General features: G+C 72.3%; 105 protein-coding genes and 2 tRNA genes (1 of these 107 only partly in view). 51 read left to right on the forward strand and 56 right to left on the reverse strand.

Features of this window, described 5'->3' with window-relative positions:
- The first annotated feature begins 19 nt into the window (after nt 1-19).
- On the forward strand, nt 20-574 hold the full coding sequence (locus ABD332_RS19020; protein WP_344503311.1) for a hypothetical protein: 555 nt from the start codon (nt 20-22) through the stop codon (nt 572-574).
- On the opposite strand, the gene ABD332_RS19025 is transcribed toward ABD332_RS19020, so the two are convergent.
- The gene (locus tag ABD332_RS19025; RefSeq protein WP_344503312.1) at nt 571-1590 is read right to left on the reverse strand and encodes an ROK family protein; all 1020 of its coding nucleotides are present in this window, start codon (nt 1588-1590) and stop codon (nt 571-573) included. The two genes, ABD332_RS19020 and ABD332_RS19025, sit on opposite strands and share 4 nt — an antisense overlap.
- 96 nt (nt 1591-1686) lie before the next feature.
- Between ABD332_RS19025 and ABD332_RS19030 the strand changes: the two genes are divergently transcribed.
- From ABD332_RS19030 to ABD332_RS19050, 5 genes are all read left to right on the forward strand, one after another.
- A complete protein-coding gene (locus ABD332_RS19030; RefSeq protein ID WP_344503313.1) occupies nt 1687-3066 on the forward strand; it encodes a hypothetical protein in 1380 nt (459 codons plus the stop codon).
- Nucleotides 3067-3198: 132 nt separating this feature from the next.
- Entirely contained in the window at nt 3199-5469 is a 2271-nt protein-coding gene (locus tag ABD332_RS19035) for a hypothetical protein (protein ID WP_344503314.1), read from the forward strand.
- Nucleotides 5466-6578 (forward strand): DegT/DnrJ/EryC1/StrS family aminotransferase, encoded by a 1113-nt coding sequence (locus ABD332_RS19040; protein WP_344503315.1) that lies wholly within the window; start codon nt 5466-5468, stop codon nt 6576-6578. The genes ABD332_RS19035 and ABD332_RS19040 overlap by 4 nt, the downstream gene beginning before the upstream one ends.
- Nucleotides 6566-7531 carry a glycosyltransferase family 2 protein gene (locus ABD332_RS19045; protein ID WP_344503316.1) on the forward strand — a complete coding sequence of 322 codons (966 nt, stop codon included), beginning with the start codon at nt 6566-6568 and terminating at the stop codon, nt 7529-7531. Before ABD332_RS19040 ends, ABD332_RS19045 begins: the two co-directional genes overlap by 13 nt.
- Nucleotides 7531-8472, forward strand: coding sequence for a WxcM-like domain-containing protein (locus ABD332_RS19050; RefSeq protein ID WP_344503317.1), 942 nt, complete (start codon nt 7531-7533; stop codon nt 8470-8472). Before ABD332_RS19045 ends, ABD332_RS19050 begins: the two co-directional genes overlap by 1 nt.
- Here the strand turns inward: ABD332_RS19050 and ABD332_RS19055 are convergent.
- Both ABD332_RS19055 and ABD332_RS19060 read right to left on the reverse strand, forming a co-directional pair.
- A complete protein-coding gene (locus tag ABD332_RS19055; protein WP_344503318.1) occupies nt 8440-9081 on the reverse strand; it encodes a response regulator transcription factor in 642 nt (213 codons plus the stop codon). The genes ABD332_RS19050 and ABD332_RS19055 overlap by 33 nt on opposite strands.
- Nucleotides 9045-10874, reverse strand: coding sequence for a sensor histidine kinase (locus ABD332_RS19060; protein WP_344503319.1), 1830 nt, complete (start codon nt 10872-10874; stop codon nt 9045-9047). Before ABD332_RS19060 ends, ABD332_RS19055 begins: the two co-directional genes overlap by 37 nt.
- 302 nt (nt 10875-11176) lie before the next feature.
- Here ABD332_RS19060 and ABD332_RS19070 point away from each other — a divergent pair, with 302 nt between their 5' ends.
- From ABD332_RS19070 to ABD332_RS19085, 4 genes are all read left to right on the forward strand, one after another.
- A complete protein-coding gene (locus tag ABD332_RS19070; RefSeq protein ID WP_344503320.1) occupies nt 11177-11533 on the forward strand; it encodes an ABC transporter permease in 357 nt (118 codons plus the stop codon).
- A 57-nt stretch (nt 11534-11590) separates the two neighbouring features.
- Complete coding sequence (gene alr / locus ABD332_RS19075; RefSeq protein WP_344503321.1) at nt 11591-12703, forward strand: alanine racemase; 1113 nt, start codon at nt 11591-11593, stop codon at nt 12701-12703.
- Nucleotides 12696-13766, forward strand: a complete 1071-nt coding sequence (locus ABD332_RS19080; RefSeq protein WP_344503322.1) for a D-alanine--D-alanine ligase family protein — start codon at nt 12696-12698, stop codon at nt 13764-13766. Before alr ends, ABD332_RS19080 begins: the two co-directional genes overlap by 8 nt.
- A gap of 106 nt (nt 13767-13872) precedes the next feature.
- A complete protein-coding gene (locus ABD332_RS19085) occupies nt 13873-14523 on the forward strand; it encodes an Rv0361 family membrane protein (RefSeq protein WP_344503323.1) in 651 nt (216 codons plus the stop codon).
- Between the two features lie 67 nt (nt 14524-14590).
- Here the strand turns inward: ABD332_RS19085 and ABD332_RS19090 are convergent, their stop codons facing one another.
- A complete protein-coding gene (locus ABD332_RS19090) occupies nt 14591-15430 on the reverse strand; it encodes a phosphoribosylaminoimidazolesuccinocarboxamide synthase (RefSeq protein ID WP_344503644.1) in 840 nt (279 codons plus the stop codon).
- Between the two features lie 75 nt (nt 15431-15505).
- On the opposite strand from ABD332_RS19090, the gene ABD332_RS19095 reads away from it, so the two are divergent.
- The 7 genes from ABD332_RS19095 to ABD332_RS19125 all read left to right on the forward strand — a co-directional run bounded on the left by ABD332_RS19095 (nt 15506) and on the right by ABD332_RS19125 (nt 24920).
- Nucleotides 15506-17497, forward strand: coding sequence for an FAD-dependent oxidoreductase (locus ABD332_RS19095; protein ID WP_344503324.1), 1992 nt, complete (start codon nt 15506-15508; stop codon nt 17495-17497).
- Between the two features lie 316 nt (nt 17498-17813).
- Entirely contained in the window at nt 17814-17969 is a 156-nt protein-coding gene (locus ABD332_RS19100) for a hypothetical protein (RefSeq protein WP_344503325.1), read from the forward strand.
- Nucleotides 17970-18118: 149 nt separating this feature from the next.
- Nucleotides 18119-18943, forward strand: a complete 825-nt coding sequence (locus ABD332_RS19105) for a S8 family peptidase (RefSeq protein WP_344503326.1) — start codon at nt 18119-18121, stop codon at nt 18941-18943.
- Nucleotides 18944-19235: 292 nt separating this feature from the next.
- Entirely contained in the window at nt 19236-20246 is a 1011-nt protein-coding gene (locus ABD332_RS19110; RefSeq protein ID WP_344503327.1) for a cyanobactin maturation protease PatG family protein, read from the forward strand.
- Between the two features lie 964 nt (nt 20247-21210).
- A complete protein-coding gene (locus ABD332_RS19115) occupies nt 21211-21531 on the forward strand; it encodes a hypothetical protein (protein WP_344503328.1) in 321 nt (106 codons plus the stop codon).
- A gap of 625 nt (nt 21532-22156) precedes the next feature.
- Nucleotides 22157-22960, forward strand: coding sequence for a hypothetical protein (locus tag ABD332_RS19120; protein ID WP_344503329.1), 804 nt, complete (start codon nt 22157-22159; stop codon nt 22958-22960).
- 1807 nt (nt 22961-24767) lie between these two features.
- Complete coding sequence (locus ABD332_RS19125; protein ID WP_344503330.1) at nt 24768-24920, forward strand: hypothetical protein; 153 nt, start codon at nt 24768-24770, stop codon at nt 24918-24920.
- A gap of 243 nt (nt 24921-25163) precedes the next feature.
- Here ABD332_RS19125 and ABD332_RS19130 read toward each other — a convergent pair whose 3' ends face one another.
- Nucleotides 25164-26078, reverse strand: a complete 915-nt coding sequence (locus tag ABD332_RS19130) for a proteasome assembly chaperone family protein (protein ID WP_344503331.1) — start codon at nt 26076-26078, stop codon at nt 25164-25166.
- 58 nt (nt 26079-26136) lie between these two features.
- On the reverse strand, nt 26137-26754 hold the full coding sequence (locus ABD332_RS19135) for a TetR/AcrR family transcriptional regulator (RefSeq protein ID WP_344503332.1): 618 nt from the start codon (nt 26752-26754) through the stop codon (nt 26137-26139).
- Nucleotides 26755-26837: 83 nt separating this feature from the next.
- On the opposite strand from ABD332_RS19135, the gene ABD332_RS19140 reads away from it, so the two are divergent.
- Nucleotides 26838-27767 (forward strand): SDR family oxidoreductase, encoded by a 930-nt coding sequence (locus ABD332_RS19140; protein WP_344503333.1) that lies wholly within the window; start codon nt 26838-26840, stop codon nt 27765-27767.
- 105 nt (nt 27768-27872) lie between these two features.
- Here the strand turns inward: ABD332_RS19140 and ABD332_RS19145 are convergent, their stop codons facing one another.
- The 16 genes from ABD332_RS19145 to ABD332_RS19220 form a co-directional block, all read right to left on the reverse strand.
- A complete protein-coding gene (locus ABD332_RS19145) occupies nt 27873-28532 on the reverse strand; it encodes a response regulator (RefSeq protein WP_344503334.1) in 660 nt (219 codons plus the stop codon).
- A complete protein-coding gene (locus ABD332_RS19150) occupies nt 28529-30004 on the reverse strand; it encodes a sensor histidine kinase (RefSeq protein WP_344503335.1) in 1476 nt (491 codons plus the stop codon). Before ABD332_RS19150 ends, ABD332_RS19145 begins: the two co-directional genes overlap by 4 nt.
- Nucleotides 30001-30681: a YqeB family protein gene (locus ABD332_RS19155; RefSeq protein WP_344503337.1), complete on the reverse strand. Its 681-nt coding sequence runs from the start codon at nt 30679-30681 to the stop codon at nt 30001-30003. The genes ABD332_RS19150 and ABD332_RS19155 overlap by 4 nt, the downstream gene beginning before the upstream one ends.
- Nucleotides 30682-30746: 65 nt before the next feature.
- Nucleotides 30747-31922, reverse strand: a complete 1176-nt coding sequence (locus ABD332_RS19160) for a vWA domain-containing protein (protein WP_344503338.1) — start codon at nt 31920-31922, stop codon at nt 30747-30749.
- A 347-nt stretch (nt 31923-32269) separates the two neighbouring features.
- A complete protein-coding gene (locus ABD332_RS19165) occupies nt 32270-33457 on the reverse strand; it encodes an AAA family ATPase (RefSeq protein WP_344503339.1) in 1188 nt (395 codons plus the stop codon).
- 138 nt (nt 33458-33595) lie between these two features.
- Nucleotides 33596-34984, reverse strand: a complete 1389-nt coding sequence (locus ABD332_RS19170; RefSeq protein ID WP_344503340.1) for an ankyrin repeat domain-containing protein — start codon at nt 34982-34984, stop codon at nt 33596-33598.
- 27 nt (nt 34985-35011) lie between these two features.
- The gene (locus ABD332_RS19175; protein ID WP_344503341.1) at nt 35012-36433 is read right to left on the reverse strand and encodes an ankyrin repeat domain-containing protein; all 1422 of its coding nucleotides are present in this window, start codon (nt 36431-36433) and stop codon (nt 35012-35014) included.
- Nucleotides 36430-38028 carry an ankyrin repeat domain-containing protein gene (locus ABD332_RS19180; protein ID WP_344503342.1) on the reverse strand — a complete coding sequence of 533 codons (1599 nt, stop codon included), beginning with the start codon at nt 38026-38028 and terminating at the stop codon, nt 36430-36432. The genes ABD332_RS19175 and ABD332_RS19180 overlap by 4 nt, the downstream gene beginning before the upstream one ends.
- The gene (locus ABD332_RS19185; RefSeq protein ID WP_344503343.1) at nt 38025-39146 is read right to left on the reverse strand and encodes a leucine-rich repeat domain-containing protein; all 1122 of its coding nucleotides are present in this window, start codon (nt 39144-39146) and stop codon (nt 38025-38027) included. Before ABD332_RS19185 ends, ABD332_RS19180 begins: the two co-directional genes overlap by 4 nt.
- The gene (locus ABD332_RS19190) at nt 39140-40399 is read right to left on the reverse strand and encodes an SDR family NAD(P)-dependent oxidoreductase (protein WP_344503344.1); all 1260 of its coding nucleotides are present in this window, start codon (nt 40397-40399) and stop codon (nt 39140-39142) included. Before ABD332_RS19190 ends, ABD332_RS19185 begins: the two co-directional genes overlap by 7 nt.
- Nucleotides 40400-40434: 35 nt before the next feature.
- Nucleotides 40435-40510 (reverse strand) — tRNA-Gly (locus ABD332_RS19195).
- Between the two features lie 21 nt (nt 40511-40531).
- Nucleotides 40532-40604 (reverse strand) — tRNA-Ala (locus tag ABD332_RS19200).
- The gene (locus ABD332_RS19205; RefSeq protein ID WP_344503345.1) at nt 40595-41002 is read right to left on the reverse strand and encodes a VOC family protein; all 408 of its coding nucleotides are present in this window, start codon (nt 41000-41002) and stop codon (nt 40595-40597) included. Before ABD332_RS19205 ends, ABD332_RS19200 begins: the two co-directional genes overlap by 10 nt.
- Before the next feature lie 50 nt (nt 41003-41052).
- A complete protein-coding gene (locus ABD332_RS19210) occupies nt 41053-41499 on the reverse strand; it encodes a hypothetical protein (RefSeq protein WP_344503346.1) in 447 nt (148 codons plus the stop codon).
- Nucleotides 41500-41572: 73 nt separating this feature from the next.
- Nucleotides 41573-42142: an RNA polymerase sigma factor gene (locus ABD332_RS19215; RefSeq protein ID WP_344503347.1), complete on the reverse strand. Its 570-nt coding sequence runs from the start codon at nt 42140-42142 to the stop codon at nt 41573-41575.
- Between the two features lie 130 nt (nt 42143-42272).
- Nucleotides 42273-43445, reverse strand: coding sequence for a S8 family peptidase (locus ABD332_RS19220; protein WP_344503348.1), 1173 nt, complete (start codon nt 43443-43445; stop codon nt 42273-42275).
- Nucleotides 43446-43551: 106 nt separating this feature from the next.
- Here ABD332_RS19220 and ABD332_RS19225 point away from each other — a divergent pair, with 106 nt between their 5' ends.
- The 6 genes from ABD332_RS19225 (at nt 43552) to ABD332_RS19250 (ending at nt 52588) form a co-directional block, all read left to right on the forward strand.
- A complete protein-coding gene (locus tag ABD332_RS19225; RefSeq protein ID WP_344503349.1) occupies nt 43552-46128 on the forward strand; it encodes an FHA domain-containing protein in 2577 nt (858 codons plus the stop codon).
- A 1220-nt stretch (nt 46129-47348) separates the two neighbouring features.
- Nucleotides 47349-48098, forward strand: coding sequence for a dienelactone hydrolase family protein (locus tag ABD332_RS19230; RefSeq protein ID WP_344503350.1), 750 nt, complete (start codon nt 47349-47351; stop codon nt 48096-48098).
- Between the two features lie 2 nt (nt 48099-48100).
- Nucleotides 48101-48379, forward strand: a complete 279-nt coding sequence (locus ABD332_RS19235; protein WP_344503351.1) for a DUF6295 family protein — start codon at nt 48101-48103, stop codon at nt 48377-48379.
- Nucleotides 48380-48389: 10 nt separating this feature from the next.
- Nucleotides 48390-50267 (forward strand): propionyl-CoA synthetase, encoded by a 1878-nt coding sequence (locus ABD332_RS19240; protein ID WP_344503352.1) that lies wholly within the window; start codon nt 48390-48392, stop codon nt 50265-50267.
- A gap of 306 nt (nt 50268-50573) precedes the next feature.
- Entirely contained in the window at nt 50574-51149 is a 576-nt protein-coding gene (locus tag ABD332_RS19245; RefSeq protein WP_344503353.1) for an ATP-dependent Clp protease proteolytic subunit, read from the forward strand.
- A 185-nt stretch (nt 51150-51334) separates the two neighbouring features.
- Nucleotides 51335-52588, forward strand: a complete 1254-nt coding sequence (locus ABD332_RS19250; RefSeq protein ID WP_344503354.1) for a serine hydrolase domain-containing protein — start codon at nt 51335-51337, stop codon at nt 52586-52588.
- A gap of 15 nt (nt 52589-52603) precedes the next feature.
- Here the strand turns inward: ABD332_RS19250 and ABD332_RS19255 are convergent, their stop codons facing one another.
- Nucleotides 52604-53317: a DUF4097 family beta strand repeat-containing protein gene (locus ABD332_RS19255; RefSeq protein WP_344503355.1), complete on the reverse strand. Its 714-nt coding sequence runs from the start codon at nt 53315-53317 to the stop codon at nt 52604-52606.
- Between the two features lie 51 nt (nt 53318-53368).
- Here ABD332_RS19255 and ABD332_RS19260 point away from each other — a divergent pair, with 51 nt between their 5' ends.
- The 3 genes from ABD332_RS19260 (at nt 53369) to ABD332_RS19270 (ending at nt 55023) form a co-directional block, all read left to right on the forward strand.
- Entirely contained in the window at nt 53369-53923 is a 555-nt protein-coding gene (locus ABD332_RS19260; protein WP_344503356.1) for an O-methyltransferase, read from the forward strand.
- A 67-nt stretch (nt 53924-53990) separates the two neighbouring features.
- A complete protein-coding gene (locus ABD332_RS19265; RefSeq protein ID WP_344503357.1) occupies nt 53991-54491 on the forward strand; it encodes a hemerythrin domain-containing protein in 501 nt (166 codons plus the stop codon).
- A gap of 73 nt (nt 54492-54564) precedes the next feature.
- Nucleotides 54565-55023 (forward strand): STAS domain-containing protein, encoded by a 459-nt coding sequence (locus ABD332_RS19270; RefSeq protein WP_344503358.1) that lies wholly within the window; start codon nt 54565-54567, stop codon nt 55021-55023.
- Here the strand turns inward: ABD332_RS19270 and ABD332_RS19275 are convergent.
- On the reverse strand, nt 54968-55636 hold the full coding sequence (locus ABD332_RS19275; protein ID WP_344503359.1) for a pentapeptide repeat-containing protein: 669 nt from the start codon (nt 55634-55636) through the stop codon (nt 54968-54970). The genes ABD332_RS19270 and ABD332_RS19275 overlap by 56 nt on opposite strands.
- 108 nt (nt 55637-55744) lie before the next feature.
- On the opposite strand from ABD332_RS19275, the gene ABD332_RS19280 reads away from it, so the two are divergent.
- The 4 genes from ABD332_RS19280 (at nt 55745) to ABD332_RS19295 (ending at nt 59213) form a co-directional block, all read left to right on the forward strand.
- Nucleotides 55745-56356, forward strand: a complete 612-nt coding sequence (locus ABD332_RS19280) for a TetR/AcrR family transcriptional regulator (protein WP_344503360.1) — start codon at nt 55745-55747, stop codon at nt 56354-56356.
- Nucleotides 56357-56462: 106 nt separating this feature from the next.
- Nucleotides 56463-57434 (forward strand): CAP domain-containing protein, encoded by a 972-nt coding sequence (locus ABD332_RS19285; RefSeq protein WP_344503361.1) that lies wholly within the window; start codon nt 56463-56465, stop codon nt 57432-57434.
- Between the two features lie 240 nt (nt 57435-57674).
- Nucleotides 57675-58550: a DUF4397 domain-containing protein gene (locus ABD332_RS19290; protein ID WP_425552240.1), complete on the forward strand. Its 876-nt coding sequence runs from the start codon at nt 57675-57677 to the stop codon at nt 58548-58550.
- 18 nt (nt 58551-58568) lie between these two features.
- The gene (locus ABD332_RS19295) at nt 58569-59213 is read left to right on the forward strand and encodes a class F sortase (protein WP_344503363.1); all 645 of its coding nucleotides are present in this window, start codon (nt 58569-58571) and stop codon (nt 59211-59213) included.
- A 243-nt stretch (nt 59214-59456) separates the two neighbouring features.
- On the opposite strand, the gene ABD332_RS19300 is transcribed toward ABD332_RS19295, so the two are convergent.
- On the reverse strand, nt 59457-60356 hold the full coding sequence (locus tag ABD332_RS19300; protein ID WP_344503364.1) for an AurF N-oxygenase family protein: 900 nt from the start codon (nt 60354-60356) through the stop codon (nt 59457-59459).
- A 47-nt stretch (nt 60357-60403) separates the two neighbouring features.
- On the opposite strand from ABD332_RS19300, the gene ABD332_RS19305 reads away from it, so the two are divergent.
- Entirely contained in the window at nt 60404-60691 is a 288-nt protein-coding gene (locus tag ABD332_RS19305) for a DUF4873 domain-containing protein (RefSeq protein ID WP_344503365.1), read from the forward strand.
- A 237-nt stretch (nt 60692-60928) separates the two neighbouring features.
- On the opposite strand, the gene ABD332_RS19310 is transcribed toward ABD332_RS19305, so the two are convergent.
- On the reverse strand, nt 60929-61360 hold the full coding sequence (locus ABD332_RS19310; RefSeq protein WP_344503366.1) for an SsgA family sporulation/cell division regulator: 432 nt from the start codon (nt 61358-61360) through the stop codon (nt 60929-60931).
- Between the two features lie 272 nt (nt 61361-61632).
- On the opposite strand from ABD332_RS19310, the gene ABD332_RS19315 reads away from it, so the two are divergent.
- Entirely contained in the window at nt 61633-62148 is a 516-nt protein-coding gene (locus ABD332_RS19315; RefSeq protein WP_344503367.1) for a TIGR02611 family protein, read from the forward strand.
- 288 nt (nt 62149-62436) lie between these two features.
- Nucleotides 62437-62793: a histone-like nucleoid-structuring protein Lsr2 gene (locus ABD332_RS19320; RefSeq protein ID WP_344503368.1), complete on the forward strand. Its 357-nt coding sequence runs from the start codon at nt 62437-62439 to the stop codon at nt 62791-62793.
- Nucleotides 62794-62935: 142 nt separating this feature from the next.
- Here the strand turns inward: ABD332_RS19320 and ABD332_RS19325 are convergent, their stop codons facing one another.
- Genes ABD332_RS19325 through ABD332_RS19350 form a run of 6 tightly spaced genes read right to left on the reverse strand, consistent with a single transcriptional unit; the run spans nt 62936 to nt 69514 of the window.
- Entirely contained in the window at nt 62936-63925 is a 990-nt protein-coding gene (locus tag ABD332_RS19325) for a LacI family DNA-binding transcriptional regulator (protein WP_344503369.1), read from the reverse strand.
- 13 nt (nt 63926-63938) lie between these two features.
- Entirely contained in the window at nt 63939-64769 is an 831-nt protein-coding gene (locus ABD332_RS19330) for a carbohydrate ABC transporter permease (RefSeq protein ID WP_344503370.1), read from the reverse strand.
- Entirely contained in the window at nt 64759-65643 is an 885-nt protein-coding gene (locus tag ABD332_RS19335; RefSeq protein ID WP_344503371.1) for a carbohydrate ABC transporter permease, read from the reverse strand. Before ABD332_RS19335 ends, ABD332_RS19330 begins: the two co-directional genes overlap by 11 nt.
- Nucleotides 65640-66920 (reverse strand): ABC transporter substrate-binding protein, encoded by a 1281-nt coding sequence (locus ABD332_RS19340; RefSeq protein ID WP_344503372.1) that lies wholly within the window; start codon nt 66918-66920, stop codon nt 65640-65642. Before ABD332_RS19340 ends, ABD332_RS19335 begins: the two co-directional genes overlap by 4 nt.
- Before the next feature lie 27 nt (nt 66921-66947).
- Nucleotides 66948-68552: an FAD-dependent oxidoreductase gene (locus ABD332_RS19345; RefSeq protein WP_344503373.1), complete on the reverse strand. Its 1605-nt coding sequence runs from the start codon at nt 68550-68552 to the stop codon at nt 66948-66950.
- A complete protein-coding gene (locus ABD332_RS19350; protein WP_344503374.1) occupies nt 68549-69514 on the reverse strand; it encodes a LacI family DNA-binding transcriptional regulator in 966 nt (321 codons plus the stop codon). Before ABD332_RS19350 ends, ABD332_RS19345 begins: the two co-directional genes overlap by 4 nt.
- Before the next feature lie 264 nt (nt 69515-69778).
- Here ABD332_RS19350 and ABD332_RS19355 point away from each other — a divergent pair, with 264 nt between their 5' ends.
- Entirely contained in the window at nt 69779-70051 is a 273-nt protein-coding gene (locus ABD332_RS19355) for a hypothetical protein (protein ID WP_425552242.1), read from the forward strand.
- Here the strand turns inward: ABD332_RS19355 and ABD332_RS19360 are convergent.
- From ABD332_RS19360 to ABD332_RS19380, 5 genes are read right to left on the reverse strand one after another with little or no spacing between them, the layout of a single operon-like run.
- Nucleotides 70048-70680, reverse strand: a complete 633-nt coding sequence (locus ABD332_RS19360; RefSeq protein WP_344503375.1) for a maleylpyruvate isomerase N-terminal domain-containing protein — start codon at nt 70678-70680, stop codon at nt 70048-70050. The genes ABD332_RS19355 and ABD332_RS19360 overlap by 4 nt on opposite strands.
- Entirely contained in the window at nt 70677-71597 is a 921-nt protein-coding gene (locus ABD332_RS19365; protein ID WP_344503376.1) for an ABC transporter ATP-binding protein, read from the reverse strand. The genes ABD332_RS19360 and ABD332_RS19365 overlap by 4 nt, the downstream gene beginning before the upstream one ends.
- Entirely contained in the window at nt 71594-72376 is a 783-nt protein-coding gene (locus ABD332_RS19370; RefSeq protein ID WP_344503377.1) for an ABC transporter permease, read from the reverse strand. The genes ABD332_RS19365 and ABD332_RS19370 overlap by 4 nt, the downstream gene beginning before the upstream one ends.
- Nucleotides 72369-73163 carry an ABC transporter permease gene (locus tag ABD332_RS19375; RefSeq protein WP_344503378.1) on the reverse strand — a complete coding sequence of 265 codons (795 nt, stop codon included), beginning with the start codon at nt 73161-73163 and terminating at the stop codon, nt 72369-72371. Before ABD332_RS19375 ends, ABD332_RS19370 begins: the two co-directional genes overlap by 8 nt.
- A gap of 11 nt (nt 73164-73174) precedes the next feature.
- Nucleotides 73175-74143, reverse strand: coding sequence for a helix-turn-helix domain-containing protein (locus ABD332_RS19380; protein ID WP_344503379.1), 969 nt, complete (start codon nt 74141-74143; stop codon nt 73175-73177).
- Nucleotides 74144-74214: 71 nt separating this feature from the next.
- Here ABD332_RS19380 and ABD332_RS19385 point away from each other — a divergent pair, with 71 nt between their 5' ends.
- Nucleotides 74215-74646, forward strand: a complete 432-nt coding sequence (locus ABD332_RS19385; protein WP_344503380.1) for a rhodanese-like domain-containing protein — start codon at nt 74215-74217, stop codon at nt 74644-74646.
- Here the strand turns inward: ABD332_RS19385 and ABD332_RS19390 are convergent.
- Complete coding sequence (locus ABD332_RS19390; RefSeq protein ID WP_344503381.1) at nt 74632-75567, reverse strand: zinc-binding dehydrogenase; 936 nt, start codon at nt 75565-75567, stop codon at nt 74632-74634. The two genes, ABD332_RS19385 and ABD332_RS19390, sit on opposite strands and share 15 nt — an antisense overlap.
- A gap of 43 nt (nt 75568-75610) precedes the next feature.
- Nucleotides 75611-76282, reverse strand: coding sequence for a class I SAM-dependent methyltransferase (locus ABD332_RS19395; RefSeq protein ID WP_344503382.1), 672 nt, complete (start codon nt 76280-76282; stop codon nt 75611-75613).
- Between the two features lie 117 nt (nt 76283-76399).
- On the opposite strand from ABD332_RS19395, the gene ABD332_RS19400 reads away from it, so the two are divergent.
- Genes ABD332_RS19400 through ABD332_RS19410 form a run of 3 tightly spaced genes read left to right on the forward strand, consistent with a single transcriptional unit; the run spans nt 76400 to nt 80012 of the window.
- Nucleotides 76400-76918: a (2Fe-2S)-binding protein gene (locus ABD332_RS19400; protein WP_344503645.1), complete on the forward strand. Its 519-nt coding sequence runs from the start codon at nt 76400-76402 to the stop codon at nt 76916-76918.
- Nucleotides 76915-77901: an FAD binding domain-containing protein gene (locus ABD332_RS19405; protein WP_344503383.1), complete on the forward strand. Its 987-nt coding sequence runs from the start codon at nt 76915-76917 to the stop codon at nt 77899-77901. Before ABD332_RS19400 ends, ABD332_RS19405 begins: the two co-directional genes overlap by 4 nt.
- Nucleotides 77898-80012, forward strand: coding sequence for a xanthine dehydrogenase family protein molybdopterin-binding subunit (locus ABD332_RS19410; protein WP_344503385.1), 2115 nt, complete (start codon nt 77898-77900; stop codon nt 80010-80012). Before ABD332_RS19405 ends, ABD332_RS19410 begins: the two co-directional genes overlap by 4 nt.
- A 43-nt stretch (nt 80013-80055) precedes the next feature.
- Here the strand turns inward: ABD332_RS19410 and ABD332_RS19415 are convergent, their stop codons facing one another.
- On the reverse strand, nt 80056-80214 hold the full coding sequence (locus ABD332_RS19415; protein WP_344503386.1) for a hypothetical protein: 159 nt from the start codon (nt 80212-80214) through the stop codon (nt 80056-80058).
- Here ABD332_RS19415 and ABD332_RS19420 point away from each other — a divergent pair.
- On the forward strand, nt 80213-81313 hold the full coding sequence (locus tag ABD332_RS19420; RefSeq protein ID WP_344503387.1) for a serine hydrolase domain-containing protein: 1101 nt from the start codon (nt 80213-80215) through the stop codon (nt 81311-81313). The two genes, ABD332_RS19415 and ABD332_RS19420, sit on opposite strands and share 2 nt — an antisense overlap.
- A gap of 47 nt (nt 81314-81360) precedes the next feature.
- On the opposite strand, the gene ABD332_RS19425 is transcribed toward ABD332_RS19420, so the two are convergent.
- A complete protein-coding gene (locus ABD332_RS19425; RefSeq protein ID WP_344503388.1) occupies nt 81361-82221 on the reverse strand; it encodes a Dyp-type peroxidase in 861 nt (286 codons plus the stop codon).
- A gap of 104 nt (nt 82222-82325) precedes the next feature.
- Between ABD332_RS19425 and ABD332_RS19430 the strand changes: the two genes are divergently transcribed.
- From ABD332_RS19430 to ABD332_RS19445, 4 genes are read left to right on the forward strand one after another with little or no spacing between them, the layout of a single operon-like run.
- A complete protein-coding gene (locus tag ABD332_RS19430) occupies nt 82326-83219 on the forward strand; it encodes an ABC transporter ATP-binding protein (protein WP_344503389.1) in 894 nt (297 codons plus the stop codon).
- A 5-nt stretch (nt 83220-83224) separates the two neighbouring features.
- Nucleotides 83225-83962, forward strand: a complete 738-nt coding sequence (locus tag ABD332_RS19435) for an ABC transporter permease (protein ID WP_344503391.1) — start codon at nt 83225-83227, stop codon at nt 83960-83962.
- A 41-nt stretch (nt 83963-84003) separates the two neighbouring features.
- A complete protein-coding gene (locus ABD332_RS19440) occupies nt 84004-85119 on the forward strand; it encodes a sensor histidine kinase (RefSeq protein WP_344503392.1) in 1116 nt (371 codons plus the stop codon).
- Nucleotides 85116-85721: a response regulator gene (locus ABD332_RS19445; protein ID WP_344503393.1), complete on the forward strand. Its 606-nt coding sequence runs from the start codon at nt 85116-85118 to the stop codon at nt 85719-85721. The genes ABD332_RS19440 and ABD332_RS19445 overlap by 4 nt, the downstream gene beginning before the upstream one ends.
- A 341-nt stretch (nt 85722-86062) precedes the next feature.
- On the opposite strand, the gene ABD332_RS19450 is transcribed toward ABD332_RS19445, so the two are convergent.
- From ABD332_RS19450 to ABD332_RS19460, 3 genes are all read right to left on the reverse strand, one after another.
- Complete coding sequence (locus ABD332_RS19450) at nt 86063-87151, reverse strand: hypothetical protein (RefSeq protein WP_344503394.1); 1089 nt, start codon at nt 87149-87151, stop codon at nt 86063-86065.
- A 76-nt stretch (nt 87152-87227) separates the two neighbouring features.
- Nucleotides 87228-87833 carry a flagellar basal body-associated FliL family protein gene (locus ABD332_RS19455; protein WP_344503395.1) on the reverse strand — a complete coding sequence of 202 codons (606 nt, stop codon included), beginning with the start codon at nt 87831-87833 and terminating at the stop codon, nt 87228-87230.
- A gap of 282 nt (nt 87834-88115) precedes the next feature.
- Nucleotides 88116-89285 carry a S8 family peptidase gene (locus ABD332_RS19460; RefSeq protein ID WP_344503396.1) on the reverse strand — a complete coding sequence of 390 codons (1170 nt, stop codon included), beginning with the start codon at nt 89283-89285 and terminating at the stop codon, nt 88116-88118.
- Between the two features lie 76 nt (nt 89286-89361).
- Here ABD332_RS19460 and ABD332_RS19465 point away from each other — a divergent pair, with 76 nt between their 5' ends.
- Both ABD332_RS19465 and ABD332_RS19470 read left to right on the forward strand, forming a co-directional pair.
- Complete coding sequence (locus ABD332_RS19465) at nt 89362-92064, forward strand: CHAT domain-containing protein (RefSeq protein WP_344503397.1); 2703 nt, start codon at nt 89362-89364, stop codon at nt 92062-92064.
- Nucleotides 92065-92120: 56 nt separating this feature from the next.
- On the forward strand, nt 92121-95153 hold the full coding sequence (locus tag ABD332_RS19470) for a hypothetical protein (protein WP_344503398.1): 3033 nt from the start codon (nt 92121-92123) through the stop codon (nt 95151-95153).
- A 906-nt stretch (nt 95154-96059) separates the two neighbouring features.
- On the opposite strand, the gene ABD332_RS19475 is transcribed toward ABD332_RS19470, so the two are convergent.
- The gene (locus tag ABD332_RS19475) at nt 96060-97169 is read right to left on the reverse strand and encodes a glycosyltransferase (RefSeq protein WP_344503399.1); all 1110 of its coding nucleotides are present in this window, start codon (nt 97167-97169) and stop codon (nt 96060-96062) included.
- Nucleotides 97170-97277: 108 nt separating this feature from the next.
- On the opposite strand from ABD332_RS19475, the gene ABD332_RS19480 reads away from it, so the two are divergent.
- On the forward strand, nt 97278-97907 hold the full coding sequence (locus tag ABD332_RS19480; protein WP_344503400.1) for a DUF998 domain-containing protein: 630 nt from the start codon (nt 97278-97280) through the stop codon (nt 97905-97907).
- Here the strand turns inward: ABD332_RS19480 and ABD332_RS19485 are convergent.
- A complete protein-coding gene (locus tag ABD332_RS19485) occupies nt 97885-98412 on the reverse strand; it encodes a hypothetical protein (RefSeq protein WP_344503401.1) in 528 nt (175 codons plus the stop codon). The genes ABD332_RS19480 and ABD332_RS19485 overlap by 23 nt on opposite strands.
- A gap of 71 nt (nt 98413-98483) precedes the next feature.
- On the reverse strand, nt 98484-99653 hold the full coding sequence (locus ABD332_RS19490; RefSeq protein WP_344503402.1) for a DUF2786 domain-containing protein: 1170 nt from the start codon (nt 99651-99653) through the stop codon (nt 98484-98486).
- A gap of 112 nt (nt 99654-99765) precedes the next feature.
- Between ABD332_RS19490 and ABD332_RS19495 the strand changes: the two genes are divergently transcribed.
- Nucleotides 99766-100953, forward strand: a complete 1188-nt coding sequence (locus ABD332_RS19495; protein WP_344503403.1) for an FAD-dependent monooxygenase — start codon at nt 99766-99768, stop codon at nt 100951-100953.
- A 46-nt stretch (nt 100954-100999) separates the two neighbouring features.
- On the opposite strand, the gene ABD332_RS19500 is transcribed toward ABD332_RS19495, so the two are convergent.
- Entirely contained in the window at nt 101000-101941 is a 942-nt protein-coding gene (locus tag ABD332_RS19500; protein WP_344503404.1) for an ADP-ribosylation family protein, read from the reverse strand.
- A gap of 362 nt (nt 101942-102303) precedes the next feature.
- On the opposite strand from ABD332_RS19500, the gene ABD332_RS19505 reads away from it, so the two are divergent.
- Entirely contained in the window at nt 102304-102834 is a 531-nt protein-coding gene (locus tag ABD332_RS19505; protein ID WP_344503405.1) for a hypothetical protein, read from the forward strand.
- A gap of 879 nt (nt 102835-103713) precedes the next feature.
- Here the strand turns inward: ABD332_RS19505 and ABD332_RS19510 are convergent.
- The 8 genes from ABD332_RS19510 to ABD332_RS19545 all read right to left on the reverse strand — a co-directional run bounded on the left by ABD332_RS19510 (nt 103714) and on the right by ABD332_RS19545 (nt 111443).
- A complete protein-coding gene (locus tag ABD332_RS19510) occupies nt 103714-104589 on the reverse strand; it encodes a DUF4259 domain-containing protein (protein WP_344503406.1) in 876 nt (291 codons plus the stop codon).
- A 162-nt stretch (nt 104590-104751) separates the two neighbouring features.
- Nucleotides 104752-105237 carry a hypothetical protein gene (locus ABD332_RS19515; protein ID WP_344503407.1) on the reverse strand — a complete coding sequence of 162 codons (486 nt, stop codon included), beginning with the start codon at nt 105235-105237 and terminating at the stop codon, nt 104752-104754.
- A gap of 15 nt (nt 105238-105252) precedes the next feature.
- Nucleotides 105253-105459 (reverse strand): hypothetical protein, encoded by a 207-nt coding sequence (locus ABD332_RS19520; RefSeq protein WP_344503408.1) that lies wholly within the window; start codon nt 105457-105459, stop codon nt 105253-105255.
- Between the two features lie 285 nt (nt 105460-105744).
- Nucleotides 105745-106221: a nuclear transport factor 2 family protein gene (locus ABD332_RS19525; protein ID WP_344503409.1), complete on the reverse strand. Its 477-nt coding sequence runs from the start codon at nt 106219-106221 to the stop codon at nt 105745-105747.
- A gap of 150 nt (nt 106222-106371) precedes the next feature.
- Nucleotides 106372-107331: an SCO2522 family protein gene (locus ABD332_RS19530; RefSeq protein WP_344503410.1), complete on the reverse strand. Its 960-nt coding sequence runs from the start codon at nt 107329-107331 to the stop codon at nt 106372-106374.
- Nucleotides 107328-108257, reverse strand: a complete 930-nt coding sequence (locus ABD332_RS19535; protein ID WP_344503411.1) for an SCO2523 family variant P-loop protein — start codon at nt 108255-108257, stop codon at nt 107328-107330. The genes ABD332_RS19530 and ABD332_RS19535 overlap by 4 nt, the downstream gene beginning before the upstream one ends.
- Before the next feature lie 3 nt (nt 108258-108260).
- The gene (locus tag ABD332_RS19540) at nt 108261-110096 is read right to left on the reverse strand and encodes an SCO2524 family protein (RefSeq protein WP_344503412.1); all 1836 of its coding nucleotides are present in this window, start codon (nt 110094-110096) and stop codon (nt 108261-108263) included.
- A 138-nt stretch (nt 110097-110234) separates the two neighbouring features.
- Complete coding sequence (locus tag ABD332_RS19545) at nt 110235-111443, reverse strand: MFS transporter (protein ID WP_344503413.1); 1209 nt, start codon at nt 111441-111443, stop codon at nt 110235-110237.
- Between the two features lie 99 nt (nt 111444-111542).
- Here ABD332_RS19545 and ABD332_RS19550 point away from each other — a divergent pair, with 99 nt between their 5' ends.
- Entirely contained in the window at nt 111543-112604 is a 1062-nt protein-coding gene (locus ABD332_RS19550; protein ID WP_344503414.1) for a DUF5937 family protein, read from the forward strand.
- Nucleotides 112605-112692: 88 nt separating this feature from the next.
- Nucleotides 112693-113735, forward strand: the 5' portion of a protein-coding gene (locus ABD332_RS19555; protein ID WP_344503415.1) for a family 20 glycosylhydrolase. It continues 1057 nt past the right edge of the window; 1043 of the gene's 2100 nt are visible here — the first part of the coding sequence; it begins with the start codon at nt 112693-112695; its stop codon lies beyond the right edge, outside the window.

Here is a 113735-nt window from a genome sequence, read left to right on the forward strand (position 1 = left end):
GTCCGATGTGATGGCATTGGTGGTGGCGGTACTGGCGACGCTCGCCGCTGGTGCCGCCGTGTTCGTCGCCTTCCAGGCGCTGCGGGGCGTCCAGCGCGCGGTGGCCGGCGCCGCCGGCCTGCTCGCCGCGTATCGGCTGGCCGAGGCGCGCGCCGACGCCGAGCGGGTCTGCGCGTGGGCGGTCAGCGAGCGCGAGACGTTCGAGAAGATCATCACGCGGGGCGTGGTCGGCGCCGCGATCCGCAACGCCGGCCAGACGCCCGTCTACGACCTGGAGATCGTGTTCCGGGACCCGCCCGCCGCCTGGACGGCGATCAGAAGGGTCCGGATCGTGCCGCCGGCCGAGCAGCCCGAGGTGTACGCCGGGTTCGACGAGGAGAACACCGACGGGCCCGTCGAGCGGGACCGGATCAACGAGGACGGGACGATCCGGCTCGCCCCGTCCGCCGACATGCACGTCGAGCTGCGCTTCACCGACAGCCGGGGCCGCCGCTGGCAGCGCGACGACAAGGGCGTCCTCAACCAGGTCGGGGCCGACGTGGCCCGCGCGCCCGCCCCAGTGGAGCAGCTCTAGAGGCTCGCCGCCGCCGCGATCGCGGCGCCCCGGGCGCCCGCCATGTCGCGGTCCGGCACGAGGGCGAACGTGGCGACCGCCGCCTGCTCCTCGCGCAGCAGCGTGTATTCGCGCACCCGCGCCAGGAACCACTCGCGGAAGTGCGACGCGGCCTCGACGACGCCGCCGCCGACGAAGTAGCAGTCCGGGTCGGTGAAGTTCGCCGCGATCGTGAACAGCCGGCCCAGCCCCATCGCCTGCTGGTCGAAGATGCGCAGCGCCAGCTCGTCGCCCTGCTCGGCGAAGGACCGGACCTGCTTCGCGGCGGCCTTCATCGAGTCGGCCCGGTGCAGCGGGTGGTCCGGGAAGCGGGTCAGCCAGTACGGCAGCAGGTTGCGCACGATGCCGGTGAGGGAGCTGACGCTCTCCACGTCGCCCAGGAACCCGCAGCCGCACGACGGCAGCGGCTGCCCCTCCTCGAGCAGGCCGTGCATCGGGATGTGGACGTGGCCGAGCTCGCCGGCCATCCCGGCGGCGCCCTTGACCACGTTGCCCTGCTCGATCACGCCGCCGCCGAGCCCGGTGCCGACGATCGCGGACACCGACGACCGCTGCGTCGCGTCGGCGCCGAAGTGCACGTGGTGCGCGTAGAGGGCGGCGGCGTTGCCGTCGTTGTTGTAGACGACGGGCAGCCCGAGCCGCTGCTCCAGGGCCCCGCGGAAGTCGAAGCCCCACCAGGCCTGCTGGGAGAAGTTCGTCGAGCCCTTCGAGGAGATGACCCCGCCGGCGGTGGCCGGGCCGGGGGTGTCGAGGCCGACCGCCGCGACCCGCGACCGGTCGGTCTTCGTCACCGCGAGGATGTTGTCGAACGCGCCGGCGAGGGCCTCGACCGCGACCGCCGGCCCTTCCAGGACCCGGCTCGGGACCTCGACCAGGCCGTCGACCAGGAACGCCCCGTCGTGGGAGAGCACGGTGGCGTTGTTGGCGGTGCCGCCGTTGTCCAGGCCGACGACGACCCAGTCCTCTGCCGTGCCCATCGATCGTGCTCCTCACCGGGATCGAACGTCAGCGGCGAACACGGTACCGCACCCCGTGACCCGGCGGGCACCTCGATCGTTCGGATCCTCATGGCGGTGCTGGAGCGGCAAGGGCACCTCGTCAGGTGGTGGCCGGCGGCGGCGCTGCTCGCGGCGACCGTCGCGCAGGGGCCGGCCGCTGGGTTCGTCTACGACGCCGCCCACTACTTCGACGGCTCCCTCGCCATCTTCACCGGCGCGGACACGGTCCGGGTGGGCGACCTCGACTTCCGCGGCGCCCTGACACCGCTGGTCTACGCTCCTGCCGCGCTCGCCGAGCACCTGGTCACCGGCGCCGGCCGGTACGCCGTCCTGCTGGAGAACGCGCTGCTGGTCGCGCTCGTCGGCGGGTTCCTGCTGCCCCGGATCGCCGCCCGCCCGGCCGCCGTGTGGGTGTGCGCGCCGCTGACCTGGCTCGTCGCGGCGAGGTTCGCGCCGTTTCCACTGATGGACCTGCCCGCCGTCGCCGCCTTCCTGACCGCGGTGTGGTTGGCACTGCGACCCGACCCGCCGCGCTCCGACCCGCTGCGACCCGACCCGCCGCGGCCCGACCCGCTGCGCTCCGGCCTGCTGCGCTCCGGCCCGCTGCGGTTCGGCACGGCGTGGTGTCTGGGGCTCGCCGGGGTGGCCGCCGGCGCGACGGTCAACCTGCGGCCCGCCTACCTGCTGCCCCTGGCCGCGCTCGGCGGGATCGTCGTGGCGACCCGCCGGCGGTCGGCGCTGTGGTTCGCGGCCGGGGTGGTCGCCGGGTCGCTGCCGCAGGTGGCGTTCAACGCGCTGCGCGGATCGGTGCCGGGGCCGACGCCGCCGGGCACGGCGGACCTCGCCGGGTTCCAGGCAGGCTACGCGTCGTACATCGTGCGCTACGACACGATCGAACCGGCGGTGGGGGCACCGCAACAGTTCTACTGCGACCCGTCGATGGCGGCGGCGGTCGACGGGCGCCTGGCCGCCTCGACCGGCGGACTGGTCCGGGCGCTGCTGACGAACCTTCCGGAGTCGGCGCTGTTCCTCGCGGAGAAGGTCGCCGCCGCCCTGGCGTGGTCGTGGTCGACGCCGTACAGCGCCGCCGCGAGCGCCGAGCACTACGAGCTGACGGTGCCGGTCGTGCTGATCGTCGCCACCGGGATCGTCGCCGCGTGCCGCACTCCGGGGGCGCGGACCCTCGCGATCCTCGCCGCGGGTGTCTGCGCGTCGCTGATGACGTCGGCCACCGAGACCCGCTTCGCGCTGCCCCTCGTGCTGCTCGCGGTGGCCGGCTGCGCGCTGGTGACCGGCCCGGCCGGGGTCGCAGGCGAGACGCGCCCGAGGGTCATCCGGTTCGTGGCGGTCGTGCTGGTCCTGGCGGCCGCCGTGGCCGCCGTGGCGGCCCTGGGGGTCGCGCACCCGCTGCCGCCCGGGCCGGCGACCCCGGCGGTGTGCGCCGCGAACGGGTGAAACGGCGCGACGCGCCCGGCGCCCGCCGCGTTGGGCGGTGCAGTGACCACGACATTGGACGCGATACGTGACCCGGCCGCAGGTCCGGACGAGCCATCCGCGACCCCCGGCCGCAGGCCGCGCGGCGCCGCTTTGGCGTCCTTGCTCCCGCTCGCCGCCGGCCTCACCGGGATCGCGTTCACGCTGCGGTTCTACGGGGTGGCGCTGCCCACCACGCTCGCGTTCGCCGGCTGGCTCACCGCCGGGGTCGTGCTGCCCGGCCTGCTGCTGTGGCGGACGCTGCTGGGCCGGTCCGGCTGGCTCGTCGCCGACGTCGTCGCCGGCGCCGCGGTCGGCTACGTCGCCGAGGTCCTCACGTACGTCGCCGCCCGCGCCGCCGGGGTGCCGCTGCTGGTGCTCGCCTGGCCCGCCGGGATGATCGGCGCGTCCCTGCTCGTGCCGCGGCTGCGCAAGGCCTGGCGCGGCTCCGGGGAGCGCGCCCCCGCGCTGTGGTCCTGGTCGATGCTGGCCGTCGTCGGCCTGTTCTGCCTGCGGAGCGTCCGCATGTTCCGCTCACACGGCCTCGGCTGGCCCGTCAGCGGCCCGCTCGACGCCGACACCCCGTTCCACCTGGCGCTCATCGCCGAGGCGAAGCAGCACATGCCGATGCAGGCGCCCTGGGTGTCCGGTGAGCCGCTCGTCTACCACTGGTTCGTCTACCCGGAGATGGCCGCCACCAGCTGGGTGACCGGCATCGACCCGCTCGCGCTGCTGGTCCGGCTCACCCCGCTGCCGATGTTCGCCGGGACGCTGCTGCTCGTCGCGGTCCTCGCCCGGCGGATCGCCGGCCGCTGGTGGACCGGCCCGGCCGCGGCCGTCGTCACGATGCTCGTCCTCGCCCCCGACCCGTACGGCTGGCCGCACCCCGACGGCTGGTTCGGCTTCGGGCCCTACGAGGACGGCTCCGTCTACCGCCTGATCGCCTGGACCAGCCCGACGCAGACGTTCGGCGCCCTGCTCTTCGCCGCCGCCGTCCTGCTCCTGCTCGGCATCCTCGACGGCGCTGAAGATGTCGAGCAGGGCGGCTCCGCCAAGGGCCGGTGGGCGCTGTTCGTGCTGCTGCTCGCCGGGCTCGCCGGGGCGAAGGCGCCGTACCTGCCGCTGCTCACCGGCGCGCTCGTCCTCGTCGTCGCCGTCCAGCTCGCCGCCCGCCGCGGCCTGCACCGGCCGGCGCTGCTCGCGGCCGTCGTGACCGGCGTGCTCACCGTCGCATCGACGGTCCTGCTGTACGGCGGCGGCGCCAACCAGAGCCTCGTCGTCGAGCCCCTGGCGACCATGAGCGGCTTCGCGACCGTCGCCGGCACCTGGACCGGCTACACCGGCCCCGGCACCCCGGCGGCGCACGCCTGGGTCGCCGCCGGGATCACCGTCCTGTGCTGGCTGTTCATCTGGGGCGGCGGCCTCGCCCTCGGCCGGCGGGTCCTGGACGCGCCGGTCCTGCTGCTCGCCGCGATCGGCGCCGAAGGCATGGCCGGCGTGCTGCTGTTCGGGCACCCCGGCGGCTCCCAGTCCTACCTGATCGTGTCCGCCCGGCCGTACCTCGCGCTCGCCGCCGTCGCCGGGCTCGCCGCGGTCGTCGGGACGATGACCTGGGCGCGCGGCGGGCTCCTCGCGCTCGCCGCGGTGGCCGGCACCACGGTCGTCCTCCTGCTGCGCACCGTCGACGGCACCCGGCCGGCGGGGGACCGGCTCGGGTGGGAGCTCGGCCGCCCGTACGTCGTCCTCGCCGCCCTCGCCGTCGTGGTCGTCGCCGCCGCGCTGATCCGCCGCGACGGGCGGATCCTGGCGGTGGCGATCGCGATGTGCGCCGGGTTCGGGCTGCCCACCGCCTACGACCAGACCGCCGCCGTCGTCACCGACACCGCCCGGGGCGGCTGGCGCGCCGTCCCCCTCTCCGAGCAGGTCGCGCCCGACGGCCGTACCAGCGCCATCGACCGCGACACGTGGAACGCCGGCCGCTGGTTGCGGCGCCACGCCGCGCCCGGCGACCTGCTCGCCACCAACGCGCACTGTTTCGGGGTGACACCCGCCGGCGGCATGTGCGACAACCGGCGGTTCGCCCTCGCCGCGGCGAGCGGCCACCGGGTCCTCGTCGAGGGCTGGGGCTTCACCAACAGCACGTACGAGCGTGCCGCCGCCGACGGGGTGCTGCCCTGGTTCGCCGCCTTCTGGGACCCCGCGCGGCTCGCCGGGAACGACGCCGCGTTCACCGACCCCGGCCCCGCGACGATCGGGGTCCTCCGCGACCGGTACCAGGTCCGCTGGCTGGTCGCCGACACCACCGCCGGACCGGTCGGCGACCTGGGCGCGCACGCCCAGGAGCGGTTCCGGGCCGGACAGCTCACGGTCTATGAGGTGACATGAACGATCTCGCCGCCCACCACGCGCCGCTCGCCGGCGCCCTCACCGACGCCGTCCGGCGGGTCATCGACAGCGGGTGGTTCGTCCTCGGCCGGGAGGTCGCCGGGTTCGAGGAGGCGTTCGCCGCCTACTGCGGGGTCCCGCACGCCGTCGGCGTCGCCAACGGCACCGACGCGATCGAGCTCGCCCTCGCCGGGGTCGGCATCGGCCGCGGCGACCGGGTCGCCCTCGTCGCCAACGCCGGCGGCTACGGCACCACCGCGCTGCTCGCCCTCGGCGCCGAACCCGTCTACGTGGACGTCGACGAGGACACCGCCACCCTCGACCCGGCGCTGCTGGACCGGGAGACGTTCGACGCGGTCCTCGTCACGCACCTGTACGGCCGGCTCGCCGACCTGCCCGCGATCCTGGAGGTCGCCGCCCGGCACGGCGCGCCCGTGGTCGAGGACTGCGCGCAGGCCCACGGCGCGTCCCGGGACGGCAGGCGCGCCGGCTCGTGGGGCGACGCGGCCGCGTTCAGCTTCTACCCGACGAAGAACCTCGGCGCGCTCGGCGACGGCGGCGCCGTCGTCACCGCCTCCGCCGGCGTGGCCGAGCGGGTGCGGCGGCTGCGGCAGTACGGCTGGGACCGCAAGTACCACCAGGTGACCGGCCCGGCCCGCAACAGCCGCCTCGACGAGGTGCAGGCCGCGGTCCTGTCGGTGAAGCTGCCGCACCTGGACGGCTGGAACGCCGCGCGGGTCGCGGTCGCCGCCCGGTACCGCGCCGCGATCCGGCACCCGAAGCTGACCCTGCCGGAGGTGGACGCGCCAGGACACGTCGGCCACCTGTACGTGCTGCGCTGCGCCGACCGGGACGCGCTGTCGGCGCACCTGCGCGCGCACGGCGTGGCGCACGACGTGCACTACCCGCTGCCCGACCACCGCCAGCCGGTGCACGGCGACCGGTTCGCCGGGCTCGAGCTGCCGGCCACCGAGCGGCTGTGCGCCGAGGTGCTGAGCCTGCCGTGTCACCCGGAGCTGCCGGCCGAGCAGGTCGACCGGGTCGCCGCCGCCGTGAACGCGTTCGGCGCCGGCACCGAGAACTGGAAGGGCCAGCCGTGTACTCCCTGATCATCCCCGTGTACCGCAACGAGGGCACCATCCACGACCTGCTCGCCGCGGTCGGCGACCTGCACGACGCGCTGGGCGGTGCGCTCGAGGCGGTCTTCGTCGTCGACGGCAGCCCCGACCGGTCCGCGGAGCTGCTGCAGTCGCTGCTGCCCGCGCAACGGTTCCCGGCGCGGCTGGTGCTGCTGTCGCGCAACTTCGGGTCGTTCGCCGCGATCCGGGTCGGCCTGCAGCACGCCACCGGCGAGTACTTCGCCGTCATGGCCGCCGACCTGCAGGAGCCGCCGGAGCTCGCGTTGCAGTTCTTCCGGACCCTCGCGACCGACGAGTTCGACGTCGTCGTCGGCACCCGCGAGGGCCGCGCCGACCCGCTCGGCGGCAGGATCGCGTCGAAGCTGTTCTGGGGCCTGTACCGGCGGATGGTCGTGCGCGAGATGCCCAGCGGCGGCGTCGACATGTTCGGCTGCAACCAGGCGTTCCGCGACTGCCTGCTGGCCTGCGAGGAGGCGAACACGTCGCTCGTCGCGATGCTGTTCTGGCTCGGGTTCCGCCGCAAGCAGGTCGCCTACACCCGGCGCGCCCGCATGAGCGGCAGCTCCGGCTGGACGCTGCGCAAGAAGGTCACGTACCTGATGGACAGCGTCTTCGCGTTCACCGACCTGCCGGTGCGGCTGCTGATGGCGGCCGGGGTGCTGGGGCTGCTGGTGTCGGTGGTGCTCGGCGCGGTCGTGCTGTCCGCGCGTCTCGCCGGCCTGTTCGACGTGCCCGGCTACGCCGCCACGATCCTCGTCGTGCTGTTCTTCGGCGGCGTGAACGCGCTCGGCCTCGGCGTCGTCGGCTCATACGCGTGGCGCGGCTACGAGAACACGAAACGCCGCCCCCTCGCCGTCGTGGCGTGGGAGCTGCAGTACGCGGGCGCGCAGAAGATCGTGGTCCGGCAGGGAGGACAGCGCTGATGTCGTACTTCACCCACCCCAACGCCCTGTGCGAGAGCACCGCCATCGGCGACGGCACCCGCATCTGGGCGTTCGCGCACGTGCTGCCGGGCGCGCGGATCGGCGCCGACTGCAACATCTGCGACGGGGTGTTCGTCGAGAACGACGTCGTCGTCGGCGACCGGGTCACCGTCAAGTGCGGCGTGCAGCTGTGGGACGGCGTGGCCCTGGAGGACGACGTGTTCGTCGGCCCCAACGTCACGTTCACCAACGACCGGATGCCGCGCAGCCGCCAGTACCCGGAGGCCTTCGCCCGCACGACGGTCGAGACCGGCGCGTCGATCGGCGCGAACGCCTCGATCCTGCCGGGGGTCACCATCGGCCGGCACGCGATGGTCGGCGCCGGCGCCGTCGTCACGCGGTCGGTGCCGCCGTACGCGATCGTCGTCGGCAACCCGGCGCGGCTCACCGGCTACGTCGACGCCGCGCCGGTGCCGGCGGAGCCGCACGACACCCAGACCGGCGAGCGGGTCAACTCGACCAAGGTCCGCGGGGTCACCGTGCACCGCCTCGACTACGTGCACGACCTGCGCGGCGACCTGTCGGTGGGGGAGTTCGAGCGGGACATCCCGTTCCCGGTGAAGCGCTACTTCATCGTCTTCGATGTGCCGAACGAGAAGGTCCGCGGCCAGCACGCGCACCGCGAGTGCCACCAGTTCCTGATCTGCGTGAAGGGCCGCTGCAGCGTCGTCGCCGACGACGGCGTCGTCCGGCAGGAGTTCCTCCTGGACAGCCCCGCGACCGGCCTGTACCTGCCGCCGATGACCTGGGCGACGCAGTTCCGCTACTCGCCGGACGCGGCGCTGCTGGTCTTCGCGTCGCACTACTACGACGCGGCCGACTACATCCGCGACCACGCGGAGTTCGTCTCAGCCGCTCTGCAGGTGAGCGAGCACGGCTAGGACCCGCCGGTTGTCGTCGTCGGACACCGGCAGGTCGAGCTTGGCGAAGATGCTGGCGATGTGCTTGCCGACGGCGCTGTCGCTGAGGAACAGCTGCTTGCCGATCGCGGCGTTGGAGCGGCCCTCCGCCATCAGCGTCAACACCTCCCGCTCCCGCGGCGTCAGCGTGCCCGTCGCCGGCGACGGCCGGGCGACGAGCTTCGCGATGACCGTCGGGTCCATCACGGTCCCGCCGGCGGCGACCCGGCGGACCGCGTCGACGAACTGGTCGGCGTTGAACACGCGGTCCTTCAGCAGGTACCCGACCGCGCCGGTGCCGTCGGCGAGCAGCTCCCGCGCGTACAGCTGCTCCACGTGCTGCGACAGCACCAGCACCGGCAGGCCCGGCACCTCCCGGCGGGCGGCGAGCGCCGCCTGCAGCCCCTCGTCGGTGAAGCTCGGCGGCAGCCGCACGTCGACGACCGCGACGTCCGGGCGGTGCTCCAGCAGCGCCGCGAGCAGCGCCGGGCCGGTGTCGACGGCGGCGACGACCTCGAAACCGTGGCTCTGCAGCAGCAGGACCATGCCGTCCCTCAGCAGGTAGAGGTCTTCGGCGAGGACAACACGCACGGCAGCTCCAGCGTCGCGACGGTCGGCCCGCCGGGTGGGCTGTGCAGGGCCAGGGTCCCGTCGAAGGTACCCAACCGGCGTTCGATGCCGCGCAGGCCGGTGCCCCGCGACGGGTCCGCGCCGCCGGTGCCGTCGTCGGTGACCACGACCCGCAGCAGCCCGTGCTCGTGGCCCAGGTCCACGGTGACCTTCGCGGCGCCGCCGTGCCGGGTCGCGTTCGCGATCAGCTCGCTGACCGCGAAGTAGGCGGCCGACTCCACCGGCGCCGGCGGCCGGCCCGGCAGCGTCCCGGTGACGGTCACGTCGGCGGCCGTGTCGGTGCTGAGGTCCAGGGCGAGGGCCCGCACCGCGTCGGCGAGGCCGCGCTCCGACAGCACCGGCGGGTGGATGCCGCGGACCAGGTCCCGCAGCTCCTCCAGGGCCGCCGCCGCGGTCTCCTTCGTCTGCTTGACGAGGCGCCTGGCGGCGGCCGGGTCGGTGTCCATGAGCCGTTCGATCGCGCCGAGGGTGAGGCCGACCGCGATCAGCCGCGCCTGCGCGCCGTCGTGCAGGTCCCGCTCGATCCGGCGGACCTCGGCGGCCTGCGCGTCGACGGCGTCCGCACGGCTGCGCGTGAGCTGCTCCACCCGGCGGCGCAGCGCCGCCTCGCGGGTCGGGCGCAGCAGCAGCGCCGTCCACCGCGCGTGGACGGTGACGAGCTGCCCGGCGGTGACGAGCGCGACCGCGACGAGGCACACCCCAATGATCAGGCCGGCGGTCCGGTCGCCGTCCCACGCGCCGTACCAGGCGGACCACTCCGCGTCGAACACGGTCGTCCACAGCCACGGCAGCGCCAGCCCGAACGCGCCGTAGACCCCGGCGGCGACCGGCGGCCCGAGCAGCACGACGGTGACGACCGGGTCGACGGCCAGCCACACCAGGTCCCGCCACGACGCGACGTCGTGCCACAACCACAGCCAGCGGGCGTTGAACCCGGCCATCGACTCGGTCTTGTACAGGTTGTTGCGCACCTGCAGCATCCCGTCGGGGCGCCGGTGCGGGCGCAGCTCCGGCTCGTACGGGCGCGGCACCTCCACTCCGCCCCACTGCGCGAACTGCCGGCGCAGGTTCGCCATCCAGCGGAAGTGCGAGACCGCGACGGGGATCGTGAAGATGAACCCGAGACCGAAACCGAGCGTGAAGCAGGCGAGGCTGAACGCCAGCAGCACCACCTCGAGCGCGGCGCAGCACACCAGCAGCCCGGCCCGCCCCCACGCCAGGAGCCGTCGCTGGGTCCGCGCACCGCGGGTCAGCTTCCTGGCCGCCCGGGCCGGGTCCATCGGCGTCAGCATCCACGCCGACCACACCCCCACGGCGCGGACCGTCCACGGCGCCACCAGCAGCCCCACCGGCACGAGCGCGACGACGACGAACGGGAACAGCAGCTGCCACGTCAGGTCCCGCTTCGTCGCCGGGTCCTTCATCAGCCAGTCGAGGCGCTGGAAGAACCTCGGGAAGCGCGGCGTCTTGTAGAGGGTCGCGTCGTGCCGGTACATGCCGTCGGCGTCCGGCTCCGGGTCCGCCGGCGGCGGCCGGTACGGCTCCGGCACCGCCCGCCCGGTCCACGCGGCGAACATCGCCCGCCACCGGTTGGTCAGGCGCCGCCCGTACAGCACGGGCGGCGGGATCAGGAAGACCAGGCCCAGCAGGACCCCGGGGAACAGCATCACCAGCGACAGCAGGAACTGCACGAACACGACGACGGCGACACCCAGCAGCACCCCGCTGCGCGTCACACCTCTCACCCAGGTCATGCCGCCCAGTCTCGTGTCACGGTCCGCCTCCCACATCGGCCCTGGCCGCCGTCTCCGGGGTGGGGCTAGGTGCACCCCCGTCCGGTGCCCAGCGTCATTCTGCCCGCCCGCCCGCTTCCGCACGATCGACGGCATGGCAGTCATCGAGGTCCACCAGTTGCGCAAGCGCTACGGCGACCGGCACGCGGTCCGGGACGTGTCATTCACCGTCGAGCCCGGCGAGATCTTCGGCGCCTTGGCGATGGCGTAGAGAGTCTCGGCGGAGGGCCTGCGCTCGTCGGAGTCGTTCTCCAAGGTGGATGATGGACATGCGGCTGCCCGACCTGTCGCTGGTCCTGCCCGTGCTGCTGCTCGGCGTCCTCGGCCTGTTCCCCGTCGGGCTGCTCGTCGCCGCCGCGGCCGGCAGCCCCAAGACCGCGACAGGCTGGGCCTTCGTGCTGTGGTTCCCGTCCGCGTTCTTCGCCGGCCTGTACGTGCCGGTCGAGCAGCTCCCGCCGGTGCTGCGCCGCATCGGCGACTGGACGCCGCTGGGCGCGTTCCGGCAGGCGGTCCAGGCCGCGTGGGCCGGCGACACCCCGCGCCCGCTGCACCTGGCCGTGCTCGCCGCCACCTGCCTGATCGCAGGTGGACTGTCCGTCCGCCTGTACCGTGCCAGTTAACCGACACTGCGGTGACGCACGGTGACCACTATGATCGGCGGGACAAGGGGGTGCCGGGTGCAACCAGTGGCAGAGGCGGTCGTCGATCTCGACGCCGTGGCGCACAATACGCGGCTCCTTTCCGGTCTCGCCGCCCCGCGCGCCCAGACGATGGCCGTCGTCAAGGCGAACGGCTTCGGTCACGGATTGCTACCGGTCGCCCGCGCGGCACTGGCCAGCGGCGCCACCTGGCTCGGTGTCACCTCCATCGCCGAGGCCCGCACGGTGCGCGACGGCGGGATCGGCGCGCCGACGCTCGCCTGGCTGTATGGCACCGGCGACGACTTCGCGTGGGCCGTCCGCAACGACGTCGACCTGTCCGTGTCGACGCCGCGGCACCTGGAGGCGATGCCGGCCGGCGCCGCCGTCCACCTCAAGGTCGACACCGGGCTGACCCGCAACGGGGTCGCCTGGGCCGACTGGCCCGACCTGGTGGCGCGGGCCGCCGACCTGGAGCGGCGCGGCACGATCCGGGTCCGCGGGATCTGGTCGCACCTCGCCTCCGCCGACGACCCCGGCAACCCGTCGGTCGCGCTCCAGCTCGAACGGTTCGACGAGGCCCTCGCCGTCGCCGCGAAGGCCGGGCTGGAGCCGGAGCTGCGGCACCTCGCGAACTCCGCCGGGATCGTCGACCTGCCCGCCACCCACTACGACCTCGTGCGGGCCGGGCTCGCGCTGTACGGTGTCGAGCCGATCGACGGGGTGACCGCAGGACTGCGGCGGGCGATGACGCTGCGGGCCCGCGCCGTCAACGTCAAGCGCGTCCCGCCCGGCACCGGCGTGTCCTACCTCCACCAGTACGTGACGGACCGCGACACCACGATGGTCCTGGTCCCGGCCGGATACGCCGACGGGGTGCCGCGCCTGTTGAGCAACCGCGGCGCCGTCGCGATCGGCGGCCGGCGGTGCCCGATCGCCGGGCGGGTCGCGATGGACCAGTTCGTCGCCGATGCCGGTGACCTCGACGTCGCCCTCGGTGACGAGATCGTGCTGTTCGGCCCGGGCGACGGGGCCGAGCCGACCGTGGAAGAGTGGGCGGCCTGGGCGCAGACCAACCCGCACGAGATCTTGACGGGCATCGGCGCCCGCGTCCCGCGAACGTACATCGGTAAGGAGCACGTGCATGGCTGATCCTCGCGTCCGCGTCGCCGTCGTTTTCGGAGGGCGCAGCGGCGAGCACGAGGTCTCGTGCAAGTCGGCCCTGAGCATCGTGCGGTTCCTCGACCGGTCCCGCTACGACGTGGTGCCCGTGCGGATCACCCCCGGCGGCACGTGGGTCTTCGGCCCCGACGCCGGCTCGCCGGAGGCCCTCGACCTGGAAGGGCTGCTCGACCTGACCAAGGAGACCGACGTGCCGGCCCTCGCGAGCCTCGCCGAGGCGATCGGGGCGCTGCGCGAGTGCGACGTCGTCTTCCCCGCCATCCACGGCCCGTACGGCGAGGACGGCACGATCCAGTCCGTCCTGGAGATGGTCCGCCTGCCGTATGTCGGCAGCGGGGTCTTCGCCAGCGCCGCCGGCATGGACAAGGAGTTCACCAAGCGGCTCCTCGTCGCCGACGGCCTGCCCGTCGCCGACGGCGTCGTGCTGCGCGGCGGCACCGGCACCGTGACGCCCGCCGAACGCGAGCGGCTCGGGCTGCCCGTGTTCGTCAAGCCGTCCCGGGCCGGGTCGAGCCTCGGCGTGTCCAAGGTCGACGACTGGGCCGAGCTCGACGACGCGCTCGCCGAGGCCCGCGCGAGCGACGCGAAGGTCCTCGTCGAGGAGATGGTGCACGGGCGCGAGGTCGACCTCGGCGTCCTGGAGCACCCCGACGGCTCCCTGCAGGTCGGGCCGCCGCTGGAGATCAGCTTCCCCGACAAGCACGAGTTCTTCGACTACGAGGCCAAGTACCTCGACCCGACCACCATCTTCGACATCCCGGCGAAGCTGGAGCCGGCGATCATCGAGCGGCTCCAGGACCTCGCGGTGCGCACGTTCCGCTCCCTCGAATGCCGGGGGCTGCTGCGGGTCGACTTCTTCCTGCGGTACGGCACGGAGCCGGTCATCAACGAGGTCAACACGTTCCCGGGCTTCACCGCCGTCTCGCAGTACCCGCAGATGTTCCGCGTCGCTGGGCTGGACTATCCGGCGCTGCTCGACGTCCTCATCGCGACCGCACTGGCCCGGCAGCCGAAGCCCGCGCTGGAGTCCTGAGCCTTTCCGGGTCGGCGGCGGTGGGACGGCCTCGATACGATGGCCGTCCCATGGTGTCGACGGGCGTTGTGACGGTTTGTCTGACGGTTCTAGGAGGCAAGTGCCGGTGACGTATCCACCAGCTGGAGATCCGCAGCAGCCCTACCAGCCGCCGTCACCGCCGCAGTACCCGTCGCCGCAGCAGCCCTACCAGCCGCCCGCGCAGTACCAGCCGGCGCCTGGTCCGTACGAGCCGCCCGCGCAGTACCAGGGCTACGACCCGACCGGCCAGTTCCAGCCGCCCGCGCAGTTCCAGCCGCCTACCGGGCAGTTCCAGCCTGCTGGGGCCGGTGGTCAGCAGTCCGGGTCCGGCAAGTGGGTGCTGCTCATCGCCGGCGCGTTCCTCGCGCTGCTCGTCGTGGTCGTCGGCGGCTGGTTCTTCGTCCAGCGGGTCCTCGTCGACTCCCCGACCGACGTGACCGAGCGCTACCTCGACGCGGTCAACGACCGCGACCGTGCCGCCGTCGTCGACATGGTGTGCTCCTCCGAGCGACCCAAGGCGGTCCGGGGCAACGACTACGTCGATGACGACGACGACAAGACCACCATCGACTGGAAGATCCTCAGCGAGACCAAGGGCCGCAACTCCGCCGAGGTCCGCGCGCGGGTGACGCTGCACGACCCCGAATCGGACCGCACCCAGTCGGTGAACATCTCCGTGACCCTCGTCAAAGAGGACGGCGACTGGATGATCTGCGGCGTCCGCACGGACGACTGACCTGCCGTCCTCGCCGCAAGGCCACGGTCCGTTCGCGAGCCGTGGCCTTGCGGAAGGTTCAGAAGGTTCAGAAAGAGAGGCCGGTCAGCCGCTCGTACACCTCGACATACCGCGAACGGGTGCGCTCGACGACATCGGCGGGGACCTCCGGACCGGGCGCCGTCTGGTCCCAGCCGGCGTCGCGGGACCAGTCGCGGACCGACTGCTTGTCGAAGGAGAACTGGGTGCGGCCCGGCACCCACTCGTCGAGCGGCCAGAAGCGCGACGAGTCGGGCGTGAGGACCTCGTCGGCGAGCATCAGGGTGCCGTCGGCGGTGCGGCCGAACTCGAGCTTGGTGTCCGCGACGATGATGCCGCGCTCGGCGGCGATGTCGCGGCCGCGGGAGTAGACGCGCAGGGTCAGGTCGCGCAGCTCCTCCGCCTGCTCCTTGCCGACCTGCTCGACCACGTCGTCGAACGTGATGAACTCGTCGTGCACCCCGACGGCTTCCTTCGTCGTCGGCGTGAAGATCGGCTGCTCCAGGCGGTCGGCCTCGACCAGGCCGGGCGGGAGCGTGACGCCGCTCACGGCGCCGTCGCGGACGTACTCCTTGAGGCCGAGGCCGGTCAGGTAGCCCCGGGCGATGCACTCGACCTGCACCATGTCGAGGCGCCGGCAGCGGATGGCCCGCCCGGCGAACTCGGCGGGCACGTCGGTCGCGGACAGCACATGGTTGGGCACGATGTCGGCGAGCTGCTCGAACCACCACAGCGACAGGCGGGTGAGGACCGCGCCCTTGTCGGGGATCGGGGTCGGCAGCACCACGTCGTAGATCGAGATGCGATCGGACGCGACCAGGACCAGGTCGTCGCCGTCGAGATAGACGTCGCGGACCTTGCCCGAATGCAACAACTTCACGTCCGCCAGCCTAACGTCTAGACTTCCTTCGATCTCAGGGGTGCGGCGACCCCTCCGTTTGTGGTTGCCCGGAGGAGCCCTGTCATGCCGCAGACCCGTCGCCAGCTCATCGTCGCCGGCGCGCTCGGCACCGGTGCCGTGGTGCTCGGCCCCGGCGTCCGCGCGTCCGCGGCCGTCGTCAGCGCGGACCTCGTCGTCTACGGGGCGACGCCCGGCGGACTCGCGGCCGCCGTCCAGTTCCGCCGGTCGGGCGGCACCGCCGTCGTGATCGACCCGGGCACGCACATCGGCGGGATGACCACCGCCGGCCTCGGCGCCACCGACACCGGCAACACGGCCGCGATCGGCGGGCTGTCGCACGAGTTCTACCGCCGCGTGCACGCCAAGTACGCCGGCACGCCGGTCACGCCGACGTCGCCGGCGCGGTTCAAGTTCGAGCCGCACGTCGCCGCCGCCGTCTTCGCCGACCTCCTCGCCGAGGCGGGCGTCACCGTCCAGCTCGGCCGGAAGCTCGCCACCGTCACGAAGGCCGGCAACCGCATCGTCGAACTGTCCACCGAGGACGGTCAGGTGTACCGCGGGCTCATGTACGTCGACGCCAGCTACGAGGGCGACCTGATGGCGAAGGCCGGCGTGGCGACGACCCTCGGGCGCGAGGGCAACGCCGCCTACGGCGAGAGCATCAACGGCGTCCAGCTGCGCGACAAGCACCAGTTCGTCAAGCCGGTCGACCCGTACGTGACCCCGGGAAACCCCGGCAGCGGGCTGCTCCCGGGCGTCTCCGCCGGGGCACTCGCCCCGAACGGCACCGCCGACGGCCGGATCCAGGCGTACAACTTCCGCATGTGCCTGACCAGGGCCGCGGACCGGCTCCCGTGGCAGCGCCCGGCGGGCTACGACGCGGGCCGCTACGCGCTGCTGCTGCGCTACATCGAGGCCGGCTACGCGGGACCCTTCTTCAACACGGTCGACGTCGGCGGCGGCAAGACCGACTCGAACAACGACGGCGCCTTCTCCACCGACCACATCGGTGCTTCGTGGAGCTATCCGACGGCCTCGTTCGCCGTCCGGGACGCCATCGTCGCCGACCACCGCACCTACCAGCAGGGCCTGATGTGGTTCCTGGCCAACGACCCCCGCGTCCCGGCGACGATCCGCTCCGCCACGGCGGCCTGGGGCCCCGCACCGGACGAGTTCGGCGCGACCGGTTTCTGGCCGCCCATGCTGTACGTGCGGGAGGCCCGCCGGATGGTCTCCTCGTACGTCATGACCGAGCACAACTGCCGGGGCGCCGCGACCGTCCCCGACTCGGTGGGCCTCGCCAGCTACACGATGGACTCGCACAACTGCCAGCGGCTCGTGGTCTCCGGCGTCGCGAAGAACGAGGGCGACGTGCAGGTGGGGGTGCCCGGCCCGTACCAGGTGAGCTTCCGCTCGATCGTCCCGGTGGAGGCGCAGTGCGCGAACCTGCTGGTCCCGGTCTGCCTGTCGGCGAGCCACATCGCGTACGGCTCGATCCGCATGGAACCCGTCTTCATGGTCCTCGGCCAGTCGGCTGCGGTGGCGGCCCGGCTCGCCCTGACGACCGGCGTGCCCGTCCAGCAGGTGAACATCTCCACGCTGCAGTCCCTGCTCCGCGACCTGAGCCAGCGCATCGACATCTCCGCGGGCTCGGAGGTCATCATCGACTCCCACGGCACCGGCGTGACCCGCGCCGGCACCTGGCTCCCGAGCACCTCGATCGCCGGCTACTACGGCAGCGACTACGAGCACGACAACAACACCGCGAAGGGCGTGAACCGCCTCCGCTTCACCCCGTCACTGCCGTCGGCGGGCGCCTGGACGGTCCAGCTGCGCTGGACGGCCCACGCGAACCGGGCCAGCAACGTCCCGGTCGACGTCGTCCACACCGGCGGCGTCACCACCCACACCGTCGACCAGCGCACCTCCGGCAGCCAGTGGGTGCCCCTAGGAACCTTCCAGTTCACCGCCGGCAGCGCCGGCTCGGTCCTGATCCGCACCGAACAAACCAACGGCTACGTCATCGCCGACGCCGCCAGATTCGTCCGCGCCTGACCCCTGCCGGATTTCGCGGAGGAACCGGACCGCAACTACCAATAGATAGTGATGCTCGGGGGTAACAGCTGACCGAACGCGGGTGCAGTGTAGGCGGAATCGCCGAGCAGGCTATTAGCTCCACAGTCTGTGGCAAGGTTGACGCAACCGATGGGTTCGCTTTCAGCCGCCGGACGAGGTCAAGATTCCGCTCCCCCATGAGGGTGGATCTGCGACAAGCTCCCGGAAGCTGGCCGGTTCGAAGCCCTACCACGATGCGCTTGAGGCCCAGCACGGTTGCCACCGCCGCGGCCGTCCTCGCCGACCGTCGACCGCCATGCCTGCAGGTGCGGTACGCCCCGGCGGACACCCCGATGGATGGCGGCACATCACCCGCGTCGAGCAGGCCGGCGTGCTGTTCGCCGTCGTACTGCACTCCGATCCGGACCCGGCCGGCCTGCCGCGCGAGTTAAGGGCGAGCTTCACCGGGTAGAGGACTTTCAACCGACAGCCAGCATCGGGAAGGGTGTATTGGTCACATGGCGAATGGCGGGAAGGGCTCGATCAATGGACGGTCACCAACCGGCGCTGGTCGCTGGGGCACGGCCAGCGAGGGGCGCCAATCTTCCCGCGTTGCGGTTGGTGTCGCTGACACGCCTCATGGCGTCGACCACTGGTCATCCGGAGACCGTCCTCGGGATTATCGACGGGCCCGTCAGGACTGACCATCCCGACCTCGCCTCCGCCACGATCCGCCAGTTGTCGGCTCCGTCCGGTACGGGGCATGGCGCGGCATACGATCACGCGACCGCCATCGCCGGGATCCTGGTGGCGGGCCGCGATACTGCCGACCCTGGTATCTGCCCCGACGCCACTCTCCTCGTCCGTGCGATCTTCACGGCGGTGCGCGGCGCCGGAGCCGTGCCACCGGCCGAGCTGGCGTCGGCGATCGTCGAGATGGTCGACGCCGGCGTGCGTGTGATCAATCTGAGCCTCTGCCTGATGCCGCCTGCCGCGCAGGCCGGTGACAACCAGCTGCCGGATGCACTGGACTACGCGTTCCAGCGTGGGGCGATCGTCGTGGCGGCCACCGGGAACCAGGCGACGATCGGTAGCTCCGTGATCACCCGCCATCACGCGGTGATCCCTGTCGTCGCCTACGACCTCCATGGGCGCCCACTGCCGGGCTCGAACTTCGCGCACTCGACCGGCCGTCGTGGCGCGGGGGCCCCGGGCGAGGGCGTGACCGGGCTGTCCGCGGACGGCGGCAGACGCGCGTTCGGTGGCACGAGCGCAGCGGCGGCATTCGTGACCGGAGGCGTGGGCCTACTGCTGTCGCTGTTCCCCGGAGCCGGCGCGGCCGAACTGCTGTTCGCCGTGACCAGATCGATGGCTAGGCGGACGTCCGTCGTTCCGCCGCTCTTCAACGCGTGGTCGGCGGCCGAACTGCTGCGGAGTATGCGATAGGGAGGACGCTCCATGGCCGACGACAAACCGGCGACTCGGACTCCGGACAACCCGGAGCGGACGGGCCCGCGGCTACGCATGCCGGGGTTCGTCAACGACGAGGACGTCGGACTGGGCGACGTGGTGAAACGGGTGACGAGCCTATTCGGTGTGAAGCCATGCGCCGGATGCGAGAGGCGGGCCGCCGCCCTCAACAGGTGGCTGGCCTTCACCGGCAGGGGTGGCCGGGGGCGCTGAGTCGCCGACCGGCCCTGTCAATGGTCAATGACGGTCTTCGGGACCAGGAGTGAGTATGGAAGCGTCCGATCGGACAAGGGGCATCGACCAGATGGAGCAAGGCGTAATCCCGCAGGAGTCGCAGGAGTCAGCTGAATCCCTGCCCGCGTCCCTCGGTCGCGCGTTGCCGACGCTGCCGGTGGATCAGCGCAGCATGGCCGCCGAACCGCCGTCCCGGCAGCCGGCAGGTCACTCCTGCGCCTCGTGCACCAGGGACGAGGCCGCGTACGAGCGCCCGGGCAGCCGTGGCGGTATCACCCCGCCGTACGTGTATGCGCTGGGCCGCATCGAGGCGCGTTTCCCAAGCCTCGCCATCGAGAAGGAGCTTGCACAGGCTACTGGGCGTGCCGAAACGGCGAGTCTGACAGACCGGCAGGCACTCGGCACCGTGCTATCCGATCCGCAGAACCGCTACCTGAGCCGCCAGCTATGTTACGTGCTCAGCGTCCAAGGGCTGGAGACGTACATCCTGCAGCCCCGGGACCCCGCGGACTTCGAATTGCTCATCGAGATCCTCGGCTCGCCGCCGAAGCCGTCGGACCTGCACGTCGTGATCGGCCTCCGAGGGCCAGTGGCGCCGCCGGAGCTGTGCAACGGGCTGATGCTGCCGATGGTCGCCTTCGACCAGATCTACGCGTTCACCACCGACTCCCTGGTCCGCGCCCTGCCCAAGCCGGCACACATCGAGGAACAGCCCTTCGTGTCTGCATCGGAGGAGATGCTGCAGCGGCTGACCCAGCTCACCGACAACGCTGGCGCCACTGACGAGCACCGCGCGCTCAACTATCTGGCAGTGCGTTATCCGGCGATCTATGCCAAGAGCGCCGAGGCGTTCGCCACCGGCTCCTCACTGACCGCCATCGAGACGCGCCCTTCACGCCTGAGTGGAGTGCGCCGCATTCTGGATGTCAATTTCTCCTACACCAGCCGGCAGACCGACGTCACCGAGAAGTTCTTCGTCCGTGTCGACGTCACAGAGGAGTTCCCGTTCCTCGTGACCAAACTGTCGCCTTACTACGATCGATAATCTCGGCCGAAGGAGCGAGTGGCGATGTCAGGACCTGGGCTTACCGCAGAGTACTCGCTGTACAGGACGCGTCACCAGTACCGTTCACAGGCCACTTGGCTCCTGCCGGAGGCGGGTGTGCAGCCGGCGGGGGACTGTGTCGAGGACTGCATCGCCGACTGCGTCGCCGCCAGCGCGGACTCGGGCTTGCCGACGCAACTGCTGCGCGCCGAGTGCAAGCCGCAGTGCCAGACCAGCTGCCACCAGGGCCCGTGGCCGTGTGAGCCCGGGACCAAGCTGTGCTTCAGGACCGGGTTCAAACCGCACTGCTGCCCCGAGGACAACGAGTGCTGCGCGGTCCTCAACGCCACCCGCGACGGCTACAAACTGCAGTGCTGTCCGCCCGGCCAGAAATGCTGCTTCAAGTACGGTTGCTACGTGCCCGGCCAGCAGGAATGCACCCAGGACGGCTTCTGCCCACCCGGCAATCCGATCTGCGACGGCAGGTGCTGCACCGCTGGCTACGTCTGCACCCTGGACGGGTGCACCAAGCCGGATCTCGTCTGCAACAACCGGCGGTGCGAGCCGGAAGAGAAATGCACGCCCCAGGGCTGCTGCCCGCCGAATCGGCTCACGCCCACGGGCTGCTGCCCGGCCGGTCAGGTTGCATGCCCCGGCCCTGAGGGCGGACCTGACGCCGGAGTCGTCAAGTGTTGCCCACCAGGCTGGAGCTGTTCGAGCTATACGGGGTGTTGCCCTCCGGGTGAGTGCTGCGAAAACAATGTCTCATGCCCCCCAGGGAAATCCTGCTGTGAGGACGTAATTTGCTGCCCCAATGGGGCATGTCAATTCAACGCAAGCACTGGGTCATACGAGTGCGTCTAGAGGTTGAGATTTTCTACCCACTCTGGCTTGTCTGCGTTTAGAGAATGCCCACAATGTGATTGATCGTAATATCAGCACAACTAGAGAAGGGTGTGAAGAAATGACAAAGCTAGTCATTCACTCATTAATCTGCAATGAAACCTCCGACGGCATGGGCGCTGATGACATATTCATCAACTTCCAGGGGATAAGGGTATGGGGAACTACTTTGGTGGATGCAGGCCAGACTCACCAGATGGAGGCTGAGCTCGACTTCAACGTTAGGGGTCGTGTTGACGTCTGGGAGTTCGACAGCGGCTCCGACAACGATCATATCGGAACCTTCTGGGTGAACAGAAGTCAGGCTGGCACGGGCGAGCGATCTGTTTCCCTGACAGGCGACGACTCCGACTACATCATTACGTACGAAGTATTAAGTTAGAGCGCGCGCCGTTTGGCGACGGAGGGCAATGCCACTTAGCCTAAGTTGATCAATCTGGTGGTCTCTGGTTTGTGACTCGAACGGTGTGGCGGCGTGGTTCGCCTCTCGCTGTCTGGTGTGATCGGCGCGCGGTGTGGATGTCGCGTTGGGGTCTGGTCGGCTCGCTGGCCTGGCGGTAGGTGCCGGCGCTGCCGGCGAATGTGGCCAGGTGCGGGCGTTGCAGGTGGTCGCGTAGCCGGTGCCAGGACGGGTCTCGGTGGCGTTCGACCGGCTGCTGCACCGGTCGGCGTCGATGGTCCGTCCTGCCGACTGTGGGCCCGCCAGACCCCCACGGCGCGAGCCGGCGGAAGGCGGTGGCCGGCCCGACCACCTGAACCCCGCACCTGCCCGATCTGCTGGACCACGTTCACCGCCGACGGCCGCAGTCGCGGCAAGCGCGCCTACTGCTCAAGCCACTCCGGTGCCCGTGGATCGAGGTCGTGCCCGCGTGCCACATAGTGCTGAAGATTCGTCACAATCGCGCGACGTAACATCAGCTCACCCGGGGTGGGGAAAATGATTTGGTTGCCCCGGGGAAGAACTTCTGGCGCCATCAAAGACCGGAATCCCGCGGAGGCGACGCTAAGTGCCGGAAGTCAACGCTGAACAGAAGCAAGCCGTCAAGCAGCAAGCGACGCAAGCGGCGCTGACGGACAACAACCTAGCGGCGGGTCTCGCGGTCGCTGGCGGCGTCGTGAGCTTCGTCTCACCAGCACATGGAATAGTGCTCGGTATCGGCTCCGGGTTGTTCTGGTTGTGCGCAAACTATCGACAGGCGATCGCGAACGACCCGCCGCGCGACGACTTCACTGAGGTCTGGATAAGCGGTGCGCACGTGGATGAAGGTCAACTACCCGGCGAGGACAGCCGCGAGCGTCTGTTCTACCGTTTCAACGCTCAGCAACTACTGGTCTGCGATGGGCTGTACGCACTCCTGTGGTCACTCGAGCGCTACGACGGCGCTGCAGCAGCAGGCGACCCCGACGCCGCAGCCTCTCAGGCCGAAGCGGTAAGGCAAAATGCGGAAATCGTCGCCGCCCATCAGGATGCTCTGGCGTCGCTGGTCTCGGAAGTTAACCAGGCATGGGCCGTGCTTCGCGACGAACTGGGCTTGGACTGGAACAGCGTCTCGCTCGCCGACGTGCAGCAATTCTACCGCGACACTGTCGGTGAATCGCCCCAGGCGCCCAGCCCGGCCCTGGAAGCCTTGGCGGCGAGCATCGTGGACGGCGCCAGTGATTTGCTGGAGCCCTTTGACACCGGACTTGCTCATCCCGTGCTGGACGCGACCGAACTGCCAGGTGAGCCACGGGAACTGATCGGTCAGGACTACACCGACGGCTTGGCCGAGATGTCGGCGGCCATCCGCGGTCTCGTCGTGGACATCTGAGTCTGTCCGGTCCCAGTGCAACTGCCGTCCTGTCGATCATGACGAAGGCCAGAAACGGATGTTGCTACAACCAGCCCAAGCCCGCGGCGGGCGCTGCCCTACGACACCGTCGACCACCGGTGGACCCTGCGGGTGCCGAATTTGTCGTCCGTCCTGGTCGCGGCCCAGCTCGATGCCACCGAAGGATCGTGTATCTGTCGACGTTCTCTCGCGCTTCGGACCGCTGCCGATAACTGGGTGATGATGTCTCACCGTGCTGCTGCGACTGGCGTACCTGGGTGTGACGAACGCGCTGGCGATGCTGCGGCTGCTGCTGCCCATGAGCGACCGGGCCAAGACGCCGAGATCCTCGCCTTGCGGCACCAGATCATGGTCCTCGAACGGCAGCTGCATGGCGCGAAGGTGCGGTTCGAGCCTGCTGATTGAGCCTTCCTCGTCGCGCTGCTGCGCCGACTCCCCCGCGAGGTGCTGCCCCGGGTCCGGCTGCTCGTACGCCCTGAGACCATGCTGCGCTGGCACCGTGACCTGGTCGCCCGACGGCACGCCCGCGTCTCTCGCCCCAAACGTGCCGGGCGGCCACCCACGGTCCAGTCGATCCGCGCGCTGGTGCTGCGACTCGCGCAAGAGAACAGCGGAAGGGGCTACCGTCGCATTCACGGTGAGCTACGGGTAGCTGCTCGCACCGGATGCGGCCGCACAGGCCGGTGCTCAACGCATCGATGTGCGTGCTGCGGTTGAGCAGGAACACTTGACAGGTCACCATCGGCAGCAGCTTGTCCTCGTCACGCCCGGGACGGTAGCCCCTCTCGGCGAGTACAGCTCGGATCCGGCGGATCTCGCTGTCCACGCGGTCGCGGCCGAAGGCGCGCCAGGCCAGGACAAGCCGGCTGAAGCTGCCGAGCCGGTGGAACGCGGTGAAGCCGCCGGGCAGGAACGCGGTGAAGCCAAATGGGGGCCGCACGGCGTCGTCGGCCCGGTCGGGGGCGGCGGCGCGGAAGCCCTGCTGCTCCTCGCCGAGGATGGCGGTCCACTCCTGTTCGGTCCAGTGCCAGAAGGATCGGCCGGACCCGGCGCATCGCAGCAGCAGCACCGCAACGGCGTCGTTGTTCGCCCGCAGGCGGTGCGGGGTGGGTGGGCCGTCGAGTGCGGCGCTTGCGTCGTCCAACGGGCGCAGCAGCCGTCTGATCGCCCGCCATCCCAGGGCGGCGGGATCATGGCGGCGATCGCGGCAACGTCCACGAGGTACGACGATCAGACACGAAGCCAGACGCCTCCAACGATCCGTCTCACCGGTGGTGAGTCAAGGTGTCTGATCCAACGGCACAAGCCAAGACTGCCGACGTGTAATTCACCCCGACGAGGGACCACGCTCCGGTAGCACAATGCGAGTCGAGAGCCAGCAGCGGCATCCGAAGATCATGATACGCCGCCAGTCCGCTGAGGCAGGACCCGACGACGGGCCGCCTGATCTCACGTCAATTGCGTGTGTGCCACTCAGATGCCATCGATGCCGAGAATGTGTCACTGATCATGGGACGCTACACCCCTCCGCTGCCGACCTCGTCCCGCGCTGGGCGATTCAGCCGCTTGATCCGCGCCGGGCAATTCAACGGCCGCGTCGTCGCCTGATCCGCACCGGGGCAGACCCAACAGGCACGTCATGGCCGCCGCCGGATTTGTCGGTGCCTGACCACCCGGCGGATTCGTTGTGCCCGACCCGCGGTGGCCGGCGGCTGGACTTCTGGCCGGCTGGTGGGCCCGCCTTCGCAGGCGAGCTCGTCCTGCACCCGCTCGTCCCGGACCCCACTTGATCCGCACCTACCTGATGCGCACCTGCCTGGCCTCCCGGACTCGTGTGGCCCACGCCTGCCTGATCCGCGCCAGGCAGAATTCGTTCCTGCCAGGGCAGCAGACCAGCGGCTACCTCATCGCCGATGCCGCCGGGTTTGTCCGCGCGTGACTGCGGGCGGGTTCGTCCGGGCCTGATCGCTGGCGGCCGGCGGCTGGACCTTCTCGCCGCTGGTGGGCATGGCTTCTGACCCTGGCGGGCACGGCTCGACCGCTGGGTGCCGGGGTGACCGCTGCAAAGCAACCCTAACCCCGCCCAACAAATCGATCTCCGGGGTCGTGACGGACCGTAGTTTCCGGGCTTCCACCAGGGGCGGAACGGCGGGGGAGGGCGTTGCGAACCGTGACGGAGGGGCTACGGGTTCTCGTCGTTGCGGGTCTGTTCGGCGAGGAAACGCTCCAGCTCCGCGCCGATCTCGTCCGCGGTCGGGAGTGGGGCGGGGGAGTCGGCCAGGAGGTTGTTGCCCTGGCGGCCGCGGGTGTAGGCGTCGTACTGCTCCTCCAGCGCCCGCACCAGCGACGCGGCCTCGTCGGCCTGGGCGATCTGCACGTCGATCTCGGCGCGGACCGACTCGGCGGCGGCGTGCAGCTCCTCGGTGGGCAGCTGCAGGCCAGTCGCCTCGGAGACGCAGGAGAGCAGCTTCTCCGCCGCCGAAGGGAACTCCGCCTGCGCCACATAGTGCGGCACGTGTACGGCGAAGCCGAAGGCGTCGCGGTCCTGCTGGCCGATGCGGAACTCGAGGAGGTTGCCGACGCTGCCGGGCACCTGGACGCGCTGCAGCCACGGCTCGAACCCGGCGATCAGGTCCCGGCTCGTGCCGTGGGCGGTCACGCCGGTGGGGCGGGTGTGCGGCACGGCCATCGGGATCGCGGTGAGGCCGACCGTCGCCCGCACGTCGAAGCGCTCGATCAGCTCGATGACCGCCGCCGTGAACCGCTCCCACTGCAGGTCCGGCTCGGGGCCGTCGAGCAGCAGGAACTCGGTGCCGGTCGCGTCGCGCAGGACGCGCAGGAGCAGGCGCGGCTGCTCGTAGTGCTCCCAGTGGTCCTCGACGAACAGCATCGCCGGGCGCCGGCTGCGGTAGTCGTAGAGCTGGTCGAGGTCGAACGTCGCCACGGTGCGCGGCGAGCCGATCGTCAGCAGATGCTCGCGGGCGAGGCGGCTCGCGTTGCCGGCGTCGACGAAGCCCGTCAGCGCGTGCACGAGCACCGGCCGGTCGACGGCCGGCGGGTCCTCGGTGAGCGTGTAGAGCTCGCTGGGGTTGAGCACCGGAACGCAGCCTCCTTGAACAACGATTGCAAGAAACGCAACTCGTGGGTGCGCTCGATCATTCCATCCCGGCGGACCAGGGATTCGTGAGGATCGCGTAGACCAACTCGTCAACGGCCGGCGCCAGGGACGTGAACGACGGCCCAGCGCCGGTGTACGGGTCGGAGACCTGCAGCATCATCTCGTGCACCCCTCCCACCAGCGCGATCGCGAGCAGCTGGGACAGCTCGGGGATGGCCGGGTCGGCGGCCCGCGCCGCATCGACCACCTCTACCAGAGTATCGGCGAACCGGCGCTGCATCTGCTGCCGCAGCCGGTACGCCTTCGGGCCGGCCGCCTGGATCTCCACGAGCAGCGTGCGGGTGACCGCCGGCATGCTCTCCAACGCGTTCAGGTATGCGGTCACCCCGTGGTTGACCATGGCCTTCCAGCTGCCGCCGCCACCACCAGCGGCGCTGCGCACGACGGCGAGCAGGTGCACGCAGCCCTGCTCGTACAGCGCCATGAGGCACGACTCCTTGTCGGTGAAGTGCTCATAGAACGTCCGCTTCGACACCCGCGCGTGCATGACCACGTCGGCGATCGTCGTCGCCGCGTAGCCCTTGTCCGCGATCGCCGCCGCCAGCCCGCCGGTCAGCGCCTCGCGGACCTCCTCGGCGGTTCTCGTGCTCGTCATGCGCCTGCCTCGGCCTTTCGCCAGAATGTCCGTGGGTGTTAGTTTGCCTGGTACTGGACGGTACCGCCGACGGGAGGCCCACGGTGCAGCACAGCTTGTCCGGCCAGGTGGTGCTCATCACCGGTGCCGCCAGGGGGATCGGGGAGCACACCGCCCGCATCGCGGCCGCCCGCGGCGCGAAGGTCGTCCTCGCCGGCCTCGAACCCGACCGCCTCGCCGCCGTCGCGGCCGACCTCGACGCGGCCTGGTTCCCCTGCGACGTCACCGACCAGACCAGTCTCGCAGCCGCTGTCGAGGGCGCCGTCTCCGCCCACGGCCGCATCGACGCCGTCCTGGCCAACGCGGGCGTCGCCAGCCGCGGCACCGTCGCCACCGGTGACATCGAGGCGTTGGTACGGACCGTCGAGGTCAATCTCGTCGGCGTCATGCGCACCGCCGCCGCCGTCATGCCACACCTCATCGAGTCCCGCGGCTATCTGCTCATCGTCGCGTCGGCGGCGTCGTTCGCCGCGCTGCCGGGGATGGCGCCGTACTGCGCGTCGAAGGCCGGCGTCGAGCACTTCGGCAACGCCCTGCGCCTGGAGGTCGCCCACCACGGCGTCCGCGTCGGCACCGCCCACCCGTCGTGGATCGACACCGACCTCGTCCGCGACGCCCAGGACGACATGCCAACCTTCCGCGAGACGCTGCGCAAGCTGCCGCCGCCACTGGGCTCGACCACGTCGGTGGAGCGCTGCGCCGAGGCGTTCGTCTCCGCCCTCGAACACCGCCGCCGCAAGGTCTTCGTCCCGCGCAGCGTCGCCGTCGTGTACTGGCTGCGCACCTTCCTCAACAGCCGCCTGTCCGAACGCGTCATCGAACGCCAGGCGCGCACCAGCGTCCCCGCCATGGAGGAGCAGGTCCGCACCCTGCGCCGCGGCTTCGGCGCCAACACCGCCCACGGCCTGCCCGCCACGGGCGCGCCTGCGGAACCACCCACTCCGGGCTTCATCGCCGACCGCTACCACCGCTGATCCTCACGCGGCCTTCCGCGACGGACCGCCGACGCCCGGCGTGCCCGCCGCCCGGACGGTCGCGACCCGGGCGGTCGCCGGCCGTGCGGTCGCGGGCGCGGGTGGTCAGCTGCCGCGGGTCGTGCGTGTCTCGTGGACCATGATGGCGATCTGGACGCGGTTGGTGCAGCCGAGCTTGCCGAGGATGCGCGACACGTACGTCTTCACGGTGGCCACGCTCATCAGCAGCGCCGCACTGATCTCGGCGTTGGAGCGGCCCTCGGCGACGGCGTCGGCGACCTTGCGCTCCGCCGGGGTCAACGCGTCCAGGGCCCGTTCAGCGACCGCGCGCCGCTCGGCGGTGTCGTCGCGGACCACGTGGTCGACGAGCCGCCGTACCACGGACGGTGACAGCATCTGCTCGCCGGCCGCGACCCGCCGCACCGCGTCCAGGATCGCCAGCGGCGGCGTGTCCTTGAGCAGGAACCCGTGCGCCCCGAGCCGCAGCGCCCGCAGCACGTGCTCATCCGTGTCGAACGTCGTCAGCACCACCACCGCCCCCGGCACCCCGCCGGCTCGCAGCGCCTCGAGCGCGGCGAGCCCGTCCATCCGCGGCATCCGGATGTCCATGAGGATCACGTCGGGGTGGCTGGCCCGGACCACCTGGACGGCCGCCACGCCGTCGCCCGCCTCCCCGACGAGCTCCAGCTCAGGATCCCCGCCGAGGACCATCGCCAGCCCGGCCCGGACCAGCGCGTCGTCGTCGACGACCACGACCCGGATCATCCCCGCCACGGCAGCCACGCCTCCAGGTGAAACCCGACCTCGCCACCGTCCCCCGACCCGCCGTGCCCGTGCCCGCCACCGTCCCCCGACCCGCCGTGCCAGTGCCCGCCACCGGCCCGCGGATCAGAGCCTGCCTGCCGGACTCCGCCGGCCTGCTGTGCCGCGCTGGCCTGTTGCGCCGCGCTGGGCTGTTGTGACTCGCCGGGTTGTTGCGCCGCGCTGGGCTGTTGTGCCTCGCCGGGCTGCTGTGCCGAGCTGGACTGTTGCGCTTTGCCGAGCTTCTGAGCCGCGCTGGACTGTTGGGCCTTGCCGGGCTGCTGGGCCGCGCCGGGCTGTGGCGCCGTGGCGTGCCGTGGGGGCGGGGTCGTGCGGCGGGGGCCGTGTTCGAGGCGGCCGCCGGCCAGGGTGACGCGCTCGGCCAGGCCGACGAGTCCCGACCGCGACCCCGGCAGCGCGGGCCGCACAGGGACGGCCGGCAGCGGGTTGCGCAGCCACACGTGCAGCTCACCCTGGCTCGTGCGGTCGAGCCGGACCGCGACGGCGGCGCCGGGCGCGTGCTTGCGGGCGTTGGTCAGGCCCTCCTGCACGAGGCGGAACGCGGTCCTGTTCACCGCCGAGGGCAGCGTCTCCGGCCCCGCGTCACCGCCGGCGGTGAGCCGGTTGTCGAGGTCGACGGGGGTGCCGGCCCTGCGGACCTCCTCGATCAGCTCGTCCAGGTCGGCGAGGTCCTGGCGCGGACGCAGCTCGTCGTCGTCGCTGCTGCGCAGCACGCCGAGGATCTCCCGGAGCTCCTCCATCGCCTGGCGCGCGCTCGCCCTGATGGTGCCGCCCGCCTCGGCGACCTGCTCCTGCGACAGGTCGCGGCGGATCTCCAGGGCGCCGGCGTGCAGGCTGATCAGCGAGATCCGGTGGGCGAGCACGTCGTGCATCTCGCGGGCGATCCGCTCCCGCTCCAGCCCGCGCAGCAGGTCGGCGCGCTGCTCGGCCTCCGCCTCGGCGCGCACGGCCCGGTCCCGCAGCGACGCGATCAGCTCCCGCCGGGCCCGCACCGTCGACCCCCACGCCAGGACGATGCCCGTGATCAGCGCCACGGCCGTGGCGTTGCCCACGACCTGCAGGTCAGGGTCCGGATAGCGGATCATCAGCGGGACCGGCACCAGCAGGTGCGCGACGGCGACCCCGAGCGCCACCCGGAACGGCCGGTGCACCGCGACCGTGAACACCGCGATCATCGCCGCCCCGCCGACGAAGTCGGTGAGCGCCGCCGGGACGAGCAGCAGGAGCGCCACCTGCACGGGCCACCGCCGCCGCCACCAGATCAGCACCAACGCCGGCACGGTCACGGCCGTCGACAGCAGCCACCGCTCGTCGCTGAGGGCGCCGCTGTCCAGGCCGGACGCCGCGGCGACCACCATCGTCAGTGCCGAGATGACGAAGACGGTCGCGTCGACGACGAGGTTGCGCGCCTTCACGAGCGCACCAGGGGACGCCAGTGCTGCGTTGTGCCGTCGTCGCGGACCGTGTACCCCAGCTTCTGGACCTCGTCGCGCAGCTCGGCGGCGTCGGTGGTGCTCTTGCTGGTCAGCGCCACCGCCCGTGCGGCGAGGACCGCGTTGACCGCGCCCGGCAGGTCCGGCAGGTCCGGCACCCAGCGCCGGAACAGCTCCCCGAACGGGTCCTGCTTCTGCCAGGGGTAGCCGTGTGCCTGGAACGCCTCCGCCACCTGCCGGTCACCGGCCCGCTCCAGCCGCTCCCGCACCACCTGCCGCGAGTCCCGGTCCAGCACGACGAGCAGCCGCCCGTCGACGAACACCGCCGACACGTCCTCCCGGCGCACGACCCAGGCGGCGTCGCCGAGCCGCAGCCGTAGCTCGCTGTCGGCGACCGTCACCCGCAGCGTCTCGTGCACCGCGACGACCACGAACACCACCCCGAGCAGGAGCCCGGCGGCCATCATCGCGACCTGTCCGACCCCGTGGTCGAGCGCCGCCACGAGCCGGATCGGCCCCCCGAACGGCACCCACGGCAGGGTCAGCAGCCAGCGCGCCAGCAGCGGCAGCGCCCAGCCGACCGCGACCCCGGCCAGCGGAAACCCGGCGCCGATCAGCCATTTGTCGGTGCGGGACAGCCCCAGCTCGTGTTCAGCCATACACCTCACGGTAGGCAGCCGGACCGTGGCGGGACAGTCTCCGAAAGTTGTCGCGTCCACCTGGATCAGCCGCCATTGGTCGGTGTGATGTGCACCGACTCCACCCACGACGGCGGCAGCGGGGGGTTCGGCCCGATCAGCCCGGCGATGAGCCGGCACCCCGTCGGCTCGTCGGGCCACGGCGTGCCGCCGTCGGTGAGGACGACCACGATCTGCGGCTTGTCCGGCGACCGCAGCGCCGCCGCGATCCCGACCCGCATGTCGGTGCCGCCACCACCGCCGAGCTCGACCTGCTCCGTCTTCACCACCCGCGTCACCGCGTGCACGTCGGCGTCGCAGGCGACGACGGTGACCCGGTTGCCGCGGATGCCGACGGTCCGCAGCACGCCCGTCACCTCGCTCAGCGCCGCCGCCAGGTCGTCGGTGCCCATCGAGCCCGACGTGTCGACGACCACCGCGACCCGCGGCAGCGGCCGGCGCAGGCTCGGCAGCACCACCCCGCGCATCGCCCCGGTCCGCCGCCCCGGCCGCGCGTACGTGTAGTCGACGGCGCCGCTCGCCCACGCCACCGCCTGCCGCAGCGCCCCGGTCAGCAGCCGCCGCCAGTCGACGACCGGCTCGGCGATCTCGTCCGCCCACCGCTGCCAGCCCCCGGGCACGGTGCCACGCGACCGCACGTGCGCCCGGATCGCGTCGGCGGTCTGCCGGCGGATCGCCACCGCCTCCACGTCCCGCACGCCGGGTCCCGCGGCGTCACCGACCTCACCCGCGACCGGGATGCCGTGCGCGCCCGACCCGCACTGCACGTCGTGCGAGTGCGTGTGCGGTATCCCGGCCAGGTACTCCTCGAACAGCCGCCCCTCCGGCAGCCCGAACGTCGCCGGCTCCACCCGCGACGCCGGCAGCACCAGCTTGTCCGCGACCAGGTCGTCGTTGATCTCGCAGTCCTGCGCGAGGTTGACCCGCAGGTGGTCGCCACGGTCGCCCGCAGGCAGCCGGTCCGCCCGCCCGTGATGGTCCCGCAGCAGGTGCGCCACCTCGTGCACCCACACCCCGGAGAGCTCCTCGACACCGTGCCCGTCCACGAACTCCGGCGACACGTACAACCGCCACCGCCGGTCGACCCCCATGGTCGCCAGGTGCCGGCTCGGCACGACCGACAACGCGTACAACGCCGTCGCCAGATACGGCCGCAGCATCGCCGCCTTGTACCGCGCCGCGAGCAGCTTCGTCCGATCCAACGCCTGCGCCGCCCCGACCGACGGCCCAGCAGGAACGGATGGTGCCGCCGGCGGTGTCGCGGGTGCGGACGGCGTTGCCTGCGGTGTCGTGGTGGCGGACGGCGTCGCTTGCGGTGTCGCGTGTACGGACGGTGGTGGCTGTGTCGCCGCAGGCAGGTGCGTCTGGACGGGTGCGGGTGGCACAGGTTGCGCATGTGTAGGGGAGCTGGATGCCGGCAGCGCCGCGTCAGGATGCCCCGGCTCGACCACCGCGGTGCATGGAGGACCGACCGCATCCGCCGGAGGTGGGGGACCGGCCGCGCCCGATGGGAGTGGTGGGTCCACCGCGCCCTCTGGGGGTGGGGTGGTCATCGGAGGGCGCCGGAGAGGCTCAGGATGTCGATGAAGGCGTCGATCGTGGCGGGCACGGGCCAGGCGGGTTTGCGCATGGCGGCGAGGTCGGCGGCGGCGCGGGCGGCGACGTCTGGGACGCCGGCCTCGACGGCCTTGCTCAGGACGGTCCAGCCGGCTTCCCAGCGCTCGCGGGTGGTGTTGCTCTGGACGGCGGAGACGACGGCGGTGAGGAAGGCGAGCTGGCGGTCGCCGCGGGCGGGGAGCTGGAAGGCGTCGGGGTTGGCGAGGACGCGGTTGGGGTCGGGGAGGTCGAGCTCGTCGAGGTAGTTGACCAGCTCGAGGCCGGCGCCGTCGCCGATGGCGCCGACGAGGGCGGTGGACAGGGCGGCGCGGGTGGCGTCGCTGGCCATGCCGAACGTGAGCAGGCGCAGCGCCATCTCCCAGGTGCGCGGGGACGGCCAGGCGCCGCCGCGGGCCTCGGCGTCGGCGGGCAGGTGGTGGGCGAGGCCGGGGCGGGCGGTGAGGAACCCGGACAGCGTGCCGCGGGCCCTGGCGAGCGCCGACGCGCCCTTGCGCGGGTCGACGCGGGGGATGTCGGCGGTGGGCCAGGTGCCGGCGAGGCCGCGGGCGACGACCGCGGGGTCGTGGGTCCAGTGCAGGTGGACGAACCGGTTGGCCAGGGGTGGGCTGAGGTGCCAGCCGTCGGCGGCGCTCGACGGTGGGTTGGCGGCGGCGACGACGCGGACCGCGGGCGGGAGCTCGAGGCTGCCGACGCGCCGCTCCAGGACGACGCGCAGCAGCGCGGCCTGCACGGCGGGCGGGGCGGAGGACAGCTCGTCGAAGAAGACCAGACCATAGCCGCGCTTGGCGAGCCGGACGGCCCAGTCGGGCGGGGCCATCGGCACGCCCTGCGTGGCGGGGTCGTCGCCGACGACGGGCAGGCCCGCGAAGTCGGACGGCTCGTGGATGCTGGCGATGACCGTCTCCATCGGCACGTCGAGCCGGTCGGCGAGCTGCTGCAGCGCCGAGGACTTGCCGATGCCGGGCTCGCCCCAGAGCAGGACCGGAAGGTTGGCGGAGACGGCCAGCGCCAGGGCCTCGAGCTGGGTGTTGTCGCGCCGCTCCACGCGGGTCGAGCGCGTCGCGGCGAGCAGCTCATCGGCGGCGGCGAGCAGGGTCAGCGCCGTTGGTTCTGCGGTCATGCGCGACACGGTATCCGCCGGGTACGACAATTCCGCGACCCATTTACCCCATGAACGCACGACCCAGTTACCCCATGAACGCACGACCCAGTTACCTCAGGAACGCACGACCAAAAACCCAGGAACCGCGCGACCCAATCACCCCAGGAACGACAGCTCGTCGAGCCGCCCCGAGGCCCGCGCCAGATCGGCCCACCCGAGACCGGCGAACGTGACGGCGTTCACGTCGGCGCCCATCGTCACCAGCGCCCGGACCGTCCCGGCGGGCCCGCCGTGCCCGACCGCGAACAGCAGCGGCGTCATGCCGGCCGCGTCCCGGGCCTCCAGGTCGAGCCCGGCGGCGAGGAGGTCGAGGAGCAGCGTCTCGGCGTCCGGCACCCACGCGAGCAGGTGCAGCATCGTCCGCCGGTTGCCGTCGCGGAAGTACGGGTCGCCGCCCGCCGCCAGCCACGCCGACAGAGCCGGTGCGTCGCCGTGACGCGCCAGTCGTACCAACGCCGCATGACGCAACCGGAGCTGCTTCGGCAGCGCCGCCAGGGGGTCGTGCCAGCCCGCGTCCGCGGGGTCGGTGAGCCGCCAGGCGCCGTCGCGGCGGACCCGGACGGGGCCCGTGTCCGGCACCGGCGACGGCGGCATGCACCGCAGCCCGGGGAAGAGGGCCGCGCCGACCAGCGGGTGCAGCGCGCTCGCCGGCAGCATCCCGAGGCGGACGAGGTCGGCGTCGACGGGGCGTTCGACGAGCGGCGCCGGCAGCCGCAGCCCTGCCGCCTCGGCCGAGCCGCCGACCGTCGTGTCGCGGATCCAGGTGGTGTACGCCCCGTCGACGTGGTCGATGAGCGCCTCCGAAGCCCCGGCCGACCGGATCGCGGCGGGCAGGCCGGTCAGGTCGAGCCGCCACGTCCTGCGGGCCGGCCCCCGCGACGGCGTGCGGACCGACGCGCGCAGGTCGGCCCGGCGCTGCAGGAGCGGCTGGAGGTCGAAGCCGGCGAGCCGCCACGCCCCGATCCAGTCCCCGGCGTCCTGCAGCGTGATGACGTGCTCGGCGAGCCCCCAGCGCTCCGCCGGCAGCCGGTTCCCCGCGCCGTCGAGGAACGGCACCGGCCTGCCGCCGCCGAGGGTGCCGGTGCACCGGCCGTCCCACAGCGCCCGGCTGTACATCAGCGAACTGCGCGACGAGCCGGCCGGGACCGCGCCGTAGCGCAGCGACAGCCGCTCGGGCTCGCGCCGCGACACGATCAGCGCGCGGGCGCCGTAACCGTTCAGGACGGTGTCGGGGCGCGCCGGGTCGAGGTGCCAGCGCAGCAGGTCCGGCACGACGTGCCGCAGGTCGTCCTCGACCCGCGCCGCGACGTCCCGGCCGTCGCCGCGCCCGATCCCCGCCAGGTCGAGGTCGATGTCGACCCGGGCCGCCGCGCACGCACCCCGCCAGTCGCCGGCGTCCCGGCGCTCGGCCACCGCCTCGATCATCCACGCGGGCACCCCGACCCGCCGCGTCCACCGCGCGACCGCCAGCTCACGCCGCCACATCGGACACCGCCCCCACCAGGGCCTGCGTCATGTGCAGCCCAGCTCCTCCAGGGCCCGGATCGCCGCGGGTGTGCCGCCGAGGTCGAGGGCGTGCCGGAGCGGGGTGAGGCCGGTCTTGTCGCGGGCGTGCGGGTCGAGGCCCGCGTGCCGCAGCCGTGCGACGACCGGTGCGGGGTCCGGCAGCCACGCGAGCAGGTGCAGCAGCGTGCGGCCGTGGTGGTCGCGCAGGTGCGGGTCGAGCCCGGCGTCGAGCCACGCGGCGATCGCCGGCCCGTCGCCGTTGACGGCGTGCAGCACGATGTCGCGGCGGCGCAGGCGCAGCGCCTTCGGCGTCCACGCGTCGGGGTCGCGCCAGCCGGCCCGGGCGGCGAAGCACCCGCGCAGCGGCGCCCCGCCGAGCGCCCGCAGCGCCAGCTCCCGCCGGGTCTCGTCGGGGGTGTGCTCGTGCCCGCCGAGGATGTGCCACTCGCCCTGGCACCGCACCCGGACCGGCGCCATGTCGGGGACCGTCTCGGGCGGCCCGTCGAAGAGCCCGGCGAGGCCGGGGAAGAGTGCGTCGCCGACGAGCGGGTGGAGGTGTTCCAGCGGCAGGATCCCGTGGCGTACGAGGTCGAAGTCCACCGCCCGTTCCGCGCGCACGACCGGCACCATCGGTGGCAGGGGCGACGAGGTGCCGTACCAGACCCGCAGGTCGGCGTCGACGGTCAGCGAGGTGTCCGGGGAGAGCCCGAGCGGGACGCCGGCCCGGGGCCGTCCCCCGGCGAAGACGGCGGCGACGGCGGTCCGCAGCCCGGTGAGGTCGTGCCGGCGGTCGCGCAGCGCCCTGCCGACCCAGTACCCCTTGCCGGTCGTCGCGAGCAGCGGCCCGACGTCGAACCCGGCGAGCGTCCAGGCGGCGGCCCAGTCGCCGGCGTCCTGCAGGGCGATGATCCGCTCCGGGCCGCCCCACGCCGCCTCCGGCAGCCGGTCGCCGGACGCGGTGAGGAACGGCAGGTGCCCGTCGTAGCCGCCGCACCGGTCGAGGAGCTCACCGGTGCGCCGGCTGTCCCACCGCTCGCGGGCCCCGTCGAACGCGAACCGCTGGTCGCCGTCCAGGCCGGCGAACTCGAGCTCGAGCCGCTGGCTGGGGGTGCCGGGGTGCCGCCACCGGACCCGCAGCGCGTGCCGCCCGTGCACCGCGAGGGTCACCGGGCTGGCCCCCATTCCAGGCGCCGGCGCCTGGAACAGGTGCCAGCGCAGCAGGTCCGGCGCGAGGTGCAGCAGGTCGTCCTCGACCGCGGCGGCGACCGCGGCGCCGTGGTCGCGCCCGATCCGGGCCAGGTCGAGGCCGGCGTCGACGCCGGCCGCGTCGCACGCGCCGCGCCAGTCCCCGGCGAGCCGGCACCGAGTCGCCCGCTCGATCATCCAGCGGGGCACCGCGAACCGCCGCGCCGTGCGCAGCGTCCTCACCCCGACTGCAGCAGGGTTTTCAGTTCGGGGCGGCCGAACCGGTCCAGGGTGTCGGCGACGGAGACGCCGTTGTCGTCCTCGCCGTCCGGGTCGGCCCCGGCGGCGAGCAGGGCGCGGACGAGCTCGGCGGATCCGGTGTCGTACACGGCGGTCTGCAGCGGCGTCATGCCCCGCCGGTCGCGGGCGTGGACGTCGAGCCCGAGGCCGATCAGCCGGTCGAACAGGGTCAGGTCGTCCGGCGCCGCCATCAGGCCGCTGATGTGGTGCAGCAGCGTCCGGCCGTGCGGGTCGCGGGCGTGCGGGTCGACGCCCGCGTCGAGCAGCTCCACGACGCCGGGCAGGTCGCCCTGCTGGGCCCGCAGCATGAGGTCGCGGCGCAGCTCGTGCAGGGCGCGGGGGAGCTTCGCGTGGGGTTCGCGCCAGTTCCGTTCGGCGGCGATGCAGCCGTGCACCTCGCCGCCGAGCGCGAGGAGGGCCTGCTCGCGGCGGCGCTCCTCGTCGGAGTGGGGGATCTCGAAGCGGCCGCCGGCCATCCGTACGTGATGCCACGCGCCGTCACGGCAGCGCAGCCGCGCCTCGGGCACCGCCGTCGCGCCCACCCGCGGCGAAGGGGCCACGGCCTCGGGGAAGAACGCTGCGTGCACGAGCGGGTGCAGCCACGACGCGGGGATCGTGCCGGTGCGGACGAGCTCGGCGTCGATGGGCCGCTCGTACGGTCGGGTGTCCAGGTGCCAGTCGGCGTCGCGGTCCCGGTAGCCGGTGCCCACCCACTCGCCGGTGAGCCGCTGGTCGGTGAAGCCGGTCAGCTTCAGCACGTAGTTCCAGCCGAAGACGATCCCGACGGCGTCGGTGCCGCGGGCGCGGGCGGCGTCGAGGACGGCGAGGTGCTCGCCGAGGAACCCGCGCCACAGCCGCCGCAGGATTCGCGTGTTCCAGTGGCTGCCGTCGTCCGGCAGCTCGGGCACGTCGGCACCGGCGGCCTGCCACGCCTCCCGGAACCGCCCGGCGTCGTGCAGCGCCAGGACCCGCTCCGTGGCACCCCACGCCGCCTCCGGCAGCGGGCGGCCGGCCGGGTCGTGGAACGGCAGGTGCGTCCAGCCGCAGCCCTCGAGGAGCCGGCCGGACTCGCGGGCGTCCCAGAGGTGCCGGCGGGTCCGGTAGTCGTGCAGCGCGTGGAACGGCCGCGGGCCGTCGTCCCACTCCCAGTCGTCCCAGTCGTCGCTGTCGAGCGGCTCGTCGGTGGCGAACAGCCGCAGCCGCTGCGAGCCGAACCCGAGGCGGGTGCCGCCGACGTACAGCGCCGGCCCGTCGCCGGCCAGGTGCACGACCTGCCGGGCGTCCAGGTGGGTGTCGCCGCGGGCCGGTTTGCGCGGCAGGTGCCAGCGCAGCAGGTCCGGGGCGAAGTGGGCGAGGTCGTCCTCGAACAGCTTCGCCTGGCCCTCGTCGAGCTCGACGTCGACGTTGGCGGCGGCGCACGCGGCCCGCCAGTCACCGGCGAGCCGGGCCTGGGTCGCCGCCCGGATCATCGACGGGGGCGTCGCCCAGCGCCGGATCCGCCGCCAGTTGCCGGCGCCCGCTCGGGTCAGGGTCGTCACCGGTACACGCTCACGATCTCGCTGCCCGGCTGGCTGTCGGCGGCCGGGAGCAGCGCGCTGATGGCCCGCTTCACGCGGCGCGGGACGTCCGGGCCGAGCGCGAGGCGGGTCAGGGCGGTCTGGGGGAGCGCCGCGAGGAGCGCCTTCGCGCCGCGGCCGCCGACGCCGGTGTGGCGCAGGTCGAGGCGGCGCAGCCGGGTGCCGGGCAGCGCGGCGGCGAGGAGCGCGGCACCGTCGTCGCCGACCTGGTTGTCGGTGGCGCCGAGCACCCGCAGCGACTGGGGCCGGCTCAGGTCCAGGCTGTCCAGCAGGTGCAGCCGCGGCGCGAGCGCGGCGACGGTGCCCGTGGTGAGCCCGTTGCCGCCCAGGCCCAGCGTCATGTCGCCGCCGTGCATCGCCTCGACGACCGGCAGGACGCCGTCGTCGCCCAGCCGGTTCGCGGCCAGGAACAGGCCGCGGACCCCGGCGTCGCGCAGCAGCCGCCGCAGGAGCGGACCCGCCGGCGGGCCGAGGCCGTTGCCGCCGAGGAACACCCGGGTCACCGGGGCGGGCCGGGCGGCGAGCGCGTCGACGAGCACCGCCAGGCCCGCGGTCGTCAGGCCGGTGTTGACGAGGTCGACGGTGTCGATGGTCGTGTTGCGGCGCAGCGTCTCCGCGAGCGCGGCGACCCCCTCGTCGCCGAGCGGGTTGCGCTTGAGCCACAGCGCCCGCACCCGGTCGTCGGCGGCGAGCCGCTCGAACAACGGTGCGGCGCCGGCCGCGTCGATCGCGTTGCAGCCGAGGTACAGCGTCTCGACCCGGTGCCCTTCCGGCAGGCCCTCGGCGAGGGCGGCGGTCCCCGGTGCGCCGAGCCCGTTGGTGCCCAGCAGCAGGTGCACGGCGTGCGGGGAGCCGACGACCCGGTCGAGGACCTGGGTGACGCCGGCCGCGCCGAGCCCCTGCTTGCACAGGTCGACCCGGCCGTCGGGCTGCAGCGTGCCGAGCGGGAAGCGCTCGGTCTCCCGGACCGGCTCGGGGTCGCGCAGCCTTTGGAGGAGGGGAGACAGGTCGGCGAGGTCGGCCTGCGGCACCGCCGGCACCGTCAGCACCGGGCACGCGATCTCTGGGGTGTCTACCACTGCACCACCTGGTAGTCCTTGAGGAAGACGCCGGAGATCCGGTCACCGTGCACGCCGCGGACGATCGGGTCGTACACCCTGGCGGCGCCGTCGACGACGTCCAGCGGCACCCGGAAGCCGGCCTCGTGGAAGGCCTCCTTGGTGCCCTGCGGCCGCTCGTCGGTGACCCAGCCGGTGTCGACGCTGGTGACGTGGATGCCGTCGCGGGCGTAGTCCTCGGCGATCGTGCGGGTCAGCATGTTGAGGCCGGCCTTGGCCATGTTGGTGTGCGGGTGCCGGCTGGTCTTGTTGCGGCGGCTGAAGCTGCCCTCCATCGCCGAGACGTTCACGACGTACCGGTCGGGGTGCGGCGAGGCGAGCATCAGCGGGCGCAGCCGGGCGGTGAGCAGGAACGGCACGAACGCGTTGACGACCTGCACCTCCATCCACTCCCGCGGGGTGACCTCGTGCAGGTGCAGCACCCAGCTGTTGACGGGGCGCAGGTCGAGCTGCTCACCGGTCTCATCCACCATACCGGGTGGAAAGAAGTCCACTGTGGACCTGATAGCGGGGACCCGCTCCGGGGTGCCCGGTCCGAGCGCCGCCGTCTCCGCGGCCCGCAGGGCACGGTAGTACTCGGCCGGCCGGGAGATGGTCTGGGCCGCGTTGTTGACGAGGATGTCGAGGTGGCCCCACTGCTCGGTGACCGCGTCGACGAGGCCCACGACGGCGGGCAGGTCGAGGAAGTCGACGCCGTGCACCCGCAGCCGGCCGCGCCAGTCGGCGAAGTCGCTCTCCGCGGCGAACCGGCGGGCGGCGTCGTGCGGGAAGCGCGTGGTGACGATGACGTCGGCGCCGTCGCGCAGCAGCTTCAGCGCCGTCTGGTAGCCGATCTTGATCCGCCCGCCGGTGACGATCGCGCGCCGGCCGCGCAGGTCGCAGCGGGCCGTGCGGCGGGCCGTGTTGCCGGTCGAGCAGGGCCGGCACATCAGCGGGTACGCCCGGTTGACCGTGCGGTAGTGCCGCTTGCACACGTAGCACCGCCGGGCCCGCAGCAGTTCCTCGTCCTGCTCCGTGGCCCTGGTCAGCACCCGCAGGTCGTGGGCTGCGCTTTCCGTCTTGCGCGCGCTCTTCTGGTGTTTTTTGCGGCTCTTGTACGAGCTGACGACCGCCTCACGGACCGCCTGTGCCGACGGGTCGTCGTCGTCCGCGCCGTTGAGCGCGGCGAGCACACGCAGGCACGCCGCGACGTCGGAGGGGTCCAGACGAGGCACCGGCAGAGCCTAGCCCCTGTCCGCAAGGAAGCGTGTGGGTGGACCGGCCGGAATCGAACCGGCGTCCTCCGCTCTGGCAAAGCGGTGCGTCGACCTCTGCGCTACGGCCCACCGGGGACGAGCATAGAGGGGCAGGGCCGGTCGGAATCGAACCGACGTCCTCCAGCGTGCTGTGCGGGCGCGACGACCTCTGCGCTACGACCCTGCCGGCGGGTAGCTTAGTACCCTCGTGCGCGGTTGGTAGAGCTGGTGCAGCACGAAGGTGTTGCCGTCGGGGTCGGAGAAGCTCGTGACCCGCGAGAACGGCCCTTCCTCGATCGGTCCGTCGAAGATGATGCCCCGCTCGGACAGCTCCTCGTAGGTCTTCTCGATGTCGTCGGTGTCCAGCACGATGCCGCGCAGCGAGCCCGGGGGCATGGTCTCGAACCAGGTGACGAGCGTGAACGCGGTCTGGCCGTGCTTCGGGGCCACCTCGACCCACCGGCGGTCGCCGGAGTCGTTGTCGCTCACCAGCTCCCAGTCCAGCGCGTTGACGTAGAAGTCGCGTGCCCGGTCCTGGTCGCTCACCGGGATGGACACGATCTGCACGTGATCGATCGGCATGCCTTGCAGGGTACCGCCGGAAGTGTCCGTCTCGTGGCGAATTGCCCCTCTTAGAGCAGCACCCATTCCGTGTGGACGGGCGCACCGTCGGCCGGCTCGCACCGCAGTCGTACAGACGCCGCAACGACACCCTGGAAGCGGAAACGCCCCTCGTCGTCGACGTCGGTCACGTGGCTGCCCGTCGGGGACTCCAGGACGATCCTGGCCGGCACCGCGGGGGACACCGTGCCGACCACCTCGACGGCGCCCGCGCGGGTCGTCGCCTGCACGTCGATCGTCAGCGAACCGCCGAAGAACGACAGCAGCCGCGGCGAGCCGCCACCACGGACCGCGACGAGCCGCTCCCGGGCCGAGTCGGCGGTCAGCTCGGCCAGGGCCGCGTCGGGGTCACGCCAGCCGATGCTGGCCCGGGCCGCCGCGAGCACGTCGTCGGGCACCGGGTCGTGACGGCCCGCGATGTCGCGCAATGCCCTGAGCACCTCTTCCTCCCCGATCATCGGGTCGGCCCTGCCTGTGACTGTGTCTGCGTCTGTGCCTGCGTCTGTGCCTTTGGTGTGGTCCGTCGTGGCCTCATGTCGTCGTCGAGCCCAATCTGCGTCGCAGCGTGCCGAGGCAGCGCTGCCGGGTCGGTCCGATGCTGCCGACCGGCACGTCGAGGGCGGCCGACACCTCGGCGTAGCTCGGCGGCGGGTCCGCGATGAGCACCCGCAACAACTGCTGGCAGGGGCCGGACAGTGAACGGAACTCGTGCCACAGCGCCTTGTCCCGCTCGTCGCGCAGCACCCCCGCGTCGAGCTCCTCGTCCTCGCCGGCGAGCGCGCCGCCGAGGATCCCGATGAAGTCGGTGGCCGAGCCGGCCGGCACGTCCCGCCCGCCGCGGCGCAGCAGCGCGAGCGCCTCCCGCCGGGCGGTGGTGGCCAGCCATGAGCCGAGCCGGTCCGCGTCACGGACGTCGGCGATGTGCTCGACCAGCCGTAACCAGGTCGCCTGGCTGACGTCGGCGGCGTCGGAACGGCCGAGCTGGAAGCTGCGTGCGACCGACCAGACAAGGTTGGCATATCTGTCCACGATGGACTCCCAGGCCTTCTGGTCGCCGGTGGCGGCCGCCCTCAGGAGCTCGGCGTTTTCAGGCTCAGCCATGGTCTCGAAGGCTATCATCGCGACCTGCCGGTGACGGGGTGCGGCGACCTGTGTGCCGCACCCCGTCACCCCCCTCCCCCTGGTAATGCTCCCGGTGTGGCATCGCTGCCCCCTGCCGTGGCGCATACGATCACGCCAGCCCCGCGTAGCGGCCATACCGGCGGGACGCGCCGGCGATGACCGCCTCCGCCGCCAGCCGGGCCGAGCCGGCACCGGGCAACGCGTCGGCGATCGCCGCCGCGACGAACGGCGCGGCGAACGAGGTCCCGCTCCACCGTGCCCAGCCGTCGCCGAAGTCCTCGTGGTGCACGAACGTGCTGGTGACGTCGGCGCCCGGCGCCACGAGCGTGATCCACGTGCCGGTGTTGCTCCAGTCGCTGATCCGCCGGCCGTCGTGCGCCGCGACCGCGACCACCCGCCGCCGCCACGACGCGCTGGTCCCCGCATACGCCGCCGGCCAGAACGGCCGGTCGTGCTGCCCGTCGTTGCCTGCCGCGGCGACCACCACCCGGTCGCCGCTGCCCAGCAACTCCGTCAGCGCCGCCGTCAGCAGGACCGGCGGCCGGTCGTCGAGCGTGTAACCGCCCAGTGACAGGTTGATGAGCTGATGGTCGTACGCCTGCCGGAGCCCCGCGATCAGGTCGGTCTCCCGGCACACCCCGTGCGTGTCGACGATCCTCACCACCCGTGGCCGGACGTGTGCGGAACTGGCGATCAGCACCCCGGCGACGAAGTTGGCATGCCCGACGTCACCGTCGCGCACCTCCTCGTCGCCCTGGATGCCGGACTCGTAGTCGTCGGTGACATACCGGTCCTTGGGCAGCGGGCTGTTGAGCCACACCCCGGTGTCCAGCACCAGCACCTCGACCTCCGGCACCGCACGGTCACGCACCGTGAGGTGCCCCGGCGCCGCCGGCCGCGGCGGTCCATACGGCCCCGCGTGCTCGAACGGCGTCGACACGAACACGTGATTCGGCCCGGCGGCCACCCTGGTGTCACCGGCCGCCTCGGCCTGGACCCGCACCCGCCTCGCGGCACGCGCGACGTCCAGGCCAGGCAACCGCACCCGCCGGAACCCCTCCGGGACATCCCCCTCCTCCACGATGTCCCGGACGGTGAACCCCTGCTCCATGAACGCCTGACGAGCGGTGGCGAAGTGGTCGTCGAGCACCAGGAGCTCGTCCGCGACGAACCGCACCGGAGTGCCGTCCGCCCGGTCCTCGCGACGCACCCACCCCAGCCCGGCGAGCCTGCGGGCGCGTCGCGACCGCCACTGCTCCGAACGGGCGTCCGCTGGTGCCATGGGCTCTCCTCCTCACGTGGTCTGGAAACTAGAGGGAGGAAGTCAGCTTCCTGATACAAGAATCCCCGGCTGTTTTCTGTCGTACGTGGGCGGCATGATGATGGCCGTGGCGAGCAATGACCAGCAGACCGTGACCCGCGAGCTCACCGTCCTCGAAGTGACCGTCACCGGCCCCGCCGGTGAGGCGCGCTCACTGGTGCGGCCCGACGACACCGTGACCATCGGCCGCGACGCGGCCAACGACCTGGTCGTCGAGGGCACCCTGATCTCCCGCCGGCACGCCGAGGTGATCTGGAACGATGACGGTTGGTTCCTGCGCGACCTCGGCAGCCGCAATGGGACGTATGTCGACGGGGAGAAGGCCGCCTTCGTCGCCGCCGTCGACGGGGGAGCGGTGCACCTCGGCGCCGCCGACGGTCCCAAGGTCGCGTTCAAGGTCGTCACGATCACCGAGCCGGTCCCCGCGGCCCAGCCGCCGGCGCAGCGGGAGGCCGCCCTGCACGACGCGGCGGCGCTGATCCGCCTCGGCCGCGGCCCTGACAACGACATCGTCCTCACCGACCTGCGCACCTCGCGCAACCATGCCGAGCTGCGCCGCACCCCGACCGGCTATGAGGTCGTCGACCTCGGCAGCCGCAACGGCACGTTCCACAACGGCAAGCAGGTCGCCCGCCAGGCGATGCAGCCCGGCGACATGATCTCCATCGGCCGGCACGAGTTCATCTTCGACGGGATGCGCCTGCACGAGTTCGAGGACGCCGGCCCGTCCTCCCTCATCGCCGACGACCTCACCGTGCGCATCAAGGACGCGATCCTGCTCGACGACGTCAGCTTCGCCCTGGCGGAGGGCAGCCTGCTCGGCGTCATCGGCCCCTCCGGCTGTGGCAAGTCGACCCTCATCAAGGCCGTCGCCGGGCTGCGGCCCGCCACCCAGGGCACGGTCCGATATGACGGCCGCGACCTTTACGCCGACTATGCCGAGCTGCGCTACCGCATCGGCATGGTCCCGCAGGACGACGTCCTGCACCGCCAGCTCACCGTCCGCCGCGCCCTGCGCTTCGCCGCCGCGCTGCGCTTCGCCGACGACGTGCCGCGCGAGGAGCGCCGCGGCCGCGTCGCCGAGGTGCTGCGCACCCTCAAACTCACCGAGCGCGCCAAGATGCGCATCGACAAGCTCTCCGGCGGCCAGCGCAAGCGCGTCTCGGTCGCGTTGGAGCTGCTGACCGAGCCGTCGCTGCTGTTCCTCGACGAGCCGACGTCGGGCCTCGACCCGGCGCTCGACAAGGAGGTCATGGAGGAGCTCCGCGACCTCGCCGACAAGGGCCGCACCGTGGCCGTCGTGACCCACAACGTCATGCACCTCGACCTGTGCGACCGCGTCCTCGTCCTGACCGTCGGCGGCCGCATGGGCTATTTCGGCCCGCCCGGCGAGCTGCTCTCCTTCTTCGGCGCCGAGGACTACGCCGAGGTGTTCCGCGAGGTCACGACCAACGCCGACCACTGGATGCGGACGTATCGCAGCTCGGAGCTCTACACGAAGTATGTGACCGCCCAGATCGCCGAGGCGCCGCTGCCGAAGCCCGCCGCGGTCGAGCGCGTGACCGTCCCGCAGCCCCGCGACCCGGCTCCGTCCGAGACCGGTGTGGACTCGCAGACCGCGGAACAGACCATGCCGCAGCGGCCGGCGTCCCCTGCCCCTGCCCCCGTCGCTGCTCCTGGCCCCGCTGCATCCGCCGCGCCTGGTTCGCCGTCTGGTTCGCCGTCTGGTTCGCCGTCTGGTTCGTTGTCTGGGAAGCCGGCGCGGGCGGTCGGGCGGGCGCGGGTCAAGCTCGGCGGTGCGTCACTGCGCAGCAGAGCCCTGCACCCGGCGGCCCCGGTCCGGCAGTTCCTCACCCTGTGCCTGCGCATGTTCTGGGTCATCGGCGCCGACCGCGGCCTTGCCCTGTTCACCCTGGGTCTGCCGCTCGCCCTGGCCCTGCTGACCCGCACCGTCCCCGGTGACAACGGTCTCGCCCCGGGCACGGGCAGAATCAGCCTCGAGGCCCAGCGTCTCCTGGTGGTGCTGGCCGTCGGCGCCGCCTTCCTGGGCACCGCCGCCGCGATCCGCGAGATCGTCAACGAGGCCACCATCTACAAGCGCGAACGCGCCGTCGGCCTCTCCGCCGGCGCCTACCTCGCCTCGAAGGTCTTCGTCTTCTCCATCATCATCGTCGGCCAGACGGCCCTCTTCACCTGGCTGGCCCTCCTCGGCAAGAACCCGCCCAAGGCCCCCCTGATCTTCCCCGAGCACTGGCTCCTGGAGATCAGCATCCCCGTCGCCCTGGTGGCCCTCGCCTCCATGGCGTTCGGCCTGCTCGTCAGCGCCCTCGCCAAGACCACCGAGCAGACCACCCCCGTCCTCGTCGTGGTCGTGATGGCCCAGCTCGTCCTCTCCGGCGGCCTCTTCGAGCTCGAAGGCCAGACCGTCCTCCAGCAGATCGCCTGGCTCTTCCCCACCCGCTGGGGCCTGGCCGCCGGCGCCTCCACCGTCGACCTCACGTCGATGATCCCCTTCAACGACACCCTCTGGGCCCACAACACCGGCGCCTGGTGGCGCTCGGTCCTGATCCTCCTGCTCCACATCACCGCGCTGATCGCCCTGGCCCGCCTGGCCCTCCGCCGCCTGGAACCCGGCCGCCAGTAACTCCCAACCCACGCCCCGCCGTCCGTTTCGTCCACTTCACTCGCCCCCGCGCCGCGACCCTCACCCAGCACCGCCTCACCAGCCCCGCCAACCACCGCATGGCGTGGCTGGGCGCGGCGGTGCTGGGTGCTGCGGGCTGCGTCACCTCGCCCGCCGCCCTAGCCGCGGTCGGTGAGCTGGCTCCGGACGCAGCCGCCGTGCAACTCCGCCCAGGTGCGGCGCTGCTCAGCCGGCCGCCGCGTTGCTCAGCTGGCCGCGGTGCTCAGCCGGCCGCTGCGTCGCGCTGCTGGCCGCCGCGTGGCGTCGCCGGCTGCTGCGCGGCTCCGGTGTGCCGGGACTTGCTGGGTGCCGCGTCGCTTCGTCGCCCACTGTTTGGCGCCGGCGCTCGGGTGCGGCGCGTGGCTCTTTGGCCGGTCTGCCGCGTCGATGGCCGTTGCCTCGCCAACCATCGCGTGGCGTGGCTGGGGTGCGGCGGTGCGTGGCTCTTGGGTCGGCTGCCGCGTCGATTGCCATTGGGTGGCATGGCTGGGTGTCGCGCCGCGTCGTCGGCGTTGCTTCGCTCAACGCGGCGTTGGCCGGACCGGCGCCCCGGACTTCGACCTGCGCGGTCCGTGTCGCTCCCCGCCGTGGGGCTGGCCGGGCGCGGTTTGGCCGCCGCGTGGTTCGCTTCGTGGGTGACGCTTCGGTGGGCGCGGTACGGGCTGGACCGGTGCCCGGCTTCGACCTGCGTCGCCCAGGTTCGGGTCGTGCCACCACAGCCGACCGGCGTCGGCGGGCGTGTGACCTCCGTGGCGCCGACCGGTCAGTGGCTCGGCGCCGGGTCGGCCAGGCGGTGCAGGGCACCCGCGTGGGTCGGGTCTGCGCGACTTCGATCCGATCCGTGCCGTCCTGCACTGAGCTGCCCTGTGCCCTGGCCGTGCTGCTCCGTGCCGGCTCGCGCTGTGCCGGGCCTTTTCGTGAGCAGTGCGCTGTTTGGCCTGATTTTGCCCTCGCTGCGGGGATGTGGTCGATCGATGCGCCGGGGCCTTGTGTTGGGGGAGTGAGGTGGCCTGGGGCGGGGCTGTTTGTCGGGTCGTCCTGTGTGGTGGCGGTGGTCGCGGCGGCTGGTGGGGACGTAGATCGAAGGACGGATCTGGCTGTCATCGCGGCCGGAATCCTCCATTGACCACCACGCTGGGCGGTGGCGTCGAGGTGAGTGGGGGCGGCAGTACGTTGGGGGTATGTCTGATGCGATTCGTGCCGAGACGGTGTACGTCGGTGACGAGAAGATCCAGGCCTACCAGGCCCGGCCGGTTGGGCCGGGGGCGTTTCCGGGGGTTGTGGTGATTCATCACCTGCCGGGGTGGGACGAGTCGACGAAGGAGATGGTGCGGCGGTTCGCGGTGAACGGGTACCTCGCGATCTGCCCCAACCTGTTCTGGCGGGAGGCGCCGGGGGCGTCGCCGGATGACGCTTCGGCGTTCGTGCGGGGGCAGGGCGGGATTCCGGACGAGCAGGTCATCCAGGACGTGCGGACCGCGGCGGATGCGTTGCGGGCGATGGACGGGCACAACGGCAAGGTCGGGGTGATCGGGCACTGCTCGGGTGGGCGGCAGGCGCTGCTGGTCGCGACGGCGATGCCGCTGGACGCGGCGGTGGACTGTTACGGGGCGTTCGCGTTGGAGCCGCCGGCGGCGTCGACGGGGCTGAAGATGACGTCGATCAAGGATCGGCTGCCTGACCTCGGGTGCCCGGTGCTCGGGCTGTTCGGCGTCGACGACAGGAACCCCGCACCGGCGGAGGTCGAGCGGCTCGCCGGGATCCTCGCCGAGCACGGCAAGCAGTTCGAGCGGCACAGCTACGAGGGGGCGGGGCACGGGTTCTTCTCGCCGGACCGGCCGGGGTACCGGCAGCAGGCGGCGGTCGACGGGTGGAAGCGGATCTTCGCGTTCTTCGACCGGCACCTCGGCGACAAGCGGCTGGAGGTCTGAGCATGTGCACGTACGACACCGAGACCGTCGAGATCGAGGGCAGCGCGAAAGGGCCGGACGGCTGGTTCGGGGTGACGCGGGCGGCGGTGTACGTCGACCACCCGCACCACGCGCCGTTCGGGCACACGCTCAACATCGACTTCGCGGACCCGGCGCGGGGGCCGGCGGCGCGGGTCGCGGTCGAGTTGACCGAGGAGGCGGCCAGGGCGCTGGTGGCCGCGATCCAGGCCGCACTCGACCATGCCCCGGCAGGTCTGGCCAGCCGGAGCGCTCCGGTGTAAGCATCGAGGGATGGGCGCCTATCGCGACACGTACGAGCGCAGCCTCACCGACCCCGACGGGTTCTGGCGGGATGCCGCCGCCGGGGTCGACTGGGACCGCATGCCGATGCGGGTGCTGGACGGCGACCGCCCGCCGTTCTACCGCTGGTTCCCCGACGCCGAGCTCAACACCTGCTACAACGCCGTCGATCGGCACGTCGCCGCCGGGCGCGCCGACGAGACGGCCCTCATCTACGACAGTCCTGTGACGGGCACCCTCCGCTCGTACACCTGGCGCGAACTCCGACACGAGGTCGCCAGGTGCGCGGGAGCGCTGCGCGAGCTGGGGGTCGAGAAGGGGGACCGGGTCGTCGTCTACATGGCGATGGTTCCGGAGGCGGTCATCACGATGCTCGCGTGCGCGCGGCTCGGCGCGGTGCACTCGGTCGTGTTCGGGGGGTTCGGGCCGAAGGAGCTCGCCGCCCGCATCGACGACGCCCGGCCGAAGGTGGTCGTCGCGACGTCGTGCGGGATCGAGGGCAGCCGCGTCGTGGAGTACAAGCCGCTGCTCGACGCCGCGCTCGCCGAGGCCACCCACCGGCCCGACCGCTGCGTCGTCCTCCAGCGGCCGCAGGCCCCCGGCGTGCTGCAGGACTGCGACCTGACCTGGGAGGACGCCCTCGACGGTGCGGCGGAGGCGGCGTGTGTACCGGTGGCCGCCACCGACCCGCTGTACATCCTGTACACGTCGGGCACGACGGGCCGGCCGAAGGGCATCGTGCGCGACAACGGCGGGCACGCCGTCGCGCTGACCTGGTCGATGGCCAACGTGTACGCCACGGGGCCCGGCGACGTGTTCTGGGCGGCGTCCGACGTGGGGTGGGTCGTCGGCCACTCGTACATCGTCTACGGCCCGCTGCTCGCCGGCGCCACGACCGTCCTGTACGAGGGCAAGCCCGTCGGCACCCCGGACGCGGGCGCGTTCTTCCGGGTCATCGAGCAGCACGGCGTGACGGCCCTGTTCACCGCGCCGACCGCGATCCGCGCGATCCGCAAGGAGGACCCGTCGGGCAGCTTCGCCGCCCGGTACAGGACGGACTCGCTCCGCACGCTGTTCCTGGCGGGGGAGCGGCTCGACCCGCAGACCTACGAGTGGGCCGGCGCCACCCTCGGCGTCCCCGTCGTCGACCACTGGTGGCAGACGGAGACCGGCTGGCCGGTCGCGGCGAACCTGCGCGGCCTGGAGCCGATGCCGACGAAGGCGGGCTCGCCGTCGGTGCCGGTGCCGGGCTTCGACGTGCGGGTCCTGCAGCCGGACGGCGCACCCGCCCCGGCCGGCGTCGACGGCGCGATCGTCATCGGCCTGCCGCTGCCGCCGGGCTGCCTGCCGACCCTGTGGCACGACGACGAGCGGTTCGTCGAGTCGTACCTGAGCGCGTTCCCCGACGTCTATCTGACCGGCGACGGCGGCCGGTTCGACGACGACGGCTACCTCTACGTCATGGGCCGCACCGACGACGTCATCAACGTCGCCGGGCACCGGCTGTCCACGGGCTCCATGGAGGAGGTGCTGGCCGCCCACCCGGCCGTCGCCGAATGCGCGGTCATCGGCGTCGACGACGAGCTCAAGGGGCAGGTGCCGCGCGGGTTCGTGGTGCTGAAGGCGGGCATCGACACCGAGCACGAGGTCATCGAGCAGGAGCTGGTCGCGTCGGTACGCCGGCGCATCGGCGCGGTCGCCTCCCTGCGCCGCGTGCAGGTCGTGCCGGCGCTGCCGAAGACCCGCTCCGGCAAGATCCTGCGCAAGACGATGCGCGGCATCGCCGCCGGCGCCGACCCGGCGGTCCCGTCCACGATCGAGGACCCGTCGGTCCTGGACACCCTGCGCCCGATCCTGCGCCCCGAATGAGCGTCCCGTTGTGCTCCGGCTCACCGGGCACTCTGCTTCCGCGTGCTTCCGGCTCTGCCAGGCACTCCGCGCCCGCGCACTGCCGGCCTTCTCAGGTGCTCCAAGCCCACGCGATTCCGGCTTGCCAGGCGCTGTACTCCCGCGGGCTTCCGGTTTATCAGGCGCTGCGCGCCCGCTAAACCGGAAATATCAGCATTTGGCGTGCATCGAGCACGCTGACAGCGAACACGCTCACAGCGAACCAGGGCTCCCTTCCCGGGGTGCGATCACTACGGTCGAGGAAAGCCCCGGGAAAGGACGCCGCTCATGGCAGACACGCAGATCCCCTTCGACAGCGCGGTGTTCGACCGGCTGCTCGCCAAGCGCATCATCGTCCTCGGCACCGAGGTCAACGACGAGAGCGCCAACCGCATCTGCGGCCAGCTGATCCTCCTCGCCGCCGAGGACAACGAGAAGGACATCAGCTTCTGGATCAACTCCCCGGGCGGCGTCATCAGCGCCGGCCTGGCCATCTACGACACCATGCGCTTCGTCCCCAACGACGTCTCGACCGTCGTGATGGGCATGGCCGCCTCGATGGGGCAGTTCCTGCTCAGCGCCGGCACCCCCGGCAAGCGCTACGCCCTGCCCCACTCCCGCGTGATGATGCACCAGCCCTCCGGCGGCATCGGCGGCACCGCCTCCGACATCGCCATCCAGGCCGAGCAGATGCTCTTCACGAAGAAGACCATGCAGCGCCTGATCGCCGAGCACACCGGCCAGACTTATGAGCAGATCGAGGCCGATTCCGACCGCGACCGCTGGTTCACCGCCCAGGAGGCCGTCGACTACGGCTTCGTGGACAAGGTCGTCGCGGGAGCGGAGCAGCTCGCGGTGAGCTGACCCGCCCGCCGTCGCCGCCTGGCCCACGCCGACCCGCCCCTGCAGAGGCAAGGTCGCGCAACGGGCCGAGGCAGCGCGGACCGGTCCACCACCCAGCCGCACCGGCACGGAACCGCCCGCCGGTTCGGCTCGGGTGTGGGTTCCGCATCTCGCGCGGAGCTGAGGTCGCGTTTAGGCTGCCGGGCGTGAGCATCGAACCTGAGGTCGCGCCCGGGCAGGTCGGCATCGACGCGAAGCGGCTGGCTGGGCTGGACGAGCATTTCGCCAGGTACGTCGACGACGGGCGACTGGCGGGGTGGCAGCTCGTGGTGAGCCGGGACGGGCGGGTGGCGCACGCCTCGACGTACGGGTGGCGGGACATGGAGGCCGGGCTGCCGGTCGAGCCTGACACGCTGTGGCGCATCTATTCGATGTCGAAGCCCGTCACCTCGGTCGCCGCGATGATGCTCTGGGAGGAGGGGCGGTTCGAGCTGACCGACCCGATCAGCAGGTGGCTGCCCGAGTTCGCGGCGCCGCAGGTGTACGACCGGGGGTCTGCCTCCGCGCCGTTCACCGTGCCGGCGGTCGAGCCGATCCGGGTGTGGCACCTGCTGACGCACACGTCGGGGCTCACGTACGGGTTCCTGCAGACCTCGGTCGTCGACGCGCTGTACCGCAAGGCGGGGTACGACGTCCTTGCCAAGACGGGCGTGGACCTGGCGCAGGCCAGCCGGGACTGGGCGGCGCTGCCGCTGCTCTTCCAGCCCGGCACCGGGTGGGGCTACGGGGTGTCCACCGACGTGCTCGGGCGGCTCGTCGAGGTGGTCTCCGGCCAGAGCCTCGGCGACTTCCTACGGACCAGGATCTTCGAGCCGCTCGGCATGGCCGACACCCGCTGGTCGGTGGACCCCGACGGTGACGACGCGAAGCGGCTCGCCGCGCTCTACGTGCCCAGCCCCGCCAGCGGCAAGGCGACCAGGTTCGACGCCATCGGCAAGTACGCGCTGGAGGAGCCGGCGATGCAGTCCGGCGGCGGCGGGCTGATCTCCACCGCCGCCGACTACGACAGGTTCACCGCGATGCTGCTGCGGGAGGGCACGACGAGCCGGGACGGGACGGCGGGGGAGCGGCTGCTGAGCAGCCGGACCGTGCGGTTCATGACCCGCAACCACCTGCCCGGCGGGGTCGACCTCGACCGGCTGCAGACGGGCGGGTTCGCCGAGACGACGTTCGAGGGGATCGGCTTCGGGCTCGGGTTCGCCGTGGTCCGCGACCCCGTCCCGGCCAGGACGCCGTCGACGCCGGGCACGTACTACTGGGGCGGCGCGGCCAGCACCGCCTTCTGGATCGACCCCGCGGAACGGCTCACCGTGGCGTTCTACACGCAGCTGCTGCCGTCGAGCACCCACCCGATCCGGCCGCAGCTGCGCCAGCTGATCTACTCCGCACTGACCGACTGAAAGACTGAACAAGAACTACTTGAAGGTGAGGCTGCCGCCGCCGGTGATGACGTGCACCTTGTGCACGGAGGCCGCGTCGGACTTCACGGTGCCGGACTGCTTCCCGCCGTCGAGCTGGACGTCGAGGGCGTAGCCGTCGGCGGTGAGCTTCAGCGACACGTCGCCGCCACCGCTGTCGAGGTCGATGCGGTCGGGGGACTGGGTGACGGCCACGTCGACGGCGCCGCCGCCGGTGCGGGCGGTCAGCTCCGGCGGGGCCAGGCCCGCCCCGGTGAGCGCGCCGCCGTCGGTGGACACGTCGATGATCCCGGTGAGGCCGTTGAGGGAGACCGTGCCGCCGGCGCTGTCGAGGCGCACGCTGAGCGTCGACGGGATCTCCACCGTGTACGCGATCGAGCAGTCGCCGCTCGCGCAGCCGGTCGACGCGAGGACCAGCTCGCCGCCCTCGACGGTCTGCTTGCGGCCGGGCTTGTCGGCCTTGAAGGTCGACGTCTCCGTCACCTTGATCGTGGGGCCGGAGCCGACCTTCACGGTGATCGCACCGCCCGCGCTGTCGATCTCGACGACGCTGACGTCGTCCTTCACCTCGAACGCGTTGGTGGCGGTCTGCGCGCCGCCGCCCTTGCCGCCGGTGGAGGGCGAGTCCCCCGAGGAGCCGCAGCCGGCGAGGGCCGCCGGCGCCGCGAGGGCCAGCAGGGTGGCGAGGGTGAGGATCCGGGGTGACTTCACGGAGGTCAGCTTCGCACGGCCCGCCGGGCACCGTTCGGTAGGGTCGGTGCCATGAATCTCGTCGATGCCGCGTATCAGCGTGCCGAGACCAGTGGCTTCCCTATGTCCTGCGAACAGCCCGTCGGCCGGCTCCTCGCCGTGTTCGCCGCGAGCATCCGCCCGGGCGGCCACATCCTCGAGCTCGGCACCGGCGCCGGGGTCGGCGTCGCCTGGCTCGTCGCCGGCCTGGGTGAGCGCACCGACGTGACCGTGACGTCGCTCGAGGTGGACGAGAAGGTGGCGGCGGTCGCGGCGGGGGAGACCTGGCCGTCCTATGTGGACCTGCGGGTCGCCGACGCGCTGGCGTTCCTGCCGTCCGCCGTGGGCATGTTCGACCTGATCTTCGCCGACGCCCAGGGCGGCAAGATCGAAGGGCTCGACCTGACCATCGCCGCGTTGCGGCCGCGCGGCATCCTCGTGGTCGACGACATGCGGGTCGTCGACGACTGGCCCGAGGACTTCAAGGCCCGCCAGGCCGGCGTACGCCGGATGCTGACGTCTCACCCCGATCTCGTCTCCGTGGAGCTCGACCACGGCTCCGGCATGGTGGTCAGCACCCGCCGGTAGGACCCGTTTGTGCTGCTCATGGGCGGGTATGCGGACATCAGTCAGGCTGCGCCCAGGAGGAGACCCGATGTCCACCGACGCGATCGTCGTGCTGAAGGAAGACCACAAGAACGTCAAGCGGCTGTTCAAGGAGTTCCAGGCAGCCGAGCACGGACCGGCGGGGGCGAAGGGGCGGATCGTCAAGCAGATCCTGGCCGAGCTGACCGTGCACACGTACCTGGAGGACGAGGTGATGTATCCGGAGGTCCGCCGGTTGGTGCCGGACCTCGACGAGGAGATCCTCGAGTCGTACGAGGAGCATCACGTCGCCGACGTGCTGTGCATGGAGCTCGCCAAGATGAAGCCTGACCACGAGCACTTCGATGCCAAGGTCACCGTCCTCATCGAGAGTGTCACGCACCACATCGACGAGGAGGAGCACGGGTGGTTCCCGAGGGTCCGTGAGGCGCTCAGTCGCGCCCAGCTCCAGGAGCTCGGCGCCCGTATGCAGCAGCTCCGCCCGGACGCACCGACGACCCCGACCGCACCGAAAGCATTGAAGAAGACGCTGGAGGCGATCCGCGGGTGACGGGACGGCCCGGGCGGGGTCATCCGACCGAAGGAGACGATTGGGCCGGGGTCTGCCGGTACCGTCGACAGCGATGAACGCCGTGGTGCTTGCCCTGCACGGGTTGCTCGTGGAAGGGACCGTCGAGACCGTCGAGCCGGTGCTCGTCGGTTGCCTCGTCGCGGCCGAGCCGCGGCTCGTCCTGGACGTGTCCGAGGTGACGGTGTGCGACACCGCCGGCGCGGCCCTGCTGGTGCGGGTCGCCGAGCTCGCCTGGCAGCGCGGCGGGGAGTTGCGCCTCGCCGCGCCGTCGCCGGCGATCCGGTCGTGGGCGCAGGTCGCCGCCGGGATGGACGGGATCGCCGCCTTCGCCAGCGTCGAGGGCGCGGTCGAGGCGGACCCGCGCGACCTGCTCGCGGCCCCGGTCGTGGCGAGCGGGCCGGCCGCGTGCGTCGACGAGCCGGTCCCCCCGCAGCGCCGCCGCCCCCGCTGGCGGGTCAACCCTTCGGCCCGCGGACGATCACGCCGAGGTCCCGCATCACCGCGTCGGTGAGGCCCGGCAGCTGTGCCGGCTCGATCGTCACGCCGCGCAGGCTGCTCACGCCGCTGACCTCCGACAGCTGGTTGCCGCGCAGGTCGGCGCCGCGCAGGTCGCAGCTCTCGAACGACATCTGCCGCAGCCGGCAGCCGGACATCGCCGCGTGCGGCAGGACGCAGTCCCGGAAGACGGTGTTGACCAGGACGCATCCGACGAATCCGGTCGGACCGATCGTCGTGATGTCGTCGAGGTTCGCCGCGTCCAGCCGGCAGCCCTCGAAGAGCACGTCGCCGAGCCGTGACTCGGCGATGTGCGCCCAGGTGAGCTTGCAGTTGACGAAGTGGACCCGCTCGAACGTCAGTCCGGTCAGCCGCGCCGCGGTGAAGTCGACCTTCTCGAAGCGGCAGCCGGAGACCGTCACGTCCTCCCACACGACCCCGTTGAGGTCGAGATTCTCCAGGTGGGAGCGGCGCAGGCGGGCGTCGATGAGCGTGGTCCGGATGGCGCGCCCGGTCTGCACGTGGGCATCGTTGAGATTGCCTCCCCACGGCGCGCTGACGGGCTCGAGCTCACCCTGGTCGATGACGGGGAGATCGATGTCGAGTTCGTGCACGGTCCGCAGTGCCACGCACCTCACCGTACACACGTAGGCTGATCAGTCATGAGCGGTACGGAGCACCGTGCAGGGACCGCGAAACAGGGGTGGCGCGAATGAGCGGCGAGCGGAGGTGCTGGCGTGAGTGAGGCAGCGGTCGGGCAGCGGCGGGTCGACGGGCGCACGCTGCGGGCCGAGCGGACCCGGCGGGCCATCGTCGACGCGCACCTCGCGCTGCTGGAGGAGGGTGACCTCAAGCCGACGGCGGAGCGGATCGCGGAGCGGGCCGGGGTGTCGCTGCGGGCCCTGTGGACCAACTTCAAGGACATGGAGCGGCTGTTCGCCGCGGCCGGCGCGCGCCTGATGGAGCGGCAGACCGCCGAGCACCGGCCCGTCCCGCCGGACCTGCCCCTGCCCCGGCGGATCGAGGCGTACTGCGAGCAGCGGGCCAGGCTGCTGGAGCTCATCGCGCCGGCGGCCCGGGCGGCCCGCCTGCGGGAGCCGTTCTCCGCGGCGCTGCGGCACAACCGGACCTGGTACGTGACGAATGCCCGCGACGAGCTGGAGAAGCTCTTCGCCGAGGAGCTGGACCGCACCGGCGACAGCCGGGAGGAGACCCTGCACGCGCTCACGGTGGCGACCACCTTCGCGTCGTGGTCGATGCTGCGCGACGAGCTGCACCTGGACGTGCCCGCCGCGACCGGGGTGCTGCGCCGCGGGGTGACGGCGTTGCTCAGCGCGACCGAGGCATAAGTTTCGCTTAGATCGTCGTGAAATCGGCATCGCTGGTTGGGTCCGGCGGCGGCGCGGCTCATAGGCTTCGGTGCGGTTGAGTCGTCTGTGCCTCAGGAGGCAGCTGGTGTCCGCGTTCGGCCCGTACGACGCCCGCAACACCGAACCCGCCCGCCCCGCCTACGGCGGCTCCCCGCAGGGCGACCCCCGGACGCCCTACGGCGACGGCCGGGACGCCGGCTTCGGCAGCGGCTACGGCCCCGCCGACGGCTACGGCCAGAGCGGCGGTTACGGCCAGGGCGACGGTTACGGCCAGGGCGACGGTTACGGCTACGGGAGCGCGCCGTACGGCGAGGGCCAGGGCGACGACGCCGCGGACGCGCAGGGGCCCAGGCACCGCCGCGGCACCCGGCTCGCCGTGATCGTCGGCGTCGGGGTCGCCGCGCTGCTGGTGGTCGGCGCGACCGCGTTCGGCGGTGCCGTGCTGCTCGGCCGCGACGGCGACACCGGCGACGCGGCCCGCACCTCCGTGGCGGGCGACGCGACCGGCGACCCGGCGAACGCGGGCGACCCCGCCGCCGCCGGGAGCGGGGACGCGAGCGCCACGCCCGAGGCCGCGGCCAGCAGCGCCGCGCCGCCGAGCGCCACGCCGACGAAGGCGCAGACCACGCCGCCCGCGAAGCCGAAGACGACCGCCCCCGCCGCGCCCGGGAACCTCTCGTACGAGCAGCAGGTCCTCGTGATCGTCAACGCCGAGCGGGCGAAGGCCGGCTGCAAGCCCCTGGCCTACAACGCGAAGCTCGCCACCGCGGCCCGCAAGCACTCGCAGGACATGGCCGCCAACGACTACTTCTCGCACACGTCGCAGGACGGCACCAGCTTCGCGACCCGCATCACGAACGCCGGCTACAAGTGGTCCGGCGCGGCGGAGAACATCGCGAAGGGCCAGAAGACGCCCGCCGACGTCATGAAGGCCTGGATGAACAGCTCCGGTCACCGCGCCAACATCCTCAACTGCGGCCTCAAGGACCTCGGCGTCGGGCTGGCGTACCAGGACAAGACCCCGATCTGGACCCAGGACTTCGGCAGCCCGAGATAGCGAGGCGGCCCGAGACAGTGAGTCGGCCCGAGATGGCAAGGCGGGCCGAGACAGTGATCGTTACCGATCAGTGACCGCCCAGTAGCGGAAAAGGACCGTCCAGCGGTTGTGTTTCGCCGCCCCGTTCGGCATCGTGCACATCGGTCAGTGCTTATGGTGCCCGGACGGATTACTCAGTTTCCCTCGCTCGGGTACGTACCCTCGAACCATCCCTCCTGGTGGTCCATCGAGCAAAGGGACATGATCGTGATCGGTGCTTCACTGCGGCGACGGACCGCGGCGCTCTCCGCGGCGGCACTCATCGGCCTCGGCCTCTCGTTCGCCGGCGCCTCGCCGGCGTCGGCCGCCGGGGTCGGCTACGTCCGCCTCGCGCACCTGTCGCCGGACACACCCGCCGTCGACGTGTACCTGAGCTCGGTCAGCGGGTCGATGGCGACGCAGAAGTTCGACGCGGTCGGCTACGGCGTGGTGTCGAAGTACCTGCCGCTCGCGCCCGGCACGTACGCGGTCGCGATGCGCACCAAGGGTGCCGCCGCCGACAGCCCGCCGGTGCTGAGCACCCAGGCCACCGTCGTGGAGGGCAAGGCGTACACCGTGGCGGGCGTCGGCAAGTTCACCGACCTCGGCCTGCGCGTCATCCCCGACGACCTGGCGCTGCCGGAGCAGGGCAAGGCGAAGGTCCGCGTCGTGCAGGCGTCAGTGAAGGAGCCGGTCCTGGACGTGTCGATCGCGGGCGGCGCGAAGGTGGCGGGCGGCGTCCAGTTCGCCTCCACGACCGACTACCAGCTGGTCGACCCCGGCAAGTGGACGCTGCGGCTCACCCCGCCGAGCGTGACCACCGCCGCGACCACGGTCACCGCCCCGCTGCAGGCCGGCAGCGTCTACTCGCTGATCGTCCTGGACGGCAAGAACGGCCTCACCGCCCAGCTGCGCACCGACGCGACCAGCAACGGCGTGCCCGCGGGCGGCGTCGACACGGGCGCCGGCGGCACCGCGGACGACCCGGACCGCACCGGCCTCTGGCTGACGTTCGGCTCCGCCGCGCTGCTGGTGGTCCTCGCCTCGGCCGGCCTGCTGGTCCTGCGCCGCCGCCACCGGGTCCCGACCCAGCTCTGACGCACCGGGGAACGGCACATGGTCAGGTCCGCGGGCCGGGTCGTCCGGCACCGCACGCCGCGGCGCCGGACCCTGACCCTCGTCGCCTGCGTCCTCGCGCTCGCCGCGCCGGTCTTCACCGGCGCGGCGACGCTCGTCGGCCGCCGGATCGACATCGACGCGGGCGAGTCGACCTGGATCGTCCCGCACCGCATCGACCTGGACCTGCCGAGCGATACCGGGCAGGACACGCCGCCGACCCGGCTGCGGATCGCGTCGCTCGGGGTCGACACCGGCCTCGAGTCCCTCCAGGTCGACCCGAAGGGCGAGCTGCAGAGCCCCAAGGTGTACGACGAGGCCGGCTGGTTCGCCGCCGGCACCGTCCCGGGTGACCCGGGCCCCGCGGTCCTCGCCGGCCACGTCGACTCCCGCACCGGCCCGGCGGTCTTCTACAAGCTGCACGAGCTGAAACCCGGCGACCGGGTCGAGGTCCAGCGCGCCGGCGCGTGGCTCACATTCAAGGTGACGGCCCGCGAGCACTACGAGAAGGCCAGGTTTCCCAGCGCCAAGGTCTACGGCCCGACGCCGCTGCCGGAGCTCCGGCTCATCACCTGCGGTGGCGAGTTCGACACCGCCAGGCACTCCTACCGCGAGAACGTGGTGGTCTACGCGGTGCTGAGCTGAGGCTCAGCGGGTGGGGAAAGTTTAAGGTCGGTGTGCCAGGTCGCCTCGCGGCGATAGGCGCATCACGGCTCCAGCCGAACGGTATTCCGTGAAGGCAGTGTGGTGAGGCCCGGGGACACACAGCACACCGACTCACCAAACAGTAGCGCGCCCACCACCCGCCGTCCCGTGATCTGCGTCTCTCACAGCAAGGCCAGCCCCACAGCAAGGCCGTCTCCCACAGCGAGACGGCAATGCCGGCTCTCACAGCAGGGCCGAGGACCGCCACAGGCGCCTGGCCGGGCCGGCGACGAGTCCGAGCTCCTGCAGGTACGTCGTGATCCGCTCGGCGGACCAGCGCAGCGTCTCCCGGAACGCGGGGTTGCGCCACGCCACCGCGCGGGCCTCGGCCGGGTCGAGGCCGACCGCCGCGTACGCCCCCGGGTGGATCAGCGAGTGGGTGACGGTCCAGGCGGCCCGCCCGATCATCAACCGCGAGTAGGCCAGGCTGATCGGGCCGGCACCGGCGACCTGCCGGGCCAGCTCGTCGCGGGCGTAGCGGATGTGCCGGGCCTCCTCCACGACGTGGATCCGCGACACCATCCGCACCAGCGGCTGGAGGCTGTCGTCGGCCATCGCCTCGCGCTGCAGGGCGTCCAGGATCTCCTCGGCGATGAGCGCGGCGGCGAAGGTCTGCACGCCGCCGGCGGTCGCGCCGAGGTACTTGCCCAGCGCGCGCTCCAGCGGTGCGGGCCGGTACGCGGGGGTGCCGAACGCCTCGATCATCCGGGCGAACATGATGGAGTGGCGGCACTCGTCGCCGATCTCGGTGAGCGCGTACTGCACGTGACCGGTCCGCGGATCCTGGTCGCTGACGTGGCGCAGCAGCAGCCGCATGAGCAGCATCTCGAACCAGATGCCGACGCTGGCGATGCTCGCGACCTCGTGCTTGGACAGCTCGACGCGCTGCTCGCGGGTGAGCCCGTCCCACAACGGGGTGCCGGCCAGCGACAGCCGGTGCTCGGGTGCGTACATGCGGCCCGGGTCGAGCGGCGCCCGCCAGTCGATGTCGACGTCGGGGTCGTAGGAGGTGCCGGCGGAGATCTTCAGCAGCCGCGCCGCGGTCGCCTCGCGCGCCGCCTGAGGGGTGTCGGTCGTCGGCATCGCGGCTCCCTTGACGGCTCCGGCAGGACTTGGTACTCATCAGTACCATGCCTGAGGAACCGCGACCGGTCAAGGCCGAGCTGCTCGTCGACGGCGCCGCCCACGCCGTTGAGCTGCACCTGAGCGGGCACTTCCAGCCGCTGGACGGCCGCTACCACTGGGGCGGGCGGATGGCCGGCGGTCCGGCGGTGCCGGCGCTGGTGCGCGCGGGCCGCCGCGACGTGCTGCTGCGGTGCGCGCCCGCCGACGCCGTGCCGGCCCGCCTGCTGGAGATCGACCCGTGGGGCAATGTCCGCTTCAGCGGGACCGGCGCTCCGCCGTGCACCATGGAATGAAGGGAAGGAAGCCCGAAATCCATGGAACGCAGGGAAGGAAACCCGATGGGACGGCGGCGGAAACGTCGGGCGCCACGCCACGGCCAGGCCCTCGGCAGCTGGCGGACTGCTCGCGGAGGGTGGTCGTCGGTGTGGCGCCCGGTTGACGCGGTCCCGGTGGTGCGGTTCGCGGTCGGTGGCTGTGCCGTGGGGCGCCCCGCTGGCAACTGCGGGGCCGGCCCGTGGGCGGTTGCGAGGTCAGCGCCCCGCGAGCAGCCGGCTGACGGCGTTGTCGACGTCCAGGTGGTCCGTCTCGTGCCCGCGCGGCACGACGCTGTACGTCCGGCGCAGGAATCGCACCAGCACGCTGCGTGGGACCTCGAACAGTGCGTTGCCGTCCGGCGAGGACAGTGCCAGTGCGACGAAGTCGCCGCGCGGGCCGTTCCAGGGCCAGACCCGGACGTCGCCGATGCCGGCGGGCTCGTCCAGACCGGTGAAGAGCAGCTCACGCGCGAAGGACCAGCTGACCGGCTCGCCTCCCGCCGACTCGGCGTGGAAGAGGACGTGGACCGCGTACGGGTCGTTCGGGTCGTAGCGCAAGCTGGCTCGCACCGGCAAAGCAGTCGCGTCGGGCGCGACGAGTCGTAGGGATGTCTCGACCTCGACGGTCGATGGTCGGATAGCGCTCATGTCGTACTCCCCCCGGCACCGCTGCGGAGCATGCCGTGCCCCGCCTCTCTTATGTTGAGGCGATTCCCAGTGTTACGCGTAGTGATTCTACGATCTCACTCTGTAGTGTTTCTGGGCCCGATTTGCCGTCAACCGAACAACGTGCGCGCGATGTCCGGTTTTCAGTGCGTGACCGGGGTCCTTGACGTGACGTGTGGGCCGTACGTCAATTCATTCGGGTAACGTCCAGTGGTTCGTGGGAGTGACGGGTTATCCAGTGATGGGAACGGAAATTGCGCGACAGTGAGGCGGACGGGTCGGGCGTTACGCCTGATTCCGGACGGCTTGGCTCTCCCCAGGGTGACTTCCGGCGTGTCGCTGCGCCGGACCTGGCCGCCGGAGCGGGTAGTGAGCCCGAAGCCGACCTGCGGGGCGCCCTCGGGCCCGGTGGCCGGTGGCGGCGGATCGCCGACCGGTTGCTGGGCTGGCGGGAGCGTCTCTACGCGACGCGGATCGGCCGCTTCGGCGTGAAGATCGTGGTCGCGTTCGCCGGCACGCTGGTCATCGCCGTCGGCGTGGTGCTGCTGCCGTTGCCGGGGCCGGGATGGCTCATCATCCTTGGCGGGCTGGCGATCCTGGCGATGGAGTTCCACTGGGCGCGGCGGCTGTTGAAATTTACGAAACGGCAGTTGCAGCGCTGGACCCGCCTGGTACGGGAGGGTTCCTGGCTGGTGCGGATCGTCTCCGTCGGAGGACTGCTGCTCGTCGTTGGTGCGGCGTTGCTGCTGTCGCTCCGGATGCTCGCCTGACTTCACGACAGCGATCATGCGAGCGCCGGGGATGAGGCAAGCACATCCGGGCGGGGTGACTCGGCGGCCGCGGTTCGCCGACCTTAACCGATTGTGCGCGTTTCATGTTGTATGCGTTTCGTGACGGTCTGATTCAGCGAGGGGTGAGCGAAAACGGTACGGTGGGAGTAATGTCGCCCCGATCGGGGCGTACTATCCCGCTGAGTATCTTGGTTCGTGTCCAAATGATGCGGCACGCACGTGTCGGTGATGCGGCACGCATTGGCAGCACCTGAAGAAAGGCCACTCATGGCGAAACGCGTCATCCACGAGCTGATCGACGACATCGACGGCAAGCCCGCCGCCGAGAGCATCGTGTTCGCGCTCGACGGCGTGCAGTACGAGATCGACCTGTCCGCGTCCAACGCGGCGAAGCTCCGCGACGCAGTCGCCCCGTTCGTCGCCGCCGCGACGAAGATCGGGCGGGGCGGCGTGGTGAGCACCGTGCGCGGCCGCGAGGTGCGCGGCCGGGGCGTCACCCGCGGCGACCGCGACCAGAACCGTGCCATTCGGGAATGGGCGCAGGCCAAGGGTATCGACGTTTCCGACCGGGGCCGGATCAAGCAGGACGTGGTGGACCGCTACCACGCCGAGGCCGGCCGCTAAACACGATCAACCGGCCAGGGATCGGCACTGGATCGGCACTGGATCGGCACTGGATTTCCACGGGTTGAGAAACCGGTCGATGCAGCGTCGCATTCCGGTGAAAACGCGAACGAGCCGCGGCCCCAACGGGGTCGCGGCTCGATCACAATATGCGGCTAAGTGTCGCGCCCGGATGGACGGTGCACGGCAGCAACCGCTGCACGGCACCACCGCCCTCGATCGTCTCGGTCAGCTGGTCCACGGCCTGCCAGCCCATTTCCCGGCGCGGAATCCGCAGCCCGGTGATGCTCCCGTCGACCGGCGCCAGGCCGCTGGGCTCGCCGAGCGCCACCACCGACAGGTCCCCGGGCACCGCCAGCCCCCGCTCCCGGGCCGCCGCCACCAGCGCGACCGCGTCGGCGTACTCCTCCAGGAACACGGCCGTGAGCCGCTCCCGCCCGATCGCGTCCAGCCATCCGGTCGACGGCGGCGGCAGGTGTACGACTGCCGCCGGGCCGGCGGAGAAGAAGCCCCGGAGCCGGTCGGCGTGCGACTCCGCGGGCCCGCCGGTCCCCAGGTAGCCGATCCGGGAGTGTCCTAGCCCAGTGGCCCGCTCGACCAGCGCCGCCACCGCCGCGGGGTAGTCGGCGCCCACGTAGGGGACCGGACCGCCGGCGTCGTCGCGCCGGCCGACGGACACGAACGCGTGCCCCTCGCCGACGAGGCGGGCCAGGTCGTCGCGGTCGACCCGCCGCCCGAGCAGGATCGTGCCGTCGGCGATCCCGATCCGGCTGTCGGCGTGGAAGATCCGCCGGCTGTCGGCCCGCGACGTGAAGAGCAGCAGGTCGCAGCCGACCTGCTCGGCCCGCTGCTCGATGCCGACGAGGAACGGGTGGTAGAAGTCCGCCGCCGTGCTCGGGAACACCGGCTCGTAGGTGAACACACCGAGGATCCGGTTCCGCCCCGAGACGAGCCGCCGCGCCACCGGGTCGGCGACGTAACCGGTGGCGCGGATCGCGTCCAGGACCCGCTGCCTGGTCTCGGGCGCGATCCGCACGTCGTCACCGGTGCGGTTGTTGAGCACCAGCGACACGGTCGCCTGGCTCACCCCCGTCATCCGCGCGATGTCCCGCTGCGTGACCCTTCTGCTCACGCTGGAAGGTGTATCACCCTTTGAGCCCCGTGTGGGCCAGCCCCTCGACGAACTGGCGCTGGGCGAGCACGAACACGACCAGGACGGGCAGCGCGGTCAGCGACGCGGCGGCCAGCTGGACGTCCCACATCGGCCCGCCGTACGCGTCGACGTACTGCGTCAACGCCTGCGGCAGCGTGAACTTGTCCTTGCTCGACAGGTACACCACCGGCTCCAGGAACAGGTTCCAGCTGTTGAGGAACGTGAAGATGCCGACCGCCCCCAGCGCCGGGCGGGCGAGCGGCAGGGCGATCAGCCGGAACGTGTTGAACCGGCCGAGCCCGTCGACGCGCGCCGCCTCCTCCAGCTCCTTCGGCAGCGTCACGAAGAACTGCCGCATGATGAACGTCGCCAGGACGCTCGGCGCGCCGAAGATCGGCACCAGGATCAGCGGCCAGTGCGTGTCGATCAGCCCGAACCGGTTGAACAGCTGGAACAGCGGCACGATCGTCACCTCGCTCGGGATGAGCAGGCCGGTGAGCACGACCACGAACATCGCGTTCTGCCCGGGGAACTGGATCCGGGCGAAGGCGTAGCCGGCCAGGGACGCGACCGCCATGGTGCCCACGGTGACGACCGCCGCGATGTACAGGCTGTTCCAGTACTGCTCCGCGAACGGCTGCAGCCGGAACACCTCCCGGTACGCGCCGAAGTGCCACTCGGAGGGCAGCAGCTTCGGCGGGTACGTGAAGATCTCGCTCGTCGACTTGAACGACGACGTCACCATCCACCAGGTCGGGAACACGAACGGCACGCAGAGCACCGACAGCAGCCCGTACACCAGCACCTTGGCCTTATTGCTCATGGACGACCCACTTCCGGCGCAGCTGCCACTGCACGAGCGTCAGGGCGAGCACGATGACGAACAGCAGGATGGCCAGGGTGGAGCCGTAGCCGAAGTGATGGAACTGGAACGCCTGCTGGTAGAGGTAGTAGACGAGCACCGTCGTCGACGTGCCCGGCCCGCCCTGGGTGAGGACGGCGATCTGGGCGAAGACCTGCAGCGACCCGACCACGGTGATGATGGACGTGAGCAGGATCGTGGGGCTGATCATCGGCACCGTGATGCGCCGGAACCGGGTCCACGCCGACGCGCCGTCCAGTTGGGCGGCCTCGTAGAGCTCGCCCGGCACGCCCTGCAGCGCCGCCAGGAAGAGCACCATGTTGAGCCCGACGTTCTTGAACACCTGCACCGCGATCACCGACACCATCGCGGTCGGCCCGGTCCGCAGCCAGTTGGGACCCTCGACTCCGACCGTCTGGAGCAGGCCGTTGATGCCGCCGTTGGACTGCAGCAGGAAGCCCCACACGATCGTCCAGGCGACGAGCGACACGACCACGGGGGAGAAGAACAGCGTCCGGTACACCGTGAGCCCCCGCAGCCGCTGGTTGAGCAGCACGGCGAGCAGCAGCGCGAGGCTGAGGTTGAACACGACCAGCCCGACGGAGAAGATCCCGGTGGCCCGCAGCACCGACGGCAGGGTCGGGTCGTCGAGCAGGGCCTGGTAGTTGTCGCCGCCGACGAACTCGAAGCTGCCGGCGAGCACGTTCCACTCGTGCAGGCTGTACCAGAGGACGAGGCACAGCGGCGCGAAGACGAAGACGGCCGAGCCGGCCAGCTGGGGGGCGATGAACAGCCACCCAGCCAGCCGGTCCGCGGTCTTTGACCGAAGCCTCACTGCTTCGCCAGTTGCGGGGAGATCTTCGCGCACACGCCGGACAGCACCGCCTTGACGTCGGCCTGCGGCTGCCACAGCGGGTCGAGGCTCGCGCGGACGTTCTGCGACAGCTCGGCGAACCCGGCGTGGCTGGGGCCGACGGCGCCCTTGGTGATGCCGTCGACGACGACCTTCTGCAGCTGCTCGGGCTTGAGCAGCGGGTTGGTCTTCGCGAGCGTCTCGGCGGTCTGCTGCGACGTGCGCGGCGGCGGGAAGTACGCGGCGAGCTTCGCCGAGTTCGCCGGGCTGGTCATGAACGCGAGGAACTCCTGCGCCGCGGTGGCGTGCTTGCCCTTCTTGAACACCCCGATGCCGGCCTGGCCGAACACCGCGTAGTCGCCGACCTTGCCCTTCGGCAGCGGCACCAGGTCCCAGCCGAACTGGTTCTTCAGCAGCGACGCCCGGCTGATCTGGGTGATCGTCATGGCCGCGTCGCCGGCGAAGAAGTCGGCGGTGACGCCCGGGCCCGGCAGGGCCTTGTCGGTGAAGATCGCCTTGTGCAGCGTCGTCATCGCCTCGACCATCTCGGGTTTGTCGAAGCCGCAGGTCTTGCCGTCGGCGCTCCACGCCTGCGCGCCCCAGCCGCCCCAGAAGCTGGCCAGGTTCTGCCACGACTTGTAGTCGAAGTCCCGCACGACGAGCCCGGCCTTGCCGGTGGCGGCGTTGACGGCCGACGCGGTCTGCAGCGCGGTGTCCCAGTTCCAGTTCCCGGCCGCGATGAGCTCCGCGGGCGTGGGCTTGCCCGCCTTCTTCACCAGGTCATTGTTGACGAACATGCCGAACGGCGAGGTCGAGAACGGGTACGCGTACAACTTCCCCTGGCTCTGCCAGAGCTTCATCGGGCTGGCGCCGAGGTCCTCGAACTGATAGCCCGGCGTCTTCTTCAGCGTGTCGTCGAGCGGGACGAGCGCGCCGGAGGAGACGAAGTCGGGCGCGGAGTTCTCCAGGATCCAGGCGAGGTCGGGCTGGTTGCCGCCGGCGATCTGGGTGGTCAGCGCGGTGGTGTACGTGTCGAACGGCAGCGAGTCGAACTTGATCTCGGTGACGTTCGGGTGGGCGGCCTTGTACTCGGTGGCGATCTCGTTGAACAGCTTCAGGTGCGCCTCGTTGGCGGTCCAGATCGTCATGCGCAACGAAACCGGTCCGGTGTCCTTCGGCGTTTCCTTGTCGCCCGAGCCGCACGCGGTGAGGCCGAGCAGGGCCGCGGTGGCGATTGCCAGCGATGCTTTCAGTCGCATGGGGGTCTCCAGAAGGTGGGGGTGTCTTCAGTACGCGGTGACGTCGGGCCAGGCGAGCTCGACGCCGTCGGCGGTGAGCCGGGACTGGAAGTCGGCGAGCCGGGACGGGTCCTCCCGGACGGCGCGGGGAGTGGTGCCCTCGTTCAGGCAGAACGCGGCCAGTGCGCCGGCGGCCTCGCCGATGTTCCACTCGATGGGGTGCAGGCGGTAACAGCCGTTGGTGATGTGGGTCGTGCCGAGGTTCTTCGCCGCCGGCAGGAGGTTCTCCACCCGGCGGGGCAGCAGCGCGCCGAGCGGGATCTGGAACGGGCTGGACGGCACGTCGATGTACGTGTCGCCGCCCGTGGACGGGTGCAGGTCGATGCGGTACATGCCGACCCCGACCGAATCGGCGTAGGTGACGCTGCCCTTGTCGCCGCGGACCGCGTGGGACAGGTCCTGCTCCACGATGGTGTAGTCGGCGAGGATGCGCCGCGACTCGCGCACGTACGGCGCCTGGGCCAGGCCGTCGCTGCCGCCAGTCACGTCGCCGCGCAGCCGCAGGCCGGGGAAGCCGGTGCCGCCGTCGGGTCGCGGGGCCTCCGTCTGCAGCCAGTACAGCACCGACATCGACAGCTCCCGGGCGCGCGCCAGCTGCTCGTCCGCGTCCGGGACGTCGATGACCGGGGCCTCGAAGTAGTCGATCATCGGCCAGTTGACGAGTGAGATGTCGCTGCCGTACGCGCCCGGCGTGAACAGGTTGCGGGCCGCGATCCGCCGGAACGTCCACAGGTTCGCGTCGCCCGGGTTGAGCCGCTGGTCGGCCACGACGCCCAGGGGGTCGTCGTCGGGGTTGGGCGTGAAGCTGCGCTCGGAGATCTCCAGGGTCCGCGGGTGCGGCGAGCGCCACGACAGCAGCGGCCCGCCCCAGAACGGCGGCGTGTAGGCCCGCCAGAACCCGTAGGAGTCGGGCCGGTCGATGGTGTGGTCGCCGTCGACGTGGTCGATCGCGAAGCACACCGAGACCGCCTGCATGTTCGCCGGCTGCGCCGTCGCCGGTGCGCTCGGCTCGCCCGTGTCGTCCTGCGACTCGAAGCCCGTCACGTACTCGGTGCCGGTCAGCGGCAGCAGCTCGCCGGTCTCGGTCGCGTCCAGCACGTACCGCGCGGTGACGACCGTCTGCTCGCCGGTGTCGCGGTGCCGGCCGGTCACGGACGTGACCCGGTCGCCGTCGCTCTCGGCGGCCGTCGCCTTCCACGGCTGCAGCACGCGGAGCCGGCCGCCGCCACGGTACGGCTGGAGCATCGCCTCCAGCACCGCCTTCGCCACCACGGGCTCGTGACACAGCCGGCTCACGCCGCCGGCGCCGGGGTTCAGGTGCACCCACCGCCGGGCCGCGTCGGTCAGCGGGTAGTACCGGCGGTAGTAGTCGCGGATCCCGTCCCTGAGCGCCCGGTAGCTGGCCGTCACGCCGAACTGCTCGACCCAGGAGTGCTCGTCCGGTGGCACGGCCTGGCTGGTGAGCTGGCCGCCGATCCAGTCGAACTCCTCGGTGAGCACGACCGTCCGCCCGGCCCGCAGCGCGGCGAGCGCCGCCGCCACCCCGCCGAGCCCGCCGCCCACGACGAGCACGTCCGCCGTGATCTCCTTCACGTGTCTCTCCTCGATCTTGCTGTTTTCAGGGTTTCACCCGCGACGAGCTCGCAGGCCAGCAACGTCTGCCGGCCCTGCGCCCCGTTGACCAGTTCGGTCAGGTGGTCCACGGCCTGCCGGCCCATCTCGCTGCGCGGTGTGCGGAACCTCGTCACGTCCAGCGGCGGGGGAGTGGCGCCGGCCCTGGTCGGCTCGCCGAGCACCACCACCGACACGTCGCCGGGCACGTCCCGCCCGTGGTCGCGGAGGTTGGTGATGAGCTCGGCCGCGTCGGCGGGCTCCTCCAGGAAGATCGCGGTGACGTCGTCCTGGGGCGTCCACCGCGGCTGGTGGGTGGCGTGCACCCCGGCCGCCAGGCATGCGTCGGCGAACCCGCGCAGCCTGTCGAGGTGCGACTCGGCGGGCCCGCCGGTGCCGACGTAGGCGAACCTCCGGTGCCCCAGCGCGACGGCCTGCGCGACCAGCGCGGCGGTCGCGCCCCCGTAGTCGGCCCCCACGTACGGCACGTCCGGCGAGTCCCGCCGTCCGACGCTCACGAACGGGTGGTGCTCGCCGACCAGCCGCGCCAGCTCCTCTTTCCCGATGAACCGCCCGAGCACGATGCACCCGTCGGCGAGCCGCATCCGGTGCGGCCCCGACGTGAACAGCAGCAGGTCACACCCCACCTGCTCGGCCCGCTGCTCGATACCCACCAGGAACGGGTGGTAGAAGTCCGCGGTCGTGCTGGGGAACACCGGCTCGTAGGTGAACACCCCGAGGATCCGGTTGCTGCGGTCCGCCAGCCGTCGGCCGACGACGTCCGCCACGTAGCCGGTGGCGCGGATCGCGTCGAGCACCCGCTGCCGCGTCTCGGGCGCGATCCGGATCTCGCTGTCCGCCCGGTCGTTCAGCACCACCGAGACCGTCGCCTGGCTGACGCCCGTCATCCGCGCGATATCCCGCTGCGTGACCCGACGCCCCACGACGATCCCCTTCGCTAATGCGTATCAGCACCTTCAGGGCTCGAATCCTGCGCTCGCCCGGGCAGCGCCGTCAAGCGCCGGGGGAGGTTTCGTTACCCGTTCGCGTCAGTGACTAATACGCATTATCAGCGAACTCCCCGCGGTGGCTCGGGTCTGACAGACACGGGGAGCGTGGCCGCGATCTCGAAGACACAGGGCCGTCGGCGAGCCGTCACGCCTGCGTCACACCGGTGGCGAGACGCTCAGCCACCAAGGCCGTGTCTCTTGGATCTCGCCGCCACCATCCCTGAACGCGTCGACCAGCAGGCCAACCGCCGCAAACGCGGCGCCGCGGGTGGCCGGCCACCCGCGTTCGACACCGAACGGTACAAGGAACGCAACACCGTCGAACGCGCGGTCAGCAAGCTCAAACAGTTCCGCGCCGTCGCCACCCGCTACGACAAACGTGCCTTCATGTACCTGGCCGCCATCGACGTCGCCATCATCAAAATCTGGCTCCGCGACCTCACCACCAGAGATCCAAGAGACACGACCTAGTCGCGTTCGTGGAGGGGGCGGCCGTCCCAGCGCCACTCGGAGCGGGCCGCTTGGTTGGGGAGGGCGCGGCGGCCGGTGGCCCACAGGAGGAGCTCCCACGGGTCCGGGTGGTCGGGCAGGCCCGGGAAGAGGCGGTCGAGGGCCCGGGCGCACAGGTCGGCGGGCGGGGTCCAGGCGACGCCGGTGCCGGCGGCGGCGTCGAAGGTGTGGACGAGGACCTCGACGACGCCCATGGCGGCGAAGCCCGGGGCGTCGCTGACGCCGTACGGGTGGTACGCCCGGCGCGACGGCGGGGCGAGGGTCACGGCGCCGGCGAGCATCGCGGCGCAGGCGGACAGCGTGCGGAGCAGGCCGAGGGTGCCGCCGGAGCGCTCGACGAAGACGGTGCTGACGGGGCCGCCGTCGTACTGGGAGCGGTAGGCGATCGGCAGGTAGGCGGTCACCGGCGGGTCGGGCACACCGATCTGGGCCGCGTAGGCGAACAGGTCGTCGGCGGCGTGCTCGACGACCTCCCAGCAGGTCCAGGTGAGGGTGCCGGCGGGGCGGTCCCAGCCGTCGTCGGGGACGCCGGCGAGGGCCTCCCGGGCCAGCGCCACCGAGACCAGGACGTCGTCGGAAGGGGTGGTCACGACGCGTACAACCTCCGCACCACGGCTTCGATGTCAGGCTCCTCGATGGTCAGGTCGTGCACCTGGGCGCGCGACGCCACGACGGACAGGATAGCGGCGACCGTCGTCTCGCCGGGAGCGAACGACAGCCGCTGGCGCAGGCCGCCGGCCTCGACACCGACCAGGCGGGTGCCGGGGACGCCGACGAGGTCGGGGGCGGGCTCGGTGAGGTCGAGCACGACGATGCGCTCGGCGCCGACCTGGCCGGCGAGCTCGGTGAGGGTGCCGTCGAAGGCGAGCCGGCCGTGGTCGACGACGAGGATGCGCTCGGTGAGGCGGCGCACGTCGCCCATGTCGTGGGTGGCCAGCAGCAGGCTGGTGCCGTGCTGGGCGCGCTGCTCGGTGAGGAACACCCGCAGGCGCTCCTTGCTGAGCACGTCGAGGCCGATCGTGGGCTCGTCGAGGATGAGCAGCTCCGGGCCGTGCAGCAGGGCCGCGGCGACCTCGCCGCGGATGCGCTGGCCGAGCGACAGCTGCCGGACGGGGGTGTCGACGAAGTCGTCGAGGTCCAGGCGGTCGACGAGCTCGCCGGTGCGGGCGCGCACCGCGTCGGGGGCGAGTCGGTGGATCGCGCCGAGGGCCCGGAACGAGTCGCGCAGCGGCAGGTCCCACCACAGCTGGCTGCGCTGCCCGAAGACGACGCCGATGCGGCGGGCCAGCTGCCGGCGCTGCTGTAGCGGCTCCAGGCCACAGGTCAGCGCCGTGCCGGAGGTGGGTTTGAGGATGCCGGTGAGCATCTTGATGGTGGTCGACTTGCCGGCCCCGTTGGCGCCGATGTAGCCGACGGCGGCGCCGCGCGGGACGTCGAACGAGAGGTCGTCCACGGCCGTCTTCGCGCCGAACGCGCGGCGCAGGTTCGACACGGAGATGATGTTCACGATCCCGCTCCCGTGTAGTGCCGCAGGCCCGCCCGCCAGCCGAGCAGCGCCACGATCCAGACCGCCGCGGCGGCGACGGGCGAGCACCAGCCGAGGGCGCCCCCGCCCGGCAGGTCGAGCAGGGTCAGCACCGGCAGGTAGGCCACGAACGCCGCCGGCACGACGAACGTGAAGAGCACGCGGACGGGCGTGGCGAACACGCTCGCCGGGAACTGCGCGGCGTAGTTGCCGCCGTACACGAACGACGCGGTGAACTCGGTGCCCTCGACGAGCCAGAACTGCACGGCGGCGGCGCCGACGAAGAACGCGGCGAACAGGGCCGCGCCGGAGCAGACGGTCACCGCGAGCAGCGCACCCTTCGCCGGCGTCCAGTCCACATCGGACGAAGCCAGGGCGACGACGGCGATGGCGGTGCCGGCGACGGTACGGCCGAAGCGCCGCAACGAGACGTCGGCGGTGATCAGCTGGGCGAGGACCGGCAGCGGCCGCAGCAGGAACGCGTCGAGCGTGCCAGCCCGCAGGTAGGTCGGCAGCGCGTCGAGGTGCCCGACGACCAGGTCGGCGAGGCTGAACGAGACGTGCCCGATCGCGAAGACGAGCACCGCGGCGGCGAAGTCGAGGCCGCCGAGCGCGGGCACGTTGGCGAAGATGACGTAGAGCTCGCCGAAGCCGCTGACCGTCGCGCCGAGGCTGGCGAGGATCTCGACCGCGAACGAGCCCCGGTACACCGTCTGCGCCCGCATCCGCAGCCGGACGAGCACCACGTACGGGTTAGCCACCCTGGATCACCAGCTTGCGCGTGCCGAAGCCGAAGACGACCCGGCCGGCGGCGAGCAGCGCGGCGGCCCACGCGGCCTGCACGGCCAGCAGCCGCACCGCGTCCCAGCCGGCGGCGTGGCCCATGAGCACGTCGATCGGGGTCTGCAGCATCGATGGGAACGGGCTGGCGGCGGCGACAGCGGCGAGCCAGCCGGGGAACCAGTGCACCGGCACCGCGAGGCCGCACAGGATGTTGGTGACCAGCAGGTACAGCGTCATCGGGCCGCGCAGGTCCAGCAGCCAGAACGCGGTCAGGTTGACCAGCCAGCGGCACGCGAACGACACCACGACCGCGAGGGCGACGCTCAGCACCCCGAGGGCGTACCCGAGCGGGTCGCCGGGCAGGGCGAGCCCCGTCACCAGCGCGCCGACGGCGAGCGGCGGCAGGCCGCGGGGCAGGAACACGAACGCCGCCCGGCCCAGGTCGGCGGCGAGGTAGGCGAGCATCGGGTCGACGGGGCGGGCCAGGTCGACGGCGACGTCGCCGGAGCGGATGCGCTGCGCCAGCTCGCTCCACGCGAAGAAGTAGACCGGGCCGATGAGGGCCTGCCCGAGCCACACGTAGGTGACGCCCGCCAGCGTGTCGTAGCCGCCGAGGGTGCCGCCAGCCACGGCGACCGTCGCGGTGACGACCCCGGCGCGGATCAGCCCGAAGACGCTGTTGGTGAACGCGCCCGCGAACGCCGCGAGCCGGTAGGTCGACCATCGCCGGAAGCCGATGCCGACGAGCGTCAACCAGAGGCGCACAGCGGGTCACCCTACCTGCCGGCGGCGCTCCTTTCTGTCCGGAACGCCTGCCGGTACGCCGACGGCGAGGTGCGCATGGTCGCGGCGAAGTGGTGCCGGAACGTGACCGGCGTGTCGAACCCGACCGCCGCCGCGATCTGCTCGATCGGCGTGTCCGTCGACTCGAGCAGCGCCAGGCTCGCCTGGACCCGCTGCCGGATCAGCCAGCGGATCGGGCTCGTGCCGGTGGTGCGGGTGAAGTGCCGCAGGTAGGTGCGCGGCGACATGTGCGCCTGCCGGGCCAGCACGTCGACGCTGAGCGGCTCCGCGAGGTGCGCGAGGGCCCAGTCGACGCTACGGGCGATCCGGTCGTCGCCGACGTCGGCGGGCATCGGCGCCTCGATGTACTGTGCCTGGCCGCCGTCGCGGTGCGGCTGCACGACGAGCCGGCGGGCGACGGCGTTGGCGATCGCGGCGCCGTGGTCGGCGCGCACGACGTGCAGGCACAGGTCGAGGCCGGCGGCACTGCCGGCGCTCGTCCACACGTCGCCGTCGGCGAGGTAGAGGACGCCGGGGTCCACGTGGACGGCGGGGAACCGGCGCCGTAGCAGGTCCGCGTAGCGCCAGTGGGTGGTGGCGCGCCGGCCGTCGAGCAGCCCGGCGGCGGCGAGCGCGAACGCGCCGGAGCAGATCGACAGGATGCGGGCGCCGCGGTCGTGCGCGGCGCGCAGCGCGTCGAGGACCGCGGCCGGCGGGTCCCGGTGCACGTCGGCGACGCCCGGCACGATGACGGTGTCGGCGGCGGCGAAGTCCGCCAGGCCGAACGGGGTGGTGAGCGTCGCCCCGCCGATCATCGGCACCGGCGCGGCGCTCGGCGCGCACACGACCAGGCGATACCAGGGCCGGTCGAACTCCGGGCGGGGCAGCCCGAACACCTCCGTGACGATCCCGGTCTCGAAGGCCGACATGCCCGGATACACCAGAACGGAGACGTCGAGCATGGCGGTATCTTAGCGGAGGGTGGCATTCACGCCACTGTTCCGCCGCCCGGTGCCGACGACACCATGAACGCATGACCAACACCGCCGCCATCGAGCACTTCGCCGGACGCCTGCGCTTCGAGACCGACGTCAGCGACGTCCACGCCGCGCTGGAGGCCCGCACCACGGGCTACGTCGTCGTCGACTCGCGCGGCGCGCAGGCCTGGGCGCAGGGGCACCTGCCGGGCGCCGTGCACCTCCCGACGGCGCAGATCGCCGCCCGCGCCGCCGAGCTGGTCCCGCCCGGCACCCAGGTCGTCACGTACTGCTGGGGCCCGGGCTGCAACGGCGCCACCCGGGCGGCCCTGGAGTTCGCGAAGCTCGGCTACGACGTCAAGGAGATGCTCGGCGGCTACGAGTACTGGGTGCGGGAGGGCTTCACGTTCGTGTCGCCGGCCGGGCCCGACCGGCGCCCCGCCGACGAGCTGACCGCCCCGCGCTGGGCCGTCTCATGTGACTGTTAGGACCGTCTTGCCGACGGCCGTCCTCGACTCGATCGCGGCGTGCGCGTCGGCGGCGCGGGCCAGCGGGAACGCCTGGCCGATGAGGGGCGCGAGCCGCCCGGCGGCGACGTCGTCCAGGGCGCGGGCCAGGTAGGCGCGGAACCGCTCCGGGGGGAGCTGGACCTCGTCGATCCCCGTCGCGGTGACGCCGCGGGACCGCGCGACCGAGGGGTCGGCGGTGGCGAACGCGCCGGCGGGGGTGCCGTGCGCGGAGAACCGGCCGCCCTCCACGACGAGGTCGAACGCGGCGCGGCCGTAGTCGCCGCCGGCGCCGTCGAGGACCACGTCGAGCCCGCCGGTCGCCTCCCACACCGCGTCCGTCCAGTCGGCGACGCCGTAGTCGACGACGACGTCGGCGCCGAGCGTCCGCAGCGCACCGAGCTTGGCGGCACCGCGGGCCGCCGCCACCACCGTCGCGCCGGCGGCCTTCGCGGCCTGGACGAGCAGCGCGCCCATCCCGCCAGCGGCGGCGGTGACGAGCACCCGGTCGCCGGCGACGATCTTCACGACGTCCAGCAACGCCAGGGTGGTGACGCCGTCGTGCAGGACCGCGGCGGCCTCCCGCGAGCCGACCCCGCCGGGCACGTCGACGAGATCGGCGGCGGCGAAGGTGACCCGGGTCGCGTAGCCGCCGCCGGCGTGCCCGAGCCGGGCGAGGACCCGCCGGCCGCCGACGGTGCCGGCGACGCCGACGCCCGGCCGGTACGGCGGCGTCACCGGGAAGTAGGCGCTGCGGCCGGCCCGGACCTGGGTCTCCAGCCACAGGGTGTCGGCGGCCTCGACCTCGACGACCACCTCGCCGTCGCCCGGGACCGGGTCGGGCACCTCACGCAGTTGCAGGACTTCCGGCCCGCCGAAGCGGGCGACCTCGATCGCCTTCATGCGCACCAGCGTCGAACATGAAGTGACGTTGAGGTCAAGGGCGTCACAGCACCGCGGTGAACCAGCGCCGTCCGGGGTCGAGGTGGCGCTCGAAGCGCAGGCCCGCGCCGGTCAGGGCGGCGTGCAGCTCGGCGCGGCTCAGCCGGCGAGTGGCGAAGCGGTGCGTCCAGACGGCGGCGTCCGGCGACCCGGTGTCGCGGTACGTGCACATCGCCTGCAGGACCGTGCCGTCGTGGGAGAGCGGGCTGTCGGTCACCTCGATGTCGCCGATGCGGCCGCTGACGGGGCGCATGTCGGCGAACACGCGGTCGAACCACGCCGGCGGCAGCCACTGGACCACGACCCGGCCGGCCGCGTCGAGGTGCCGGCGACAGGCGGCGAGGAGCCGGCCGCGCAGCCGGTCGTCGGGGGTGTTGCAGAGGTGGCTCGCCAGCAGGACCACCGGGAACCGCCGGTCGAGGTCGAGCGTCTCGATGTCGGCGAGGACGGTGGTGGCGCCGCGCACGTGGGCGAGCATCTCGGCGGAGTTGTCGACGGCCGTCACCGGATGGCCGAGGCCGGTCAGCGGGTGGGTGAGCCGGCCGGCGCCGCACCCCAGCTCGAGGATCTCCGCGCCGGGCGGGACCGCCGCATGGACGAGCGCGGGCTCGCCGGTCGCCGGGAGCAGGCGATACAGGTCGACGGGACAGCCGTCCCGGGTGACTGCGCCGTTCACACCACTCACGGTCCCACAGTTCGGGTGACTTCGCGGACCCCGAAGGGTGGGGCGTGCATGGGTGGGGCCCGGCTGGGCAGGAGGTCGTCTGTGGAGAGCCAGTTCACCAGCGACGTCATGCTCAGCGTCAACGGTCACCCGCAGCAGCTGCGGACCGACAACCGGGCGACCCTGCTCGACGTGCTCCGCGAGCAGCTGCAGCTGCCGGGCACGAAGAAGGGCTGCGACCACGGCCAGTGCGGCGCGTGCACGGTCCTGCTCGACGGCCGGCGGGTGAACAGCTGCCTGATCCTCGCCGTCACCTGCCAGGACGCCGAGGTGACGACGGTCGAGGGGCTCAGCAGCCGCACCGCGACCCACACGGCGGCGCCGCCGGACGAGCGCCCGGCGCTGCACCCGATGCAGGAGGCGTTCGTGGCGCACGACGCGATGCAGTGCGGCTTCTGTACGCCCGGCCAGATCTGCTCCGCCGTCGGCATGCTCGAGGAGGCCCTTGGGGAGGGGTCGGCACAGGAGGGCGTGACGCTGGACGAGCACGAGATCCGGGAACGGATGTCGGGCAACCTCTGCCGCTGCGGCGCGTACACCAACATCGTCGCCGCGATCCAGTCGTCGATCGGGGTGGCCGCGCGATGAGACCGTTCGCCTACCAGCGGGCCGGCGAGGCCGGGTCCGCCGTCGCGGAGATGGCGCACCCCGGTGCCGCGTTCCTCGCCGGCGGCACCAACATCGTCGACCTGATGAAGCTCGGCGTCACCACGCCCGACCTGCTCGTCGACGTGACCGGCCTGCCGCTGCGGGACATCGAGGAGCTGCCCGACGGCGGGATCCGCGTCGGCGCGCTCACCGCCAACAGCGACCTCGCCGCCGACCCGATGGTGCGGACCAGGTTCCCGGCGGTCGCCCTGGCGCTGCTGTCCGGCGCGTCGGCGCAGCTGCGCAACCGGGCCACCCTCGGCGGGAACCTGCTGCAGCGCACCCGCTGCCGGTACTTCACCGACGTCACCAAGGCGTGCAACAAGCGGCAGCGGGGGTCCGGCTGCGACGCCCGCGACGGCGAGCACCGCGACCTCGCGATCCTCGGCGCCTCCCCGCAGTGCGTCGCGACGAACCCGTCGGACCTCGCGGTCGCCCTGGTCCTCGTCGACGCCCGGGTCGAGCTGCTGACGCCGGACGGGCCCGCGCAGATGAGCGTGCACGAGTTCTTCCGGCTGCCCGGCGAACGGCCGGAACGCGACACGAACCTCCCGCCGGGTGCGCTGATCACCGCCGTGGTGCTGCCGGCCAGCCCGATCGCGCGGCTGTCGACGTACCGGAAGGTCCGCGACCGCTCGTCGTTCGCGTTCGCCGCCGGGTCGGTCGCCGCCGCCCTGGACGTCCGCGACGGGATCGTGCGGGACGTCCGGCTGGCGTACGGGGCGGTCGCGCACCGGCCGTGGCGGGCGTACGCGGCGGAGCGGATGCTGCGCGGCGCGACCGCGACCGTCGACAGCTTCGAACGGGCCGCGGACGAGGAGCTCGCCGCGGCGAGACCGCTGCGGGACAACGCGTACAAGGTGCCCCTGATCCGCAACCTGACGGTCGGGGTCCTGCGGGGGATGACGGAGGCCAGCTGGTGACCACCGCGGTGAGAAGGACGGCGCCGCCCGCGATCGGGGTGGCGAGCCCGCGCGTCGAGGCGTGGGACAAGGTCACCGGCCGCGCGCCGTACGCCATCGACCATCCGGTGCCCGGCGCCGCCTACGCGTGGGTGGTGCAGTCGACGGTCGCCCGCGGGGTCGTCACCGGCGTCGACACGTCGCGGGCGCTCGCGGAGGACGGCGTCCTGGCGGTCCTGTGGCACGGCAACGCGCCCCGCCTGGAGCCCGTCGGCGATCCGGAGCTGCTGCTCCTGCAGTCGCCGCGCATCTCGTTCCGGGGGCAGGTCGTCGCCGTCGTCGTCGCGACGTCGCCGGAGGCCGCCCGGGCCGGCGCCGATCTCGTGCGGGTCAGCGAGGGCGGGACCATCGCCGACACGGTGCTGCGGATCGACCATCCCGCGCTGTACCAGCCGGTGCAGGTCAACGCCGGCTACCCGGCCCGGTCCGCGATCGGCGACGTCGACGCCGGGCTCGCCGCCTCGGCGGTGCGGGTCGACGCGACCTACCGCACGCCGGCGGAGCACCACTGCGCGATGGAGCCGCACGCGACGACCGCGTTCTGGGAGCGCGGCTGCCTCGTCGTGTTCGACGCCACCCAGGCCTCCACGTCGGTCCACGACGTGCTCGCCGGCCTGTTCGAGCTGCCGCCGTCCGCGGTGCGCGTCGTCAACGAGCACGTCGGCGGCGGCTTCGGCGGCAAGGCGGCGACCGCGGCCAACACGATCCTCGCGGCGATGGCGGCGCGGTTCGTGGGCCGGCCGGTGAAGCTGTCGCTGACCCGGCAGCAGGTCTTCGCGCTCGGCGGCTACCGCACGCCGACGATCCAGCGGATCCGCCTCGGCGCGTCGGCGCAGGGCGAGCTGCTCGCCATCGGACACGACGCGGTCAGCCAGACGTCGCAGCTGGCCGAGTTCGTCGAGCAGAGCGCGGTGCTGTCGCGGCACATGTACGCCGCGCCGAACCGGCTCACGACGCACCGGGTGGTGGCCCTCGACGTGCCGACCCCGGGATGGATGCGGGCACCCGGCGAGTGCCCGGGGTCGTTCGCCCTGGAGTCCGCGATCGACGAGCTGGCGTTCGCCGGGAACTGGGACCCGGTGCGGTTCCGGATCGACAACGAGCCGCCGGAGCACCCCGAGGAGCGGATCCCGTTCTCCAGCCGGCATCTCGTCGAGTGCCTGGAGGCGGGGGCGGAGCGCTTCGGCTGGGCCGCCCGCGACCCGCGCCCCGCCGTCCGCCGCGACGGCGAGTGGCTGATCGGCACCGGCGTCGCCGCCTCCACCTACCCGGCGATCACGTGGCCCTCGACGGCCCTCGCCCGGGCGACCGCCGACCACCGCTTCGACGTGGAGGTCAACGCCGCCGACATCGGCACCGGCGCCCGCACCGTCCTGCGCCAGATCGCCGCCGACGCGCTCGCCGTGCCCCTCGAGCACGTCGCGATCGCCGTCGGCGACTCGGCGATCGGCCCCGCCACCGTCGCGGGCGGCTCGATGGGCACCGCCTCCTGGGGCTGGGCCGTCACCAAGGCGTGCCGCCTGCTGCGCGAGCGCATCGACCGCGACCACGGCGGCACGGTCCCCGACGGCGGCGTCGCCGTCCGCGCCGACACCACCGTCGACGTCCGCGACCGGCCGGACTTCGCCCGCGACGCGTACGGCGCCCAGTTCTGCCAGGTCCGCGTCTCCACCGTCACCGGCGAGGTCCGCGTCGACCGCCTGCTGGGCGTCTTCGCCGCCGGCCGCATCGTCAACCCCACCACCGCCCGCTCCCAGCTCATCGGCGGCATGACCATGGGCCTGTCCGGCGCCCTGCTGGAGCGCTCCGTCGTGGACCCCCGCACCGGCGACTTCGTCACCGGCGACCTGGCCGCCTACCACGTGGCCGTCAACGCCGACGTCCCACGGATCGAGGTCGTCTTCCTCGACGAGGAGGACCCCCACCTCAACCCCATGGGCGTGAAGGGCATCGGTGAGCTGGGCATCGTCGGCACCGCCGCCGCCGTGGCCAACGCCGTCCACCACGCCACCGGCATCCGGGTCCGCGACCTTCCCATCGGCCTGGAGCACCTCGTCCCCAGAGCCCACTGACGTGGCCCGGGCAGACCAGCGAGCCGGTGCGCCCGGACCGTGCTCAGAGGAGGCTGTGCACCAGGAGCGGCGCCAGCAGCTGGCCCGTGATGTTGAAGACGGTCCATGGGACGAGCGTCCGTAGCACCCTGAAGTTCGCCTCGCGCCGGTCGGCGTCGGAGCTGATGCAGCGGCCGACCAGCGAGTGGACGTTTACCCACATGAATCGGTTGTTCCCGTCGACGACCGTGGGGCGGGGGGTTTCCTACACCCGGTCCGGGCGACTCACGATGCCGCTCGAGGTGGAGTACCAGCTCGACGGCCGCACGTATGACCTGGGTCATCTGCACCGCCGGACCTACTCCACCGGATTCGTCGTGCTCCACAAGGGGAACCTGGTGCACGAGTCGTATCCAGGACTGTTCGCCGGACCCGGCGTGCGCTTCCAGCTGTTCTCTCTCACCAAGTCGATCACATCCATCCTGGTCGGGATCGCTCTCGACAACCGCATGATCATCGACGTCTCCGACATGGTCACCCAATACCTTCCGAATCTCGCCGGGACCGCCTACGACGGTGTGTCGGTCGAGCACCTGCTCGACATGACGAGCGGGGCGGGGACGGTGGAGTCGTGGACCGATCCCGAGAGCGACATCGCCCGGTTCACCGACGCGATCTTCACGGGCGGTTCCCTGGAGGCGGTGGTCCGGTCGGTCGCCAGGTTCGCCCGGCCCGGTGCGGCGTTCAACTACTCGACGATAGACACCCAGGTGCTGGGATGGGTCCTGGAGGCCGCCAGCGGCACCAGCCTGGCAGAGTTCGCATCCCGGTGGCTGTGGAGCAGGATAGGTGCTGACCACGATGCCTACTACTGGCTCAGCAGGGAGAGCGGCCGAAGCGCGATCGGCGGCGGATCCTTCAACGCCACTGTCCGGGACCTCGCGCGCATCGGCCAGCTGATGTCTCATGGAGGTGCGATCGGAGGGCAGCGGATCGTGTCGCGGGCTTGGGTCGAGCGCAGCTGGCGAGATGTCGAACCACACCTCATGGCGGGCGCGCTGGGCCGGCAGCAGCCGGACCACTACGGCTACGCGAATCACTGGTGGACGGTCACAGGCGGCGGTCGCCACACGTTCGCCGCCCTCGGCATCTATGGGCAGTACCTGTACGTCGACCCGGATGCGGACATCGTCATTGCCAAGTGCAGCGCCTGGCCGGTGGAGGAAGACCCCCACCTCGACCGGGAAACGGTCGTCGCCCTGAACGCCGTAGTCCGTCACCTCGAAGGCATGGACGCCTTCGCGGCGGCACGTTCAGGCTGACCGGTGACGAAGGATGACGCCACCTTCCATGATCGGCCCCGGGACGGTCAGCCGAGCGCCTCGACCGGGGGGATCACGTAGTACGCGCCGGTCAGCGGGGTCGTGTAGCGGGTGAGGGCGTCGCGGACGCCGTCGTCGGTGCCGGCCATGCGGCGCAGCATCTCGGCGAGCGGGTGCTGGGTGGCGCAGAAGCCGACGAACATCGTGCCGTGCTCGCTGACGGTGCCCCAGGCGGTGTTGCGGCGGTAGATCTTCAGCTCCTCGCCGTCCGCCGAGGTGATCACGGTGCGCGAGACGTGGGAGGTCGGGGGCTGGCGGTCCTCGTCGAGCTCGACGCTGTCGGGCTTGGTGCGGCCGATGACGAGCTCCTGATCGGCGACGGGCAGCGCGTCGAACGCCGCGGTGTCGTGGTGCCACTGCTGGACCAGGGCGACGGCGCACCCGTCGGCGGTGGCCACGGACGGGGCGAGGCTGCGCGGCGGGTTCTCGGTGCCGTCGATGAAGCCGGTGAGGTCGCGGTCGTGGTGGTACACCCACCCGGCGACGTCCGAGGCGCGGTCGGCGACGGGGGCGAGCACGGCCAGGGCGGCCCGCGTGTAGTCGAACAGGGCGGTGCGGTCGGCGCCCGCCAGCCACAGCCACGCGTCGTGCTGCGTCGCCGGCATCGTGAAGCCGTCCGGACCGGCCACCGGCGCGTCGAAGTCCCTGACGTCGGGCGCGGCGCCCCACAGGCTGGGGCGGATGCCGATGACGACGTTGACGGCGCCGGTCGCGGGCATCGGCTCGCCGACCGCGGCCAGCGCCGCCAGCAGCGCCCGCGGGTCGGTGCCGGGGCGCAGGTCGAACTCCAGGTATGCGTGCTCGGCCATGGCGGCGGCGAAGATGCCGGGCTGCGGGGTCGGGGGCATGGCACCGATCGTACCGGCGCAAGATCCACACCAGTACTTTTGTCACCGCCGATCGGGTACCGCCGTCTCTGCCGCCGCGCGTGGGCTGGTCATAGCGTCATGGCATGAGCACAGTCGAGCTGGATCGGGTGTCGTACGCGTACCGCGGCGGCGGCCTCGCGGTGCGGGACGTGTCGCTGCGGATCGAGGCCGGTGAGGTCGTCGCGATGCTGGGGCCCAACGGCGCCGGCAAGTCCACGACGCTGCTCCTGCTGCTCGGCATGCTGCCGCCGCGGACCGGCACCGCCAAGCTGTTCGGCGGGCCGGTCGCCCGCGCGGTCGCCGACGGCAGGGTCGGGGCGATGCCGCAGGCCGGCGGCGTCCCGCCCCGGTCGAGCGTGCGTGACCTCCTGGAGTTCCTGCACGCGGTGTACCCGCGGCCGATGCCCGTCGCCGAGGCGATCGCCCTCGCCGACCTGGACGGGCTCGCCGGGCGGACCGTGGAGCGGCTCTCCGGCGGGCAGCAGCAGCGGCTGCGCTTCGCGATGGCGGTCATCGGCCGGCCGGACCTGCTGATCCTCGACGAGCCGACGGCGGCGCTCGACGTGCAGTCGCGGCGCGCGTTCTGGGCCGCGATCCGTGGCTACGCCGCGCAGGGCCGCACCGTCCTGTTCTCCACGCACTACCTGGAGGAGGCCGACGACAACGCCGACCGGATCGTGGTGCTGGACCGTGGCCGCGTGATCGCCGACGGCACCGCCACGAGCGTGAAGCGGATGGTCACGGTCCGCACCGTCAGCGTGGCCGACCAGGAGAGCGGGCAGGACGGCGGGTTCGAGCGGCTGCCGGGCGTCGTCGCCGTCGCGCGGCGGGACGGGCGGGTCGTGCTCACCACGACCGACTCCGACGCGACCGTCCTCGCCCTCGCCGCCGCGGGTCTGCTGCGGGACCTCGAGGTCGTCGGCGCCGGCCTGGAGGACGCGTTCCTGACCCTCACCGGAAACCTCAGTGGAGTGTGATCGCGATGTTCGCCTATGTACGACTGGAGCTGCGGCGGCTCGGCAGGATGCCGGGACTGCTGATCTTCGCGGTGCTGATGCCCCTGCTGAGCTATCTGCTGTTCACCAACCTGCACGGGCTGACCGGGCAGGACAAGGACGTCGCCGCGACGTACACGATGGTGAGCATGGCCGGCTACGGGGCGATCGGCGCCCTGCTCAACTACGCCTCGGGCGTCGTGGTCGACCGGTCGATCGGCTGGATGCGGCAGCTGCGGCTCACGCCGCTGTCGCCGGTGCGCGTCGTCGTCGGCAAGGGACTCACGGCGATGGCGACGGCGATCGTCCCGGTCGTCGCGTTGTGCGCCGCCGCCGTGGCCGTCAACGGGGTCCGGCTCGATGTGGGCCAGTGGCTGGCGATCGTGCCGCTGCTGTGGTTCGGGTCGCTGCCGTTCGCCTTGCTGGGGCTCGGCATGGGGTATCTCGCGACGGCGCAGACCGTGCAGCCGCTGAACCTGCTGGTGTACCTGGGGATGTCGATCGTCGGCGGGCTGTGGCTGCCGCTGGACGCGATGCCGGGCTGGGTGGCGGCGGTCGGGCGGTGGCTGCCGACCCACGCGTATGCCGACATGTCCTGGCAGGTCGCCTTCGGCGGCGCGCCGACCGGCGCCGACGTGCTGACCCTGGCCGCGTGGCTGGTCGCGTTCACGGTCCTGGCCGTCGCCGGCTTCCGCCGTTCGGTCCGCAGCACCGCGGGCCTGTAGGCCCAGACGTGCCGGATGGCCTGGAGGCTAGGGTGGAGCGCATGCCCAGGAAGCGGTGGAGGCCGTCGGTCGGCGGCCTGCTCTGGGTCGGCGTGTGGACGTTTCCGCTGCTGGGCCCGATCGACACGATCACACCGCAGCACGGTGGCGTGGTTGCCGGGGTCGGCCTGGCGCTGTTCACGGCCCTCTACGTCACCGTCACCACGTTGGGCTTCGACCACCGCGACGACCTGCGCCGCGTGGCCGACATCGGGTTCGGGACCGTCGCGGCGCTCGGCGTGGCGCTGGCCGCCGCGTATGGCGAGCGGTGGCTGATCGTGCTGCTGTTCGTGTCGACGTGCGGCATGGCGGTGTATGGCGGCCGCCCCCGGATGACGGTCGGGCTGGCCGTGCTGCTGGCCGTGGTGGCGGTCGAGGCGGTCCTGGGCTGGCTGCAGCACGCGGAGACCGCGGCGCTGCTCAGCGTCATCGTCGGCACGGTCCTCGCGTCGGGGCTGGTGGGCGCGGTCCGCCAGATGGGCCGGCTGATCCGCGAGCTGCAGGGGGCGCAGGAGGCGCTGGCGGTCGCCGCGGTCGCGGAGGAGCGGCTGCGGTTCTCCCGCGACCTGCACGACCTGCTCGGCCACACGCTGTCGGTGATCGTCGTCAAGGCCGAGGTGGTGCGGCGCATCGCCGAGCGGGATCCGGCCGCGGCGGCGGCGCAGGCCGCGGACATCGAGGACATCGGCCGGCGCGCGCTCGTCGAGATCCGGGAGGCGGTCACGGGGTATCGGGAGAGCGGCCTGACCGCCGAGCTGACCCGCGCGAAGGGGGTGCTGTCCAGCGCCGGGATCGCCGCGACGGTGCAGCGGACGGCGGACCCGCTGCCGGACGACGCCGACCGGCTCCTCGCGTGGGCGCTGCGGGAGGCGACGACGAACGTGGTCCGGCACAGCGGCGCGCAGCGCTGCGACATCGAGATCTCCACCGTGGACGGTGCGGCGGCGCTGCGGGTCGCGGACGACGGCGGGGCGGCCACCGGAGCGGCGCCAGGGGCAGCGGCATCGGGGAACGGGCTGCGGGGGCTCACCGAGCGGCTCGCCGCGGCCGGCGGCAGCCTGGAGGCGGGGGCCCGGGACGGTGGCGGGTTCACGCTCGTTGCGAGACTGCCACTGTGATCAGGGTGCTGCTCGCCGAGGACCAGGGCATGATGCGGGGCGCGCTGGCGCTGCTGCTGGACCTGGAGCCCGACATCGAAGTGGTGGCGCAGGTCGCGACCGGCGACGAGATCGTCCCGGTCGCGGAGCGGGTCCGGCCCGACGTGGCGCTGCTGGACATCGAGATGCCCGGCGGCGACGGGATCACCGCGGCCGCGCGGCTGCGCGACCGGGTGCCGGGGTGCCGGGTGCTGATCCTGACGACGTTCGGGCGGCCCGGGTATCTGCGCAGGGCGATGGAGGCCGGCGCGAGCGGCTTCCTGGTGAAGGACGGTCCGGTCGAGGAGCTCGCCGCCGCCGTCCGGCGGGTCCACGCGGGCGGCAGGGTCGTGGACCCGGCGCTCGCCGCGGCGGCCCTGGCGGCCGGGCCCGACCCGCTCACCGACCGGGAGCGCGACGTGCTGCGCGAGTCCGCGGGCGGCGCGACGGTCGCCGACATCGCCGGGCGGCTGCGCCTGTCGGAGAGCACGGTCCGCAACTACCTGTCGGCGGCGATCACGAAGACCGGCACCCGCAACCGCATCGAGGCCGTCGGCGTCGCCCAGTCCAACGGCTGGCTGTGACGCCGCTTCCGGCGTGCGGCGTCGCTCGGCGCTTTCGGCGTGCGGCGACGTGTGGCGATGGCCGTGCGGCGTCGCCTGCTGGCGTTGTCGGCGGGTGGCGTCGCGGCGTGGAACGGGCGGCGTGCCGGCGTCGCGCGGGTCGGTCGGCGGTGGGTGGCCGGCGCACGGCCGGATGGATCGGGTCCGGCGGCGTCGCGCGGGTCGGTCGGCGGTGGGTGGCCGGCGCACGGCCGGATGGATCGGGTCCGGCGGCGCGGAGGCGACGGTGCGGGCTGGGAAGCGGTCCGGCGGCGTGGAGGGCGACGGCGCGGGCTCGGAAGCGGTCCGGCGGGCGGTGCGGGTCATGCGGTCAGGCGGGTGACGGTGGCGCCGGGGGACTGGTGGCGCTGCCAGTGGCGGAGCATCGGGGCGGGGTCCCAGCCGAGCTCGCGGGAGCGGTAGACGGCGTCCGTGCAGTGCGCCGTCCAGCTCGCCGGGGCGGTGTCGGCCGAGCGCAGCAGCTCGTCGCGGAGGTCCTGCAGGACGCGGATCGAGTGCTCGAACGCGGGCACCTCCCGCTCGCGGTCGTCCAGCTCGGCCATCCAGTCGACGTCGCGGCCGTCGCAGACGGTGCACGCGCACCCGAAGAGGCCGGGGTCGGGATGGCGGCGGCGCGCCCTCGAGATGGCGTTGATGCGGCGGTACGACAGCGCCGGCGCGAACACCGCGGACGGCGCCGCCGGCCGGAAGCCACGCGCCACCGGACCGGACTGGGGCGCGGGCCGGGGCGTCAGATGGCGCAGGCCCGCCACGGTGCCGACCGCGGCGGCCGCGGCGCCGTGGCACAGCGCGCCGAGCGCCGACACGTCGCAGCGCAGCAGCAGCGTCGGCACCCCGCAGCCGAGGACCGCGAGGAGCCCTTCCACCACGCCGGGCAGGGCGAAGGGGTCGCGGCTCGCCTCCAGCACCAGCGCGACGGGGCCGCCCGCGGCGCGGATGTGACCGGTCAGGACGGTGCGGTGCAGGCGGTCCTGGAGCCAGATCGGGTGCAGCGGCAGGACGGCGATCGTGTCGGGCAGGACCGCGGCGCGGTGCAGGATGCCGGCGAGGCCCGGCTCGTCGCCGCTGTCGACGTACCCGGAGTCGGTGAGCACGGGCACGCCCAGCTCCCGCTGGCGGCGCAGCCAGCGCGGGTTGAACGGCGCGCTCGCCGGCAGCCGGGCCGGTCCGGCGTAGCGGGCCGCGTCGAGCAGCAGCGGCGCCTCGAAGTGGCGTTGGCGCAGCAGGTACGCGGCGGTGGCGAGCAGGCCCGCCTCGTCCCGCTGGAACGGTGAGATGACGAGACCCGCGCCGGGGCGCTCGGCGATCGGCGCGCAGCGCAGCGCCTGGTTGGCCGAGCAGTGCACCAGCAGCGTGCCTTCGGTGATCATGGCATTCGTCAGTCCCGTCACTCTTGGTCCATCGAGCGTAACCAATCGTGCGGTATTCACGAACATTCATGTTCGAACTGGTGTTCTATCTGAACTCTCAGTTGCAGGTGTACGTGAAGGTCGCCGTGTCGGAGGCGGTGCTGGGCGCGATCACCTGCAGCGTGGTGGTGGAGGTGCCGGCCGCCCGCCGGACCTCCGCCTCCCAGCTGTCGGTGAAGGTCTTCGACCGCAGCGTGGCGCCGTGCTCGTTGCCGCCGTCGACGGTGTACCGCAGCCGGACGTCGGGGCTGGAGACCGTGATCGTGACGGTGACCTTGACCCTGATGTACTTCGTCGAGCGGGGGCAGGGGCCGGTGACGCTCGCCGGCTCGAGGCTGATCCGCGCCGCGGTGACGTGCGGCTTGGCCGGCGACGTCTTGGGCGTGGCGCTCTGCTCCGCGGCCGGCGGGCTCGTGGCCCCGGCCGGTGCCGTCGAGGCGGCGACCGCCACCACGGGCTCGGCCGCCGCCGACCTGGGGCGCGGCCGGTTCGGCTCGGAGGACGAGCCGAGCAGGGCGAACGCGGCCAGGCCGGCGACGAGGACGAGGATCGCCGCGCCGCCGGCGATGAGCAGCAGCGTCAGCCGGGAGCCCGGGCCGGCCGGCTCCTCGTCCCGCTCCGGGGTCAGCCACGCGGGACGGTCGGGCTCCTCCGCTTCGATCACGGGCAACAGTGCACCACGGCGTGTCAACGCCGCGCCGGCCGGTGTCGCGGCCCTGTTCCCGTCGGCGCGTCGGCGCAGCTCCGCCCCGGTGTCGCAGCACCGCGCCGGTGTTTCAGCGCCGCGCCCGTGGTCCAAGCGCGGCGCCGCCGTTGCGTCGTTGGTTCAAGCGCGGCGCCGCCGTCGCGCCGGTGGTTCAAGCGTGGTGGCGCGTCGCGCCGGTGGTTCAGTACAGCGCCGCGTCGCGCCGGTGGTTCAAGTGCGGTGCCGCGTCGTGCCGGTGGTTCAGTGCAGCGCCGGGTAGCCGCCCACCATGCTGCCCTGCGCCTCGGCGCGGACGGCGGCGGCCGCGGCGGTGACCGAGCCGGCGGTCGCGACCCGGTCGACGACCGCGGCGACGACCTTCGGCGTGGCGAACGACGTGCCGCTCCACGCCGCCCAGCCGCTGCTGAACAGGTCATGGTTGATGTACGTGCTGACGACGTCGGCGCCGGGCGCGGCGACGCTCACCCACGGGCCGGTGTTGCTCCACTCGCAGATCGCGGTGCCGTCGTGCGCGGCGACGGCGAGCAGCCGGTCCGCCCACGCCTCGCCGCTCGCGGTGAACGCGGCCGGCCAGAACGGCCGGTCGGCGACGCCGTTGTTGCCGGCGGCCGCGACCACGACCCGGTCGCCGCCGGCGAGGAACGTCCGCAGGGCCGCGGACAGCGCCGCGGGCGGCAGGTCGCCGATCGAGTAGCCGCCGAGGGACAGGTTGAGCACGTCGGTGTCGGTGAGGGCGGTGATCGCGGCGGCGAGGTCGGCCTCGGTGCACACGCCGAAGCTGTCGAGGACCTTCACGATGCGGACCTGCGCGCCGGTGGTGCCCTGCGCGACGACGCCGGCGATGAAGTTGGCGTGGCCGACGTCGGAGTCGAGCATGCCGTCTCCGTCGCCGTCGGTGACCGTCTCGTGGTTCTCCGGCGTCGCGGTGTAGCAGCCCTCCGGGAGCGGGCTGTTCAGCCAGATGCCGGTGTCCATGACGGTGACCCGTACCGGCGACGCGTGATCCGACGAGATCAGCTTCGCCGAAGGGGCGTCCACCGCGACCGGCGGGCCGAACGGGCCGCCGTGCTCGTGCGGCGTCGACATGAAGACGTGGTTGGCCCCGACGACGGAGCCCTGCGGCAGCTGGCCGCGCAGGCGGCGGACGGCGTCGGAGACGTCGAGGCCGGACGTGCGCAGGCGGCGCAGGCCGGACGCCGGCTCATCCTCGGCGATCTCGCTGGTGCGGTGGCCGAGCCCGACCAGGGTGCGGTGGGCGATCGCGGTGCTCGCGTCCTGGACCAGGATCTCGTCGGCGACGAACCGGACGGTCCGGCCGGCGTGCGACTCGGTGCGCAGCCACGGCAGTCCGGACAGGCGCGCGTCGCGGGTCGCCAGCCACCGTTCGAGACGATCTCGTGCAACGGACATGCTTGCTCCTCAGTGCTCAGCTAGAGACGGACCGGTGACAAGAGACGGCGGCGCGGCGCCGTGATACACATCGGAGGTGTCCACCACCGCCGATGAGCTGGCGCAGCGGCTGTTGCCGATTGTGATGGCCGATCCCGTCAAGGCCAAAATGCTCGCGGACGCGGCGTTGCGCGACGCCCAGCGCGCCGGTGACCGCGCGGCGCAGGCGGTGGCGCTGCGGACGCTCGGCCTCGCCGCCCGGGCCCGGCACGACGCGGCGGGCGCGGACCGGCATCTGCGCGCGTCGATCGCGGTCGCGCGGCGTCACCGGCTGACGCAGTACGAGGCGGAGTCCCGGATGAGTCACGCGCTCATCCTCGACGATCTCGGCCGGCCCACCGCGGCGCTGCGCGAGATCGACCGGGCGATGGCCGACCTGCAGGGGCAGCGCCGCGCCCGGGCCTCGATGCAGCGCGCCCTGATCCTGCGCCGGCTCGGCTTCGAGCGGGAGGCGATGGAGCTGTACCGGGATGCGCTGCGGGCGTTCCGGCGCTCCGGTGACGCGGTGTGGGAGGCCCGCACGCTGACCAACCGCGGGGTGCTGCACGGCTTCCGCGGCAACCTCCGTCTCGCCGAGGCCGACCTGCGGGCGGCGCAGGCGCTGTACAACCGGCTCGGGATGTCGACCGCCGCGGCGCAGGTGGAGCACAACCTCGGCTTCGTCGCGGCGCAGGCCGGCGACGTGCCGACGGCCCTGGCCCGCTACGACCGGGCGCACGACCGGCTGTGGAAGACCGGCGTCGACGCCGTCAGCCTCCTGGACCGCGCGGAGCTGCTGCTGTCGGTGCGGCTGCTGCCCGAGGCCGGCACGGCGATCCGTGCGGCGATCGCCGCCTGTACCGACGGACACCTCGACTCGGTGCTCGGCCAGGCGCACCTGATGATGGCGCGGCTGGCGCTGCTCACGAGCGGCGGCTCCGGCCCTGTTTCCGGCGCTTCCGGCACGCCCGGCGCTTCCGGCGCTTCCGGCGCTTCCGGCGCTTCCGGCACTTTCGGCACGGACGAGTCGCGGGTGGCGGCCGCGGCGGCGCGGAAGGTGTTCGCGCGGCAGAAGCGCGCGGTGTGGATCGCCCGGGCCAGGGTCGCGGAGCTGGCGGCGGTCGTCGCGTCGGGCCGGGCGCACCGCGGGACGCTGCGGGACCTGCGGACCGCCGGGCGGGCCCTCGTCGACGCCGGCTGGCCCCATCCCGGCTGGGAGGCGCTGCTGGACGCCGCGCAGCTCGCGGTCGGCCTCGGTGAGCACGGCACCGCCGCCGACCTGCTGCAGGAGGCGGCGGCCGCGGCGAAACTCGGCCCGGCGCCGCTGCGGGTGCGGTGGGCGCACGTCCGGGCCCGCCTGGACCTCGCTCGCGGCGCGACCGCCGAGGCGGCCCGGGCGGCGACCGCCGGGCTGCGGATCGCCGACGAGTACCGGGCCAGCCTCGGCGCCACCGAGCTGCGCGTGCGCGGCAGCGTCGAGGCCGCCGCGCTCGCCGGGCTCAGGCTGCGGCTCGCCCTCGACCACGGCGGGCCGCGGGAGGCGCTCACCTGGGCGCAGCGGTGCCGGTCGGCGGCGCTGTCCCTGCCGCCGACGCACCCGTCCAGCGACCCGGTCGTCGCGCGGGCCCTCACCGAGCTGCGCCGCATCACCGGCGAGCTGGCCGCGGCGCCCGCCGGCCCGCAGCGCGCGGGGCGGCTGCTGCGGCGGCAGCGGTCCCTGGAGGCGGAGATCCGGCGCCGCTCCTGGCGGGTGCCCGGCTCGCGGCCCGCGGCGCGCACGGACGTGCCGTTCGCGTCGCTGGCCGCCGCGCTGGACGGGCGGGTGCTGTTCGAGCTGCTCGCCATCGACGGCGTCCTGCACGCGCTGGTGGTGTTCCCCTCGGCCGGCGGGCACCGGGTCGCGCGGCGCGTCGTCGGGCCGATCGCGCCGGTGGCCGCGGAGCTCGAGCACCTGCGGATCGCGCTCAGCGCGGAGATCCTCGGGCACGGCGGTACCAGCGCAGAACGCGTCGACCGGGGCGCCGGTGCGCTCGACCGGCTGCTGCTCGACCCTGTCGCCGACCTGATCGGCGACGGCCCGCTCGTGCTCGTGCCGACCGGTGCGCTGCACGCGATGCCGTGGACGATGCTGCCCAGGCTGCGAGGGCGGTCGATCACCGTCGCGCCGTCCGCGGCGATCTGGTGGCGGGTCGCGACCCAGCCGCCCGCCGACGGGCCCACGGTGCTCGTCGGCGCGCCGTCCGCGGCGCAGGCGGCCGCCGAGGTCGCGCAGATCGCCCGTGACCAACGCGTGCCGCCGACCGTGCTGGCGGGGGAGCGGGCCCGGGTGGCGCCGGCGCTCGCCGCCCTCGACGGCGCGGCGATCGGGCACATCGCCTCGCACGGCGAGTTCCGGGTGGACAACCCGCTGTTCTCGTTCCTCCTCCTCGCCGACGGCCCGCTCACCGTGTACGACCTGTCGGCGCTGCGCCGGCCGCCCGCGCTGCTGGTGCTGTCGGGCTGCGACACGGGCCTCGCCGAGGTGCACCCCGGTGACGAGCTGATGGGGCTGGTCGCGGCGCTGCTCAACATGGGCACGGCCACCGTCGTCGCGAGCACCGGGCCCGTCGACGACGGCGCGACGCGGCTGCTGATGCGCGACCTGTACGGCCATCTCGGCGTGGGCCACCCGCCGGCGACCGCCCTGGCCCTGGCGCAGGCGGCGGCCGACCCCTCGGTGCGGGCGAGCACCGGCAGCTTCGTCTGCTTCGGGGCGGGGTGAATTTTTCTCTCATTTGACTGGCGGAAGTGTCAGACCCGGGCTCTACGATGTGCCGCATGCGACGGGTGGTGACTTCGGCTCTCCTGCTGCTGGTGCTCGGCGCGCTGGTGGCGTGGGGTGTCGGCGGCGCGCTCGGGCTGTCGTTCGCCCCGGTGTCCGTGCCGGTCGAGCGGGCCGCCGCCGCGCCCGCCACCCCGCTCGTCGCGGCGCCGGCGATCAGCGTGATCAGCGTGCCGGCCGAGCCGCGGCTCACCCTCGCCGCGAAGGCCGTCGCCGACGCGCTCGTCCGGCGCGGCCTGCCCGCGCCCGCGATCGGCCAGGAGCCCGCCGAGGGTCCCGGCATGCCGTTGCGGGTCGTCGTCGGCGTCGCGCCGTTCGGCAGCTCGCTGGAGGCCTACCGGCTCGGCGGCGACGGCACGGCGATCACGATCGAGGCCGCCGGCGTCGCGGGCGCGGCCACCGGCCTGTATGCGGTCGCCGACCGGATCCGGTCCGGCTCGGCGGTGCTGCCCGCCCCTGATCTCACCGGCGCCCCCGCCGTCTTCGCGCCGCGGCTCGGGCTGCGGCTCACCGACGCCGGGTCCGTCGGCCGGGAGCCCGACCCGGCCGCGTTCGCCGCCGGCACCGACTATTCGCTCAACACCGACGTCGTCGGCGGCGCCCTGCGGCCCGCCGCGCCGTGGGTCGACCAGGCCGCCGTCGCCCGCATCGACGCGCAGTTCCGGCAGTTCGTCGAGCACTCCCTCGCCCAGGGCTACAACGGCGTCGTCGTCCCCGGCTTCCTGGAGTATGTGACGTTCGCCCTGGTCGGCGACGGCCACGCGGTCTATCCGGCGGGCGACGACCACATCGCCCGCGCGCAGGCGCTCGTCGAGGCGTTCGGCCCCGTCTTCCGCCACGCCGCCGACCTCGGCATGCGGGTCTACCTGCTCACCGACATGCTGGCCGTGTCACCGCCGCTGGAGCGCTACCTGGAGCGGGAGTTCGGCGGGCTCAAGGTCGCCGACCCGCGCTTCTGGCAGGTGTACCAGCTGGGCCTCACCGAGCTGTTCCAGGCGATGCCCTTCGTCTCCGGCCTCATGGTCCGCATCGGCGAGGGCGGCGACGTCTACCGGCAGCCCGGCTGGGACTACTCGTCGAAGCTCGCCGTCACCGGCGTCGACGCGGTCCGCGCCATGCTGCGCGCCCTGCTCGGCACCGCCGGCACCGCCGGCAAGGACCTGATCTTCCGCACCTGGACCGTCGGCGTCGGCGCCGTCGGCGACCTGCACACCAACCCGGCCTCCTACGAGGAGGTCCTCGGCGGCATCGACGACCCGCACCTCATCGTCTCCACCAAGTACACGCTCGGCGACTTCTACAGCCACCTGCCCTTCAACGGCACGCTGGAGACCGGCACGCACCGGCGGATCGTGGAGTTCCAGGCGCGGCGCGAGTTCGAGGGCTTCGGCGCCCTGCCCAACGACCTGACCGGCCTGCACCAGCAGGCGCTGCGCCGCTTCCTGGCCGCCAACCCGCACGTCGAGGGCGTCTGGACCTGGACGCAGGACGGCGGCCCGCTGCGCGCCGGCCCGATGACGCTCTACCTGCGGACCGGCTTCTGGCAGCTGTATGACCTCAACGCCTACACGCTGGGCCGCCTCGCCCACGACCCCGACGCCCCGGCCGAGCAGCTGACCGCCGACTGGGTCCGCCAGACGTTCTCGTCCGACCCCGCGACCGTCGCCGCCGTCTGCGAGATGCTCGCCCTCTCCCGCGAGGCGGTCACGAAGGGCCTCTACATCGGCGCCTACGCCGACCACTCCGTCCGCGCCCTGGGCCTCGAGCCGCCACCCATGATGTGGATCTTCGAGTGGGACATCGCCACCGGCGACTCGGCCGCCCTCACCAGCATCTACGCCGTGACGGCCGCCTCGGGTGCCGTGGACGCGGCGGTGGCCGAGGGGGAGCGGGCCGTGGAGGTCGCCGCGCGGATGCGCGCCCTGATCACCGCGACCGACCCGGCCACGTGGCGCGATCCGGTGCTGCGGGCGAAGCTGCTCGACACCCTGACCTATGAGGCGGATCTGTTCGGCACGCTCGGCGCGTACCGCACGATGGTCCTGCGCCACGTCCAGTGGCTCGACACCGGCTCCTCCGCCGCCTACGACGCGTGGCGCGCGGCGGAGCGCCGCTACGAGTCGGCCCGCGACGCCCACGTCACCCGCTACGGCGGCGACGTCGACCTGCCCGCCTACAACTTCACCGCCGCCGACCTGGGCGCAACCCGAGCCGACCGCGACCCGCTCATGGCCTGGCTGGCCAGGGCCCTCTTCGTCCTCCTGCTGGCCGCCCTGGTCGCCGGCGCGATCCTCCGCCGCCCGGCCGCCCTGCACGCCCTCTGGACCGGCGCCACCCGCCCGTGGCGCGTCGCCCACCTCGACGCCGCGGTCTCCGGCACCGACCGCTTCCTCGTCCTGGCCGTGCCCGCCACGGCCCTGATCCTGAGCCGCTTGGTCTACACCTGGTTCGCCGCCCCCGCCCACCTCGTCCTGACGCTCGGCGCGTGGCTGCTGTTCGCCCTCACCGCCCGCCTCCTGCTCGGCCGCCGTGACCCCTTCCACCTGTGGGCCACCATCGGCGGCGTCGCCCTCCTGCGCTCCCTGCTCCTGCTGGCGGCTCTCGCCGTCCGCGGCCCCGGCCACTACTGGCTGGAGTTCTGGACCGCCCCCACGGTCCGGGCGGTCTACATCTGCGTGGCGTTCGCCGCCTTCGGCTGGCTCTTCGTGGCCACCACCCTCGTCCTCCGCGACCACTACCACCTCCGCCGCCGCCACGTCACCGCCACCCTGCTGCTCGTCGCCGGCACCCCCCTCACCCTGCTCGGCGCCCTCGTGACGGCCATCGGCCTGGAGCGCGCCCTCACCTTGTGGAACGACCAGCTCGCCCTCCTCCCGTGGGGCCTGTCCCGCATCCTCGGCATCACCGTCTACCTCGGCATCCCACCCACCCTGCCAGCCGCCGCCACCACCACCGGCGCCCTCCTCACCGCAGCCGGCACCACCCTGCTCCTGCTCCGCCGCCGTCGTTTCCCGACCCCCGCGCAGTGACCCCTTCCCACCACCTGCCACCGCTGCCCTGTGCGCTGCCGCTGCCCTGTGCGCTGCCGCTGCCCTGCGCGCCACCGCTGCCCAGCGTGCTGCCGCTGTTTGGCATGCAGCCGCAGCCCAGCCCGCCGTCACTGCCCAGCGTGTTGTCGCCGTCCAGCCCGTTCGGCGCATAGCCCGCTGCCGCTGTGTGTGGTTACCCCCGCCGCAGCGCAGTCGCCCCGCCCCATGCCGCCCGCCCCGTGCCGCCCGCCCCGTGGGCCTGTCCCGCATCCTCGGCATCACCGTCTACCTCGGCATCCCACCCACCGTGCCAGCCGCCACCACCGGTGCCCTCCTCGCCGCGACTGGCGCCGCCCTGCTCCTGCTCCGCCGCCGCTCCCCGCGCAGTAACCTCTGCCGCCGTCCACCCCGTTCCATCTCCCAGCCTGTCGCCGTTGCCCGGGCGTGCCGTCGCAGTTCAGCCCGTTGCCGCCCAGCCTGCTACCGCCGCCCGGGTCGAGCTGGCCCCGCGTCGAGCTGGCTCGCGCGCCGGCCCCCTGCCCCTTGTCTGCCGCCGCTTGCCGGCCCCGGCGCAGTGACCTCTCCAGTCGCCGACCCGTTCCATTTCCCAGCGTGTTGCCGTTGCCCGGGCGTGCCGTCGCAGTTCAGCCCGTTCAACGCACAGCCCGCGAGCGCTGGCGTGGTTACCCCCGCTGCAGCGCCGCGCCACGCGGTTGTGCTGGTTCGCGTTGCGACTGCTGCGTTCGACGAAGTGGTGGCCGTCGGCATCGATCCAAGGAGGGATCTGGTCGTGGGGGCGGCCAGATCTGTCCATGGATCAAGGTGGGTCGGCGCGGTCATGGCGTTGGGTGGGTGGGCTTGATCGACAGGTGGTCTGGCTGTGGGGGTGGCGGATCTGCTGTTCGATCAACCGTGGGGGGAGGTGGTCAGGGTGGTGAGGACGGTGGGGGCGTCGGGCATGGTGGTGAGGTCGGTGCGGGCGGCTGCGGCGGCTGCGGTGAACGTGGGGTTGGTCAGGAGTTCGGTGAGGCGGTCGGTGATCGCGGCGCCGGTGACCTCGGCGGGGTGGAGGGCCAGGCCGGTGCCTGAGAGCTCGATGGCCTCGGCGTTGGTGAACTGGTCGCCGCCCTGTGGCAGGGCCAGGTGGGGCAGGCCGTGGGCGAGGGAGCCGAACATGATGCCGGCGCCGGCCTGGGAGACGACGGCGGTGCAGCGGGGGAGGAGCAGGGTGTGCGGCAGGTACGGGGCGAGCACCACGTGCGCAGGCTGGCGGCCGAAGCCGGCGGGGTCGACGTCGGGGCCGACGGTGGCGACCACGTTCACGGGCAGCGCTGACAGGGCGGCGATCGCGGTGTGCAGGACGTTGCGGTTGGCGTGGAAGACGGTGCCGAGGGTGAGGTGGACGGTCTGCTCGTACGGCAGCGAATCGAGGGAAGCGGGCAGCTGTTCGGAGCCGGAGGGGGTGCCGGCGACGGGGCGCAGCGGGAGCGTGGTGGGCCAGATCCGTCCGGCAGCGGGGTCCGCGGGGCGCAGGGACGGCGGGCACAGTTCGAGGTACGTGGCGGCGCGGTGACCGGCGCTCGTGCCGGGCACGCCGAACTGGTCGAACAGGCCGTCGAGGACGGGGCCGAACGCGGCCCAGAGCCGGATCGGCGGCATGATGCCGATGCCGTGGACGACGTGGCGGGCGCCGGTCGCGGCGGCGGCGACCGGGCCGGACAGCTCGGTGTCCTCGGAGATCACGAGGTCGGGCTTCCAGTCCAGGGCGCGCGGGATGAGGTCGGCCGCGCGGGCGCGGGCGGTCGAGGCGAAGTACGCGAGCCAGTCCGTCCCGGGACCGCCGCCGGCCTCGTGGTGTGAGGGGCCGACGGCCCAGGTGGGGACGGTGAGGCGGGCGGCCATGTCGGGGCCGGTCGCGACCACGACGTCGTGGCCGGCGGCGCGGGCGGCGAGGACCAGCGGCAGGACCGGGTTGACGTGGCCGAACATCGGGCACGCGGTGAAGAGGATCCGCATACCCCGCGTCCACGCACCGCCGCCTGGACCGGTTCAACGGACGTGTCGAAAAACCGGGGAGCCGTTCGACGCGTCAGTGAGCGAAAACGCAACCGGAAGGATCCGATCATGCTCGACACCGTCAGCACCGACCGAGTCAGCACCCTCAGCGCCCTGGCGAACGCCGGGATCCTCGCGGCGCCCCTGTTCACCGTCGCGGCGGTCGTGCAGGCGGCCACCCGCGACGGGTACGACATCACCCGCCACCCCGTCAGCATGCTCGCCCTGGGCGACCTCGGCTGGGTGCAGACCACCAGCTTCGTGGTGGTGGGGCTGCTCAGCGTGGCGGCGGCCGCCGGTACAGGAGCCGCGAAAGCCACAAGAGCACTGCACGCGGCCATCGGGGTGGGGCTGCTCATCGCGGCCGTGTTCCGGATGGACGCGAGCGACGGCTTCCCGCTCGGCACCCCCGAGGGTCGCCTGACCACGATGAGCGGCCACATGATCGTGCACAATGCCGGCGCCAGCGTGTCGTTCTTCTCGATGATCGCGCTCTGTTTCGTGCTCGCGGCCGGGTTCCGCCGGACCGGCCAGGTCGGCTGGGCCGTTTCAGGGCGTTTCGCGGGTGTACTGTTCGCGCTCGGCCTCGCGTGGGCGATGACCGGCGGCACCGGCGGAGCACTGACCCTGTTCCTCGGCGTCGCCATCGCCTGGAACTGGATCGCGGCAGCGACCCTCAGGCGGCGCCGGCAGGCATAGCGGCGGCGGGGCGGCCGAGCGGCAGCAGACCCGCGAACAGCAGGACCGCCGCGAGCGGGATCAGGTCCAGGTTCACCCCGATCGCCGCGAACGCCGCCACCACCAGCGCCGGGCTCCACCACGGCGCGCGCCGCGCCAGCACCAGCAGCACCAGCAACGCCAGCATCCCGAGCTGGAACAGTGCCGGGCCGACGACCTGCAGCGCGTCCGGCAGCCCGGGGAACGACGCGAAGATGTCCCCGACGATCACCCACAGGAAACAGCCGGCGCCGAAGAGCGCGGCGGCGACCGCCGGCAGGGCGACACCCCGGTGCCGGTGCAGCGCCCGGTAAGCGTGCACGGTCAGCGCCGCCAGCAGCACGAACGCGATGAAGAAGCAGACGTGCCCGACGTTCCACAGGGCGCCGTCCTTGTCGTGGTGGCCGTCGCGCCCGTCGATGAGCCGGAGGGTGCCGTAGACGAACAGCAGGACGGGGGCGCCGAGGCGTACCAGCAATGGGGTCATACAGGCAGGTTCGCAACGATCGATCCCGAGCGGCATCAGGGCGCGACCCCGGCGGGACCCTGAGAATCCTCTCAGCTCCGGTGCAGCGCCGCCCGGTCGGCGGCGGCGCGGCCGGAGTCCCAGCCCTCGTCGCTGTCCACTCTGGTGCCGCGGCCGCGGACGGTACGCGGGAACACCCGCTCCATCGTCTCGCGCACCTGCGCGTCCCGGGCGGCGAGGACCGGCAGCAGGTCGGAGGCGGTGTCCGGGGGGAGCGCGGCGGACGCGACGGCCTGGCTGAGGCGCTCGCCGATCCGGACGGCGAACCCGACGAGGAACGACTGGCGGAACGTCTTCAGCCGCGCTCGCCCCGCCTTGCCCCCGGGTGGCTCCGCCGCGGACATGGCCCGGTTCGCCTGTACCAGCAGCGACGTGTGCAACAGGTCGACCGCGTCGATGTCGGTGTCGAACCCGAACACGGTCGCGAACCCGAGCTCCGGCGACCACACCGCATGGCAGCGGTTCGCCCCCGCGACGGCGTCGAGCAGGGCGGCCTTCTCGCTCTCGTACGGGTGGTCGACGCCGATCCGCCGGGCGAACGGCACCACGTCCGTCGCGGCGCCGCGGGCGACGAGCAGCGCCTCGTCGATGCTGTGCCGGGCGACGAGCTCCTGCGCCTTCGCCGTGTAGGTCTCCGCCTCCGCCGGGTACGTCGTGGACTCCGCCTTCGCGAGCAGCGCCCGCACCCTGTCCAGCAGCCGCACGTCGACATTGCTCGGTCTCGCGGCCGCCGCCTGTACGGTGCCGGGCGGCGGGGCCAGCACCTCGATCGGCGGCAGGGTGCGCAGGATGCCCAGCAGCACCAGCACCGTGTCGAGCACCTCGACCCGGTCGACCCGCCACCGCGCGGCGAGCCCGTCGAGGTAGCGCTCGTCGGCCCCCCACCAGACGGTCGCGCCGAGCGCGTCGGCCTGGGCCCGCCAGCGCGGGTCGACCAGCGCGGGCTTGAACTGCCGCAGGTGCGCCGCGACGGCGTCGGTCACGAGCTGGGTGTGCGCCACGGTGCCGCGCCGCCCCGCGACCCGGTGCAGCTCACCGGGCTGCCAGCCGCGCTCGAACAGCCGCGAGCAGGCGGACCGCACGGCGGCGAAGAGCGCCGGGTCGACGTCGGCGGCGGGCGCGACGGTCAGCGCGTCGAGCCCGCGCTCGTACCCGACGCTGCCGTCGAGCACCGCCTTGATCTGTTCGTCCGCCGTACGCACCGGGCAAGGCTACCCGGCCGTCCCGGGCCGCCTTTCGTTCATCCACCGCGGTGATAGGCTCCCGTCGCTGTTCCGCAATACCGACAAGCAGGACGCGAGTCGAGAGGGCACCATGACGTCACGGGTCGTAGTCATCGGATCTGGGATCGGTGGCCTCACCGCCGCGATCGCCCTGCACGCTGATGGTCATGAGGTCGAGGTGTACGACCAGGCCGCCACCTTCAGCGCGATCGGCGCGGGCGTGTCGCTCGGCGCCAACGGCACCCGGCTGATGGACGCCCTCGGGCTCGGCCCGGCGCTGCGCGAGGTCGGCTCCGACCTCCAGCGCATCCAGTTCCACGAGTGGCGTACCGGCGAGATCTTCTACGAGCACCCCATGGGCGACTGGTACACCGCCCGCTTCGGCGCCCCGTTCCTCGGCCTGCACCGCGCCGACCTCCAGCAGGTACTGCTCGACGCGTTCCGCGCCACCGGCGGCGAGGTCCACCTCGGCAAGCGCTGCGCCACGATCGCCGAGACGCCCGACGACGTCACCATCACCTTCGCCGACGGCACGACCACCACCGCCGACGTCCTCATCGGCGCCGACGGCGTCCGCTCGACCGTCCGCCAGCACGTCGCCGGCCCCGACGAGGCCGTCTTCGCCGGCATGAGCTGCTTCCGCGGCCTCGTCCCGATCGACAAGGTCCCCGGCGGCTCCTCCATGGGCCTCACGTTCTTCCTCGGCCCCACCAGCCACCTCGTCGTCTACCCCGTCCGCCGCGGCGAGCTGATCAACTTCGTGGCCTACACCCGCGACGCGGCCTGGACCGACGAGTCCTGGTCCGCGAAGGGCGACGCGACCCAGGCGGTCGCCGCCTTCGAAGGCTTCAACGACACCGTCCTCACGATGCTCGGCGCCGTCGAGGACACCGGCCGCTGGGCCCTCTTCGACCGTGAGCCGCTGCGCCAGTGGAGCACCGGCCGCGTCACCCTCGTCGGCGACGCCGCCCACCCGATGCTTCCCCACGCCGGCCAGGGCAGCAACCAGGCCGTCGAGGACGTCGCCGTCCTCGCCCATTTCCTGCGCCGCGACCTCCCGGTCAACGAGGCCCTCGCCGCGTACGAGACCCTCCGCAAACCCCGCGCCCGCCAGCTCCAGCTCGGCTCCCGCGGCAACGCCAAGTGCTTCCAGGTCCCCGACGGCCCCGAAGCCCAGGCCCGCAACGAACGCCTCACCAACCTCCCCGAGATGGTCAGCTGGATCCACGCGTACGACGCCCACGCCGACCTCCAGCAATCGGAGAAGGTCCCCACCTGACTCCACCCCACGCCCTCCTCGTTGAAACCCGTTGCAGCGTAAGGGTTCAGGGCGCGAGGACGTCCACCGATCGCAGATTGCGGTTCGCGTGGTGCACCTCGGCGATGTCGGCCAGGGCGTCGCGGCCCAGCGCCCGGTATGCGCCCACGAGCAGCTCCGTCGCCTCGGCCCGGTGGTCGTCGGCGTCGAACCAGTGCAGCTCGCGGCCCACGACGAGCGCGTACGCGGGCTGGCCGGCCGCCAGCTCGGCGCGAGCCTCGGCGATGATCGACGCCGCTGTCTCCGGGTCGCGGTACAACGTGATGCGCTCGTCCGCGCGGCCCGCACGCGGGTCGCCGGCGTCCGGTGGCAGGGCCGGTCCGATCGTGACGCCGCCGTCCGGGCGGTCGGCCGTCGCCCAGCGGCGCGGACCGTCCTGCGCGAGCGCCTCGGCGTCCGCGTCGGCGAAGGCGTTCAGCGCGTCCTCGGCCGGCTCGAGCGGCTCCGCGCCCTCGTAGTGCGCCGGGTCGTCGCGCTCGCGGTCGCTGCGGACCTTCTGCAGCAGGCCGTACGTCTGGCCGAGCATCGTCACCCAGCCGTTCGTCCAGGTCTCCGCGGTGTCGCGGGCCCAGTTGTACGCGACGAAAGTGGGCAGGTCGGCGGGATCGTCGTACCACAGGCCGTAGTGCAGGCCGTCCGAGTCGCCGCCCATGATCGTGACGAGCTCGGGCGGGTCGCGCCGGTAGCGGTGATCCAGTCGCTCGTCCAGGCCGTCGCGCGCACTCAGGGACAGGCCGCCGTCGGCGAACAGCGCCGCGATGCCCCCTGTGCGCAGGCCGAGTCCTCCCCAAACCGCCGATCGCTCCGCGCCGTCGAGGCTGTGCCAGAAGGCGGCGAAGACCGCGACGTGGCGCGGCAGGCGAAGGTTGTAGACGCGGCGGAAGCGCTCCTCGACGAGCGGGAAGCGCTCGCCCATCAGCGCGAGCGCCGCCCGCTGGTCATCACGCACCCGCAAGTCCTACCAGACCAGCGTCCGAGCCCCTGACCCTGGAGCATGCCGCCGCGCTGCTCAATGCCGCCGAGGGCGCAAGGTGCCAGGCCGGCGAAGCGGTGGACGCAGCCGCGCAGGTGCGCTCCCTGGCTCACTCCAGTACGGAGAAGCCGGGGCTTCGGCGTGTCCAGGTTGGGTGCGGCGGCCCGCCAGGTCCGCCTTGAAGACGTGGCAGGTCGCAGACAGAACGTCAGAGGCCGGTGTCCGGTCCCGGTGTCGTACTCCGCTTGATGGGTTACAGGTGGGCTTCGCTCGATGGGTTACACCTGGGAGATGATCCGCCCACGTCGGCGCGGCGACGTGTTGGACATACTGTCGCCGTGAAGGAGTGGGTCAGCGGAACCAAGAGCCGGTATCTGGTTCTCCATGACTACGGCATGGGCGGCCTGTGGTGGTGGGTCTGGGCGCGGTCGCCAGAGGACATCCTCGACGCCGTCGCCGAGGTCGAGGTCGTCACCGACGACACGATCGTGCAGCGGATGGGCTCCGATGAGCTTGACGAGGTCGACCTCGATGCACTGCCCGGCAGCCCGCTGGCTGACCTTCATGAACAGCGTTTGGCTCATCGAGATCTCCCCGGCTACGGCGTTCTCGCAAACCGCGGTCTGTTGTATCTCCGTGACGCGTCGCCTGACTACGACGGCGTCGTGCACCTCGCGGAGTTAGGACCAGATGGTCGCCGCCTTCGTGCGGTCGAGCAACGCCCCGACGGTGACTGCCTCCGAACTGATGATTGGCCGTTCAATCCGCCCATCGACCTACGCGATCCCCAGTACGTCCCGATGCAGATCAGTGCCGAGGCATTCGAGGACGCCTGGCGACGCGCGCGACCCGACGCGGACGCCCCCTAGATCGTTGTCGGCGCGGTGGATGAGCAGAGCCCGGTCCTAGTAGTCGAGCACGAACGCGGTTACGGCGACCACGCTGCTGTTCGGCTTGGGGGCCTGGGCGTCGTTGACGTGCTCGATGCGGGCCATGCATCGAGCATGCCGCCAGTCCTCGGGCCAGACCGCGCGCGAGTGTGACAGGACGTGGTTGAAGCTGGAGACGTAGTTGCCAAAGATCTTGCCAGCCTTGCTGGCCGTCGTGTCGCCGATGCCCTCGTCGGCGCCTCGCTGGGCGACATGGGTGCTGTCGGGGTCACCGAGCAGGATCTCAACCTTCGCGCTGTCGGGCTACTTGTAGGCCCACGTTGTAGGTGATGAAGCGCTGGCACCAGGGCGCCGGACGAGTCGGTGGCTGCCGACATGCTTGCCTGGTCACCAGCCGAGCTGGAGCCAGGAAGCTGGACCCCAACGATGGCACGCGGAAGCGTCGGTCCTGCCGCGCGAAGCGCAGGCAGTGCGAGCACAGCGAGCATGGGGGGTGCGGGGTGGGAACCCCCCACTGGGGAGCAGGCGAAGCCTGCGCGGATGACACCACGCGACGAACGCGAAAACGGCCCCCGCCGTTGAGCAGGGGCCGTCCGTCGCGGTGGGCGATACTGGGATCGAACCAGTGACCGCTTCGGCGTGGACAAGGTCAACTTCTCCCGCAGGCCTCCGAGTATGCGGGAATCCGCAGGTCACGGCGTATGCCTGCGTTGGTTCGCCAGGGTCCTCTTCAGCCTACTGGGCAAGATCGTCTCCCAGATTTCTCCCAGAGTCGGGCAGGGGTGACATCTGCCGACGCGACCCGAACGACCGCCTGGGAGTCGCCACCACCTTGCCGGCCGACGAGGAACGTCCGAGTCAGTGACCGGCACGCTCAAGGACGGACCGGATTGGTGCAAGCACGCCGACGAGTTCCTCGAAACGGCTGTTCTCTTCCCAGAGCGAGCGCCACTCGGAGTTCTCGGCGACGACTCGGTCCAATGCGCGCAATGCGAGGGGCGGAAGATCGGTCGGTACGTCGAACCCGCCATCTGCGGTGATGAAGTCGGCACCCAACGACGCCGTCGTCGGTCCGCCAGGCAGTTGCGACGCGAGAATTGCGGCTGCCGCGATGGCCTCGACTGCGAAGTCGCTGTCAAGGTACGAGTCACCCTGCTTGAGCACGGCGGTGAACGTGCGACGGATGAGTCCGCCGCGCTCGTGCGGGGTGCAATGCTCCAGATCGTTGCGCCAGTCCAACGCGCTGTCGTTCTGGAACGGACCTATGCCCCACGCGCCCATACGGTTGCCTTCCCTCAGCCACTGCCCCGACCGGCGATCATCGTAAGAGTGCCCGTTCACCCTGACCAGCACACAGGTCGTCGTCGCCTCCGCGACAAAGGTCCGACCGGGAGGGCTCGGAGCCACCCCCGGGCGATCGAGGTCTACCGCACCGTCAACGCCACCGGTCTGATCGGCCTCGCCGGCCGCCAACACCCCGTCGGCTACCACTTCGCCGGCCGCCGGCTGACCGTGCGTCTCGACGGCGGCCTGCTGCAGCTGATCGCCGACGGCGTCCTGCTGCGCAACCTGCCCAACCCGCTCACCCCCGCCGAACAGGTCCGCATCCGCGACGCCCGCCCCGCCAGGCCACCACCGACCCCAGCGGCCGAACCCGTCCGCGTCCAGCGGCGGGTCAGCTCCCGAGGTTCCCTCACCATCGCCCGGCAACGCGTCCACGTCGGGATGGTCCACGCCGGCCGCACCGTCACGGTCGAGTCCGACGACTACACGTTCCGGGTCTACGACGGCGACGAACTACTCACCGAGGCCGCCTGCACCACTCGGCCGATCGCCCGATTCAAGGTTCGTAAACCCGAACCACCGAACCACCGCGCCGCAAGCGATGATCGAATCTTAGAACGGAAGGAGCCCGTCGACCTCGACGGGCGGTTGGTGGGGCACCGTGAACAGGTAATCCCGCAAGTCTGCCTCGTACTTGTGAAGGTCGTCGGGGTTGGCCGCCGCGACGGACAACATCTGGATCTCGTCGCCCGGGATGCTGTATCCCACCGGCGGCGGACACATCTGTGCCAGCGCATCTTGACTACACAGAAGCTGTGTCGATGGGTCTTGGTTGGCCAGGTGAGGAAAGCCTAGAGGCACGAACCAGTTCGATAGGTAGCTCTGGGCAACCCGCCTCGGGACCATGACCACGAACCGGGCCGCAGCACCGAGCATGGCCTCGTCGATCGTGCAGTGCAGCAGGAACCGCCTCAGCGTCTCCCCGGTCGCCTGCCACGGGTCCTCGGTGGGATAACCGGTCACGAACACGGCCGGCTGTTCATCGTCCGGATCGACGGCCCAGTAGTAGCTGCCCTGGTTCTCCATCCAGAAGGTCATCATTCCGTCGTCGGATCAAACGAGTCTGGACAGCTCAACGGGGCGGTTATGAAACATGACCGCAACTCCGGTCGAGGCGACCGCATCGTGCCAGTCGACAAGCTCCCGCGGGATCAGGTCAGACTCCAGCGCGATCGCCGGTCGACCGGCTGTGGTCGCTCCGTACCAGCGGCGCAGAAAGACTCGCACGCTGTCGCTTCGGGGATCGATGAGCTCGCGCACACCCGGGACCCTACGCGCGCCGTGAGCCTCCGCCGAAGCCGCCTAGTTTCTGAAGGAGGTCCCACCACCTGGAAACCGTCGCCGCCTCCGGGTACCGTGACCCACGCAAGATCGTCTAGCCGGACGTGTCACCCACGTTCCGAGACTGATCTGTCACGCACGTCCTGAGACGCGACAACGGACAGCCCGACACGATGTCTCGGCATGCCAGCGTGGGCTCGACAGAACTCGGCACTGGGTGTCCCTGGCCTGTGCCGTAGCTTGCCCGACATCCCTGCTGTGATGTCAGTCGGGGATTTCGTTGACCTCGCCGGGTCCTTCGGCTGGCGGCAACGGTGCGAGGTCGAAGGGGCGGACCACCCGCCGGTGCGCGATGCGCCAGAGTCCATCGTCGTAGTGGTATTCATCGTCATAGGTGCCACCACCGGCGATCCAGCGACGGTCGGGTAGCTGGACCAGGACGACGACGTCGCATCGGCCAGTTGCCGAACCGCCGTCGATGGTCACTACATGATTGGCGGTGGCGTGCTGCATGATCGGGAAGGTGTTCCATTGAGACTGCACCGCCGCGCAGATGGCGTCGAGTCCGATGAAGGTCCGGTCAGGGCCGGTCTCCCATACGGCATCGGCGGTCCAGACCGACGCCCACCGTGGCATGTCTCGGTGATCCGCGCCGATGCAGTAGTCGTGCGCTAACCGGCGCAAGGCGAGCTCAGCCTCCACTCGCTCCAACCGCCGAGCCAGTTCTTCGATCGTCGCCATGGCCGTAGGCTACCGACGGCGCATCCGCGCCGTGTGTTGCTTGGGCAGCTGGCGTTGCTGACGCATCTGTTGGAGCGGCGCGGCCGGTCGGTGCTGTTCGAGTCCCTCGCCGGCGACGCGGCCCAGGCGATCCCGCCGCTGGTATGCGGTTTACGGGAACGCGTACCTGATCCGCTCGATGAGCGTGGCCGGCAGCTCGATGCCCTCGGCGCGGGCGCGGGTGGCCAGCTGCTCCAGGACCGCCGCCTCGACGGAGGTCTGGCCGAGGATCGTGCGCACCGCCGTCTCGACCGGCACGAAGCGGCCGCTCAGGATCGAATAGGTCTGGTACGCGCTGAACGGGTCGGCCTGCTCGTTGAGCCTGACGATCGCCGGCAGCTGCTCCCACTCGGCGGGCAGGTCGCCGTGCCACCGTGCCGGCCTGGCCGGGTCCTCGCTCTGGTACCGCAGCATGCCGAGGCGCAGCAGCTGCCAGACCGCGGCGAGCAGCGGGCACGACCAGAGCCGGCCGCCGGGCTCGTCGCTCCACAGCTCCACGTCGAGGAAGATCGAGTGCCGGTTGGCCGCGTTCTCCTGCGGCTTCTGCCACTTCGCGGCACCGTTCATCGCCGTGGGCACCGACTGCGGCGAGCGCACCCCGTTGCACAGCCAGCCGGACTCCGACGACGGCGGCCGCCAGCCGTTGGTGAGCGGCGGCGGGTCGTCGACGATCCGGGAGACCAGCATGTCCGCCAGCGGGATGCCGCGGTCGGTGGTCGCGCAGCCGGACTCGCGGGCCAGGTAGTCGATCGTCAGGCCCGCCTCGGCCGCGGCCTTGACCAGCAGCGGGATCAGCTCGGCCGGCGTGCTGAAGCGGGTGAAGTAGTCGTCGACGAGGAAGCAGGTGCTGATCCGGGGGCGGGTGCGGCCGGCCCGGCGGGCGGCGGACTGCCGCGCCGCCTCGACCCAGGGCGCGATCTCGGCGAAATGCCGGCGCATCGCGTCGATGTCGCCGCCGTTGAACTGCTCGGCGTAGAGGTGGCCCAGCTCGATCGAGACGTGGGACAGCGGGATCGACGCGACCTCACGCTGCGCGACCGACTCCCGGAACACCACCTCAGATACGCTCATGGCGTCCCCCAAGCGGAGTCGATCATGATCTTTTCCGCGAGCAGCTCGAATGCGTCCACGGTCGCCGCATTCGCGATCATGCGGTCTGAAACGTCGTTGTCCGAAATAAGCTGTTCCCGCCACTGTAGCACGGGATCGAGCGGGACTTCGCCAAGCGTCAATGTCCGACCGACCTTCTGCTGGTTGGCCAATTCCAGCAGATCCTGATGTACCTCTTTCAGCCACGACGCCTGCGCCGGCCGCAGCCCCTCCAGGTTCGCCGATTCCTCGGGCCCGTCGGGATTGACCACCGCCGTCCGGACGAATCGCAGCGAATTGGTGAGGTGCTCCGGCTTGTGCTCGTAGTGCTTGCCGACCGCGAGAATGCCGCCCTCGCCGTACACGAGGTTGGCCGCCGCGAGCACGTGCTGCCGGGTCCACCGGTGGAAGATCAGCCACCGCTGCCCGACGTTCTGCAGCTCCGGCCGGGCGGTCGCGGCGAGGACCATCTCCGTGGCGTAGGAGCGGCCCGAGCTCAGGTCGATCAGCGCCAGGTCGAACTCCTCCTCCACCTGGAGGAAGAGCTTGACGCAGCGGTCGACGATGTCCTTGTCGATCGGGAACTCGCCCTTGCCGCGGTCGCCGGGGAACAGCACCATCCGGCCCGCTTGCGCCGGCCGCTGCCGCAGGCTCTTGCGGTCGGACTCGGCCCACACGTCCAGCCGCTCCGGGCTGGGCCGCGAGCCGTCCAGGTAGGAGTGCAGCCCGCCGCGGCTGGTGCCGCGCAGGATCGAGTTGATCTGGAAGATGGCGCCCGTGGTCGGCGAGCCGAAGTCGAAGTCGAGGTAGCACACGTCGTTGCCCGCCAGGGCGCTGCGGTAGACGAGATTGCTGCTGGTGACCGACCGGCCCGTGCCACCCTTGTCCGACGCCGCGAAGACCAGCATGCGTCAGTCCTCGGAGACGTTCTTGCGGGCGTTCTCGAGCTGGTCGAGCTTCTGCAGCGCCTCGATCGTCAGCGCCGTGGAGGTGCCCGGCCGCGACGACACCAGCTCCCGGGCGCGCAGCAGGTCGGCGCGGACCCGCTGGAGCTCCCGGCTCAGCGGTCCACGGCCGTCGATCGACCCGGCCAGCAGTTCCTTGTCGAACAAGTGGTCCGCCTCATTCAGAAGGTCGAGCGCCAGGCTGTGCAGCGCGTCGCTGCGCAGCGTCGGCCGGACCACCGTCTTCGCGGCGGCGACGAGCGCCTGCACCACGCGGACGGTGTAGTACCACGAGGGCAGATCGTAGTGCGTGTCGATCCCACCGAAGGCCGAACTCGGCTGGTCCCACAGGCCCTGGCCCGGCGCGTCGTTGATCCTGCGCCGCCCGAGGTGGTCCCACACCCGGTCGGCGAGGTCGATCAGCTCCGACCGCTTCTGCGCCTCGCCGAGCAGGCCGGCGATCGCGTGCGTGCGCTGCATGAGCAGCGCGGCGAACTCGGTGATCGGCCAGTGCAGCGGCGGGCCGACCGTCTCGGTGCCCTCCAGGTTGAGCAGCACGCCCGGCACGTGCAGCAGCAGCATCGGGTCGTCCTTGAGCGGACGGGTGATCAGCCGGGCCCGCTCGGCCAGGTTGATCAGCACGTCGCCGATCCGGCTCAGCTCCGTGTCGGAGCCGCGTTCGCGGGCGAGACCCTTCACGGCGAGGGAGGTGACCAGCAGGGTGAAGTAGACGGACTCCACGTCGTCCACCGTGCGCCACGGGATGTCCTCGACCGGCCACCGGCCGGTGCCGAACGTCGCCACGGCCGCCCAGTAGGACCGGGTCAGGTCGTACCGCAGCTGCAACGCCTGCGCGAGCCGCAGCTGCTCCTCGTTGAGCAGGTTCAGGATGCGCGTGCGTTCGGACTGCAGGTCCTCGATCGCGTCGAGGGCGGTGACGGTGAAGTACAGGTAGGGCTTGTCGATCGCGATCCCGTCGGGCTGGCGGCCCACGTCCTCGACGGTCTCGATGACCGGCGCGTTGGCCACGACGCCCCACGACCAGCCACACTCGAAGAGCCGGTCGGACTGGGCGAGGTCCTCCGGCGCGTTGCCGGAGCCGATCGTCACGTTGCTGAAACTCGCGATCGTCTCGCGCAGCTCCCGCCGCAGCTGGGAGACGACGGCCCGGGCCGGTAACCCGCTCTGGTTGATCGTGCCGTAGAGGATCCGGCCTTCCTCGTCGTCGGCGGTGAAGACGTTGACGGTGAAGCTGCGCAGCAGCCCGATCATCGCCGCGCTGAGGCGGACCTGGGCGCGCGCCTTGAGATCCTGGAGGTCGGCCCTCACCTGCTCGCGCTGGGTCTCCGGCTCATAGACCGTCACAAATCCCAATGTGGCCAGTGACAGTGTCATCGACGTCGAATACGAGTCGACGATCGACAGCTCCACCTGGTCCTTGGTGACCTCGACGCCGGGCCGGGTCTTGAAGTAGCTGCCACCGGCGAAGACCGGCGTGCCGGTCTCCTTGTCGGAATAGGTGGTGAAGTACTCCCGGAGCAGCCCGATCAGGTAGGGCGCGATATCCGTCGCGCCGCCCATCGGCCGCAGGGCGGTGATCATCGCCTCGCTGGTCTCGTCGGGCCGCTCCAGCCGGAACGTGTCGACCTGGGTCGCCGGCAGCAGGAGGCACAGCAGTTGCTCCGCGTCGCTGATCGAGTTGCGCCCGTCGCGCCCGCCCCATTCCCAGGTCTTGTTTCTCAGGGAATTGCGGACCACGGCCTTCCAGATCGACAACAGCTCCTGACGCGGATGGACCCTCATCGACCGCACCACCATCTGTTCGGCGGCGCGCCGTCGGCACCGCACTCGTGAGAGTCGCAGTCTATTGGCGCCCGCAAGTCCTGGCCTACCGTTCCTCCCAATTGTGGCGGAACGTCGGACGTGAATGCCGTTCCGGTTTCAGCGAACCGCCGGGACAGGCCTCGGCGCCGCCGCCGGCGCCACTTCAGGGGCCACCTCAGGGGCCCGCCGGTGGATCGCCGCGGCGCCCAGGAGGGTCGTGCCGGCCAGCACCGGCCAGAGCACTCCGGGGCCGGCGTCGAGCAGGGCCAGCAGCAGCGCCGGCGCCGCGGCGTTGGCGAGTCCGGTGGACAGCTGCCACTGCCCGAGGGCGTGGCCGAGGCGGTGCGGGGGCGCGGCCGCGGTGACGAGCGCGGTGCCGCTGCCCGCGTAGAGGATCTCGCCCAAGGTGTACGCGACGGCGACCGCACACAGGGCGGCGAGCGGCGCACCGGCCGCGCCGCACGCCCAGAAGCCCAGGTACGACGCGGCGAGCACGACACCGGACGCGGCCAGCACGGCCCGCCTCGACAGGTGACGGAGGCGGACCACCAGGTGCACCTGCAGCGCCACGACCAGGACGGTGTTGCCGGCGAACAGGATCGCCGACCACGCCGGGGACGCGCCGAGCTGCTCGGTGAGCACGACCGGGAGCGCCACCTCCAGGACCGCGAAGCACAGCGCGAACGGCAGGTTCGCCCACACCAGCACCGCCATGCCCGGCACCCGGCCCTCCCTGGTCCGCCCGGTGCGCGCGAGCGGGGCGGGGGGCACCACGACGGTGCACACCAGCACGGCCGCGACCCCGTAGCCGGCCGCGGTGCCGGCGGCCAGCAGGCGCAGCACGTCCGGCCCGCCGGCGACGGCGAGCGCCGCCAGCAGCGCGCCCGCGCCGAGGCCCGCGTTGCGCAGCGACCGGGCCGCCGCCAGGGGCGCGTCGGCCGGCCCGGGCGCGGCCAGGGTGGCGACGAGCGCGGCGTGCGCCTGCGGCCAGACCTGGTTGCCGATCCCGAGCAGCAGTGACGCGACCGAGAACGCGGCCACGCCGTGCGCGGCGAGCAGCACGCCGACGCCGGCGACCCGGACGGCCAGGGTGGCGACGACCGGCAGGACCCGGCTGCGGAACGGGCCGCCCCCGGCGTCGATCCACCGGCCGGTGAGCGGCACGGCGATCAGGCCCGCGAGGAGCCCCGCGGACAGGGCCAGACCGGTGGCGGTGGCGGAAAGGTGCAGCACGCTCAGGCCGTACACCACGAGAAAGGGCCGCAGGAGACCCGCGCCGAGCGCGTCGACGGCGAGCGCGGCCGCATACCGGGAACCGAATCGCATGGCGGCAACGGTGCGGCGCGCGACCCGGCGCGATCACGCGGGTTGACGGGACCCGTCAAGCGTCACCACGCGCTCGCCGGGCGCTGGCACGATTGGGGTGTGGCGTTGACGATCGACATCACCGGGATGCCCGCGGAGCGGTGCGTGTTCGCGCCGTCGCCGCTCGCGGAGCTCACCTCGATGCTGCACGTCCTCGCCGAGCCGGCCCACCACCCGGCGCTGCAGGCGTGGGCGGGCGCGACCCTCGCCGGGCTGAAGCCGGCGCTCGCCGACCGGCTCCTGGAGGCCGAGTTCCTGTGGCGGTCCTCGCGCGCGGACTTCCTCGTGCCCGGCCGGCCCCGCCCGACCCTGCCGGCGGAGCTCGACGCGGTCGACGCGATCCCCGACGAGACGTACGTGGCGGCGGCCCTCGTCATGAGCTGCGGCTCGCCCCGGCTGCCCCGCGACCTCGACCTCGACCGGGCACTGGAGCTGGCCCTGGCGCGGGGTCCGCGGCAGGCGGCGTTCGCGGAGCGGCTGCTGGCCGACCCGTCGGCGGTGCGGGCCGCAGTACGGGAGCTGCTGGAAGCGTGCGCGGAGGCGTTCTTCCTCGACGCGTGGCGGCAGGTCGAGCACCAGCTCGCCGCCGACGCGCGGCACAAGGCCGACCTGTTCGCGCGGCACGGCATCGAGGCGGCCCTCACCGCGGTGTCGCCGGCGGTCACCCTCGACACCGGGCCCGGCGGCACCAGGATCCGGATCGACAAGCTGCAGGACAGCTCGACGAGCGCCACCGGCGACGGCGTCACGTTCATCCCGTCGGTGTACGGCCGGCCGCACCTGCTCACCGTGCACGCGCCGGGATGGCGGCCGGTGGTCCAATACCCGGCGGCCTCCCAGGGGCGGCCGCTGTCGATGGACCTCGTGCGGCGCCGGCTGGACGCGCTCGCGCACCCGGTGCGGCAGCGGCTGTGCCGGACCCTGGCGCGCGGGCCGCACACCACCGGCGAGCTGGCCGAGGCCTGGCACCTGACGCCGCCCGAGGTGTCCCGGCACCTGGCCGTGCTGAAGAAGGCGGGGCTGCTGCAGACCACGCGCCGCGGCCGGTACGTGCGGCACACCCTCGACCTCACCGCCACCGCGGCGCTCGGGGCCGACCTGCTCGCGGCGCTGCTGCGATGAGCCGGTCCTGGGAGCCCTTGACAGTCGGGCAGAGGAGGCCATCAATTAACAGGAAACTTTACAATGAGTTTCCCTGTTGGAGGACGCCGTGCAACGTCCCGCCCTGCTCGCCGCCGCACTCGCCCTCGCGACCGTCACCGTGGGGGCCGTCTGGACCATCGCGGCGCCACCCGCGGACGCCGCCGTGGTGAGCCTCCAGGACGTGGTGCCCGCGCCCGCGTCCGTCCAGCCCGCCAGCGGCGTCACGTTCACGCTCGGCTCGGGGACCGGCATCCAGACCGAATCGCTCGACGCCGGCAACGCCCTCGCCGCCCTGCTGCGCCCCTCGACCGGCTACGCGCTGCCGGTCACCACGGGCAGCGGCACGCCGTCGAGCGGCATCGCGCTGCTGCTGTCCGGCGCGGACGCCAGCGTCGGCACGGAGGGCTACCAGCTCGACGTGACCGCGTCGCTGCTCACCATCCGCGCGCAGACGCCGGCCGGCCTGTACCACGGCGTCCAGACCCTCCGTCAGCTGCTGCCGCCCACCGTCGAGGCACGGACCGTGCAGAGCGGGCCGTGGACCGTCGCCGGCGGACGGATCATCGACCGGCCGCGCTACGCCTACCGCGGCGCGATGCTCGACGTGTCCCGGCACTTCTTCGGCGTCGACACCGTCAAGCGGTACATCGACGAGATCGCCCAGTACAAGCTGAACGTGCTGCACCTGCACCTCAGCGACGACCAGGGCTGGCGCATCGTCGTGGACGCGTGGCCGCGCCTGGCGACCGTCGGCGGCAGCACCCAGGTCGGCGGCGGCGCCGGCGGCTACTACACCAAGGCCCAGTACACCGACCTCGTCGCCTACGCCGCCGCCCGGCACATCACGATCGTGCCCGAGATCGACATGCCGGGGCACACCAACGCGGCGCTCGCCTCCTACGCGGAGCTCAACTGCAACGGCGTCGCGCCCGCGCTCTACACCGGCACCGAGGTCGGCTTCAGCTCCTTCTGCGTCTCGAAGGAGGTCACCTACACCTTCGTGCAGCAGGTCCTGAACGAGCTCGCCGCCCTGACCCCCGGCCCGTACCTGCACCTCGGCGGCGACGAGGCGCACAGCACCAGCGAAGCTGACTACCGCACGTTCATGAA

Origin of the sequence: Dactylosporangium maewongense, assembly GCF_039531485.1 — a bacterium.
GTDB classification, from domain to species: domain Bacteria; phylum Actinomycetota; class Actinomycetes; order Mycobacteriales; family Micromonosporaceae; genus Dactylosporangium; species Dactylosporangium maewongense.

Coding starts and splice junctions, on each gene's coding strand:
- ABD332_RS19025 (WP_344503312.1), bottom strand. CDS start 1,590: ATGGGCACGGCAGAGGACTGGGTCGTCGTCGGCCTGGACAACGGCGGC.
- ABD332_RS19040 (WP_344503315.1), top strand. CDS start 5,466: ATGAACGATCTCGCCGCCCACCACGCGCCGCTCGCCGGCGCCCTCACC.
- ABD332_RS19050 (WP_344503317.1), top strand. CDS start 7,531: ATGTCGTACTTCACCCACCCCAACGCCCTGTGCGAGAGCACCGCCATC.
- ABD332_RS19060 (WP_344503319.1), bottom strand. CDS start 10,874: ATGACCTGGGTGAGAGGTGTGACGCGCAGCGGGGTGCTGCTGGGTGTC.
- ABD332_RS19070 (WP_344503320.1), top strand. CDS start 11,177: ATGGACATGCGGCTGCCCGACCTGTCGCTGGTCCTGCCCGTGCTGCTG.
- ABD332_RS19080 (WP_344503322.1), top strand. CDS start 12,696: ATGGCTGATCCTCGCGTCCGCGTCGCCGTCGTTTTCGGAGGGCGCAGC.
- ABD332_RS19095 (WP_344503324.1), top strand. CDS start 15,506: ATGCCGCAGACCCGTCGCCAGCTCATCGTCGCCGGCGCGCTCGGCACC.
- ABD332_RS19100 (WP_344503325.1), top strand. CDS start 17,814: ATGCCTGCAGGTGCGGTACGCCCCGGCGGACACCCCGATGGATGGCGG.
- ABD332_RS19110 (WP_344503327.1), top strand. CDS start 19,236: ATGGAAGCGTCCGATCGGACAAGGGGCATCGACCAGATGGAGCAAGGC.
- ABD332_RS19115 (WP_344503328.1), top strand. CDS start 21,211: ATGACAAAGCTAGTCATTCACTCATTAATCTGCAATGAAACCTCCGAC.
- ABD332_RS19135 (WP_344503332.1), bottom strand. CDS start 26,754: ATGACGAGCACGAGAACCGCCGAGGAGGTCCGCGAGGCGCTGACCGGC.
- ABD332_RS19145 (WP_344503334.1), bottom strand. CDS start 28,532: ATGATCCGGGTCGTGGTCGTCGACGACGACGCGCTGGTCCGGGCCGGG.
- ABD332_RS19155 (WP_344503337.1), bottom strand. CDS start 30,681: ATGGCTGAACACGAGCTGGGGCTGTCCCGCACCGACAAATGGCTGATC.
- ABD332_RS19165 (WP_344503339.1), bottom strand. CDS start 33,457: ATGACCGCAGAACCAACGGCGCTGACCCTGCTCGCCGCCGCCGATGAG.
- ABD332_RS19170 (WP_344503340.1), bottom strand. CDS start 34,984: ATGTGGCGGCGTGAGCTGGCGGTCGCGCGGTGGACGCGGCGGGTCGGG.
- ABD332_RS19205 (WP_344503345.1), bottom strand. CDS start 41,002: ATGCCGATCGATCACGTGCAGATCGTGTCCATCCCGGTGAGCGACCAG.
- ABD332_RS19210 (WP_344503346.1), bottom strand. CDS start 41,499: ATGATCGGGGAGGAAGAGGTGCTCAGGGCATTGCGCGACATCGCGGGC.
- ABD332_RS19215 (WP_344503347.1), bottom strand. CDS start 42,142: ATGGCTGAGCCTGAAAACGCCGAGCTCCTGAGGGCGGCCGCCACCGGC.
- ABD332_RS19220 (WP_344503348.1), bottom strand. CDS start 43,445: ATGGCACCAGCGGACGCCCGTTCGGAGCAGTGGCGGTCGCGACGCGCC.
- ABD332_RS19230 (WP_344503350.1), top strand. CDS start 47,349: ATGTCTGATGCGATTCGTGCCGAGACGGTGTACGTCGGTGACGAGAAG.
- ABD332_RS19235 (WP_344503351.1), top strand. CDS start 48,101: ATGTGCACGTACGACACCGAGACCGTCGAGATCGAGGGCAGCGCGAAA.
- ABD332_RS19240 (WP_344503352.1), top strand. CDS start 48,390: ATGGGCGCCTATCGCGACACGTACGAGCGCAGCCTCACCGACCCCGAC.
- ABD332_RS19245 (WP_344503353.1), top strand. CDS start 50,574: ATGGCAGACACGCAGATCCCCTTCGACAGCGCGGTGTTCGACCGGCTG.
- ABD332_RS19260 (WP_344503356.1), top strand. CDS start 53,369: ATGAATCTCGTCGATGCCGCGTATCAGCGTGCCGAGACCAGTGGCTTC.
- ABD332_RS19265 (WP_344503357.1), top strand. CDS start 53,991: ATGTCCACCGACGCGATCGTCGTGCTGAAGGAAGACCACAAGAACGTC.
- ABD332_RS19270 (WP_344503358.1), top strand. CDS start 54,565: ATGAACGCCGTGGTGCTTGCCCTGCACGGGTTGCTCGTGGAAGGGACC.
- ABD332_RS19290 (WP_425552240.1), top strand. CDS start 57,675: ATGATCGTGATCGGTGCTTCACTGCGGCGACGGACCGCGGCGCTCTCC.
- ABD332_RS19295 (WP_344503363.1), top strand. CDS start 58,569: ATGGTCAGGTCCGCGGGCCGGGTCGTCCGGCACCGCACGCCGCGGCGC.
- ABD332_RS19300 (WP_344503364.1), bottom strand. CDS start 60,356: ATGCCGACGACCGACACCCCTCAGGCGGCGCGCGAGGCGACCGCGGCG.
- ABD332_RS19305 (WP_344503365.1), top strand. CDS start 60,404: ATGCCTGAGGAACCGCGACCGGTCAAGGCCGAGCTGCTCGTCGACGGC.
- ABD332_RS19310 (WP_344503366.1), bottom strand. CDS start 61,360: ATGAGCGCTATCCGACCATCGACCGTCGAGGTCGAGACATCCCTACGA.
- ABD332_RS19320 (WP_344503368.1), top strand. CDS start 62,437: ATGGCGAAACGCGTCATCCACGAGCTGATCGACGACATCGACGGCAAG.
- ABD332_RS19330 (WP_344503370.1), bottom strand. CDS start 64,769: ATGAGCAATAAGGCCAAGGTGCTGGTGTACGGGCTGCTGTCGGTGCTC.
- ABD332_RS19340 (WP_344503372.1), bottom strand. CDS start 66,920: ATGCGACTGAAAGCATCGCTGGCAATCGCCACCGCGGCCCTGCTCGGC.
- ABD332_RS19380 (WP_344503379.1), bottom strand. CDS start 74,143: ATGCTCGACGTCTCCGTTCTGGTGTATCCGGGCATGTCGGCCTTCGAG.
- ABD332_RS19385 (WP_344503380.1), top strand. CDS start 74,215: ATGACCAACACCGCCGCCATCGAGCACTTCGCCGGACGCCTGCGCTTC.
- ABD332_RS19390 (WP_344503381.1), bottom strand. CDS start 75,567: ATGAAGGCGATCGAGGTCGCCCGCTTCGGCGGGCCGGAAGTCCTGCAA.
- ABD332_RS19400 (WP_344503645.1), top strand. CDS start 76,400: ATGCTCAGCGTCAACGGTCACCCGCAGCAGCTGCGGACCGACAACCGG.
- ABD332_RS19405 (WP_344503383.1), top strand. CDS start 76,915: ATGAGACCGTTCGCCTACCAGCGGGCCGGCGAGGCCGGGTCCGCCGTC.
- ABD332_RS19420 (WP_344503387.1), top strand. CDS start 80,213: ATGAATCGGTTGTTCCCGTCGACGACCGTGGGGCGGGGGGTTTCCTAC.
- ABD332_RS19415 (WP_344503386.1), bottom strand. CDS start 80,214: ATGTGGGTAAACGTCCACTCGCTGGTCGGCCGCTGCATCAGCTCCGAC.
- ABD332_RS19425 (WP_344503388.1), bottom strand. CDS start 82,221: ATGCCCCCGACCCCGCAGCCCGGCATCTTCGCCGCCGCCATGGCCGAG.
- ABD332_RS19430 (WP_344503389.1), top strand. CDS start 82,326: ATGAGCACAGTCGAGCTGGATCGGGTGTCGTACGCGTACCGCGGCGGC.
- ABD332_RS19435 (WP_344503391.1), top strand. CDS start 83,225: ATGTTCGCCTATGTACGACTGGAGCTGCGGCGGCTCGGCAGGATGCCG.
- ABD332_RS19440 (WP_344503392.1), top strand. CDS start 84,004: ATGCCCAGGAAGCGGTGGAGGCCGTCGGTCGGCGGCCTGCTCTGGGTC.
- ABD332_RS19460 (WP_344503396.1), bottom strand. CDS start 89,285: ATGTCCGTTGCACGAGATCGTCTCGAACGGTGGCTGGCGACCCGCGAC.
- ABD332_RS19470 (WP_344503398.1), top strand. CDS start 92,121: ATGCGACGGGTGGTGACTTCGGCTCTCCTGCTGCTGGTGCTCGGCGCG.
- ABD332_RS19475 (WP_344503399.1), bottom strand. CDS start 97,169: ATGCGGATCCTCTTCACCGCGTGCCCGATGTTCGGCCACGTCAACCCG.
- ABD332_RS19480 (WP_344503400.1), top strand. CDS start 97,278: ATGCTCGACACCGTCAGCACCGACCGAGTCAGCACCCTCAGCGCCCTG.
- ABD332_RS19485 (WP_344503401.1), bottom strand. CDS start 98,412: ATGACCCCATTGCTGGTACGCCTCGGCGCCCCCGTCCTGCTGTTCGTC.
- ABD332_RS19495 (WP_344503403.1), top strand. CDS start 99,766: ATGACGTCACGGGTCGTAGTCATCGGATCTGGGATCGGTGGCCTCACC.
- ABD332_RS19515 (WP_344503407.1), bottom strand. CDS start 105,237: ATGACCTTCTGGATGGAGAACCAGGGCAGCTACTACTGGGCCGTCGAT.
- ABD332_RS19525 (WP_344503409.1), bottom strand. CDS start 106,221: ATGGCGACGATCGAAGAACTGGCTCGGCGGTTGGAGCGAGTGGAGGCT.
- ABD332_RS19530 (WP_344503410.1), bottom strand. CDS start 107,331: ATGAGCGTATCTGAGGTGGTGTTCCGGGAGTCGGTCGCGCAGCGTGAG.
- ABD332_RS19535 (WP_344503411.1), bottom strand. CDS start 108,257: ATGCTGGTCTTCGCGGCGTCGGACAAGGGTGGCACGGGCCGGTCGGTC.
- ABD332_RS19540 (WP_344503412.1), bottom strand. CDS start 110,096: ATGAGGGTCCATCCGCGTCAGGAGCTGTTGTCGATCTGGAAGGCCGTG.
- ABD332_RS19545 (WP_344503413.1), bottom strand. CDS start 111,443: ATGCGATTCGGTTCCCGGTATGCGGCCGCGCTCGCCGTCGACGCGCTC.